The following is a 115343-nucleotide window of genomic DNA, read 5'->3' as shown; positions in this document are numbered from 1 at the left end:
ACAAGATTTCTTACCATCATCCGTAGGTACTTTAGCGTCTGCAATAGGACGTTATTATGCAATGGACCGCGACAACCGTTGGGAACGCGTGAAATTAGCATATGACTTAATGGTTCATGGCAGTGGTACGGGTACAAAAGACGTATTACATGCAATTCAAGACTCGTACGACCAAAATATTACGGATGAGTTTATCAAACCACTTGTTTTGACAAATGCAGATGATAAGCCTGTAGCTACCATTCAAAATGGTGATGTTGTGATTTGTTACAACTTCAGAACAGATCGCGGTCGTGAGATTACCATAGCATTGACACAAAAAGCATTTCCAGAATATGATTTAAAGCCACTAGATTTGTATTATGTGACTATGACATCTTATGACGAGACGTTTAAAAATGTGAAGGTCATCTTCCACAAAGATAACTTAACAAATACCCTTGGTGAAGTTTTAGCTGCAAATCACAAAACACAGGTTCGTATCGCCGAAACAGAAAAATACCCACATGTTACTTTCTTCTTTTCAGGAGGTCGCGAGCAGGAGTTTGAAGGTGAACATCGTTTATTAGTACCATCTCCAAAGGTGGCAACATACGATTTACAGCCTGAAATGTCTGCAGAAGGTATTACTGCTGCGATTGTAAAAGATATTGAAGAAACACAGCCAGATTTCATTTGTTTGAATTTTGCCAACCCAGACATGGTGGGTCATACTGGTGTATTTGATGCTGTAGTTAAAGCCGTAGAGACCGTAGATAATTGTACTAAACAAGTCGTAGAGAAAGGTCTGCAGTACGGTTATTCCTTTATCATCATTGCCGACCATGGTAACTCCGAATTCATGCTCAATGCCGATGGTTTCAGTTAACACAGCACACACGACCAATCTTGTACCGTGCATATTGATTGATAAAGATTACAAGCAAGTTAAAGATGGTAAATTGGGTGATATTGCACCTACGATATTGAAATTGTTGCAAGTAGAGATTCCAGTTGAGATGAATGGTCAGGTATTAGTACAAGACTAAATATGAAAAACAGATATATAGGCAAAGCACTACCCTTATTACTTGGGAGTGCTTTGCTATTTTGGTCCTGCCAGACTGATAAAAAGGTAAAATACAGTAAAGGCTCCACGCTATCTTTAGATTCATTTTTCAATGGAGAGATTGAAAAATTAACAAAATTAAATCCCCTCGTTGAAAAAACAGTCATCAAGGATGAAGATAAGGAAGTTAAATCATTACGGATTTCCAATTGGCAAAATGAGCTCAGTGGATTTATATCTGCCGATATCACACAAGATGCCGATTCTAATCTTTATGATTTTAAGGAAGTTGATTGTAAAATTACTTATCAGGCGAAAAAGCCCCAATTGGCAATTCAATATTTAGCTATTGAACAGGATAATGATGGCCAAATAAAACAGGTGGTCATCAGAAGGAAAGTTGATAATAGTTTATACTCTAGCAATGAACAGCTGACTTATGATGTAGACTCGAGTTATCAAATTGAAAAAAAACAGGATATATTGGTTTTAGGTAAAAGCCATTATAAAATAACAGGAAGATTAAAACACGATTAACAAATAATTGTTAAACCTATCTTACTGGATTATTACATAAAAAGCGCCGTATAATAATTATACAGCGCTTTTTTTAATGCATTATAATCACGACTATTTTAAGTTGTCACGATAAATTTTCGCTTTCTTAATCTCCGATTGAATATCTTTACGTGAAGCATCAAAAGTTAATACCTTTTCGTAATCTTTCACCGCATTATTGTAAGCTTCAGTTGCTGCTGTTTTGTTATAATTAGCAACACCAGCTGTACCCACTAAGATACCATAATCACGGTATGCCAATGCTCTGTTTTGAAATAATTTTACATCATTAGCGTTAATTGCGATTGCTTTCGAATAATCTTCGATTGCCGATTTCAATAATGATTCGCGTGCAGCACTACTCAATTTAGTAGAAGTCTGTGTAGCTAAATTATTATTTGCTTTTCCTTTGAAATAGTAACCATTTGAATTTTTACTATCTAAAGTCACGACTTTACCAAAAGATTCTGCAGCTTTCTTGAAATCGCCGTTCTGAAACTGAGAGTAACCTAACATGTACAATACATGAGGATCTTTACTTTCTTGAGGCAAAGATTTCTCTAAATAGATTGCTGCATTTTTAAAGTCACCATCTAATAGCGCTTTTTGACCTAAACGAACATTTGGATTGGAGTGTTCCTCTTCTTTTGCAGTCTGTGCTTGGGTTGAAAGCGACATCAAAGCAAATGCGCCAGTAAATAAGCCTAATTTAATCGATTTAAGATTCATATTTAAATAATTACGTTTCATTTTAAAGTATTTAATTTATATTCAAGCATTTAGTATGTGCTTTCATAATTATAATGATTCCGCACTAACCTACAACGCCATATTCGCATTCAATATTACAATTATTATGCCTATTTACACAATATTTAAACGAAATAATCTGACAAAAATAGTAGCATAGACTGCCTTTTTTTCTTATAGGAGTGTCTTATTGTGTGATTCAAATTCAAATACGAGCTTGGCATCTTACTTGCAATAGCCTAATTCATTATTTAAAAATAACTTTTTAGCAGTTTTGCGACATGTTGTCATAAACTGACATAAAAACATAAATATACCCGAACATAATATGAGCAAATTCGAAACATTTGATTTCAATCAGGCGATTCCCATTATATCTGAAGATACCGAGTTCTTTCCATTATTAAGTCTGCACGATGAAGATGAAATGCGCAATGCAGAAATTCCGGAGTCACTCCCTATTTTGTCCTTACGCAATACAGTCTTGTTCCCAGGTGTGGTAATTCCGATTACAGTTGGACGCGATAAATCTATCAAATTAGTTAAAGAAGCTTATCAAGGAGATAAAACCATAGGTGTCGTTGCTCAGAAAGACATGTCTATGGAAGACCCTACCATCGATGAATTATATCAAATAGGAACAGTAGCACATATCATCAAGGTATTACAAATGCCTGACGGTAATACGACCGTTATATTACAAGGTAAACAGCGATTTAAACTGCTAGAAGCAGTTCAGACTGAACCTTACCTCAAAGCAAACGTAGAAAAATATAAAGAAGAGAAGCCTAAATCAACGAAGGAGTTCAAAGCTTTGATTGCGACATTAAAAGAGATGGCGCTTCAGATTATTCAATTATCGCCAAACCTACCAAGCGAGGCAGGTATTGCAATCAAAAATATTGAAAGTCCTACTTTCTTAATTAATTTTATCTCTTCCAATATCAATGTTGATTTAATTCAAAAACAACAATTATTAGAGCTTTTAAATGCAGATGAGAAAGCACGTCTTCTATTAGAGTTCTTAACTTCAGAAATTCAAATTTTAGAATTAAAGAATCAGATTCAGAATAAAGTTAGAGTAGACTTAGATAAGCAGCAACGTGATTATTTCTTGAACCAACAATTGAAGACAATTCAAGAAGAATTGGGTGGCAATACTCCTGATTTGGAGATAATCGAGCTTCGAAAAAGAGCATCCAAGAAAAAATGGAATGAAGTTATAGCTAAGCATTTCGATAAAGAAATTGAAAAACTGGCACGTATCAATCCGGCAGCTGCAGATTATTCTGTACAGATTAACTACTTGGAATTGCTACTTGACTTGCCTTGGAATGAATTCACGAAAGATAATTTTGACCTTAACAGAGCACAGAAAGTTTTGGATAAAGATCATTACGGGCTAGATAAGGTCAAACAACGTATCATTGAATATTTGGCTGTTCTGAAATTGAAAAACAATATGAAAGCACCTATTCTGTGCTTGGTAGGCCCTCCGGGGGTTGGTAAAACATCGCTGGGTAAGTCTATTGCAAAAGCTTTAGGACGTAAATATACGAGAATGGCTCTTGGAGGAGTTCGCGATGAAGCAGAGATACGAGGACACCGTAAGACTTATATTGGTGCAATGCCAGGGCGTATCATCCAATCGTTAAAAAAAGCAGGCGCATCAAACCCAGTTTTTGTATTGGATGAAATCGATAAGATGAGTGCAGATTTCAAAGGTGACCCATCATCGGCACTATTAGAAGTTCTAGATCCAGAGCAAAATACCACTTTCTATGATCATTATGTTGAGATGGAATTCGATTTATCAAAAGTCATGTTCATCGCTACAGCCAACTCATTGAACAACATCCAGCCTGCGTTGTTAGATCGTATGGAAATCATCGAAGTCAATGGTTATACCATTGAAGAGAAAATTGAAATCGCGAAGAAACATTTACTTCCAAAACAGCGTGAAGCCCATGGATTGACGGCAAAGGATGTTTCTTTGAAAGCTAAAATAATTGAAAAAATAATTGAAGAATATACACGCGAGTCAGGTGTCCGCGGTCTAGAGAAAAAAATAGGCTCTACAGTTCGTGGAATCGCTACCCGTATCGTGATGGAGAAAGAATATAATGTCAATGTCAACGATAAAGATTTAGTAGAGATATTGGGTGCTCCTATTTTCGATAAAGATAGTTATGAAAACAACGAAGTAGCAGGAGTCGTTACAGGCTTAGCTTGGACTTCTGTAGGTGGTGATATTTTATTTATTGAATCAAGCTTAAGTCCTGGAAAAGGAAAAATGAGTTTGACAGGTAATCTCGGCGATGTTATGAAAGAATCGGCTTCAATCGCTATGGCCTATTTACGTTCACATTCAGAAGAATTCAATATTGATTACCGTGTATTCGATCATTGGGATGTACATATCCACGTCCCAGCAGGCGCTACACCAAAAGATGGTCCTTCTGCAGGGGTTACGATGTTGACAGCACTTACATCTTTGTTCACACAGCGTAAAGTGAAAGAAAACCTAGCGATGACAGGCGAGATTACCTTACGTGGCAAAGTTCTACCTGTTGGTGGTATCAAAGAAAAAATATTAGCTGCAAAACGTGCAAACATTAAAGAGATTATCTTATGTAAATCCAATCAAAAGGATATTGAAGAAATCAAAGAAAGCTATATAACAGACATGAAATTCCATTATGTAACCGAAATGTCAGAAGTAATCGCTTTGGGATTGTTGAATCAAAAAGTAAAAAATGCTAAAAATCTGTTACAGTATCTAGACGAAAAGAAATAATTAGGTTATCGAGCGAATAAAAAGCCGCTATAAATTAATTTTTATAGCGGCTTTTACATGAAGCCCATTTTTTTTGACAGTGACATATGTGAAATAATAAATAAACGTGGAGGAAAGGTCTATAAACACAAAATGCTTTCTGTTTAGAAAAGCAAGTGTCTGATTTTAAATTTTAAAAGCTTTGAGAATTATTTCTCAAGCTTCTCATTTTCTTTTTTCGATTCAACAGGACGATCTTCTGTAATCTCCGTTTCCATAAATCCCCAGTTTGTCATGTAGTACATGTATGGGTTCAATTCGATTTTTGATTTTTTTGTTCTTTCTCTTTTTATCATATATATTGTTTTGATTATTAAATTAGATGCAAATACCGAGCCAAACTCGCTCAACTCTCTTTTTATATAACTATAATCGTATTTGCTTCAGTTACTTATAATGTAATATACGTTTTTTATTTGATATAAACAAATAAAAAAGCCAATTACTAAACTTTGATACATTAATTACTCCTTAATGCAGTACTAAGGGCTTTATTGTATAAGGTGTAAATGTATAACACTCATAATTACCGTATAGCGAAGGCTTTCAAGCGGATTTATCTAGTGCACGAATGAAATTTTGAGTCAAACATAGAAACTCCGCTCTTGCATTGACTGAAACATTCAATAAGCAAGACATTATAAAATAGCATATCATCTTTCAATCAAGGAATGAGTTATATTGATGATGTAAAGATATAAACCAGGTCATGTTATCTGTCTAAGCGGGCAACATGACCTGGTGCATATTCAAAGAGTGTGTAAAAGCTTTATTGAATATATGCTGATTCTTTACTTCTTCATTTTATTCTTTATGATAAAGGATTTATACCTTAAAAACGGAATGCCGGGGCTGCAATTTCCTGCATCTTGCTTTTTCTGAATTCTTTCATCGATGCCGGTTCGCGATCCTCAAGCTCTGCGAAATCAACAACATCATTTTCTTTAGCCCATCTAAAATAAGCCTGTGACAATTGGGAAACAATATCATGATTTTGACTTGCAACATCTTTGATCTCTGTAGGGTCAACCTCCAGGTTATAAAGTTCCCATTTATAAGAGGGCCATGTCGAGATAAGTTTCCATTTACCAATACGAGCCGCACGATTACCCGCACGTTCCCAAAATAATCCCTCCGGCCTGTCGATTTGATTTACTTCAGTAAAAAGAACCGGTAAAAGACTTTTCCCTTTTAAAACATTAGGATTTAGCCCATGGTATATTTTTGGATATTTTACTCTTGCTAAAGCATAAAAAGTTGGCGCTAAATCGATAACATGTCCAACACCAAGCTTAATGGCATTCGCAGGTATCCGATTTGGGAACCAGGCGATAAAAGGAGTATTTATCCCGCCTTCATAAGTATAATCTTTGAAAGATTTATAAGGTGTATTAGACGCATATGACCAATTTTTACTTTGTGACTCATAAGAGCCCAATGTACCGACGGAGCCTGTATTGACTCTAGCCCTATGATGCCATTTTACCAAATCTTCTGCAGGTGCGCCATTGTCTGATAAGAATACGATTAACGTATTATCCAATTGTCCATTATCTTTGAGCTTTTGTATAAGTTGGCCAATGCTCTGATCTAATCGATCCACCATTGCAGCGTATACTTCCATTTTCTCAGCCCACAATTGACGTTGGTCAAACGACAAACGATCCCAATCGTAGATATCCTCATCCCGCACAGATAATTTGGTGTCTGGTGCAATTAACCCCAGCTGCTTTTGGCGTTCATATCTTTCTTGTCGGATTGTTTCCCAACCCTGGTTATATTTCCCTTTATATTTGGCAATATCCTGGGGCAAAGCCACAAGCGGCCAATGCGGGGCTGTATGTGCCAAATATAGGAAAAAAGGTTTCTTATCATCCTTAACCTGGTCCAAAAAGAGCAATGCATGGTGATTAATCACATTAGTCGCATAAGCCTCAGGCAACGGATATCCGAGCGAATCCGTTTTGCCTTTGAACCCGGGTGCACCCGAATCCGAGCTTTTTTCATCTTTTGGAAAAACAAGGTCAAATCCGCGTTGCCATGGAAGGCTGGTGCCTTTACCAGACACATGCCATTTACCAGAAGTGATGGTATTATAACCATTCTCTTTTAATACTTCTGCTATGGTTAACGACTCCTGATTGATGTATCCCTGATAAGCAGGTAAGCCCAGATCATTGGAAAAATAGCCCACTCCTGCTTTATGTTGGTATTGTCCAGTCAACAAAGAAGCGCGTGTAGGAGCACATATAGAATTATTATAAAACTCCTGTAACCGTAATCCTTCCGATGCTAACCGATCCAGATTCGGAGTTTCGATTTCACTTCCATATGCCCCTAAATCCGAATAACCTAGGTCATCTGCTAAGATTAAGATGATGTTGGGTTTCTTTTGCTGTGCTACACTTGATGCTGTGAAACCAAGTATCAAATAAAGTATTGAAAATATTCTTTTCATTTCGATGTATATTTTAAGGATTAGCGAAATAAAGATTGAGCTTTGATACGATCATAGTTGACAACATTGTTTTCCTTAGCCCACGCTCGATATAGTTCTTCTAGCTGCTGTACTACTTCAGGATATTGAGAAGCTAGATTATGATTTTCCGCTCTATCCACATCGATGTTGTACAGTTCAGGTCTTCCACTCCTATAAGTCGTTACCAACTTCCATTTTCCATAACGTACAGCACGATTACCGGCACGTTCCCAACATAATGCTTCCGTACGATCGACTTGGGCTTGATCCGTATTCAATAACTTTCGGAGACTTATTCCTGGGAGTTTATGCGTCTCAACATCATAGTTCTTGTTTGGATATTTCGCCTGCGCGTAATCATACAAAGTGGGAGCAATATCAATTATATGCCCTGTCCCCTTCTTAGTTACATTAGCTTTCACTTCCTTTGGATACCAGACAATAAACGGAGCACCAATACCACCCTCATAAGGATTATCCTTATAACTGCGTAATGGCGAATTTCCGGTCTGTGACCAATTGCTATTCTGCATATCGTATGAACCTGCAGACCCCACAGGTCCAGAATTTCGACTGGTATAGATTCGAGCTCGGTCACCACCCTGCGCTCCATTGTCTGATAAGAATATGATAATGGTATTATCGGCGACATGCAGATCTGTTAATGTTTGACGAATCTTGCCAATGCTTTGATCCACGCGATCAATCATCCCAGCAAATACCTGCTGTCGACGTTTCCAATATTGCTGTTCGCTATAGGTCAGATTTTTCCATTCCTCCGTCAATGAATCTTTTGTTGTAACCGCTTGGTCAGCAGGAAAAACACCACGATCGATTGCATTTTCATAACGTTTGATACGTAAACTATCCCACCCAATATGGTAAGTCTGCTGGTATTTTTGAGTTTCTTCTTCTGGCGCTTGTAGTGGCCAGTGTGGCGCATTAAAAGCCAAATATAAAAAGAATGGCTTTTTATCCTGTTGTTGTTCTTTCAAAAATCCAATTGCTTGTTCCGTAATTTCATCTGTCAAATAACGATCTTTGGGTAGATAAAAGGGTTTATTATTTCGATATAGGGGCACCGTCGCTTGCTCAGGAGCATTAATCTCATAAAAATTAGAGGCGCCACCCACAAAATTGAACGAACGTTCAAAACCACGTTGAGCAGGCCACTGGTCAAAATCGTCACCAACATGCCATTTACCCGATATGATAGTAGAATACCCAGCTTTTTGAAGTACCTCCGCCAAAGTTGGCGATTCTTTATTCAAAAAACCCTGATAAGCAGGAAGTCCCAAGTTTACATTGAAATAGCCAAGTCCAGCCTTATGCGAATACTGCCCCGTAAGCAATGATGCCCGTGTAGGCGCACAAATGGAGTTGTTATAAAATTCCTGAAAACGTGTTCCTTGGGCAGCCAATTCTGTTAGATTGGGAGTATGTATTTCTGAAGCACCATAGGGTTCAATATCTGAAAAACCCAGATCGTCCACCAGGATTAATATCACGTTCGGTCTTTTATCCTGTGCCCAAACAGCTTTATAACTGAAGGCGAATAAGAGCATCATTAAATAATAGTATCTTTTCATTGCTTAAAATCTTAATGGTAAAAAAGCTAATTATTGATCCAATCAGGATGTTGTTTGAGATTGGGATTTAAATTCAGTTCACGTTGTGGAGTTGGAAAATGGAGGTGTCTCGGAGCCGCATTGATTTTACCGGCAGCTTTTAATTTAGTAACATAATATGTTGCTCCCCGACGTACTAGGTCAAACCAACGTTGATATTCAAAGGTTAATTCCTTACGTCTCTCCTCAAAAACAGCTTCCCTAAATGTATCTTTGATTAAATCTGCTCCGACAGGGTCAATGTCGGCACGTACTCTTACCTTATTGATCGCTGCCTGGGCCAAAGACGAGGGGCCATTGAGCTCATTCTCTGCTTCCGCCAGGATTAGCAACACTTCTGCATAACGGATGATAGGCAAGTTTTTAGATGATTGACTTTGGTTCCCTACGACACTTTCGTCATAATATTTATGAAACTGAGGCTTTGCCAATGCATAATACTTTCCATCTATCGGAGAGGTCATACCAATCGTAAAGGTGGTACTCAATCGCTTATCTTGGGAAGAAAAACTATTATATAATCCACCCTCAGCATGCCATGCATCAGCATAATCACCATTGATACCAGGAATATCCGTCGGTGCCGATCGGCTTGCTAATGAATTCCCCTGATAACCACTATTACCTTTGAACTGAGCCGAAAAAATATGTTCGATACCGTTTTTCATATCGATGTTAAATACGTCAGTAAATTCGGGAAACAAATCATATCCTTCTTTATCGATGACTTCATGCGCTTTTAATTTCGCATTAGACCAATCTTGTTGCGTCAAATATACCTTTGCCAATATGCTTTTAGCTGCACCAGAAGAAGCTCTCCCTTTATCATTATCACCATATGATTTATATTGAGGCAAATTTTCAGCATCCTTTAGGTCCGCTATAATTTGAAGGTAAACTTCCTTTTCAGTTGCCTTTGCAACATATAGCTCATCCCCTGATAATGATGTTGCTGGTTGAAGAACCAGCGGAACGGGACCAAACCAGCGAACAAGATTGAAATAATGCAACGCCCTCAAAAATTTAGCTTCATTGATCAAGCGTTGACGAATAAATTCATTTATTTTTTCAGTATCTATCTGCGCGATGTATTCGATATTTTGATTTGAAGCATTGATTGCGTCGTAACTTTGTTTCCAAAGTTGCTCCATCCGGTCGTTGGAGGCATCATGAGTCAGATTACTGATAGCACGAACGTGCGCATTCCGGGCACGTGGTCCAGCTTCATAATCATCCGTAGCCATCTCTACCGCAATTTGAAAAAGGCTATTATAAATCGACTGCCCACTTTCATACAATTTTCTGTAGCTACCATTAACTGCAGATACAGCTTGATTTTCATTAAGATAAAATTGTTCGGACACCAGCAAGCTTTCAGGTTTTTCGTCAAGCTTTGAGCATGATACCGATCCAATTAGGATCGTACCAGCAAGTAGTATATGTGTAATTTTCACTAAAACCTCCGTGTTAAAATGTTAAGGATAAACCTAAAGTCAATGAGCGAGATGCTGGGTATATACCCGAATCTGTTCCAATCTGCACGTTACTACCTGAAGTCACTTCTGGATCAAAACCTTGGTATTTGCTCCAAGTCAATAGATTTTGGGCAGACAGATATACATTTAGATTAGAAATACCTGTCGTAGCCAATAGCTGCTTTGGAATGGTGTAACCAAACTGAAGTGATTTCAACCTGATGAAGGAACCATCTTCTACAAACTGATTGGAAAAAACAGGTGCCGGATCCAGTTTAGCTCTAGGATAAGTTTGACTAGGATTTGTTTCTGTCCATCTTTCTAAGGCATCTCTCGATGCATTTTGTTGACCCGTAAACATTTCCAGATTTTGTCGGTTGATATTAAGCAATTCGTTACCTATTGAACCTTGTAGTAATAAAGTAAGGTCAAATCCATTATATGATAGATTATTTGTCAATCCAAAGATAAAATCAGGTTGTGCATTTCCGATGATAGTACGATCATTGGCCGTTGTAAATTTGCCATCGCCATCAATATCTTTGTAAAGACGGTCCCCCGCTTTTGGTATTGCATTGCCTGTAAATGCCCCTTTGGTCGCTTCCTCTCCTTTTTGCAAGATTCCATCTGTCACCGTTCCGTAGAAAGTTCCCAATGGTTCACCTACTTTGATGATATAATTCCCAGTGATGTAGGATTCCGACTCCGCTCCAATGGTTAAGACCTTATTTCGATTAAACGAAAAATTCAAATCTGTGCTCCATAAAAATTGCCCTATCAGATTCTTGCTTTTAACACCTATCTCAAATCCTTTGTTGGAGACCGAACCAAAATTTTGTAAAGAAGACGCATAGCCAGATGTCCAAGGAATCTCGACATTCAACAGTAAATCAGTTGTCTTTTTATAATAATAGTCCATTGTAAACTGTAATCTACTGTTCAGTAGCGCAATGTCCATCCCACCGTCATATTGGTAAGTCGTTTCCCATCCCAGGTTTTTATTCGGAATCCGTTGTGATGCAAAACCAGTGACTACTTTATTCCCAAAAAGATAGTTCAAGTTGTATAATGTGGAGAGTGATTGATATTGACCGATTTCTTGATTTCCTGTAGTTCCAAAACTTGCTCGTATCTTCAGATCGCTGATTGCAGGAAAAGTGGTTTTGAAAAAACGTTCATTACTTGCTCTCCAAGAAATGGCCAAAGAAGGAAAGTTTCCCCATTTATTATCCGCACCAAATCGGGAACTTCCATCACGTCGTATACTCGCCGACACATAATATTTATTGCTATAATTATAATTTATTCGCGCTAGGTAGGAATGTAGTATCCAAGAATGGGTGTCAGAATTGGGCCGCACAATCGTTGATCCACTTTCTAAACTATTGTACAATAGATCATCCGTCACAAAATTTTCAGCCCCAGCATTAAAAACTTCATTTCTTGCTTCCTGCTGTGTAAAGCCTACTAATACATTCAAATTATGTTGTTCAAAAGAACTTGTATAGTTGAGGGTATTTTCATTCAGCCATGAGTATGTATCTAGATTTCCCAAACCTGCTATTCCATTATTCCCAGACCCTTCATAAATATTAGAAGGCAGATAAAATTTATCTGTTCTATTATTCAGATCAACACCGAACAGCATCTTTGCCTGCAATCCTTTGATAATATCATATTGGGCAAAAGAAGTTCCCAACACACGTAATGCATTCGAAGTATTCGTAGTTTCTTTTAAAGTTGCAATTGGATTTGCGAAAATATTTTCAAAAGGATTCCTCAAGGTATACGAACCATCAGCATCGTATATTGTTGCTGTGGGTGGCATTATGAGCAATGCGTTTACAATTCCTGATGGAGCTACTTGAGAAGTCGTTCTGTTGATTGAGATATTAGCACCAACGTTTAACCGTTTAAAAGGATTTGCATTGATATTTGATCGAAAACCTAAGCGGTTAAAGTCTGTGTTTTTAATTACTCCTTCTTGATTAAAATAGTTTGCTCCGATAAAATACTGAACCTGTTCTGCACCACCGGATAAGGAAAGTTGCTGGTTGTTTAGCTTTCCCTTTTGAAAAGCCTCTTCCTGCCAATTGGTTCCCGCTCCCAATTGATTGATTTGCTGCTGTGAAAGGTATTGGAATTTTCCTAAATTCGGATTGGCATCACTGAGCGCTTCATTACGAAGAGCAGCAAAATCAGGAGCATTCAAGACATTTATTTTTTTCAAGACTTGCTGCTGACCAATACTTCCATCATAATTCAATTGCACCCGACCAGCTTTACCTTTCTTAGTAGTAACTAGAATTACGCCATTAGCACCACGAGAAACCGTAGATTGCCGTGGCAGCAGCATCTTTCAATACTTCGATACTTTCTACATCACTAGGATTGATGCTAGACAGGGGGTTGACGGGCGTTCCACTTCCCACACCCGTACTTTCCGTTTGATTATATATTGGAAAACCGTCAATGACATATAGCGGTTCATTTCCTCCCTGAATAGATGCCCCGCCTCGGATACGGATACTTACACCTCCCCCAGGCTGACCTGATGTCTGTGTAACCTGAACGCCTGATATACCACCCTTCAAAGTTTGATCTAAAGAAGCTACATTTTGTTTAAGTAAAGATTCAGACAACGAAGCCACAGATCCAGTGAGGTCTCGACGTTTCTGTGTGCCATAGCCAACAACCACTACCTCGTCGAGATCTTCTGTTGTTGGACGCAGTTCAATGACAGCGGGAGAAGCATTGACAACAATTTTTTTCTTTTCATATCCGACAAAAGAAAGAATAAGGGTAAAAGGAAGCTTTTGACCTGTCACAAATTGAAACCGCCCCTCCCCATCTGTTTTTACGCTGTGCGTAACAGCTTCCAGCTGAATGGTAACACCCGAAATGGGTTCTTTATTAGAAGCATCAATCACCTTGCCCACCAAAGAGGCATTGATAATTGGCTTAGGTTCTTCTTGGGCAGAAAGAGCATTTATGCCCAATATAAAGAACAAAATATGTATAGAATACCGAAGTACTCCTAATTTTTTCATAGTTTTACGGTGTTTTATAGTGAATACTTACAAGTGCCAACGCCAATTGAAAACTTGTTGTTCATGAATTGAAAACTTGGGGAGGCCTATGGCTTCCCTATTTTTTTAAGAAGATTTTTTTAGGATTAGATACACATTCGCATCCGAGTTGATAGGCAATAAAGGATGACTTGATCAGCAAAGGAGACTGTTCTTTCTGATGGTTTAGAGAAGTTGTTTTTCATAAACTTTGTTAAATAATTAATACTGATTTAGAATTCGTTGCCAACGCCAATTGAATAACGACAAAGCAAATATAAAAATAAATTCCAAAAAGTCTACTGGATTAGTAGATTTAATATAATAATCTATATTATGCCCTTTATACCCCCTTTAAATCGTTATGTTTTGGATATATCTCTTGATTAATTAATCCGCTCATTTTTTCGTTCAGATGACAGTTTTTTTATCTATAAACGGAAAAACCGGACATCGCAAAAAAATGCAATAGTCCGGTTCTATTATAATGACCAAATCAGCGTTATTGGCCCTGTTATTCACCTATAAAACTACAGTTGATATATACTGAACATAGATTAATCAGCGTTATCTTTTAGCCATTTCAAACGTCGTTGATCTGCAAGATGCTTGACAGAAAAGTGTTCAAATGTTGCATCAAAGCCATTTCCGTCGGGACAAGCGGCCATTAAACCAACCATTACTGGTGTATTATCCTGAAGATAAGCATTACGCATCATCGTATATGTTTTATCATCAAAAGAATAAAAAATCTCCACAGCATCTAATCTTCTAACCGCTTTGATCCATACATAAGGAACTGCACTATCCAAGCTGATGATGCTCCAGTCGCTTGTACGATGTGTTACTACCGTACTTAGATTATATTTTCCATCCACAAACTCGATTCCGGCTTTAATATAATTCTCCTTATCAATTCTTAGCATGAGCCCCATTTGGTCAAAACGTGCTTTATAATCGGCAGATATCTTTACTTTAGTTTCAAACTCACCACCATATGTTCCATAATAAAAGGGCGCATCGTCAACGGTAAAACCATAATGTGATATGCGCCAATAATCACTCTGTGGTGTCACAAACATTTTGAGTGCATTATCCTTTACTTCCCACTTTGCAGGCTCGTTGAACCATTGCATTTTTGTTAGATTTTGTGCTACCGCCCATTGTTGGCACACTACGGCCAAAAAGACCAATACGAGTTTCTTCATCTTGTTTTATCAAAAATAACCTTATAATTCTTTACTTTAGCAAAGGTATACGAGTATTTAATGATAATCAATACTGATTAATAACCATTTTTTACAACATGAACAACATTGCAAGCATCCTTAATGATCAGCTTTTAAAACAGGCATTTGACCAAGAACCAGATGCTTATAGACAGCTTGAGCAATGTCAGTGTATGGCACAGCTCTATGCGCATGTTGAAAATTCAATTGCAGTACTAAGCGATCTAAAGATTGAAAAAAGCTATCTATATTATGGTGGTATTGCCTCGGCATTAGGGCTATCTGATCAGGATATCTGTTCGGAAATTGATTCCATATGGGAAGATGCTATTTTCAACCTCATCCATCCCGATGATCTATTACAAAAGCACATGTTAGAATTGCAGTATTTTCATTATATAAAGCATGTACCACATACCAAACGATACGATTATCATGTAATCAGTAAGATTAGGATGCGTCATCAATCCGGGCAATACATATGGATATCACACCGCATGTACTACGTCCGTAATTCGTCCAATGGCAGCATCTGGTTAGCTTTATGTTTATATAATTTCGCTCATTTCTCAGAGCAGACCGAATCCTACGAAGGATGTATTGTCAATAGTGTCACAGGCCAGATTATTCAGTCGGAAAAGCAAGAAAGTGGTAATCTATTATCTAAAAGAGAAATAGAGATCCTTCGTCAGATTAAAATTGGTAAGCGAAGTAAAGAAATCGCCGATGTGTTTTCCATTAGCATCAATACTGTCAACCGGCATCGACAGAATATTCTTGAAAAACTACGTGTCAACAATTCCATAGAAGCATGTCGTGTAGCATCCTCCTTAAACCTGCTCACTTAATTAATACGGAGAGGCTTTGAATATTTACTTTCCTTTTGGAAACTCTTCACGCACTATTAAATCGGGAATCAGCACAAGTTTTCTTTTCTCCCACCGCTGGCAAATTTCTTTCGGTATTTTCATTTTTAATAAACTACTTACCGGTCTTCCTGATTGCAATCCTAACTGCCATCTTTTCTGAATTTTCAAGAAGTCTCTCAAAATTGAATCTTGGGGAAGATCATTTGTTTGAACCAAAGAACCATTTATTGATATTATAACATTAAAAACATGATCTGAATATAACTTTTCATTCTTTAAAACACCAATTTGATGCAAGGAATCTAAATAATTAACCCAATGAATCTTGAACTTATCTATTCCGTTTGGAGGTTGATGAAAAGCATCTACTGCTACAAAAGTATGAACTAGAGAGTCAGATGTGTTTTTTTCTTGTGCCTTCACAATATAGGCGCAGGAAAAAATAATGAAAATAACAGAAGAGACTATCCGCATCATAAGTGTAGTAATATGAAATATAACTTTACTAAATTAAGTTAACAATATTATACTAATATAGTTACTAATTAAGTTTCCTCTTTTTAATATTTGACCCACCGTAATGAAAACTTGACCCTCAGAAGTTTTAGGTGAAGCTATTTTTTTACACCGGTTAAAAACAAAGCCGCAATGACTATAAAACCCGCGCCAGTCAATATTGGAGGTAGTATAGCTGCTTTCATACCCAAATAAATCATCACAATAGCGATTAACATGAGCAGTATAATCAATGTTGTTTTCATAGCTTTATATTTCTGTTACAAAATCGTTAAAGCATAAACTTAATTAAAAATACTGGTAAAATGCATCGATCTTCCTAATAGTACGCAGTGGATGACGTAATCTAATGATGGGTTTTTCATATATATACTATATCCCCACTCATTCATTTCATTTTTATTGACATAAACAGTTTTGTTTCACTATATTTGACATAAAATAGTTAAAGATACTATATCATGAAATATTTTATATTGATGAGCGATATCATTGGAAGTGGTCAAAAAAATCAAACGTCGTTGATGGTTGACTTTAAGAAGACCGTAGCCAAGATAAATAATGATTACAAAAATAGTCTACCTTCTCCCCTTACGATTACATTAGGAGACGAATTTCAAGGACTTGTCAGCAATCTAGAGACCGGGCTGGACATCATTCTTGAGTTAGAAGAAGAAATCATTAGACAAGGGTATGATTTTCAATTGCGCTATGTACTTCTTTATGGTGATATCGAAACGAAAATCAATAAAGAAATCGCTTATGAGATGCTTGGCGATGGCTTACGCGATGCACGTTATACACTCAATAGCATGAAATCCAAATCACAACGATTTTATATACAGATCGGGAACACTGACTTAGATTCGATTTTGAACAATACCTTTCTTATCCTTGAAAATATCATCGATAAGTGGAACCCAGAAAAAGATTATGAATTGATTGAAGCATTTATTACATTTAAAGATTATAAAATCGTTGCTGATCAAGTGAAAAAAACAAGGTCCCAAATCTGGAAACGGGAAAAAACATTAAATATTTCATCATATGAAGCGACCAAAGCAATATTAAGAACAATCAGTAAACTACCCTATGCACCTCGTTTATAACATCCTGATCATCCTTGTTGCAGAGCTGCTGCTTAGTCTTGCATTTTGGATCTTCACTCCTCAGTCTGTCAATAACAAGAAATTTGATCTTAAATCCACTGTTAAGGGTGTGCTCGAACGTCTTTTTATGACCTATAGCCTATGTCAAGGGTTCCCACATGTACTGACGCTCTTTGGCGCTCTAAAATTAGGGACTCGACTCAAACGAGCTGAAAAAGAAGATACACCAGAAAATATCAAAAAAGAAGCTGCTTATAATGATTACTACCTGATTGGAAACCTGATCTCTGTAGCCCTAAGTATTTTTTACTACAGTCTATTCAAGTAAGAAGAAAGTGGTATTGTCTAAAAATTGATTCCGTACCATAACAGTTCTTGATAAAGAACCAAATTCAAAATAAAATGACTTTCAAACACCTTTTTAAAGCCACACTAAAATGGCGAAACAAAGCACAACCATACGCATCAAAATTCTCTAGTAAAACCCATCGGATATCAATAGCAGGCAAACCCGATCTAGATATCTCAGCCGCAAAAGCGTTCAAAGGAGATCCAGCATTATATAATCCGGAAGACCTCCTTTTGAGTAGTTTAGCTTCCTGCCATATGATGTCCTACTTATATGTCTGTGCCCAAAATAATATCGACGTTATCAGCTATGATGACCATGCAGAAGCAATACTTGAAGTCCAACCTGATGGCAGTGGTCGTTTTATAGAAGTACGATTAAACCCGCGAGTCACAATTGCACATCCCGCGCAAATAACCTTGGCCATAAATCTCCATACAAAGGCCAACCAACTATGTTTTATAGCAAATTCCTGTAACTTTCCAGTGCTGCATAATCCCACTTGTCAAGTAATCTAAATTAAAAACAAGACCATTACCCCATAATTTACGGTATTAAATAACCTATGGCTCAATAGTATAACATCTGGCAGTCAACTATTTGAAAAACGTGTATAACAAACATTAATATTTAGAAGCATTAACATATAGTAAATCGAATCATAATTATAATTTCTTTATAGCGGTTATGCTAGCTATTTTACGTAAAATTGCAGCTTATAAAAATCAAATTGAGATATTTTTTCCATATTGCCTATCAAGGACAGTGTTATAGTGGCTGGCAAAGACAGCCAAACGTTACAACTGTGCAAGAAATTTTGGAAAATACGCTTCATAAAGTTCTAAAGGTACCAACGACTATATATGGTTGTGGCCGTACAGATGCAAGTGTACATGCAAGTCAATATTTTTTCCATGCAGATATAGAGAAAGAATGTGATTTTGATTTACTTTATCGATTGAACAAAGCTCTTCCTGCTTCAATTGCTATCTACGACATCATAAAAATGGAAGGTAAGCCACATGCCCGTTTTGACGCCGTACAAAGAGAATACGATTATTTCATCCATACTTATAAAGATCCCTTCTTAAGCAATCAAAGCTCTTTATACCAATATCCGAATCTGGATTTTCAAAAAATGAGTGATGCTGCGAAATTATTACTTCAATATAATGATTATCGCTCCTTTTGTACCCACCCCGATAAAAACGATCATACGATATGTCATGTTTCGTCAGCCGGAATATTTGTCAATGCCAGTGAAGACCGAATACGATTTAATATTTCCAGTAATCGTTTCTTAGGTAAAATGATTCGTATTTTAACCGGAAAGCTTTTGCAAATTGGAATTGGAGAGCTATCTATACAAGAATTCGAACATCATTTAATCACACTAGAAATACCAAAAATATTAAAACCCGCATATCCAATAGGATTATACCTTTCCAAAGTTAACTACCCCTATTTAAACCTTCCTCCACGAACCGATTTTTTAACACCATCTCAAAGTTCCGATTGGATCTTGATTTAGAAATACTACGCTTCACTTTACTATTTCTCAGGTTACGTTATTTTTGATGAATAGATTTTTTTATTTAAATTTTCAATTCTCACAAGCTTAACTAAAGCACCTATTTGTTGCCCCCAACTTAACACATCCCTCCATGCACTATTTTTTGAGTTTCGAATGACCCTCGATTCAAAATATTATGTCACCCATTACAATTGCTACAAGATTGCCAGACTTAAATTGAACAGATTGTTTTACGCAAATATTTATTCTTTCATTAACCTTTAGCCACTGCATTTACGCTACACCCCTCACATCATATTCAGACAATAAATGAGATAATTTTATGCACATTTAACATCGTATAATTCACCCCATATTGTATAATCTGACATCGTATCATAATAACTCATTAAAAAACAATATATTAAAACTTATATACTAATATTATTAGCTGAAAAGAAGCCTAATTTTGCAACACCTTTTAAGGGGATAATTTACTTCATCAAGAATATTAGAGTGCCATAGCATTGAAATGATTGGAGTCTGGTTTTTTTTACAGACATAATAAAACTAATAATATTAGCGATATGAGATTCGGTAAATAACTGTAAGTCGCTATAATAAGGCATAACTAATAATCAAAATTTGGTATTTAATAAAAAGCCATTTAGCCTCCCCTTCTATTTCCATTATATATCGAATTCCTGATGTTAGCGCAGAGATCAAAACTGTAAAGCGGTGAAGAATTCTCTTACACAATTAATGCTAACAAATAAACTGGTTTCAAATACAATGAAATTAAAATTGTATCTAAAACAAATTAATCTTAGTTTGTCCTTCAATAACAATCAGATCCACCTATGAAAGACCACTACTCCAGTGTACCAAACTATCGCACCGTGTTAACCATGCTAATCTTAATAAGCGCAAGTTATTTGGATGTTTTCAGCCAAGAAATAGCAGATCAAAGGATAATGCACGACTATCAATCGGCTTTAAAGGATTACGAATCCTTTGAGCAAAACCACCGGAAAGATATGCAGGTAAAAAATGTAAGGCTCTCTTATTTAGAATGGGGCAATCTTGATAATAAAGATAAAGTGCTAATATGGCTACATGGTAGCTTAAGCAATGCCTATGAATTTTATCCATATGCAGATAGCATCGTAAAGTCTGGATATCGAGTGATTTCCATTGATCAATACAACGCCGGAAAAACTCCTCTCCCAAACTTTGACGCTTCATTTGACGACCTCAGTATAGACATCAAGTGTTTGATGGATTCGTTAGGAATTGAAAAAGCAGTTATTGGCGGGTTCTCACGCGGTGCATTTTTGGCAACACATATTTACAAAACTATGCCTCAATACGTAAGCGCACTGATATTAGAGGACGGTGGTTTCTGTAGCCTTTGCCACAAGCTATCTCAAACTCGATGAAGAGTCATTAAAACGAAAACTGAAAGATGTTGATCTCCCAGCAGAGCTTGTAGACAAGTATTCCGGATATTTCTCCCATAAATTTGACGCCTATAAAAGTTTATACGATGCCGATATCAATACAAATCAATTTGAAATTCTGAGTTATTTGAAACCACAGAACAACCAGTGGATTACATATCGAGGGCAATTTGAATATTATCATATGCAAGATAGCTTGCATATGGCAGAAGTGATCTTCCATAAACCCAATGTCAGTAAATACGCAAAATCTATAGTCGAAGTCAAACCCACTGATATCTTTAAAGATTTAGCTACCCCAGTCTTAATAATGGATGCAAATGCAGAACAAGATCCTATACCGGTACGAATTGAAAATAGAGAACTGGCCATGAAGCATCCTCAATTTATCAAACTTGTCGTATTTGAAGATGTAGCCCATAATATCCACTATACCTACCCAAGCAGATTCCTACATGAGGTTATTTCCTTCTTAGATCATCAGGTTAAAGATTGACACTTATTACACTCAGTATCCTTAAACATAACGAAGACTTGCATTACTATTTTCCAATAAATGCTTCTATCATTAGCCCTATGGTGCATAACAATTAGATTCTTTATACTTTAAATAAAAAGGCGATAAACCTAATTTCAAATCAGATTATCGCCTCTTGTATGTTGAATGTTTTGCGCTATTGCTAAAAATCAGTAATTGCCATCGCAGCAGTTTTCAATAGGGTACCATTATCATGAACGCTCATCCATGCAAAATATAGCTGACCATCAAAAATTTCCATTTGAGGAAAACCAGTCTTTCTACTGGATGAAAGCGCTGCAATCTGTCGAATAGGACCTTTTTTTCCATTTACATTTACTTTCATCGCATAAAGAAATGTCTCCTGACCTTTAGATTGCATCCAGCTCACAACAGCTTGAGTCGAGTCAATCAAGGAAACATCTACCCGACCAAGAACCTCCTTATTACTGATCAAAATTGGTGCATTGAACTTTTCGCCACCATTATTCGAAAAAATAAGCTGTACCCTAGGATTGTCATCAGCTGCTGTAAACCAAGCCACAGCCAATGTATTGTCCACCGCAGCAGATTTGGGGCCATTTACCGGGCAACCTTGTATAAACCAATTATCTGCATAGATTGGGATAGGTTTTGTCCACACATCACCTACCTTCCGCACGATAACGATATCGCGTATATTATCCTCAGTGCAGTCCCTATACAAAACTACAGGACCATTGCTGGTCATACTAGCCGTAGTTTGGCAACAGGTACATGCACTGGCATCGAGTATCTGTTCATCGATTACATCGCCACTAGCCGTAACTTCGGCGGCCCTTACACTCATAGTACCGCCATGATGTCCACCGTGTCCATGGTCAGCACCCTCCATATTACGTCCGTCCAGCCATGCGACTAAGAAACTACTATCCCGATAAGGGATCATCGATACAAAGCCGTGTTCGGTATCCGTATGATCGTTATTCAAAGGCTGGTAGGTTCCATTTTGCTTTCCATTTGCAGTCGAAACATTATATTGAATACCATATGCCATTTTTCCTGTAGCGGTTTGTTGCAGATAATGACTCAATATATGGCCATCATGCGCTGCTATCATCGGATAATCCGCCCAATTTACAAACCAATTTTCGCCGGTAGTAAGTACCTTCGGCTCTAACCATCTTCCATCCTGAAGACTGCTATATAAGAGCCTTGTACTGGAGCCCGTCAGGGAATCCACCCACGAGAGATATAGTTTACCATCATTTGATGTCAGGTGAGGTAGGATAGCTCTATCTCCCTTAGGAAATGGAATATCCTGAAGACCATCCACCTGCTTCAAATTTCTTTCACAGGCGGACATGATGATCATCAGATATAATAGACCTATTATTCGAGTCGTATTTTTCATTGTAATTATTTGTCTATTCATTATTTATTTGATTTTAAGGAAACGAGGCTAGCATGAGCATATACTTCAGCACAGCATACTCTTGTTGGTTTCATAAAGTGCTGTCAGTAACCATTTGTCTGTTTCATTCCACTAGCCACAATCTCGTTAGCTGGTATTGGGTATATCGTCTTAGGAGATGTCGCCGCAATGGTCAATGCATTGCTGTTCAACCCTGTGTTGACATGATCTGACTGTCGTCTTTCAATAAGGGTACCAGTACGGATCAAATCATAGATTTCATGCCCTTCCAATGCCAATTCCCTTCTCCTTTCCTTCGCGATTCGTCTTAACAGTTCAAGTCCACCCACTGTAGCTTTATTTTTTTGAAAATCGGTCGTACGATTTTTAATGAGCACATTTAAGTAATATAAAGCCTTTTCATCACCTCCTTTTGCCCCATGCGCACATGATTCGGCCGCTATAAGTACGATTTCAGAGAGCCGAATCACGGGAATATTGTGCATACTTAGTCCAGCTCCACCACTTCGATTTATATATTTTACAAACGCAGCCTGTTTACCTTCTTTATCCTTCATCAATAAATTGGCACGCGGGTCGCCCTCATATTCTTGCAGTAAGTCGATAAAAGATTGTGTGGCTAAGACATCTCCCTGTCCACCCGAACGATAATCAAATTGAGCACCAAGACCATTGCTCCCTGAGGAGTTATCATTACCTACACTGAGTTCAAATATAGATTCAGAAGTATAATCCGAAAAGCTGTAGCTATCCAGGCCCATTAATTTTTCTTCAGACATCACGTTCAGTACTTTTTGAGCATAATCCATAGCCATTTGCCAATTTTCCTGATAGAGATATACTCTTGCCAATAATGAACGTACCGCTATTTTCGTCATGTACTTTGAACTTCCGGAAGATAAGTCATCCTCCTGCATTAAATTTTCAGCAGTCTGCAGATCCTTCACAATTTGATTGAAGGTCTGAATCAGCGATCCCCTTTCTATTACGACCTCATTTGGATCTAATTTCAATGGGATACCCTGCGATAGTCCTTTTTCCCTAATCCATGGGTAGGCAAAAGTTCGAGCGAGATCAAAAAAGATCATCCCTCGAAGAGCGAGCGATTCAGCTTTAATTTGCTTACGCAATACATCATCTCCAATAGCGTCATCTATATTTGCTAAAATAAGATTGAGATTACCAATAACTTTGTAACATTGTAACCAGAGCACCGCTGCACTTCCATTATTATTTCCGCTTTCTTCATATCGGTATTCTATTTGTTCATATTCTCGAGGATTGTATATGGTTTGTACAAATCTAAAATCAGGACTCTTAACAGCCGAGCGTTTATAGAGTATTCTACCAAGATAATTACTTCCCGAAACTTCATTATAAGAACCCACAAGCAGACGTTTCAATTTATCAACATCATGAATGACCAGTTCTTCAGAAATGACATGATCGGGTTTTTGATCCAAAAAATCATTCTTACAGCTTACAACTGTTAGTGATAGTAATAAAATGGTTAAAATAGTATATTTATAATTCATGTGTTATAGCTTAAATTGAATGCCTAGTAGGATACTGCGTGATGTTGGTGTTTGGAATAGATTAACTCCATTGGTAATCGCCTCAGGATCAAAATCATCTATTTTCGTCCACAACAATAGATTGTCACCTTGAACGAAACAGGTAGCACCCTTTAAAAATCTCAAATCATCCATATGATAACTCAACCGAGCATTTCTAAGTTTGAGATAATCTGCGTTATATAAATGACGGGTAGAAACATCATTAGAAAAGCTGTTATTACCATTAACCCTTATCGGTACCTCAGCATCGGGGTTGAGTGGTGTCCATGGGTTCAACTGCGCTTGTGTACTGGTATATTGCGGTAGGAAACCATCGTCGTCCCGTTTAAATGCAGTCCAGTCATACGCCTTTCCTCCTATTCCATAAGTCAACAAAACGTCCAAGCTAATTTTCTTGAACTTAAATTGATTGCTCCATCCTCCTTGCACCTTTTGAATAGCATGACCAAAAATTCCAAATCCTGCTTCTTCTGCATCAGCCGTTTTTTCTCCAGTTCTCTTTCCATTTTTCAATTTATAGTACATAGCAGATCCATTAGTTGGATCTACTCCGGCGTAATCCCTTAAATAGAAAGAATTGAGACTCTCACCTTCTTTTATTATGATGGGGTGCTGACCATTAGTCGAACTGTAAGTCGGAATAATATCAGAAGGTAGCTTCGTGATTTTATTTTTTAGCACCGTGGCATTTATTCGAGTATTCCACTTAAAATCCCTTTTATCCATTGCCTGGTAGCTTACACTAAACTCCCATCCTGTATTTTTCATTGCCCCATAATTCTGTAGTTGACTGGTGAATCCTGTTGTCGAGGAAACGGGTATGTTCAATAATAAATTGCTGGTTTTCTTATTAAAGTACTCGATGGTTAGATCTATCGTATTGAAGAGTCGTGCATCCAATGCTAAATTTGCATTTTTGCTGAGCTCCCAAGACAGATTTGGGTTTGCTAATTGTCCATAAGATAAGCCAGATTCTGAAGCATATGCTTTACCTGCCGTGGTAAAAAATGCTAAAGACGCATAGTAAGCAGGTGGAAGATTTCCATTGGTACCATAGCTTGTCCTTAGTTTTAGATAATCAAATACAGTATGTTTGAAAAAGTTTTCCTCACTTAGCAACCAAGCGCCTGACAAGGACCAAAAATTGCCCCAACGAGAATCTTTACCAAAACGAGACGATCCATCACTACGAATGCTTCCAGAAACAAAATATTTATCAGACATACTATAATTCATCCGACTGAAATAAGATAATAGCGAATAGTTCTCAGATTGACCATTCCAGGACCATAACGTACCAATACTACTTGAAGACAACAGCTCGTTGTCCAAAATATCATAACCTGAATTGTTCATGGATTTCATATTTGACTCTTGAGCCTCAAAACCTAGTAGAACATCAAAAGCATGGATGTTGCTCTTTTTCTGATAAGTCACAATATTGGACGATGTAAATTGAGATCGCTGACCTTGGGCAACATATAATGCACCATTCCATTGACCACCGCCTGCTCCGAAGACCTTATTGTCATATAGCGTCTCTTCTAAACTCTGATGATCTATTCCCAAAGTAGACTTGAATTTGATTGCATATGGCAGTATGAATTCCGCGTATGCAGACCCTCTCAATCTGACATCTTTGTTAGCGTATTTCCCAACTTCGATTACGCCAATGGGGTTGGCATTTTTTTCGATTTCATTAGGTAGGTTTGCCAAGCCCATATAACCCTTTTCGTCATATATAGGTGCAGCTTGAGGTAATACTCGTGCCATGAATAAAGGATTCAAACCGCCTACATATTCCGAATCATATTGACCACTGTTGCGATCCGTTTGAGCCACGGATAGATTTGCACCTAGATTTAGCCATGACTTAGCTTTATTTTCCAGATTCAATCGACCAGATTTACGTTCAAGGTCCGATTTAATAATCGTACCATTTTGTTTGAGGTATTCACCAGACAGATAAAAAACAGTCGATTCAGCTCCACCACTAGCTGATAGCGCATAGTGTTGCGTACTTCCAGTTCTATAAATCGCATCTAACCAATCCGAATGAGCATCATGAGTACCATAAATAGATTGATAGTCCTTATTCGCTAGTGATTGATATTTTTGCAAGAGTTGCGGATTATTATAGATCTTAACATAATCAGCATTCTCCTTATTTTGAATATATTGATTCACCTGTCCTAATTGCCAAAGTTGTTTAAAATCTTTATTTGATATTGTTTTTTCTTGTGTTAGATTGGTCAACAATCCACTTTGAGCAAGCACATTAAGCATCGTCCCTCCCCTTTGTCCCCTTTTAGTCGTAATGATGATGACACCATTGGCAGCTCGAGAACCATATAAGGATGCTGCAGCAGCATCCTTCAATACCGAGATGCTTTCGATATCATTCGTATTGATGGAAGCTAAAGGATTGATTTGATTAACAGTACCATTACCCCCAATTCTCGAATTATTATCACTGTTTATCACAACTCCGTCCAATACATATAGAGGTTCTCGAAGCCCATTTATAGACCCTATTCCCCTAATCTGCACACTCGAACTAGCACCTGGCTGTCCAGTTGTGTATATATTTACACCTGTCACAGTGCCTTGCAGTGATGTTTCAAAACTAGCAGCTGCGGTTTTGGTCAGATCCTGTTCCTTTACTTGCTGCAACGAACCTGTAAAACTCCTTTGATTGGTATTGCCATAAGCAGTCACGAGCACCTCCTCCATTACACTTGGTGCTTCATCCATAACAACGACAATCTCTTGCCTCGGATCGAGTTGAATGACCTGCTGCTTAAACCCCAACATGGAAAATTGTAACATGGGATTACGCTGTATATTCATGAAAAACCTACCTAGATTATCGGTTTGGGTGCGATTAGTGGTTCCTATTTCCTGTACCGTAACATGAGCTATTGGATTTCCTCTCGAATCCTGCACAACTCCCTTTATATTAACCTGATTATTAGCAATTTTTCTAAGATATTGCTTTGCAAATGATACCCGAACATTGGTCACTTGCAAAGCAATGACCAAACCGAGTATATAAAATAGTCCAAATGGACATTTTGATAACGGCATAATGACTTATAATATTGATATAGTCCATCCGGTTGTTCCGTAAATTATAATAATAACATACGGAGTATTCGAATACGATAAACCAACCAATTGTTAGAAAATTGATGTAAGAGTAAGATGGTAGCCGTAAGCTACCAACATGAAGCAGCGTAGCACTTCACTATGACTTAAGAAATTTATGCCGTTTTCGGTGGACGAAACGGATTTGCCAAATATATATTATGATACGGAGTCGAGATGTAATCTGTCTGCGTCATTTGCGCTACTATAGGACCATTAAATTGAAGTTGAAAGCTATAAATCCAATCTACTTGTAGCATGGTAGTGTCTACTACCTGGCGGTCGGATTGTTCTTTCTTTTTTGCTTCCGCTATTTTTTTCGCTAAGAAACAGGTACCATCACAATGAAGCATGGGTTTATCTTTGTTTATACAAAAATATTCCTTGATGTAATCCACATTGGCAACATAAAAGAAGATGGGAACGAATGGTTTCGTTAGAAAGACCATCACCATTGTTAAAATAAAAATTTTCCCAAAATTCATTCGTTATCCCGATTAAGAGTACCACAAAAATAGTTTTTTTATCTATTCAAACAAAGGTCATTTCTAAATATATCCAGGTTAGTAAAAAATAGCCTCTCAAAATATGAATTTGATATAGTCACTCCGTAAAATCAGATACGATATGAAAAAATGATCTAGCGCAATTGTTGATAACAATTGAAAAAACTGTACCTTCGCAAGAATTATGGGTTACGCAAAAGAAAGAAAAAAGCTCGAGAAGCTTTCTGAAAAAACAGTTTCACTTCAACACTTTGATAGTGCAAATTTAGCAATCATTACAGATATATTTGAACAATATTCACATACGATAAGGATACTAAAGAATAAAGATACGGCAACATTCAATGAACTGTACACGACAGAACTTCAAGAAGTGAAGAAGTGCAAGACAGCTCTTAAAGTCGCGGAAGAGGTAGATCGTCAAATCCATTTCATGGAATACAAAGACACGCTACTGGATGCTATCGCAAAGACAATCACAGCAACATTAAGTATTGCTTAAATGAATTCCCTGTTCAGAAAATCTTCCGAACAGGGATATGCATCATGCTGGTCAATCTATCCATTCCACAGTACATCTACCGATCATGCAATCTTTTTATATAAGTCAACGATACGCTTATCCTCTTTTTCAGAGTAAGAGAATGACAATTCCTTTTTTCTAACATTCAAACTTCCGAATAGTAGAAACGACCTGAAATACAACGGTGAAATATCCAAAGTATTCAATAATCCTCAGGTTCTTAATTTTTCGCATTTATCGTATTGCTACAATTAGAACATGTTTTCAGTTTGTAGCTCCACTATTCTTATAAAACTTAAGTCCATATGCCAGTGCTATTCTTCCTTTTGTTATAAAATAGGTATTAAAATAGTGCATATTTACACATACACATTCCATGACGAATAACAAAAAAGTAGATTTAAAAATCATTCTAATAATGGGTCTATTGACTGCCATAGGCCCGCTTTCAATAGACATGTACCTTCCCGCTTTTCCAGCAATTGCCAAAAGTTTAGGAACGACAGTATCTGAAGTTACGCTTTCACTTTCCAGCTTTTTTATTGGCATTTCTGCAGGTCAAATGCTTTACGGACCTTTATTAGATCGTTACGGTAGAAAAAAACCGTTATATGCAGGACTTTGTCTATTTTTCTTAGCTTCTGTTGGTTGTGCTTTTGCACCCACCGTATCAAGCTTAATTCTTTTTAGATTTTTACAAGCTGTTGGAGGCTGCGTCGGCATGGTGGCAGCAAGAGCAATGGTACGGGATCTTTTTACCGTAAAAGATAGCGCCAAAATATTCTCTACATTAATGCTTGTCGTTTCCGTATCACCTATTATGGCACCTACTATCGGTGGCTATATCACAGCTTATTTCGGATGGAGAGCCATATTTTTCGCACTCATTTTCATCGTATCGATTATCTTGGCAGGTACCTATTTCTATCTACCCGAGAGCAAACAACCAGACCCTAGTATTTCACTAAAACCAAAACCGATACTCCGAAGCTTTGCAAAAATATTAAAGCACCCCCTTTTTATAACCTATGCTTTAACAGGAGCTATATCTTATGCCGGACTGTATGCCTATATTGGTGGAGCACCTTTTGTATTCATGGAACTTTTCAAAGTCAGTGAAACACAATTTGGATGGATCTTTGCTTTTATATCTATTGGTTTGATCGGTGCGAGTCAATTGAATAACATAGCGCTAAAATACTTCTCAAATGAAAAAATAATCCTGGTAGCCTCGGGAGCACAAAGCATTATCGGCATTTTATTTGCCAGTTTCGCTTTTTTTGGATTTACGAATCTAATCAGTACCGTACTACTCGTATTTTTATTTTTAGTTTGCCAAGGTTTTATTTTTCCGAACACAACAGCACTTGCTCTGGCGCCATTAAGTGGCAATGCCGGCAATGCTTCTGGTTTATTAGGTGCTATGCAGATGACAGTTGGTGGCTGCGCTGCTGCATTGATTAGTTTTATACAAGACCAATCAACTTTACCAATGGCAGGTATTATGGCTTTCTGTGCAGTCGTTGCCTTCATAGCACTAAATTTAGGCAATCGTTTCATTTCACAAAGCACAACTACTTATGCTTAAACTGCTATTTGAAGCAATTTAAACATAAGTAGTTGTGTTATGATACTTCCGTCAACGAATATAAAATATCAGATCAACAGAAATAAACAATGAAGTGTCTTTATTTCTGTTGATCTGTGCGATAATAGGACCTTTTATTTAAGTTCCCACAGCATCAATATTTGATCATCTCACCAAACCACTATTTACAGCGCCTCTCTAAATCTCCCAGGCATAAGAATCGTAAAAAGTAGAAAATTGCTTCAAAACTGGTTGTAAACCCACTTGTTTTTTGCTTAAAAATTTATATATTTGGGTAAAACTAAACCTATAAACAAAATGGTTCCTATACCATGTTGTGTTTATTCGCGCTAGTAATCAAACCAAATTATAAAACCATAATGAAACATCTTAAAAGCGTTGTATGTTTATTTACGATAGGCATATTACTATTAACCGTATTCACATCTGCTGCACAAAGTCAAAAAAAGCAGTCAAAAAAACCGCTTATCGTATTCGTCACAGGAGATCACGAATATAGCGGTGAAGAAACCCTACCTCTTATAGCGGCAGAACTAGAAAAGAATTATGGCATGCGTACCCTTGTTTTAAAAGCAAGCCCTGACCATAATGCTGAAGAGAACATTCCAGGATTGGAAGCGCTAAAAGATGCAGATCTCGCCGTATTCTACCTACGTTGGAGACGTTTACCTGCTGATCAAGTAAAATTCATTGATGACTACTTGAAATCAGGAAAGCCTGTAATCGGATTCAGAACAAGTACTCATGCCTTCAATTATCCCAAAGGGCATCCACTAGAAAAATGGAATACGTTTGGAGAATTTGCATTAGGGGCTCCTGGTGGATGGGGCAAGGGTGGACATACTCATTATGGACATGAGTCCAGTACAGATGTCGCTATCATACCTGCCGAGCGTAACAATCCCATTCTTACTGGTGTAAAACCAGCCTTCCATGTCCGTTCTTGGTTATACCATATCGTGCCTGACTATCCTTCAAAAGGAGCGACTTGGCTTCTGATGGGAACAGCAGTAGATCCAGATAAAAAAGCCGTCGAAAACCCCGTTGCATGGACATGGAAAACCGCAGCAGGAGGCAAAGTTTTCACTACGACACTTGGTCATCCAGATGATTTTCAAGACGAAAGTTTTCAACGCTTACTCATCAATGCTATGCACTGGGCAGTAGGAAAACCGATCCCTAAAAAATGGGCTGGGAAAGTGGATATTCAAGTTCCATATAGACAATAATAACTTCAAATCAATTCGTACTATTTCAAACATATTTCATTAAACACATTATGGAACTTTCGATACACAATTGGATGCGAGCCGAAACAATAGAAACCACGATTCGCAGAGCTTCCAGTTTAGGCTATACCAAAATTGAAATTGCTGGTAGTCCAGAACATTATGACACTAAACACGTCAGAAATCTATTAAAAGAATACGGTCTATCCTGCTGGGGATCTGTAACCCTAATGCTAGAAGATCGTAATTTACTTGCTAAAGATGAGGCTCAACGTGCAAAATCTGTACGGTATGTAAAGGATGTTGCACGCATGGTGAAAGAACTGGATGGTCACATGATTTCTGTCGTACCCGGTACTGTAGGTAAAATCATACCCGACGGTAGACCTGAAGAAGAATGGCGATGGGCCGTAGAATCGCTCCAAGAAGTATATGCTTATACCGAATCGTCGGGCATATTGATTGGAATAGAACCGATCAACCGATTTGAAACCTATTTTATCAATAGAGGCGATCAAGCGTTGGCTTTGGCAGCAGCTGTAGGTCCTAACTGTGGCGTCTGCCTAGATACTTTTCATATGAATATTGAAGAAGACGACCTCTATCAAGCCATTATAAGAGCCAAGGGAAAGCTGGTGGGATTTCATGTCGCTGACAACAACAGAATGGCACCAGGGATGGGTACACTCAATTGGAATAAAATAATCGAAACATTGGACCATATCGGTTATAATGAAGTTCTTTCGGTTGAATTCTGTGCACCTCTAGATCGCACACCAGCCAATCCCCACCCCAATTCGATTGATGAAAATCCGAAAGACCTTTCTCCAGAGCAAAAGAAATTTTTAGAAGACCATGGTAGCGCATCCGTGTCCGAAGAATTCTACACCATGCTGACTAGAAAATCAATCGAAACCCTATCCCCATTTATTAAATAACCGATGTCAGTAACTGCGAAATAGGTGGTCATACAACTCAAACCTTCGTAGGTGACGTCATACCCTTATAAAACAATTAACAATAATGAAACCATCATGAGCGTAAATCACATGACAAAACATGCAATAACCGGCTTATAATAGTTTCATTTCCACTATTAAACAAATTATAATAATGAAAATAACGAACGTAGAAGCATTTTGGCTACGATGTCCAATCCCCAAAGAAAAACAACACTTTTCTGATTATGGTCTACTGACCAATTTTGACATGACATTGGTTGTCATCACCACCGAAGATGGTCTTCAGGGCTTTGGTGAGGCAAAAGCAGCAGTTGGATCTTCAGGCGTTTGTGCATCGATTGTCTCGTGTATTGAAAACGAACTAAAACCTATATTGATAGGTAAAGATGCTAAAAACATCAATCGCCTTTGGGAAGAAATGTACAATGGCACACGCGATCATTATGCCCTTACAAGAGGTCGAAGATTTCCTATCCTTGGCCGAAGAGGTTTGACCATCTCAGCAATGAGCGGCATCGACACGGCGCTATGGGATTTGAAAGGTAAGGTATTGGGCGTTCCCGTTATGGATATATTGGGTGGTGCCTGCCGCGAGCAGATGCCTGCCTATGCAAGTGGTGGCTGGGCAGATGTAGCACATATCGGTGAACAGTTGAATGGTTATGTGGCTAAGGGATTTCAAGCCGTTAAAATGCGTGTTGGAGTAATGGATCAGACCGTTCAAAACAGTATTGATCGCGTAAAAGCCGCAAGAGAAGCTTTAGGTCCACACATTAAACTCATGGCTGATGCCCATGGCACCTTTAGTGTTCCTGAAGCAAAGCAATTTTGTCGCGGTGTGGAAGACTGCAACCTCTACTGGTTTGAAGAACCAATCAGTCCTGACAACAGGCATGGAAACTGCTGAAGTAAGAGCTTCCTCCTCCATCCCTATTGCAGCAGGGGAAAGTGAATTCACCAGTTTTGATATGCGCGACCTGCTTGAAGTTAGAGCTTTGGATGTGATGCAGCCCGATGCCGCGATTATTGGCGGTATTTCCGAAACGATGCGTGTTGGTCATCTAGCTAGTATCCATCAGCTAGAATTAGCGCCGCACTGTTGGGGGTCTGCTTTTTCATTTATGGCCGGACTCCATGTTGCATTCGCTTCACCAGCAGCCACCATCATTGAGTTTTCTCTTGGTGGAAATCCAATGATGTACGACCTGGTCAAAGAGCATATTACAGTTACAAATGGTGTCATAGAAGCTCCAACAGCCCCTGGATTGGGCTTGACCCCAAATTGGGATTTTATCCAAGAATTTAAACAAAAAAATTAACGCATTCTATAAATTGTACTATCAATCTTAACCTTATGGCACGTGCACTCAAAATCAATCACGTTACACTTATTGTAGACAGTCTAGAAAAAGCAACGGCATTCTATCAACATGAACTCGGACTAGAGCCCCTTGCAGCATTCAGATTTGATTACCCAGTGATGTTTTTCAAATTTAACGATCAGCAACAACTTCACCTATCCGAATGGGAAGACAAGACATCATTCCGCGGGCACATCTGTGTCGAAGTAGATGACTTTAACAGCATCTTTTTCCGCATGAAAGAACTTGAGGCAATCGATATCCGGCCTTGGGGGAAAGTTAGACAATTGCCTGATGGAGCAATGCAGCTTTTTGTACGCGATCCCGCAGGTAACCTCGTAGAAATATCATCAGCGCCAGGCAGTGCAATAGATCCTAAAATCTTTCAGGACGAACTCTATGAAGAAGGAATCTATATTTCAAATCGAAATGATTTCAGAGGATTTAAATCTGATGATGCCACCCTATACCATAAATAGCATATTGAACGTAAAACATAACCTTATCAATGAAACTATCATGAGCATTTACAAATTATACACATACTACGCTAAAAAGAGCCCCGTATATATTTGCTCGTGATAGCTTCATGACCATTAACCGATTGAAATAAGCTCAATAATTCGATTAAAAGCTGACACTCATTATTAACCATAATTTACTTGGATGAAAAAAAACGTTTTATTACTGGAAACTATCGCCGAAGAGGCCTACCATCTGCTTGATGGCCAGGTAAACCTGTTTACAGGATACGATGATACTTCCTTAAATAAAGTATTGGAAAAACATACGATTCATGCCATCATTACTCGTGGAAAGGGACAAATAAATAAAGCACTTCTTGAGGCTTGCCCCGATTTACTCGTCGCAGCAAGATGTGGTGTCGGACTCGATAATGTGGATATACAAGAAGCTACGATTCGGAATATCAAAGTTATTCATGCACCGGCATCCAATGCTGCTACAATAGCAGAACATACCCTCGCACTGATGCTCATGCTCATGCGCGACCTCTATCAATCCATAGCTGAGGTGAAAAACAATAACTGGAACTGGCGCAACCAATATAAGGGCGATGAGCTCCACGGAAAAACTCTCGGTATTGTCGGCTTGGGCAATATTGGGCAACGGGTCGCCAAACTTGGCGATGCATTTGGTATGCAGGTATTGTATTCGAGTCGAACGTCCAAGGATGTCCCTTACCCCCAAGTCTCATTAGACTCCCTCTTACAGCAAGCAGATGTCGTGAGTCTACATGTGCCTTATACTGCCGAAACTGACGTATTAATAGGAGCACCGCAACTAGCCTTGATGAAATCAAATACCCTATTGATTAATACAGCTCGAGGTGCACTGATTGATCACAATGCGCTTATTCTCGCACTGGATACCGGTATTATTGCAGGATTCGCAGCGGATGTATTGCCCGAAGAGCCACCGCAACAGGACGCCCCGATAGTCAAACATTCCCGCGTACTCATTACGCCACACTCGGGAAGCTTGACCGCTACAACCTACCAACAGATGTGTGTATCCACAGTCAAAAATGTACTTGCCGTACTAGAGGGCAAAGGCCCTGACGAAAAGAGCATTTATAACTTCAATGCACTTCAGGCTCAATCATAACTTGTCTTACAGTAAACCAAAAAAGGGGTAAATAGCCTATGCTACCTACCCCTTTAATAGCGATTAACCCACTAGCTATTAGCGTTCTAACGGGTACTTTTTCAGTAACTCTTCAGGTGCGTAAAATCCTTTTTTGTCAATAGAAGCAGCACGAACAGTCTTAACTTTTTCTGGTGTAACCGCCGATGCTTTATTGCCGAAAGAATTACGTACATAAGTCAATACGGCAGCTACCTCCTCATCATTTAGCATCCCCTCAAATGGTGTCATTGGTACCTGCCCAGGAAACTTCTCGCCTTTAACCTCCATAGGACCATGTAAGCCTTTCAGTACAACATTAATCAAACGTTCTTGACTACCTGTAACCCATTTTGTTCCGTTAAGTGGAGGAAAACCAGCTAAAGGTAATCCCTTACCATCTGTTTGATGGCAGGTAACACAATAACCTTCTTTAGCAAATATTACTTTGCCTTTAACATATAAATCTCGTTCCGCCCCCCGCAGTGAGGTTGTTACTTTGTCTTTCTTTTCGGCGTTATCCTCCTCTCCTTTAAGATTAGCAAAAGCCATAGTATAAGCAGGCTCTATCCAATCATCGAGACCAGCTTTAGCTACTGCCATTAAAATAGGAAGGCCCTTTTCCTTTGGCAGCCAAGATGCTGCCGTCATGGCTTCAAGACGAACGCGACCACTTGTGTCTTGAGCAGCTTGCATCAATAACTTATCCTGGTCCTTTACCTGATGCCCTGTATACCTAAGCACTCTCACTGCAGCAGCCCTAGCGTGATAATCTGGCGCCTGCAACAACTGACGGAGCAATTGTTGATCAACTTGGTTTAGTCCCCAACTTACCCAAAGTGCTTCTGTCAAATGATGCGCATATTTCGGATCATTTTTATCCAATCGTGCAACCCATGTTTTCAACAGCGGCAGCACCTCATCAGCTTTACGTCCCCGTAATTCCGCACGAGTCCGATAGCGTGTTCTATATTCCGGAAGTTTCAGATTTTCCAAAAGCACAGGAATACCAGCATCTGCAATTTGAGCAGGCTTGATCAATGGTCTAGCAGGATAAGTAATCCTGTAGATACGGCCATGCACATGATCACGTAGCGGGTCGCGCGCATTATGCTGCATATGCCCGATCAGCATATTGTGCCAATCGGCGATATACAAAGAACCGTCAGGAGCGAATTCCATATCCACAGGTCTAAAGTTTTTATCCTCACCTTGCAATAGATCTTGCCTATGCATACTTTTATACCCCGTTCCCTCATCCACTATACTATGTTGCTTGGTTCCCAGAAAACCGATTGTATTATTGATTAAAAAATCACCTTGCCATTCATCTGGAAAATGACGGCTAGACACAAACTCAAGTCCCGAAGTCGGACGCACGCGATGTTCATCCTGAATCAGATTTCGCGATTTAGGCGTAACCACACCATACTTTGGCTTGATAGTTACCGGAAGCATCCAATGCACATCAGGTCCAGAAGTTTCTGCATAGAAATTTTGTCCCCAGTCATCAAAAGCAATACCCCATGGATTGGGCACGTAAGGTTGGGCCATTCGTTCCAGATGGCGACGTTGCGGACTATAACGATAAAATCCACCATTAGTAGCACGCACAGGTCCATAAGAAGTCTCTATATTGGAATGTAAAAACACACCCTCACCCATGATGAGTGCTCCAGATGGATCCACAGTGAAAGCATGAATGTTATGGTGCGTATCATGATCATCAAAACCACTTAAGATAATCTCTCTAACATCAGCACGGTCATCACCATCCGTATCCTTTAATAGCATAAAATTAGTTCCTTGAGATAAGTAGACCCCATCTGCTGTAATTTCAAAGCCCACAGGCAAATGCAACCCATCAGCAAAAACAGTTTGCTTATCTGCTTTACCGTCATGATCTGTATCCTCCAAAATAATCAACTTATCATTAGGTTTCGAATCACCAGGTTTATAGTGCGGATAGCTAGGCATGGTGGCTACCCACAGACGACCTTTATTATCGAAGGTAATCTGACATGGATTAGCCAAATCTGGAAATTCTTTTTCCGAAGCAAAAAGCTCGATTTTAAAGCCAGGAGCAACTTTCAATTTAGCCAATGCATCATCCCCGTATAAATAGGCAAGACTACCATTTTGATCCGGATTGTAATTCGTCTGAACCTCAGGTGCAGGAGTAGTTTTTTTATCTTCAATAGCTACGTTCATCTGTTCCCCATGAGTTGCCGCCCAGATGGCACGATCTCTAATCGCAGTCATTTCACGGATTTTAACAATTTCAGCAGGATAATTATCCGGGCCAAAAGGATCATATCTTCTCCCATTGACATGCACACCATTCGGAATTTTAATATCGTTATGCCACATCCAATTTTTTTCAATAACAGCAGCATGCACAAGATCACGATGCTCTTCATGCTTGATGCCTTCCTTACCAAAGATCAGATCAGCCAATAAAGGTGCAAAACGAGCATAGCCATCATTGCTCAGTTGAGAACCATCAATTGTAATCGGTTTTCTCGTCCACTTAAACCATCTTTTCGTTGGCGTGTACATATCGACAAAATGAACACCATTTTCTGCTGCAACTACTTTCATGGCATCTGCATATAGCGCTAGATTTATGTTTTCTTTCTTTCCATCAGGTAGATCAAACTGTTCGGACAAATCTTCAAAAGCAATGGGAGAAACTAAGGCCAATTTTGGAGTTGATGTACCGTTGTATTGCTGTTTAAGTGTATGCTTGATAAAAGCATCTAGCTCAGCTTTGTAATTTTCCAAACCTGCGGCACCCGCGAAAGATTCATTATAACCAAAGAAAGCGATAATGATATCCGCCTTCAAACGCGTGAGCCATTGATCTTCCGTTTCAAAAAAACCTTGGCTATCCGAAGGATGAGCAAGCGTTGTTTGAAATTTTTCTGCTCCCGGAAATGCCCAAGGTGTTTGGCGACTTGCATGTGGTCGGAAACCAGGAGTATTACCCCCATCGCACATGTTTCGAATAAAGAGATTGGAGTCAGGATAACGCATTTGCAATTCCGTCTCGAAATGCCCATAATTCATCATTCGTGAACCCAAATTGTTACCGATGAGCACGATATGCGCATCCTTTTTCAATGGTAATGCGGGTTGGTTTGATCGTATGAGAAATAAGATACCACACGCTGCAACAACAGCAGCCGCGATAATAAAAAGAACTTTCATCCTTTTATTTGGAAATTTTATCATTATGTTATTAGGTTTTACTTAATTTTCATTAAGCTTGGTTGTAACTACTTTGCAAGATAATAAATTCCCTGAAATTACATTTATTAATGGAGGCACTATTTCATTTATAATAAGATTCTTACAATCCGTAGGTGCAGCACAATATCTCAAATAGGGAATAGCTTATCCGATAATGGATAAGTCTACCAATAATTATTAGTTTTATCTCCTACAAAATCAATGCTAATAGATTATTGATTCTGCGATCAGATATTGAATCACTAAATACCCATATGATCAAGAGCCCATAAATAATAAAGGAGATGAAAAAACATCTTCATTATTACTATATTGACCTCATCATTGTACATTTCAAAAAAATCTCTAAAATGGAACAATTAAATTTTTCGAAGAACTGGAATAACAAATTGGACTGCCAGGCCTTTACCACATTACGATTGCCAAATCCAAAATATCAAGTTGGGCGATTGTTTGACATCACTTTGCTCGAAGAAACTAAAGGTGTAGGTAAGATCACCGCCATACAATACCTTGATATAGAAGATATCGATGAGTACATCGCTAGATTGGATACCGGTTGTTCAGTTGATGCATGTAAAATGATCATTCGCAATATATATCCACATGTTGATTTTAAACAACAGCAATTAGCATTGCTATTAATTGTAAAAGAAGAAGGCGACCCTCTTTAAAACCACTATTTCAAGACTTTTACAACGTATGTAGTCCGATTATGCGATTATGAATATACCCTCTACTGATACCCCCCTAATACTTACATTAGGGGGGTATTTTCAAACTGTACTACTCAATCCTTAAACTTCATACCATTGAATATCCGTACCGGATTACCACGCTCTAGTTCAGTATGATTTTGCCACTGTTGGGTGCTATGCTGCTGATCTAGATCCAGTTGTCTTTCCATCAATTTTTGTTGCAACCGTTCTTTAGCTATCTTTCTATTTTGCACCTGCGACCGACTATCCATCGCTACGGTCATGATACCAGTAGGCATGTGCAATGCTCGAACAGCAGAACTGACCTTATTGACATGCTGCCCTCCAGCACCTGAACTACGCATAGTCTGATAAAGAATATCATGATCCGAAAGCGTTACCTGCTTTGTTTCGCAAATTATGAATACTGCAATAAACCAATTCTTTCTTTTATGGTATTTACGGAAAGGGCTTTCACAGATCCAAAGCAAAGAACCCTTCCATGATTGGAGAAATGACTCCAACTCATCTCCACTTAACTTACAAATAGCCGATTTCAATAAACCGTCACCACTCCTATCTTGATTCATTATCGTCACCCCTATCTGCCTAGACATGGCTTCCTTCTGTAAAATACCTAAAACCTTTGTGAGAAAAAACTCACATTCCTTCGGACCTTTTCCCGAACTTAATTGAATATTAATTTCCATAGATTATTATCCTTCCATACGTACAAACTTGGGTCTGAACATCCCCAAAACCTGCACCAATTCTTGTTGTAAATACATTACTTTTTCAATGTCTTTATATGCCATAGGCAATTCATCGATACTGCCACCAATCACCTGTACACCCGCATCAACTAAACTGTTCTTCAATTCAGCTTTCGTAAAATTTGCTTTAGCATTGGCTCTAGAATATAGTCGACCTGCACCATGCGATGCCGAGTTCAAACTCCCCGGATGTCCAAGTCCTTCTACCAAATAGCCGGGTGCCGTCATGGAACCAGGGATGATACCCAACGTTCCTTTACTTGCCGGCGTTGCACCTTTACGATGCACGATACATTCTTGACCATTCACCAACTCTTTCCATGCAAAATTATGATGGTTCTCTACGGTCAATATGGTGCGCTTACCCAATGCTTTTGCTATGCGATGGTGGATATTTTCATGACATGCAGCTGCATAATCTCCGGCAAGATTCATTGCCAACCAGTACTCCTGCCCATCATGCGTATTCAAGTCCAGCCAGGCTAAATGCTGCACATGCCGTGGTAAAGGACATTGTTTTTTAGCCAGATAAGTATAATGTTTGGCAATATTAGCACCCAATCCACGCGAACCACTATGCGATAGTACAGCTAAATAAGAGCCTTTTCCCATTTTCCATCCCGGTCTCGTTTCTAGGATATCGATGATGCCAAATTCTACGAAATGGTTTCCACCACCCGAAGTACCCAATTGTCTGTACGCCTTGTCTTGCAGCCCTTTCAGAAGTGGAATCTCCAAAAATTCCGAACGGTTTAATATTTCATGGTCACTTTTGTTCCTATGCGTTTCATACATTCCAAATTTGGTGTGTTCGGCTAGGATATTCAGTAACATAGCATCCTTACCCTTCATATAAGAGGCCGGAAGATCGAATATAGATAGGCTCATACGACAGCCAATATCCACTCCAACACCGTAGGGTATCACGGCTTGATGCGTTGCCAATACACCACCTATCGGTAGACCATACCCAGCATGGGCATCGGGCATCAAGGCTCCAGCCACCGAAATCGGTAATTTCAAGGCATCATACAGTTGAAATTTAGCTTGTTCGTCAATAAGATCTTCACCAAAAATGGAGAATGGAACCCGTTGTTTGAGCAATTCATGCATCCTTACCTCCACTGGTTTCACCAAGCTTTCGGCAACTTTACCCCAAGTACCGTCGCCCGAAAACTTTGCAGGATCCGTTAATACTTCTTTGATTTCAAGTAAGATGGATTCTTTTTTCTCCCGCTTTCGGTAGCGCTGTATCTGCGCCAAACCTATATTAATTGTATTATTTTGTGGAAAACCTAATTTTATAAGGTCTTTCCCTGAGATTTTACTTCCCATTATTGTTTAATAAAATTGAAAAAATGTGTTTAGGAAAACACAATAAATACGTTGGAAACTGATCCAACAGATTTCAATTCGGGAAAATTTGCGTGTAAAAAACAGAATAAACAAAAAAGCCCGAATTATCTTCGGGCTTTAAATATATTGATTTGATGTAATCCGTTATATCTGGGCACGAAGAATCACGACTGCAATCGTTGCAGTAATGTTAGCTGATGTTATAGTAACTATAGACATTTTTGTTCTTCGTTTAAAAGGGTTTTTATTATTTATCGCTACAAATATATATTTTTTTTAATTAATGCCAAAAAATTCTACTTTTTTTTATCATCCCATTTTCTAGTGTTAACCGAAACACTCATCATTACACTATTCAAATTTTAACCCTATAAAATAAATGTGAACATAACGTTGTTGTGGATTGTTATCTAAATAAAAAAGATGAAAAACATCATTCCAACACAAAAAGAAGGAAATAAACTAGACTGTTTTGAAACAGTAGAATTTTCCACCACAGAAATCGCAAGTGAAGCCTTTGTAGTAGCATCGCACAATCTCTTAGCGATCAATGATTGGCATCACATCGCCGAATTACCAGCAGCTGTATTCATATTGGTGGATAACAAAGGCAATACGCTCCATCGCCCCTTACAGCTCCATGACTATATCAAGATCAATATCCCCGGACCAGGCTTACCTCGAACAAAAGGTTATGATTGGGTCAATGTCGTGCATATGGAATCTAAAGATATGAACGAGTTTAAGATATTATCCGTCAGTCTAAAACCTTGTCCAGACCCAACCAACCCAGATAACAAAGAAACGGCACATTTCTTTGAAGGTTTGGCCACCTCAACGTTGATAGTCGAACAACGCAATAATAGCCTCTTATTTGAATATGCCGGGCGAAATGAAGTACTCAATACGGCCAACGACCATATCGTTGACAATGTCCGGAACTTTATGGTTGGATTGGGAGCCGTAATCGGGGCCTCGTACCCTCAATGGAAAGCATTGATAAAAGGCTTTGCCAATGATGTTAGGGAAGAGTAATATTGAAAAGCAAATGTCGAACTTAATTTACTAAATTAGCGAGAGCAAATAAGACCTCATAGAAAATAGAACCCTTGAAAATGAATAAAACTTTTTACATTTTGTTTTGCTTAATTGCATTACCGCTATCCTCTTTTAGTCAAGGGACAGGATTAACAGCAGATGAACTTTTTGTAAAAGCACGGACACAAGCTTTTGATCATAAAAATTATGTCGAAGCAATAAAAATTACTAATCAAGCTCTGCAACAGGCACCGGACTATACCGATATTGCTATTTTTTTAGGCCGCCTATACACTTGGTCAAATCAAATAGACTCTGCACGAACAGTATTCGAAAAGCTAAATAATCAAAATGTGAAAGATGAGGATTTCTACATGGCATATGCCTCATTAGAGTATTGGAACGACCAATCGAACAAAGCTATTCAGCTGATAAACAAGGGGATTTTGCATCATCCTGAATCACAAGATCTGCTTCTATTGAAAACAAAAATTGACTATAGCAACAGCGCATACGATAGTGCCGAACAATCAGTGATCCAGTTATTGACATTAAATCCTAAAAATTCAGAAGCACGTATACTCGCAAAAAATATCCGGGAATATACAGCCAAAAATGCAATCGGATTAAATTATAATTTTGTCCACTTTGATAAACAATTTGATGATAACTGGCATATCGTGGCACTTAGTTATAAAAGAGCCACACCACTAGGTTCAATTATTTTTAGAACCAATTATGCAAATAAATTTGCAGACGATGGGCTGCAGTTCGAATTGGAAGCATACCCACGACTGTCCAAAATGTTTTACCTCTATGTAGCTGTAGGATATTCTAATAACGTCAGTATATTTCCCAAATACAGAAACTGGGGTATCCCTCTATGCTAACCTACCACATAGTTTCGAAGGTGAAGTCGGTTATAGACAACTTTACTTCACCGACAACATCTGGATGTATACAGCATCCTTAGGAAAATACTATCAAAACTTCTGGTTTAATCTTAAAACTTACCTAACTCCAAGTAATGAGAACATCTCTCAATCCTACGCAGGGACAGTTCGGTATTACACAAAAGGTACAAATGATTATTTAGGCTTTATAATCGGTACAGGTCTCAGTCCTGAAGAAAACCGCAGCAACTTATTAGATATGTCCATTTATAAATTAAAGACTTTCAAAGTAGGAGCCGAATATAACTTATCCATTAATCAGACAAATCTTTTCTCCCTATCATCTACCTATTATAATCAAGAATACAAACCTGGGTTTAAAGGCAATCAACTGGATGTTACACTAGGCTATATCAAAACCTTTTAAGGTTTTGATATAGTTACATCAAAATAATTGGTATAAATACTATCGGGCAGCAATTGCTTTTGTCTATAGAATTGTTTATTCTTAAGCTTAAAGTTATCAAACCGCTTCATTAGTTGCTCGAGTACATTCTCATTTGTCAATGATTCTTCGTCAAAGTTCATATCAACTTTATAAAGCTGCCCATCAGATAGATGGTAATCACCATATACAAAATCAATCAACTGGTTCTTACTTTGCATCATTGCGGCCCCATTACCCCTTGATGATAATCCCTCATCTAAGCCTTTTCCTACCCAAGTCACCTGAGTCGGTGTTTTAAGATGATAATTTTCTCTATAAAATGCTAACAATGATGGTGTCAAATCAAAATGACTTACCTTATTATGGAAGGTATGTGCGCTTTTTAAAAGAGGAGAATAAATCATTAAAGGGACATGATAACGGTCGATCTTGCTCTGCAAAGGAATCTCGGGCATAGCATGATCACCTGTAATCACAAAGATTGTATTGCCAAAATCAGTTCTTTTCTGATAAGCTTTAAAAAACTCGTGCAGGGCATCATCCAAATTTAATACCGATACCAATTGTATACGGTTTTCCAAAGCCCATCTCCGCTGCTCATTAGAGAACGTTTGCGTAGCCATACGTTTATCAAACAATTGCTCATAATATGCTGCATTATTGATTAAGAAAGGATTGTGTGTAGAAAGCGTCAACAATAGATTAAAATATGGCTGTTCTTGTAAATGTTGTACTTCCAATAACTTACTAAATACCGCTTGATCTTCATACCCCCAGCTTTCCCCACCTTTCTCTGGAAGCTTTTTATACGGTGCCGAAAAAGATCTTTGATCCACCAAGGTATCAATATCATTATAGGTCATAAATTTTTCCATATAATCGAATTGAGCATCCCCTCCATAGAAAAAACCTGTATTAAATCCGTTAGCTTTTAATATATTGAAAAGATTGAAATGATGTGGTAAACTATCCTGTTCCAAAAAACCATGTGTCGCAAAAGGTAACGAACCGGTCAAGGTCGGAAGGACTGAGAATGTTCTTCCCGAAGAACTTAAATTATTATCCCAATACAAGGATTTTTTAGACAAAGAATCTATAAAAGGGGTAAAATTTCCAATATACCCAGATGGTGAACTAAATGCATGTCCCAGCCCCTCCACCACAATGATAACTAGGTTTGGAACCGATATCCCTTTTTCAAAATAGAATCCAAGTGCATCTTTTGTATCTTCATTGCGTAGAAACGGAAAGCTAGCATCATGCGGTACCACCTCTTTACCTCCATTGTATCTCCACATATCTGGGTGTTCATCTTCATAATTAGAAATATTGGAACCTAGAAAATAGCGCCACTTACTCCTTGCAGCATTTTGGGTAAACTCGTCTCCTTTGATTGAAAAAAAATCTTGATTATCAACTGGTATAAAACTAACCATAAGACCTGTTACAATCATAGAAAACCCCACATAGATCGTCTTAATAGTTTTTTTTGAAGCCATCCAGAAAGGGATGTATACCCCCATCACCAAAAGTAACAAAATTGCAATATTGCTTAAACTAAGCATCCCGCTAGCCTCCAATATCTGCACCATTTCAGATGTGTTGTAATAAAACATATCCGCACCAAGTAAATTTCGCGTTTCGGAAAAGTAAAGAAACAATATATACTGCATAACCACCACAAAAGACAATAACAGTATCGTTTGCATTCTAGCCAAAGAAAGGCTCACAAACTGGAATAAAAGATAAGAAACACCACCTATAGCCAAGACCTGAAAAGCAAAGATCAAATTTCCCAACAACAGTGGTATAAAACCACTCGAAGAAACCGAGTTGTGTAAACTGTCGACCATACCACCACCACTCTACACCTACAGATACCATATAGAGTATAAAAAACACCAGCCCTATGCATCCATAATTTTTCAAACCGACCTCTAGCTTTACGCGTATACGTTTGAAGAATGGCTCATCAGCCTCCCCCTGCTGAAAACCCTGGCGTTTCATTTCGCCCCAGCTATGTTGTTTTCTGAAATAATCTATAAAACCACGTACACCCGATCCCAATACAATCAGATGAAAGTAAAAGGGTTCCAAGATAGCTGTCGTAATCAATTTTGATAAATCCCTTTTTTTACCATAAACTTGATGACTGACCAAGTCTACCAAAATGGCATAAATAGAGTATAAAATTCCAGAAGAGATAACTAGCGCAAAAAGAGCAAAGAAAAATGGCCAATTAATGATTCCTAAAAAAAGAAAGATGAGAAATACAATATAGCCTGCAAACTCTACCAAAGGGCCAAGGAGTTCAAAGAAAAACCAATAAGGGAGACTTACCATCCCTAACTTACCATATTTTGGATTAAACATCAACTTACGATGCTTCCACAAGGTCTCTATAGTTCCCCTCATCCAACGATTACGCTGATTTTTTAATACTTCCTTAGATTCGGGTACCTCTGTCCAACATAATGGGTCTGGTATATTCACTACCTCGTAAGGAAACTTTTGCTCTTCCATATAGCGACGCATACGCACTACGAGCTCCATATCCTCACCAACAGTACAATTATCATATCCGCCACAAGCCAATACAATCTGCTTATCAAAAGCGCCAAAAGCACCTGAAATCAGGATAAGTCCAGAAGCTCTCGACCAGGCCATTCTTCCCAACACAAAGGCACGGATATACTCCAATGCCTGTGTTCGTCCAAGCAAAGATTTTGGTAAATTGACATCGATAACCTTACCATTTTCAACTTTACAATTGTTAACTAGACGGATAACACCCCCACAAGCAATAACACGCTTGTCCGTTTGTTCGAGAAAAGGTTTAGCAAGTTTCAAAAGTGCGTCCTGCTCCAATATGCAGTCCACATCTATACAGACTATATAATCGCCTGAAGATATATTGACCCCAACATTGAGTGCATCTGCCTTACCGCCATTCTCTTTATCGACCACAATCAGTTTCTTAAAGGCCGCATTTTTACTCTTATAAATGCCCCTTACTTCTTTCGTCTGAATATTTCCTTGTATAAAAAAAGGTACAGACTCCAATGAATAAGCTTCAATAAGTTTATCCATAGAGTCGTCTCGACTTCCATCATTGACAATAATGATTTCCAGATTATGGTAGTATAACGAAAGCAGAGAACGTACGCTTTCAACCACAGCCATACCTTCATTATAGGCTGGAGCAATAAGACTAAAACTAGGTGCATTTACATTGGTCGCAACCAAGTTATAGTCAGTAAAGGTATTCTCATTTTTGTAACGGCATACAGCACCATAAGCATAGATACCCACCCATGAATAAATCAATAGAATAGCAATAGAATAAAGTAAAAAAAGCCAAATGACTATTTCATAGACAATATGTGCGAACTCTAACATACCTTTTCTTGTAAAGCGTGGTTTATAATCTGTTTATATTGAATTGGAGTACGCTCGTCAATAGCTATATCTCTCAGATACTGGCGTTGTCCTAGAGCGACCAATACTTCAGCTGACCAAATCTTGATCGCTGTATCTGGATGTTCCCACAATTGTGTTTTCAAAAATCCCTCACTCTGCATACTTCTCGATAGCTTGAACACCTTTAATATTGCAATTTGTACTTCCTGTGGTTGATTAGGAAACGAAGCTATCAATTGATTGATCGTGTCATTATTCTCAAAAGCCTGTAGGGTTCGAACTGCCTGCACCCTAACAGCAACAACATCGTGTATTAGTAACTTCATCACAGGGATATAAAATGATAAAAGCTGAAATTTACGAATCAAACGGAGTGCGAAAATTATAACAGAAGAGCTATCACTTGTCAACCATAAATTAATATTTAGTAGCTCTGGATTAGGTATTTCGGTAATTGAGTTCAACAGACGTAACTGCTGCCAATCGGAAAGCGGTTGAACCAGGTAATCCAGAAAATGTAGTCCTTCTACCCCTATAAAACTTACTACTCCGTATTGTGCTTCTTGGTACACTTGCTTTTCTGCATGTGTAAGCATAGCGGTAAAATCAGGCAATGCACGTATCACTCGCATAGCCGTCAACTCCTGGATACCACCCGCTATGAGATAAGATTTTCTTTTACGAAGATTGCGCCAGGCTTCTTCCTCTAGGTTGAACTTATGAAAGAGGTGGGTAATTTCTTCTCGTGCCGCACCAGAAAACTTACGTTCAGAAGTCACCAAAAGATCTAGAAACAAACTTCTAAAAGCAGGATCCCGTAAGTGCTTTTCAAAGGACTCATCTCTTTCTACAAAGTTTTGACCAAAAGCTATAGATTCTATAATTTTATTTTCAATGATATGTGTCCATATCTGCCTATTATGCAATAGCCGATACTTATATATACTATAGAAAAGCACCACAATAATCAATAGCAATACCGAGATAAACACAATGGTAATGGCTATTACGAGTTCATGGATAGTGATTTCTTGCAACATTGAACTTCCAATTATTTTGACAATCTCTTAATACGTAAAAGAAGCTCATTGAGACTAAAGGGCTTCACCATAAAATCAGCTGCCCCCAAATCAAAAGCATCTATGACTACTTCCTCCTGCCCCATACTAGAAAGGACGATAACCGGTGTTTTTTTTCCGATAGTGCGTATAGTAGCTAAAATCTCTATACCAGAAGCAAAAGGCATCATAATATCCGTCACTACCAAGTCAATCTCCAATTCTTTGATTTTTTCTATAGCTTCTTTACCATTTCGGGTCAGAATGACAGTATGTCCCTCTTTTACTAATTTATGCTCTATGGTACGTAAGATCAATTCGTCGTCTTCAGCTATTAAAATCAACATTATATTATTAGTATTTAAGTTTAGTAATCAATTGTAACCCAATTTCTATTTCACGCTCTATTTCATCCAATAGATTTTTCGAAAGTGCTATTGATACAAGTTGTTTTTCCAGGACGGTTGTCAATTTTGCTAATCTAACTAGGCCTGAAGTTGAAGTAGTCCCTCTTAATTTATGAAGAATAATTCGCATATCCTCTATATTATCAGTCGATCGGGCATTTTTCAAACGATTCAAAGTTTGTGTTACCTCTGTAATAACCAGATCTAAAAAATAGGACTTAAAGCCTGGATCATCTCCAATCTGTTCTGTTAAAGTCGTCAGATCCAGACGATCATTCCATACATCGATATCCTGATTTCCCATGGACGATATTTGGACGAATTTCTGCAATACTGTATTTAGATCAAGTTGTCGTATAGGTTTTGGCAAAAATTCAGACATTCCTGCTTCTAAGCATTTTTCCCTTTCTCCACTCACGTTCCCTGCCGTGATTCCTATAATAGGTATATCATGATAACCCGCTAATTGGCGAATTTGTTTTGTTGCTTCGATTCCATCTACTTCAGGCATCTGTACATCCATCAATATCAAATCAAAATTAGACTTCATACATTCGTGAATTGCATCTGCACCATTGGACACTGCTACTAGTTTCTGCATTTGGCATGATAGAAGCCATCATACGCTGATTTAGAACCATATTCACTAAATTATCATCTGCTAAAAGTACCTTTGCTTGTTGAGGATAAATATTCGTTGAAACATTAGCTACATCCTGTTTGATAAGCCCATCATCGGCCTTATTTTTTTGAATAGCTCTACGCAATGTAAGGTAAAGTTCATCAGACCTAATGGGTTTCAATAAACAAAATGATCTTTCTTGTTGGCGGAATGCAGAAATCACCTCATGCTCCTCAGAGGAAGTATGCAAAATAATAAGAGGAATACCCTCTTCCTGCTTATAGAACAATTCCTTTATCTTTTCAATCGTTTCCAGACCTGTCAAAATAGGCATATGATAATCCATAAGAATAACATCAAAACGTTCTCCACACATCAATAGTTGCAGTGCAGCCAAGCCGTTTTCGGCCAATACCGAATCTACCCCTTTATAGGTAAGCATGTGTTTAATAATTAGGCGGTTATTAGCATTATCATCTACGATAAGTACCCGCTTCAATGGTAGGTCACCATCATCCACTGTCGCCCCCTCTTCATAAGTAATTTCCAGGTCAAAATAAAAATCAGAGCCCTTATCGAGTTCGCTCACCAAACAGAGTTTGCTGCCCATATATTTCAACAGATTATTGGATATCGTAAGCCCCAATCCAGTACCACCATATCGTTTGCTCACCGAACTATCCTCTTGTGTAAAAGCATCAAAAATACGTAGTTGCTTTTCTATCGGAATACCAATACCAGTATCCCGAACAGAAAAACGTAATTTTATCTGATTATTTTCACTGCTTAATTTTTCAATTTTCAGTTCAATTTCTCCCCGCTCAGTAAATTTAACCGCATTACCCAATAGATTGATCAATACTTGTTTTATCCTTGCCTCATCTACCCAAATATAAGCTGGTAAACCCTGCTCAATATTCAACAAAAGTTCAACCTCTTTTCTTTGTGCTTGATATAATACGACGTTTATAACCTGATGTGCCAAATCATAAACATTGAATTTATCAATATACAATTCCATTTTTCCAGATTCAATCTTCGAAAAATCCAAGATATCATTGATGATATTCAACAAACTAACCCCAGACTCATTGATGTAGTTGAGATATTGTTTCTGCACATCATTCAATGGAGTTCTAAGCAATAGGTCAGAAAAACCGATGACTCCATTTAAAGGCGTTCTTATCTCATGGCTCATATTGGCCAGAAACTCAGATTTTGCTCTACTTGCCAAATCTGCTAAGTTTTTAGCTTTCTTCAGTTCCAGATTAACTTGAACAGAATCGGTGATATTTTGAGTAAAAACAATAATCCCCCCAATACTGTCATCAGCGAGGTGCCATGGCCTCACCTCCCAATTAAAATGTTGAGGTAAAACATGTCCGTCTACATCGAACAATTCATCTACATTCTTATAGTATTTACCTCCCAGAGCATCATAATAAATATTCTTACGGTCTTCAGGAATATTCGGAAAAAGGTCAAATAGATTTTGATTAATAATATTTACAGCATCTTTGTGGAAATCATCCATCCATTGATGACTCACTGAAACACAATGAAAATCATGATCAAACATAGCAACAGAAGCTGGGACATAATCGACAAATGCCTGCAACATGGCCTCTTTACGGGCTAATTCTAAATAAAGATTCTTACCTCCATCAATATTCTGGATTATACCAAAAACTCGTTTACAAATTCCATTTTCAAATTCAGGAATCCCCTTTACGCGTACCCAAATAATCTCTCCTCCCACTTTCCTTAAGCGTAACTCCACATCATAAGGACGTTCCTCCAAGGTAGCTTGCTCAAACAATTGTTTTAATCTCTGTTGGCTTTGCTCTTCATAAAAACCAACAGCGTGATCAAAATCGGGTATAAAATCCATTCCTACACCGTGAATCAATTTAGTAAAATCGGACCAATACACTTTATTCTCTTCCAGATTGACCTCCCATCCCCCCACTTGCGCCACCATATTCGTTTGTTCCAAAATCTGCTTGGTACGTAATAGGTCATCCTGTAGCTGTCTCCTTTCGGTCATGTTGAGAGCCGTACTGACCACATATGGATTACCATCCATATCCTTTTCTAACATATTATGATATAGCCAATAGATTTTTTCACCATCCTTAGACTTGAGTATCATCATTCCACTATCTTCACCCTTACTCAGAATCCGCTTTAAATATTCATCAAGCTGTTCTAAATGATTTTCTGGCACTAGCTGCTTTAAATTCAGATGTCCCACCTCTTCTTTCGAGTATTTTAATACATTACGTCCTTTCTCGTTAACAGACAGTATATTACCATCCATATCGTGCATACTCATGAGACCAATTGCATTCTCGAAAAAATTCCGGAACTGACGTTCCGAACTCTCTAACTTCAATTGCTCTTCACGTACTTTAGTCACATTACGTCCAAAAGCAAATATTTCTAAAGTAGACGCATCATACTTAAAACACCATTCTATAATAATATCACTACTATCGATTTGCGGTGTTACTGTCGTATATTCAAGCTCATCATGAGTGGTAGATATCAGACTTAATCGTTTCCTAAAATGTTCATCATTACAATTCACTAAAGCAAAAAATGACTCCAGATTTACCTTAGACCTATCAATTTTTAAAACATTAGCAAAAGCAGGGTTAAGCTCCTTGACACGGTACTGATCATCCAATACACATATCATATTATTTGTAATATGAAATAGCTGTTCAAAATACCCTGCCTGTACTTTGCGTTTCTTCCCCAATAAAATTTTAGTCACCGCTTTTCCAAGTTGTTCAAGAGATGTAATTTGTTTCGCAGTTATTGATTTTGGTTCAAAATCGATAACACAGATAGTTCCCAAAGCATTGCCCTCATTATCTATTAAAGGAACACCTACATAAAAACGAATATTACCATCATGAATCAGGGGATTTTCGAATGTTCTAAAGTCTTTCAGAGTATCTTCTATCACAAGCACTTCTTTGCTCATGATGGTATATTGGCATACTGTGTTACGTCTTTCCACAGTATCTAATTCCATACCCACGCAACTCTGTATCCTTTGCGTATTTTCCTCCATCATGGCGATAAGACAAGCTGAACTATCTGTTATAAGACAGGCTGCCTGTGCAAAGACATCAAGGTCCGGGTCTTTCCCCAGCCCAAAAAGTTCATATGATTTCAACTTACGGATACGCTCCAATTCGTTTTCCGGGACTGGGTACTTTTTCATACCTTATATAATAAATAGATGATGTTAATTTAGTATGTGAAAGTACTAAAAACATTTATCCTTTATACAAATAAGTAATAAAAAAGGTAACTCAGAAAAACTGCTCTTATAGTTAAGCTATTACTTCTAATCTAGTTTTATAGATATCCAGCTTTTGTACCTTCTTCAAAACTAAATAAAGGAGAAGTAAATGCTGTACAGTAATATAATGAGTACTTCAAGGAAAGATAAAATCAGCAATCTAATATGCTCCTATAGCAGGTAATATTGTTATAATTAAGCTAATCCAAAGATTTCTTACTTCGAATGTATACAATCAGTTTATTCCCGAAAAATAGTATTGTATAGGCCAATAAACTTTGTATCAAGACATTTAGAAAAGGAAAAATGAACAATTGTACCTTACTGAAACTGAAATGAACTATTTTATCCCAGAATAACGCGTGATACACAAGCGCTACGAAATAATTTACTATAAAAATCACATTAAAGCAGTCCAAGAAATGAACGATTTTCCTTCTGTTTCTCCTATAAAAGTAAGTTGCGACCAAAACCATGATCAATAATAAGATGGCATTATAGATTTGTTTCTCTCCCATAATAAGCATTGATTTATAAATACCACTTTTAAAATTAACGAGGTATTGAAAACTCTCAGATTAGCAGTATGACCATATACCCCTTACCTACCGAACCTTATTGTAAATTTAGGTATAATTTTCTCTTATGTGAGAATATTTTTATATTTGTACATAACCTAAAAAAATAAGCGTATTCCAGTAAGAAGTCTATGAAAAATCATTACAAATATCTCGCAGTCTTAATTGCTGTCCTCACTACGACAGCCTGTCAAAAGGAAACCGACGATAGCGGTACCATCTATTGCGCACCCATAGAATCCGTAGTAGCTTTTCAGCTATTGGATGAAAGCTCAAATAAGGACTTGTTCTCAATCGATACTGGCAAATACAAACCCCAAGACCTCAAGCTGTATCCCTTCAACTATACAAATAAAAGCGACACCATAGTATTAAAGCGCTTGACGCATGAAAATAACCATATTTTTGTATTCGCTAACCAGAATATTGGTCAAAGTAGATTTTTACTCCAAGTGGCCGACCTGCCCATGGATACTTTATCGTACCATGTCATCAAAGAACCTAGCGCCTGCGACCTGCGAAAATTTGTAACAGCTTCCTTTAATGGGTTGCCAGTTACTCCAGAGAACGACTTGCTCATTTTAAAGAAGTAAGCCTGACCAAACTACTATAACACTTGAAATGATTATCGATCGATACTATCTTATAACCACCATAAATCAAACATGAAAATCAACAGTTTCAAAATTTTATTTTCGCTATTATTGTCAACAGTGATGCTATTTTCTTGCAAAAAGGAAGATGATATCCACATCTCAGACCTTGAGGGTACTTGGAAGATTTCAGAATATGGTAAAGATGTAAAATACACCTTTAACAATCCTGGTAAAACCGTATTGGTATATGCCCTCCAAACGGAAACCGGATCCGACACGACCTTGATTCGTAACTATATCGTCAGCAATGACAAAAGTATTCTCACCATCTTCGAAGGAGACCGTTACCAAAAGAGCGATGCGCTATACACCGGACAATATTATCTGAAAGAGTTGTCCTCCAAGCAGATGATTTGGGAAAATACCGACAAAGAGCTTAAAGAAGCCGATAAAACATTATTTAAAAAATAACCGATTCAAAAAAACAGCCCAATCTTGCGATTGGGCTGTTTTATGAACGTTAAACACCGTTATGCTTTAATGGATTTTTTTTTCCAATTCTTTTCCTTTTTCCACCCAATCATTGATTCCACCAGAATAATTCAAGATGTTATTGAAGCCATTCTTTTTCAAGATGGAATAGGCAATATTTGCACGTGCACCACTCTGACAATGGATGATAACGGGCTTATCTCGACTTATTTTATCCATATTTTCGGTCAATGATGTGAAGGAGATATTTTCAGCTCCTTTTATATGCCCATTCTTAAATTCAGTAGCAGTACGAACATCTACCATCTGTACATCTTTTGAGTCGATTTTTGTTTCAAATTTATCGAGGTCGACACGATCAGACTTTAGCAGTGCTAGGCTCTGACCATTGACATTACTGATATAACCATATATATTATCTAAGCCAATCCGCATCAGTTTTCGTGTCAGGTCTTCTATTTTATCCTCTTCGGCTACCAAAATGAATTGTTGGTCATAATCAAGCAAACTTCCCAAAAAGGTAGAAAACGAATTTCCCCCTTCGATATGCAGACTTCCAGGTATAAAACCACTTGCAACGATTTCTTTAGAACGAGTATCGATGATCTGTAATTTGTTGTTGATTGCCCTATCTGCCTCTATTTTTGATAACTTTGCATGTTTTGGTACTTCGACCAATAAAGGGCGATGCACCTTATTGAGGTTTTTCATCATCGCAAAATACTTTGGCGGCACAGGTTGATCACTTAAAATGTAATCAATAAAACCAGCCTCGTTGTTCAAGAACTGCAAAGCATGATTGCTCGATTTTTCTTGCTTCAAAGTCGATTGAGGTTCACTGCTCAAACTTTTCCCACAAAATGAACCTGCCCCATGCCCTGGCCATATTTCCGTATTATCTGGTAATTTCATGAAGCGGCTTATAGAGGCAAAAAGCTGTTTTGCACTGGCCTCTTGGGTGCCCACCTGACCAGCAGCTTTTTCCAATAGATCCGGACGCCCTACATCACCTACAAAAATAAAATCACCCGTTATGGCTTTTATAGGTGTTAGCGGTGCACTTTGGTCCTTTAATAAAAAGGTTAAGCTTTCAGGCGTATGGCCCGGTGTATGCATCACTTCGAGTGCAAGACTTCCCAATTCGATTTTATCCCCTTCTTTTAAAGGAAGATGTGCAAATTCATATTGCCAGTCTTTACCCCCCATATCCGAAAGGTACAATTTGGCACCAGTAGCAGCAGCCAATTCACGTGAACCACTTAAATAATCGGCATGTATATGTGTTTCAGTAACATGTGTTATGTTAAGCCCTTTATCTTGGGCTATCTCTAAATACGTATCGATATCTCTTTTAGGATCTATAACAATCGCTTCTCTTGTCAATGAGTTGCCAATGATATAACTGGTCTGCGCCAGAGTCTTGTCAAATACACGCTCGAAAATTAGCGATTGTGCTTTTACAGCCTGAGACTGCCCAAATACAATCAAACCGATTACGGTATTTATTTTAAAAAATGATTTCATACAGTACTAAATTACTTTAAAACAATCGTCTATAGCAGGTTGTAAAAACAAACCTATCTATAAGCTCACTTCAAATTTAAATAAAGATGTTCTATATACAGTTTCAATAGTGTCATATATATAAATTAGCGGTCATTTAAAGCGGCTAAATGCCTGTATCGATTTGCCGCTCTTAAATAGTTACACAAAAGTACTTATCATGAGAGTCCGATATTTTTCACCTGCTCACCTACCTTGAATATTTCCTTATTTTGCAAAGCTGCAGTAAAAAAGAGCGAGTCAAACTTATAGCTGTTTTACCAGTTTATGTAGAAATTGTGGTAGTCAAACCGAAGAAAAATAAGATGTTATTATAGGGGCTCTACCCTATTTGAATGATGGACTAGGCAATGATTTTGGAAGAGGGTTATGTAAGAACTCTTTCTTTAAAAGAAGAAATTATCCTTTGTTATTTTATAAAATTTGCGTTCTTTTGCATTGTCTATAATTAATCTAAATAAATGAAGTACGTATTAACTTCGATTTTACTCAGTTCATCACTGCAGTTATTTGCACAAAATATTGACATATCTGGAAGGATTACTGATGACAGTAACCAGCCTTTGACCGGCGTTACGGTCACTTTAAATAATAACGCAATCCATTTACAGATAGATTTACTGGGAAGGTACACTTTAAGTGGCTTACAACCTGGTAAATATACCATCAAAGTATCTCACACAGGTTATAAAACCCAAGTAAAGACGATAGATCTATTACAGCCACGACGCATTGATTTTCGAATGGTAAGTGAAACGATCAATATTCAAGAAGTATTTGTCACGGCGAAAGAGAGCCGTAAATTGGGATCGGGTTCCGTAATCGATCGCAAAGCACTGCAAGTATTACAGCCTTCTAGTTTTACGGACATTCTCGAATTACTTCCCGGAGGACGGGCTGTCGACCCCACATTGACATCCAACAATTCGATCAATCTGCGCGAAGCCAATCCGATAGGCTCATCTGCCTATCAAACAAACTCATTGGGTACCCAGTTTAGTGTTGATGGCAATATCCTCAATAACTCTTCGATGCTCGGGAGCACATCCCAGTTATTCGCTACCGATCCAAATAAAAATCGTGACAATACCTTTTCAGGTATTGATATGCGAACGATATCGACAGACAATATTGAGAAAGTTGAAATTATCCGAGGTATCCCCTCTGTTGAATATGGTAATCTGACCAGTGGAGTGTTGTTGATCGACCGAATCAAAGGGCAGACACCAATCAATTTTAGAGCTAAGGTCGATGGCACAAGTAAATTATTCGCAATCGGAAAAGGGTTTGATTTCTACCAAAAAAAATACAAGCTGAATTTTGATGCCGATTATCTGCACTCCAACGAATCGCCTTATGACATTTACACCAATTTCAAACGCATCAATGCATCCATTCGTGGAGAAAAAGCATGGGATAATGCGCAATACAGCTTGAAGTGGAGTCATGCAGTGGATATCAATACCTCTTTAGATGGCGACCGTTTTGATCCAGATACTGATTATGCAACGACTGACAATTATAAAGCGACAAAGCGTAATTATTCGTTATACAATAAACTACGCTGGGATAACCTCCAACTCACCCAACCCCTGCGCAATATCGAATTCAGTAACGCGATCAATTTTAACAACAACGCGATTAGCATCGATAAATTGATTCAACCGACTTCAGCAACACTCTTGGTCGATGCATTAGAAACAGGTAGCCAGGAAGCAAGTTATTTGACAACCGCATACCTCAGTCATGTTGATGTTTCGGACAAGCCACTATCCATTAACTCCAAACTAATCAGTAATTGGGAAATGGATTTCGGCGTCAAACATGCAATTAAAATTGGGGGAGAATTCAATTATAGCAAAAACTTGGGTTTTGGTCAACGCTATGATACCAAGCTCCCTCCCAACCCAGGCATTTCGGTTCGTCCACGAAGCTTTAAGGATATTCCTGCCTATAGCAATATTTCAACATTTGCTGAAGACCATTTTACTATTGGAACCGGTGCAATCCGTTTTGAAAACAGTCTAGGCGTTCGCGCTTTTAGCCTCTTAAACCTAGATAATCGTTATGCACTGAGCGGAAAGATCAACCTTGACCCACGCTGGAACGGACGTTTACACCTACCAGAGCTGAGCATACAAGGGAAACCACTGACTTGGTCGATAGGTGGCGGATATGGGAAACAGACCCTATCTCCTACACTCGCCTATCTTTATCCAGCCATGGTCTATAAAGATTTACCCGAGTTAACTTATTACCATAACAATCCGGAATATAGACTTGCCTGGGCATATACAGAAACATTTGACCCGACCAACTATCAGCTGAAAAACGCATCCACACAAAAATGGGAAGTATCTGCCGACCTTGCATTCAACGACAATAGGTTTACCGTTACCTATTTCAGAGACCGCATGGACAATGGCTTTGGCGGTGCGACTACAGCTGCCCGATTGGCTTACACCAAATATGACAACAGCTCGATTGACCCGAATACGCTAGATCACAAGCCCGATATCAGCGAATTTACAGGAACCGCGCAAGCACAGTATGAGACATACCAGCGTTATGATAATGCGACAAGTACCAATAAAGAAGGAGTCGAATACCAATTTACATCCAGACGTATCAGCGGACTCAACACCCGCTTTACGATCAATGGTGCCTGGTTTAGAACCATCAATAGCAATTCGCTCCCCATTGCCGAAAATATCAGTAGCGCTGCTATAACAGAAGGCAAGATCAAACAGTATTATGCCATCTATACCAATACCGAAGGATTCTTACGCGAGGCATTCAATAGTAATTTAATTATTGACTCCTATCTACCCAAGCTTGGGCTCAACCTGATGCTCTCGGCACAGAACATTTGGTTCAAAAAGAGTAAGACCCTCGAAAAAAGTGACCTCCCTGTAGGTTATTATGACATCGATCAGCAGTATCATACCTATACCGAGGCAGACCGTACAGATGCGGCACTACGCTATTTTGATAAAAAAGAGGACCCGATTATCTATAGGATGAACACGGTTCCTATTGATCTGCAGATAAATTTCAAGGCGACCAAGCATATCAAAGATAAATTACGTATCGCTATGTTTGTCAATCGCCTCTGGACCTACACACCTACCTACAAGCAGTACGGGGTCATCATCCAACGTAAAAACTTTACCAGCCCCTATTTCGGTATGGAACTGAATTTAACTTTATAATATGAAGACATCATTATATATGAAAACCATCTTTGGAAAAATAGCGATAGTCAGTCTTTTTTTGATCAGCCTTAACGCTTGTAAAAAAGATACTTTGACCGAACAATTTGCCTCAGTTAAAGTTCTGATGACCTATCCAAATATCAATGGACAGTACAGCATCAAAAATATGACCGCTAAATTAACTGAAACAAATAGCGGCACAGAGAACACGGTAGCATTGACCGATCTTAACGGTACTATTCTATCGGCAGAGCTATCCTATGGCACCTATATTGTTTCCTTGGAAGGTGATGTAGCGATCACCGAAAATGGTCAGAGTAAGAATTATAAGCTCAAAGGCTACCAGGCCAACATCATCATCAACAGTGCCATGGTATCCACTCCAGTTTCCTTGTTTTTATCCGATCCAAGTGCCAAATTCGTATTTAAAGAAATTTTCTTCACAGGCACCGTAACTTCAGAAAACAAAGCCTATAACGGCGACAAATACTTCATTTTATACAACAATTCGACAGATACCCTGTATGCCGATGGCCTTATATTGGCACAATCCAAATTTCTGACCACAACAAAATATGATTACAAACCAGATGTTATGAACGAAGCCTTCACTACGGATGATATCATTATGCTTCCAGGATCAGGAAAAGATTATCCCGTTGCTCCAGGAAAACAATTGGTCATTGCCAACAATGCGATCAATCATAAAGAGATCAACAGTAATTCGGTAGACTTAAGTCAAGCCGATTTTGAAATCGAACTCATTGGTAGCATCAATATCGATAACCCTGCTGTACCCAACACGATATCGCTTTCTGGAAGTATGCTCATGCATAATAGAGGATTTACCAGCTATGTCCTCGTGCAGTTGCCCGAAGGCAAGCAACCACAACAATGGTTAGATGACAACCAATATACCTACAGCTATTTGGCAGCAAATGGGCGAGAAATGAAAGTCGACGCCTACAAAATCGATAACAGTTACATCATGGATGCTGTAAATCTATCGGTAGAACAAGGATTTGCCTGGATAGTGACGGCACCAAATTTAGATATGGGTTGGACCTACTGTGGTCGCAACTCTTCCGATGCTACACGTTACGGCAAGTCTGTGAGCCGCAAAACCTTATCTAGCACCAATGGCGGAATATTGTTTTTGCAAGACACCAACAATTCAGCAAAAGATTTTAATCCCGAGTCCGTATTATCGTTATAATAATGAAAAAGCATTTATGGATATGGAGCAGTAGTCTCGTTTTGGCCCTTCCTGCCAAAGCGCAAGACTCGGCATCCTATGTTAACGCCTATCACCAAGAGCGGTCCGATCTTTTTGTACAAGAGCGCATCCGGCAGATGGATGCCCCTTCTTTACGGCCATTCGATTACCAACAGGAAGGCACTACGGTACAAGCAGGTTACTTGTACCGTAAACAAGACAAATACAATTGGCAACGTGGAAACGGAGAAAGCACCTTGTCCATATCGTCCGAAACATACCGTAAAACCAATACCGGTTGGACGATCTGGGGCGACGCAAGCTATCAGACCGGAAAGTCAAAAGGGCTCAACTACAACGAGTCACTAGATTACGACCGTATCTTTCCATACTTTATGGCCGACAGCGTAGGTGGAGACCAAAGCCAGCAATCTTATCTCTTTGGCGGCGGCATAGCTAAGAAAACAGGAAACTGGTCTTATGGAGCTGCTGCACATTTTCGTGCCAACCAAGCCTCACGCCAGTTGGATCCAAGACCCTACAACCGTAGTGCTATCCTTGACCTTGATATCAGTAGCACCTACCACTATCGGGATCAGTACCTCGTATCGGCTCAAATGGGCTATACTATGTACAAACAGAGTGCTGCCCTTAACTTTGTTTCCAAACTAAGTAAACCCACTTTTTATCACTTGAATGGACCTGCAGCCTACAATAAACTATTGATGGACTCCGAATCAATAGCATTCTACACAATCAACACCTTTCGAGGCGGACTCTCTATTCACCCTATAAATACGGGGTGGATTGCTTCCAGTATTTGGGAAACAGAAGCTGGTTCCAAGCGGCTGAAATCTGTTGATGACAATATCAACACCTGGACGGACAAAAAAGGAACCACTCAATTGGGCTACCACCTGAGCCAAGACGAATGGCAGTGGCAAGTCATAGCACACTGGAATAGCCAACGTCGTATCGGCACCGAGGCACTTTTTACCAGTCAAAGCTCCAATAATGGTTTACAAAAAATTGCCGACCGGTCCAGTTATCGCTATTTTCAGGACAGCTATGGTATATTGATCGGCACCGGAAAACCCAGGGTATGGAACCTGCAATTGCAGGCTGATTTAAGCGATATTCAAGAGCAATATCTATCGCCCTACTACAACAGTACCTTACGACCATTGGACCTTAATTTCAAAGGGCAGTATTATTGGAAAGCTGGGAAAGATAATTTCGAAACCTCTTTTAGCATTGCTATGCGCAAAATATTAGAAAAAGATTTTACCTTTAGAGGTTTAAATGAAAACACAGGAATCGGACAGCTTATAACCAATAATTGGAATTATATGCAGCTCGAACCTGTCACTTTGGGCATCAATGCGCAATGGAACATCAACAGCTTTGAGCAACTATTCCCCTTCATTGGTATCCGTGCAGAGCATGCCACAGCATGGAATGCTAATGCATTGGAAATCAAAGTAGGTTTTAAATTTTAGAACATAATATTTAGGATAATATACATATGAAACGACTGACTGTGATTTTTGGGTTAATGGGGATGTTTTTAGGTACCACAGCATTTTATACCCAAAAAGAACAAGAAGATCTTAGATCTATCTATAGCCAACCTATATCCAATTGGCCCAAACCCACCCTTGATGAAGGGGTAGCGTACAACGAATTTCAATCTCTACCCCGAATTGATACCAGCTACTTCCGAAAAATGGAGCAACCCATTGTCAAACTGGGTAAAATGTTATTTTTTGATCCTATCCTTTCGGGGTCCAATCAGATCAGTTGCAGCTCTTGTCACAATCCTCAAAACTCATTTGGAGACCATGTCACCGTACCTGTAGGTAATGATCATATAGAAGGACCACGACATACCCCTTCCCTTTTAAATGTCCATGCACGCAAAACCCTATTTTGGGACGGTCGCGCTACGAGTTTAGAAGAGCAGGCTTTGAGCCCTATCGAAGCACATCACGAGTTGGATATGGCCTTGGATAAACTGATTCCTAAACTTAAAGCCATACCTGGCTACCGTCAACTGTTTAAAGAAGCCTACGGAGAAGATGAGGATTTCTCCATGCCAGAGGTATTGCACGCTTTAGCAGAATTCCAACGAACCATACAAAGTAAACGTAGCCGATTTGATGAGTTTTTAGATGGCAAGACCACTGCCCTTTCCGATCAGGAAATTAAAGGTATGCACCTATTCCGAACCAAAGCACGCTGTATGAATTGTCATAATGGCCAATATTTGACCGATGAATCATTCCATAATATTGGCATGACTTATTACAAACGCAAATATCAGGATTTAGGACGTTATGAGATTACCAAAAACGTTGAAGATGTCGGTCGGTTCAGGACACCATCACTACGTGATGTCGGTAGCACAGCACCTTATATGCACAACGGGCTTATGCCAAATCTTTTGGGAGTGGTCAATATATACAACTCGGGTATGCATATGATAGATCCATCAGCAGAGCAGAAAGCAAATGACCCTTTATATCCGGTCACCGATCCTTTACTCAAAAAACTCGATCTTACAACAGATGAAACAAAAAGTATAGTCGCCTTTCTGGAGGCCATGACTGCAGCTTCATACCGTATGCCGCGCCCAGAAAAACTTCCGCGATAAAATAATAGCAACACAATCTATTATCATAAAAATAACAAACGCAATATAAAAACAAAGACGCCCTTCAGTAAAAGCTGAGGGGTGTCTTTGTTTCGACCCCAAAAAAATATCCCTGATTCCAAGGATAGTATCACATAATAAAGCTGTTTAAATTTGAAAACAGATTATTATACGTCAATCATCACGTTATGTTCAAATTTATAGTTACTTCATTTGTAACCGCATGCTTTACGACTGTTTGTGCGCAACATACTCTGGTCGTACCAAAAACAACTGTCCAAATGTTCCCTTACCTCACAAAAGAAAATACATACGTTTACGTCGACAGTTGTTTTACACCTGTCTTAAAAGACACTTTCTCCTATGCAACTCCTTTTTATAAAAGCGGATATGCCTTTGTAGCAAATAGCGAACAGGAATCTGCCCTTATCGATAGCCAGGGCAAGCTCATCGAACCCTACACTGAATCTATGCTAAAGTTGGAAGAGGTAAACGGTCTCACCATCCTAATCAAAGAAACAGGATACGAGAAAAAACTCCCCTTTTGGAAATGGGATTGGAATATCATGAGCACCCATATCAAAAAAACAGCAGCATTCGTACATATACAGGCACGGATACTGGAGTCCAATCAATCCTTGTTCAATAAGAAAGTAAGAGATGGAGAAAACGATCATAATTTCAGTTTCTACCCATTGGATGATAGACATGTCGTATGGAATGGAGACTTGTATAAAACTGAAAATAAGAGTTTCAGAAAACTAAATAGCAAAATCGATGAAACACTGGATAGTGGACGCTATATCAAGACCTCCAACCAAAAATTCGACATCTGGAACACCAAAAATAAGCAGCCTCTTTTAAGCCATTTAACCGGCAGAACATCCCTTTCGGTAACCATCCGTGATGAAGAAGTGGTCTTAGACTCCATCAATCAAGATCGCTACGCACCTACTATCCCCAAAATACTGTATGACGAGCGCAGCGGGCAAGCTTATCTCTTTCCACAATACGACAAAGCATTCCCCACGAACATTATCTTCAAGAACCAAGAGCAAGAGGACTTTCTCAAAGAGACCAAGCTGATCTATTCGGTGAACAATTCACCCTATTTTATCCTAGGCAAATTTAACTACGACCATACGATTTGGGCATACGATTGGCGTTATCTGGATGATAAAGGAAATTTTCTTGAAGAGATTCCGGTGCAAGATTTCTTTATTACAGACCAGCTGGGGAATATCTTATGGCCAAGTACAACGATTATCTTAGACGACTGCTCGATAGAGGAAAATTGGCACTTTCATAAAATAAGGTATATTCAAGAAACCAAAGATTTATTTATCATCTCGCTCAAGCATAAAATAGAAAATTTAAATAAAAAAGGTCTTTGGAACCGAGACGCACAATATTGGGAGCTAGAACATAGCTATTCAGAAATCATCGTATTGGATGTCCAGCGAGAAACTGTATGCGCTACAGCAAGAAATCGATGGGGAATTTATCCTATACAACAATAAAAAACGAGAACAGGTCGGACAAAAGAGCTATGCTAGCATTTATCCAAATGGAATGGTCAGCAAAAAGATTGATGGACAAAAACCGATTTATTTTTACATCGACCTTGGAACAGGAAGAGAATACAGAGATAACTAAAAGCAATACATATTACGAGCAAATGGCATCAATTGAAAATATAGACCCAACGATCATACAAGTAGGAATCGCAACTGCACGACAAAAAATAGAGGATCATCATAGCGATAAATTCACTTATGCCCTTCCCGAATGGGCTATGCTCACCGCTGATCCGGAAATTATTGCTATCGTTCAGGTCCATGGTGCTGAAGGAATACAGGTGACTAAGCAAAAAGTGGACTTTAAAGTAGATTTCAAAAACGAATCCTCAATCATACATTATGCTACTCATCTTCAAAACCAAATGAACACAAGATTATCCCTACTGGGCTATGTCGTGTTTTATAAGAGCTATTCAGTTGTCCAACAAGATCCATATTACCATTCAACATTGACAGATTCTGAAAGCGCTGAGCTGACACAGTTCAACAAGGAGAGTACAAACCCCGACTTTTCATTCATTATTCTAACTAAAGATCTACAGCGCGTAGAAGCAACATCACAATTAATTTCATAAAAAACGGCCACAATTACAAGACACAACCGATAATTTTACAACAGGAAATGGATGGAGAACTTATCCTATACAGCCATAAAAGCAAGCACAGATCGGACAAAAAAGCTATACGAGCAACATCCTCTCTGTTGTACTAACAGGCCTCTACTTTTACATCCCAACAAATATTCTAATGCGCTATATGCATCAATATATTAACCAATTTCCCGAAAGGATCCCTCACATAAAAACGCCTTACCCCCCACACTTCATCGACAGGACCATACGTAATGGTAAATCCAAATTCTTTCATTCTAGAATAGGCAGTTTCTATATCATCGACTTCAATAGATAAGTCAGGTACATCTGTTCCAGAGCCACCCTGCGAGGCAAAACTAATTTGTAAAGGCATACTGTATTCATTACCATAAGTCTCGATCCAACCGTGATCCATCATTTTTTCAAGTCCTAATACTTCACCATAAAACCGCTGTGCTGCCGCTATGTTTTCGGTCTTTATATTTGCAACTATCCTTTTGACTCTCATAACTCCCAAATTAGCTTTATAAAAATTCTCATTTATAAACAAATATAATAAGAAATGAAAAAGTTTATTTTACAACAACCTAAGGAAATTAAATAAATTCAGTATATTCAATTAATATTAGCCCGTACCCTAATACCTTGATATAACCATTTTACCTACCCAGAAAAACCATCATGTACTTAGCAAAAAAATCGCGTATTATCCTTATCCCATTGGTCATAAGCATCATAAGCTCATGTGCTGTTAACAAAAAATCAGCTTATTTGCTTACGCTCAAAGACAGCTACTGTATACCACCTACGTATTTTCTAAAGGCAGAACAAACCCTCACGAATCAAACTATCGATTCGCTGGCTGCCCATGATGTCTTAAACAAAGTTTTCTCGATACAAAACGTCCATATGCTCTATGCTCTTGGACTAACAGAGGAGATGAAAGAATTAGGGAAACTTAAAGGCAATAGCAGTGTCGATGCCCGTATTCGCAAGCTGACGATTAACGATCAAATAAATAGAACGCTATTACTTGCTTTATCAGATATCAATGCTGCTGCTGCAGAACTCGATTGCGAGGCAGAACGCGTGGATCAGGTAGCTGGATATATTGATGAAATCAATGCAGCCAGAAATAACAAACTTGTCGTTGGCTCTATTGCATTAGGTGCATTAGCATCTATCGCTGGAGCAGTGATTACGAATAATGATGTCAATAGTGCTGTAGGGATTACTGGAGGTTTACTTGGTGGGGGTCTCGGTTTTTTCACCTTAAATCCCAAAGGGAAAAAGGTCGAATTTTACCATCCCCATAACCTATTGCGAAATGTATGGACACAAAATGATACCGATCAGAGTTTTTCACCATTTATCTGGTATATGCTGAGCGAAAAAATATTCAGTAATGATGGTACCAACTCTCTTTTACACAACCTAAAGAATCGATGGATTGACTATCAGTTTGATAATGATAAGAATCAAGGAAATCAATCCGTCATATTTTCAGATGGAGGTATTTATTATGCTGATGACCTACACTCCAGAGCTGCTATGATCAACCAATTGCAGGCCGTTATACGCTCCATTAACCAAGGTGTCAACAACTTGATACTGGATGCAAGTAAAACACTTGAGTAACACAAATAAAGCGCCCGCAAATGGGGCGCTTTATCTAATAGCGTGTTATGATCTGTAATCTTAAAGATTGATCACCTGTCCATCGGCTGGGATGATCACTTTATCGGCGATACCCTTTTCTGCCACATAATCAGAAAGCTCTTTACGTGTTAATACACAATGGTTTATAGCTTCCATATGAACGGCAATTATAGTCGCGTCAGGCAATAATTGGTGCACTCTGTACACATCTTCCTTCCCCATGATAATCGCACCGAAACCATCCACCTGAGCATCACCCGTATTAAGCACAACAACCTCGGGATTCATCTTTTTCAAGTGCATTTCAAAATCTTTAGTCCATATCGCATCGCCAGCAATATATAACGATTTCTGCCCTGGAGCATTAAAGAATATGCCAGATGCTTGTCCCAAGGACTTAGCCATTAGCGGATGAGCAAAGGCTTCATCCGAACCATGCTGGGCATGAGTTTTTTGCATTTGGATATTTCCAAAATGAGAATCTGCAGATAATACCCGAACATCTGTAAATCCTTGAGCTGTGATCGCTGTAGAATCCTCTTCATTTTGTGCAAAAAGAGCTTTATCCTTAGGAAGCATTTTTATAGCCACATCGTCCCAATGATCTGCATGCATATGGGTTACAATTATAGCATCCGGATTAAGTAGGCTTTCTGCAGCAACAGGCAATTCAACCATCGGATTACGAATTTCCGAATTTGCAGTACCTTCAAAACCAGCATATGCTCCTTTATTAGCCAAAAGTGGATCTATAAGAAACTCTTTTTCACCATATTTCAATACCACCGTTGCATTTCTGATCAACTGGATACTCGAGTTATCCTTAACTTGTGTCTGTCCATAAGACGATACTGCTAGGAAACCTAAAGCAATACCTAAAATGAATTTTTTCATATCTATTATTGTATTGTAAAAATTATTGTTAAAAACTATAAAAAATAGCGTTTACTGATTACACTACAAAAGTATCGCTCTTTTAGCTGCGATAGCCTACCAAGTAATTATGAAAAGATACCATTTTGATAATTGGAATAGAATTGACCAGTAGTCATACCCGTTTGTGCTTTGAAAAAACGCATCAAATGGTTCGGTTCAGAAAAATGGAGTTCAAAAGCTATTTCCCCAACAGTTTTCCCCGAATGGATCAGGTAATTTTTGATTTCGAAAAGAAGACGTTGCTTTAAGAGGTGCGTAGCAGTTACATTGAACTGTTTTTTCACAGCAGCATTTATACTTATTCGACTTACGCCAAGCAACTTCACATAATCATCGATTCTTTGGTGATCCCGAATGTGGAGCTCCAAGAGCAATTTGTATTGATAAGCATAATTGTTTTCAGCATTTTCTAAAGAAAGCTTATTTTGAAAAGCATATTCACGATTGAACTTCTGCAATAGATAATATGTCAGCGACCTTATTATATGCGAGCTATCCGGCTTGGGAGATACAAGCTCAACTTTTATTTCGGACAATAAGCTACATATTTTATCGATTTCCACCAGACTTATAGGCATATCGAGTGGATAGTTTAGCTGATAAAAATACAACATCCGATATGCAAACAATTTATCCGAGAAAAAATCATTCAAGAAACCTTCCTGAAAAACAAGCACAGTAAAATCGAGATCCTCAGCATCCAATTGCCACTTCCTTTTTTGAAACGGTGAAATAAAAATGACACTATTATCCGTTAGGCTTATTTTTTGTTGATTTAAGATTAAAGTTCCCTTTACCTTCTTAAAGATGACGATTTCAAAATAATCAGTATTATAAGTATCGGTGTCCAGGTAACTTGCTTTCACGTCATCACCAATCAGCACATTGAGCAAGACTTCAACACCGCAGTCAGATCTATGGAATTTGATTGTTTTCATGTTAAAAATTATGATAGAATTTCTCTCAGCATCTATTGACATAAATTAAAGAGCATATACCTCTTCAGATTGAATCAAAAATGACTTTATAAAGGTAAGATATTTATCACGTACGCTAATACCAAAAGACACTATAAAACTATCCTTTTGATAAGGAGATTCAATAGAATACTATTCACCACTTATAATCACGAACTAATAATGTTAGTAACACAAAGACTCCTGAAAATAGTTTCCAATTTTAAAAAATCAAGCAAAAAATAAACACTAATATATTTAGTTTTTTACTGCTTAGAGTCCATTTCTCACTACCAAAACGGATAGCAGTAATAAGCTAATTAACTTAGTGTCGCAATTAACTACAAATCACCAACAAACTGATAATAAGGGAGATGCTAATATTTTAAAATAACTTAAGCCTAATCACAGAACATAAATAATATGACTATAGCATCCAAATCTTACATAAGTTCCAATAGCTTAATTTAATTCCAAAAGATATAGACAAAACCTATATGGGTATCTTGTCACTTATGTCACAGCTCCTTCAACGCTAATCAATAGATTTCTCCCCCATCCTAAAATTTCAATTCAATTCAAAAAATGGCAATTTTCACACTTTTCAAAATCAATTTTACACAGCAAGAATATTTCTAAAAATGATAATAACTTGATTTATATAAGCAGTATTGATAGCAGTTAAAAATCTGATTCGTATGAAAATCGCAACACGCTAATTTAGCGCTATAAGATATAGATATAACCTATATGCGTAGGTCGTCGCCTAAACGACAAATCATCAATTCTAATCAATAATTACATAACGTGCCAAATCCGTTTTCAATAAAAAACACGATTTTTTTGACCTTCATATCTCTAATATGAGACATTAAATTAATATTTACATCTCAATGCTTCAAAAAACACTTAAATAAAACTACGGCCTTAAAAACAATCTTATTTTAAGATGCCACAAAACAACTATGAATTACTACCCTAAATATTCGCTTTCCAATAAAAATAATGAAATTAACCACTTACTATTCGAATACTGCTTTACTCTGTTATTTACCATTATCGCTAGTGCTCAACACTTTACTATTTTACTATTTCACTCCCTTACTTCTTTACTATATACTCGTAACTACTTTACTATTTCATTTCGTTACTTCTTCACTTTGTTATTTCTTCATTTTGTTACTTCTTCACTTTGTTACTTCTTCACCCCTATCTTGACTAAATTAAAAACAATTACTTTTAATCGTAATCTTATTTTGATGCTGCGTTAAAATTGCTATTTGTCTTTATACGAAATATTGTGTATGGTATTCTTTCAGAACTTTGTATATTTGAAAACCAGTTTACCATATTATCACAAAAGAATATTCATGAAAAGAACAATCATAACCAGTGTACTAATTTTATTTTATAATTTAATATCCGCTCAATCTATAAAAGGAACTGTGGAAATTGATATGAAAACAGGGTTAATAAATTGCAGTTTTGAGCTTTACAACCTGCCCGAAATAAAGAACTATAAAATCCTTCTCAACAAAGGGATGAATATCAAATACTTCAAAGATTCGGAAAAAAAAATAATGAACTATGATGGTCATTATGATGGTAAAATGAAGGGAGAGGCTAATGAATATTCTTTTAGAGCTGCTAATGGTAAGACTTTGGAAATGCCTTTAACGTTTCAAGTTGACTATAAAGGGGCATTCCCCATTTATTTGGATTCACCAGAGGATTTTGGCCCATTCGATTATAAGGGCATTATTGCTTTTAATGGCAAAACACTTCGCGCGGCAGATCAAACAAAATGGTATCCTATCCTATATGATGTTGATAATGATAAGTTAATAGATAAGTATATTTATGATATAACATTTAAAATCAAAAACTCTGAGAACAATACAATTTTTATTAATGGTAACGTACCACAAAAAACTAATGAGCACCAATTTGTCTCCAATAAGGCCTCAACCTTATTAATTTTTATTGGAAATTATGATTTTACCTCAAATAATGCAGGCTACCTGCTTAATTTTGATGCTGATGAAGAAACTGTTTCTAAAATTTTCGACAATATTGAGGCCATAAAAAAGATACTCGCAATAAATTTAAAATCTGAATTTAAAGATAAGATCTATGTAATAAACCATAAGGCCGTTAATAAGAGAAAACTAGGGAGTAGTTGGGCATTCAATGATTATCCTGCATTCGCATTTACGGATTTAGACCCAAGTAAGTTGTTGAATGAAAATGGTCAATTTGTTGATTGGTATCTGAAGTTTTTTGGCCATGAACTTGCCCATAATTACTTTGGCACAAATGTATTATCTGGAAAGCTATCATGGTTTTGGCTCGAATCATTTGCCGAATATTTATCCTATAATGTTACTGAAGATTTTGGTTTAAAGGGATATTTAAAAGAGACTCTAGTTGCTGACGCAAAAAAGATAGAGAGTCAAAGTTATATTCCGCTTTCTGAAATTACCGATCCTGGGCAGATTAATGAATCCTATCGTTATATTTTAGCTCCTTTAATGTTAAAATGCTTTGAAGACACTTTTGGAAGAGATAAGGCAAATCTAGTTTTAAGAACATTATTGAAGTATAGTTTAACTCATAGTTTAACACTAGAACATTTCGACAAAGCAGTTTCTGAAAGTGGTATAAAAGCAGCCGATTATGAGGTGTTTAAGATAAAGTATATAACAAGTAAAGATTTTAAGGAAAATATTATTTCTCATATTATGAAACAGTATAACTAATTAAGGTAGATATACTACACAAATCTATCGCATTCAAGATTAAAAAATATCAAATAACTAAAGTATATATATGCAAAATAAATTACTTTGCCGCATACTGCTGACAGTGCTCACAGTTTCGACCCAATTGGCAACATCTCTCTACGCCCAAGAACACAATAGCGGACGTTACGCTATTGACCTATCCATCACTCCCCTGTCTTCGGTTAATATTGGCCCCCTAAAAAGCCTTGATGGTTCAGCGGGTCATATCAGTAAAAACTATATATCAGGATTGGTACGTGGTACATATCAACATACTGAAAGATGGTCATTTAGTGTGGGGTTAGGTTATTCGTCACAAAAAGTGACAACAACATATCCAGTAATAAATCCTAATATTGAACAGAAAAAATATTTCACAAGTCTCCATATTTGGGAGGTTCCTTTGGAGGCTCGAATAGGTTTTTTAAAGTATTTCTATGCAAGTGCAGGACCTATGATACATTTACAGCAGAACTCAAACAGTCATGTCGACAAACAGAACGGTCTTGGCTTCAACATTAGCGTGGGCACTAAAATTCCTTTGTCCCAATCTATTGCTGTTTCAGTATCGCCACATTATAAAATGTATTCGCTTATCCCTTTTCAATCTGGTAATCACTACGATAGAATACAGACAGTGGGAGTTCAAATCGGAATAAGCTATAGCTTTGGAAAGCACTGAATATTATGAAAAAGAAATAAAAAATCCCCCGCAATTATCATAACTGCTGGGGGATTTAGATACATCCATGAGGACAATAACGATTACTCCCTCTTGCGCTTTCCTACTTTACCCAGAATCCTACTTGTCGTATAACTCACTGCAGTCCCAACAGCCGCCATCAAAGCTGTATGCAGTAAATCGCCAAAAGAAAAACTAACCCAAATGGAACACAGCGTACCACCTACAGTACCGATACGCATATCATTAAGTTTCATCGTGCACCTCCTCACTTTTTTTCTCATTATCGTCAAGCACTGTTTCCACCACACCCAGTCCCAGGGCAAAATATTTAATAATATTCAAAGCCTTCCCAGGCAACTTTATCGGCGCCATGAAAACCACTTGCAGCACCCGACTTATTTTCATTAGTATCTTTTTCATTTTACTTATTGTTAGCTTCATCACTCGTTATTCTGTTACTGGTCACTTCGTCTCTAATCTCCAGGTAAACCACTTCTCCAGCCTTCATAACCATTAATCTTTTATAGAAAGTCAGATAGGCTTTCATCGATTGCTGTAAATCATAGTCCCCTCCACCAGTTTCCCAACTATTGCCCACCAATAAGCAACCAGCGGTATCTCCAAAATTATTACCGATATGGATGTATACGTAGCTATAGTTCGGAATCTCTCAGATTTCGACCATCCCACGGTGCAGTTCCGGAAATCTCCGTCTGTACCGTGCATTCATGGCACCATAGGTATTTAAGGCCAATGGATAGACACCCTCTGGAATCGCTGTTTTGCTTTTGATCTTGACATCGCGTACCAGATCCTCCAAGCCGTAGCAGACCAAGATCTCGTCGATATAGATTTCAGACAGGGTACTGTTATTCCCCTGTCCGATTCGTTTGACTACTACCCGATTCATCGTGCTGTAAGGCTCACCGCATCGCACCAATCCCCTATTCCCCTTTTATTACGGGCACGCACACGCATGTAATAGGTAAAACCGGGCTGCACCGGCGAGAATATATTAGCATAACTCGTACTGGTCTGCAACATCTCTCCCCATACCGGCTGATCAAAAGCATCCAAGGTACCTGCTATCTGATATTCGTATAAAATAGCTTCTCTCAATGGTTTGAACTTGACCTGCAACTGATTACGCTGCTTTCCATCGACCAGTACCACCTCTTGCACCATTCCTGGTATTTGCGAGCTTTTTGGATCACTCTCCAAGATCAGCCCCGAGCTCAGCAAAATAGAGCGCGAACCATCAGCCACCGTATTGACATAAAAAGCGATGTTTTTCAACTGTCGTGATACCGCCTTCTTACTATCATTCTTTTCTGCTATTTCCAGTACGCTACCACCGCGGCTCGCTTTCTGCCATTTGGCCTTATAGTCATCCGCCTGTGCTTTCAGCTCCACCAGACTGACCGGCAGATCGACCAATATAGCGTGTCCCTCCAGACAGTCCAGTACTTTACCCACCATCGTATTGAACTCATCATCACTGACCAACGAGTAGTCCAAGATTACTTTTTTCTTTCTCATCTTTTGAATTATAATAGCGCCTACGCGCTGTTAAAAAATTAGTTTCAGATGCACTTCCGGACGAACATCATGAAACAAACATAAAAGAGGACAACAGTAAAATTAGAAAAGTGGGACAAAATGGGACAACATGGGACAGTGAATGGAAATGTGGGACAATAAAAAACTGGAAAAATGAGAAACAGCACCAAAAACCAACTACTTCTTGGCTTTCTCTAGTACTATGTTTAAAAGCAGGTTTCACTTCTTTTAAACCTGCGACCCACACTTGATAGCAAGTGAACACTTACGCACAAGAAAGGACCACTTATTCCCAAAATCTGAATAGGTTTTCGAAAGAAGGAGTACATTCAAGGGAACAAGTGGACCTTTATTCAAAAGAAGTACTTGGTCTGTTGAGGAACTGAACACTTATGCACAAGATGTGGACGGATTTCCAAAACTCGTGGACACTTTTTCACTATTCCTGTTCATTTGTTCACAACAAGTGGATAAATTTTCTAAAGTAGTATCCACTTATTGCTAACAAGGGACTGGTTGTTCATAAGAAGTGTTCACAAATAGTCAACAAGTACATACTATTTTCAAAGAGGTGTCTCCCTATCCGAAACAAGTAGCCACTTATATCCACAAGTGTCCACAAGTTGCGGACAAGTACTCCCCTTTTAACAACAAGGGGGTACCTATCCACAAGAAGTGATTACCAAAACAAAAGAAGTAACTAGAGAAAGTGGCACTTGATGTGTCAATTTCCCCAAAATATAGGGGACTTTTCCCTTTGTTTTATCAAATAATGCAACGACATCAGCTTTCAAAAAATAAGATCGCTTCCCCACTGGCACCAACACAACGAAGATCAAAAATGACCTTACGCTCACTTGGCTCATCACCATCTTCCTCAACATTACTATATTGCAAGTCGACAACAACATGTTCGCCTTCTAAAAGACTGTTCATAAAATTAATCAGGTTGCCCTTGTTCTCCTCTCGACCAAAATAAAACTTCCAACCGATACCGAGGTACCAAAGTGCCGAGCTCATGAAATCAATTAAAAATCAAATCATTATTGAATAGTCACTTAAGATATCGATGTACTTCGAAAGATCATTTCTCTTCATGTTCATAATGATATATAATTGGTTATCAGTATAAAAGTAAAAAAAAGATTAAGCCAATAAATTTAGTATTTAAACTAAATTATTTATCAATTTGCAAGTTCACCACTTCGAAAAGTTCATGATGATTAAGATTTGATTTTTATCGGTATCATGGATTATCCAGAGGACAACGCTATTTGGATGGCGAGCCCTGATAAAATTAAAAGTAAGGGTTCAGAAAAATCACTTTTAAAAGACCACTTAAGAAATATCATCTTGCTCCTCATAAAGATCATGTTTAATGTCTTTCAAGGCTTCATCACTGATTTTCTTATTAACGATAGCCAAAGATGTCGTCAATACCACAACAGAAAATATATTGTGATTGGCACGTAATATGGAATCATCTTGAGCGAGTATTTTGTAATATCCATTTTTGGTGTATCACAATAAAAGGTGACGACATTTGTTTGCTTTAATAAAGGAAAGATTGTACATTTAGAGTTACAAATTATAAAAATAACAAACTCATTCCGTTTTCATTGAGCACAAAATTGTCTACCAATAGAATATTATCGGTCACATAAGCCATCTTTTGATGGGAATAAGCTATTTATAAATTATCTAAACAAAAGCTTAAAAGCTATCGTCAAAGAAAAATTTGAAATATCATAAAAAACGAAGAAATATCAGGAACAATCAACAAGATGTTTAAGGATTATATCCTCAAAACTACAATAAGTGATACTGCCATAAAAGGTGCTGGAGCTAAACCATTTTATTACCAAGTTATTAAACACATACCAATAGAAATAACAAAAAAATCTGATGAGTTTAAACACAAAGAAAAATAATTTGATGTTACCTATGTTAATGGGTAATGTTTCCATGAAATATGTAGACATTGATGATACCAAGAATGTATACAGACTGCGCACCAATGCTGAAGTGGGTAAGTATTTGGCCAGAAGTCTAGATAAGTCGCTCGAAGAAATACAACAATTCGTTGCGGATAGGATGAGAATTGATCATTTTTTCACTATCACTACCATTGATACCAACGAGTTTGCTGGCACCATTGCACTGTGGCGTATCGACCTTGAAAATGAGTATGCAGAGCTAGGTTATGAAATGCTACCAGAATTTCAAGGAAAAGGATTGATGGATAGCGCATTGAAACTGGTATTAAACCATGCAGAGACTCTAAACATCAACCATATCGAAGCGAAAACGCATCTAGACAACTTGAAGTCGCGTAAATTGGTTGAAAGGAATGGGTTTATACTACTTGATGGTATTGTTGATGACAACAATCCAGACAATGTGGTGTATGAGTATAAAAATAAAACAATCAAATAAATCAATATATTATGAACTTATCCTTTATAAATATCGGAACAACGGAAATGGCATTTCTAATTATCCCCACTATCGTAATAGTCATTTATACTATTTATCATATCATAAACAATGATAATATACCAGGACATAGAAGAATTTTTTGGATTTTAAGCGTTTTACTGCTCAACTTTATCGCATGTTTGTTTTATTGGTGGTATGGTAAAGGTAAAACGCAGATACAATAGTGAAGGTTGACTGCATTTACACTTCTTTAAGGTGTTGTCGATGACAACAATGAAGGTAATGTAGTGTATGAATATAGGAATGAAAAAGTGAAAATAAGCCAATAAAATTATGAAGTACCAATTTACATTACCTGCATTCCCAAATTCAAAATTTGAAATGGATATTTCGTTTTGGACGGGTAAATCGAAATTATTTAAAGATGAAACACAAGTTGAACGATCTACTGAAAAAGGTAAACCTTTTCTGATATCTGATCCAAACGGAGATTTCGTGAAAGCATATCCTAAACCGTCATTTCTAGATATCGTACCTACTTTACAGATTGATGATATAAAATATAGTATCGTCGAAAGACTTCCTTGGTACCTAATGATATTCGCACTCCTACCCTTTTTATTAGTCTTTACTGGTGGTGGACTGGGCGGTGGTATCGGTGCAGTTGCATCGCTATTTAACCTACAAATCTTAAGAGATAATAATGCCGGCAATATCAAATACCTAAAGGTGATAGGTGTTACATGTGCTGCCTTCTCAGTTTATTTCTTAATAGCGCAGGTGGTAGCGGGATTGTTTTGGTAGATGTATGATAATATGTAATACGGGAAGTCGTAAATTATAACATATAATGTTGATTAGTTTTATTGTATAAATACTTCGAGATAATCTATAAGTCACTCAAATTGGTTGAAAGGAATGGGTATACACTACTTGAAGGCGTTGTTGATGATAATAATGCAGACAATGTGGTGTATGAATATAGCAATGAAACAACCAAATAAAAACCAATAAATTATGAACAAATTAAGTATAACTCATGTACCCTTTATATTGCAACATGGGCTTAAATTATTACTTATTAAACTAGTAACGATTCTATTTTTGTCGGCCAATGTAAACGCTCAATCTCTTATTAAAGAATCGTTTAAGTACACAGCCGACGATTCTATTCGAGTAAACATATGGTTACCATACGAATACAATAAAGTAGACAGTTACCCTGTGATTTACTTCAACAGCTATGGTTCATTGGACCAGTTCGGTTTGAATGTCTCGGCGACAATGAATACGAAAAACGCTAGTTTTCCAAAAGCAATTGTAGTTGAAATTCTTCCAGTCGGTAGTCTTACTACTACCGAGGTGGTTGGATATGATTATTTGAATAAAAACATAAATCAAAATGGACAATTATTTTTAACCACTTTAAAAAATACAATATTCCCCTACATCAATGCTACATACAGTAACTCTACCTTCTCAATTTACCTAGGTCATTCTTACACTGCAAGCTATGGCATTCAGCTATTTTATGATTATCCGAGCTTATTTGATGCGTATATCTTATTTGCACCTGAAATTTTAGATTCGAATTACGCTGTTCCACAGCCAAATACATCCGCTTTAAAGAATAAATTCATGTATATATTTACTGGAACAAATGATATAGAAAGAAGAATAAATCTAAATGGTGATTTAGTAAAAGTACTGTCTGGACACAAAGGACTTGACTTTAAGGGGGAGTTAATTGGTGGTGCTGGACATAATGATATCGTAGAGTTGTCATTAAAAAAAGGCTTTTCAGATCTTTTCAACAATTACTTTAATATTAACAATATTGATAGCACAGATTTGGAAAATTCCTTTAATGCTGAAATTGTTCGTGTCAAAGATGTTTTTAAATTTAAACATGTCAATTTGAATAGATATTATTTCCCTCTTTACAATTTAGCGGAAAAGTATAAAGACAGAGAGTTTCTAAAGTTTCTATTAGAAACAGAAGGAAATCTCTCAAATTCTCCAATACATCTTTTTAATATTGGTTATATCTATTTGAAAACATTTAAAGACATAAAAACTGCTGAAGAACTTTATTTGAAAAGTATCAATACCGCAATAAATATAGGAAAACCAAAAGAGGCGTTTAATGGATATATATGGCTAAGTAAACTTTATATGGATGATAACCCCGATAGGGCTTTCGAGTTATTGGTAGAGGGAGCTGAAAAATGTGGAAGTGATATTCTTTTGTATAATGCTGCAAATTTAGCATTGAAAAATGGTGGTTTGAAGTCTAAAGGAATTAAAATATTAGACGAATTATTAAATCAACCTATCAACATGTCTCTTTATCAATTTGGAATAACAGAAGAAAAAATAATTGAAATAAGAGACAAAATTAAAAACAAATAAAATTATGAATAAATTAAGCTCAATTCTTTTAGTGACATTCAACCTACTGATAGGTTTGATATTACTATTTACAGCGGCAGTCAAGCAATTTGAATTTCTTCAAATCAATGTTCTGACCTATATATTGGGTGGTATAATAATCAGCTCGATTAGCAGTATTGCAATCATTTATTCCACGCAGAAGAAAAACAAGCACATGCGCAAATTCGGTTTCTAATCCGCGAGATTTTAAATTTGTTTTACGTTATTTTCTTCACCATTTAATGATAAAAATAATAGATTAATGAAAATTTTACAATAGATAGATATGAATGACCTTATTAAATCACTAAAAAAAACACTTTTAGCACTTGATAAAGAAAGCATCAAAAGAGACTTAACAGAAAAAGAGAAGAAGCAAAAGGAAAATCTAAAGTATGAAATCTATTGGGCTAAATTCAAAAAATTTAAAGCTGAGTTCGAGAGATTAGTCATCATTGATGTCAAAGAACTATCGAATAATTTGAAAACCCCTCTTCTGAAGAAAAATATCTTGCTAATAAACGAGATGAATATAATAAATACCCGCAAGGATTTTCGTCCAGATCTTCCTATTTATATGATTATATCGATATGTGACAAATCGCTCGGCATGAATAATCGTTGGGAAAATTCACCTTTTCTTCTATTAAAAGGTAATCATGAGAAAGATACAATTGAGTTATATGACTGTAATCAAGATCTAAATAATGTATCTGATTTTATTAAAAAAAATGTATGGGGTAGTCCAATAGAAAAGTTTCTGATCGATAAGTATAAGTTTACTTTATTGAAACCACATATTGAAAAGTGGCTAAATAGGAATGTGGACAGAATTCTTCATAATTAAGATTTCGCCACGAATAATAAGATTGTATGATTCACTTAGTTTTTGTCAGAAATTACAAATAAACAGAATTTGATTGGGTCACAAAAGCCGTAACATTTACAGTTCCAGTGATGTTAACATTGTCAAAAAAACACCTAATAAAGGAGTTCTGGTGAAGCGTAATTTACTTTGGTATTTCATCATTTTTCCTCCAATTGAAAATTAGAAATTCAATCCCGAATACTCCAATATTAAATTCTCCAGTACTTTAGGAGGAGGTCACAAAGAGAAAATATAAAAGATGGTTCCGATCATCTTTTTTCATAAAATATATTTCTAGAACTTAGTTTAATTTTTTAGATTGAAGCATATCCTCTATCCGATTAGCATACTTAATAAAAAATATCCATACAAAGGGTAGTAAAAACATAAATAGAATACTTAATAAAGGTATTCTTTCTTTTGATTTAACGATTTTAATTGTTACAATCATATAGCTGACTAACCAAAAAAATGCTATAAATATTATTAGAAATTTCATATCTCACAGTTTATAATCTAAATATAACAAAATTGAATATTACTAACAACAGCATACCGAAATATTAATTCCCTTTTCTTTAATTTTAGTAATATTAAGTCAAAATAATCAGTAAAACCACTATAATTAACTGATATTATCGGCTTTGATTACACTTCTTTTAAATTTAATTTGTAAAACACTAAATGAATGATATTATTTGTACTAACAGTACACCACACTACCCATAAGAAAAGCGTTCCAGTGCCTGTCTTTTGTTTTATAGATTTTTTTTAGACCACATTCTTCTTATAGAAAATAACTTTCACGATAAACAATCAGGTTCAACAATTAAAAGATTGTGGATTATTTTTTTGGTATATCTTCTCGAGAGGATAAACTGATACTTTAAAAAATATTGCTGCACAACGACCTTTAATCCCTAGACTGGGTAATCAATCAAACTTTAAATTGGAGAACCTTCGCTAAAAAAGCACACACCTACCCTAACCCCAGACTCTTTGCTTGGAACTGTTAAGATAGGTGTGTGTTTAATGATATTATTCAATAGCCTTCTTAATATTCTTTCGCCAAGCGTATAAACTCTTTACGCCAATTGGTACTCGGCTTGTGACCCAGTCGAACGATAACCAGGTTTTTATGTGGATTGACATAGATAAATTGTCCGAGTATACCCTGGGCCATAAAATCGCCATCCAACGAAGGCAACCACCATTGGTACTGATATTTTGCATAATTTCCGCCTGTACTATCTACTCGTGTAGATTCTTTGACCCATTCTGCGGGAACCAACTGTTTACCTTCCCAATTACCCTGATTAAGGTACAACCGTCCCAACTTAGCAAAATCACGTGCCCGCGCATTCAGACAGCAAAAGGTTTTCTCAAGACCATTTTTCTCTTGATCGATACTCCAAGAGGCTGCATACTCCATTCCGACAGGTTGCCATATCTTTTCATTCAGATAGTCAGTAATAGATTTTCCTGCTAAAACACGGTCCAAGACCAAGCCTAAAATCTGTGAATTACCGCTCGCATAGGTAAAACGAGTACCAGGCTCTGCTTCCAGTTTTAAATTCTCGGTACTCTCGCGCAATCCAAGACCATAATAAAATGTAGCGACCTCCCCAAAAGGATTATAGTAACCCTCATTAAATTTAAGTCCTGAGGTCATCTGTAGTAAATGCTCTATCGTTACCTTATCGAAGCCATTCTTTGCCATTTCAGGTATATACTTAGTTACCGGATCATACACAGAAACCGATCAGTCCATCGTCAATGGCACAACCGATCAACATTGAAGTAACAGACTTAGCCATAGAAAAGGAAGGCACAATGGAAGCGGTATCATAGTCGTCAAAATAACGCTCATATAGAATACTGTCATTGCGGATGACCAAGAAAGCGACAGATTTTGTCTGATCTAGGAAATCATCATATGACATATCGATCTCATTAAATGTTCTATTACTCGGTACCAACTCCTTATTGGCTGTATAGAAAGTAAAAGGATTTGTAGAAGGTGGTAGTTCCCGTTTCGGGAAAATTTTGTAGTCATCAATGTCCGCAAAATTGTACCATACAAAACGACCAAATTTACAACTCGAAAGCATGGTCAGCATAAAAATAGCCACAAAAATGAATGAAACTTGACTTCTATACATAAAAAATGAATTAAAGGTTTAAAATATTTAGTTAACTAAGATACAATAAGTTTTCTAAAAAAACTATATCGTAAGGCAAATAGTCGCAAATCTAAATTAAAAAATAGGGTCAAAAAAAAGGTTTCCCGTATTCTTACTGCACATACTCTTCTGTTCGTTTGACTTATCGGCCAGAACCGTTTATTTACTAAGCAATCATTTAAATGATTACTTAGTGAAAGAACCGAAATTTAACGAAGATTCATTACCTTTAAACCACGATGCTACAAGTAACCTGTGCGATAATTGAACATAATAATGAAGTATTGATCTGTCAACGTTCTGTGACGATGAAACTACCCCTGAAATGGGAATTTCCGGGCGGCAAGGTCGAACAGAATGAATCGAAAGAAGATTGCCTACAAAGGGAAATAAAGGAAGAACTGGGTATGATAATCTCTACTGGCCGGGCACTGACTCCGGTAGTACATTACTATCCGAATTTCTCCTTATGCCTCTACCCTTATATATGCGATTGGGAATCTGGAGAACTAATACCGACTGAACATAAACAGGCAATATGGGTAGTACCATCAGAATTATTGAACTACGACTGGGCGGAAGCTGACCTGCCAATAGTTGGTGAGTATTTGAATATGTAGTTTTAGAGCAATTTTAGGATCACTAATCCATCTTGAATATAAAAAATTCTGTAGATCCTAACTGCCGTATTGTTCAATATCAATTGGTGCAGGTTTTATTAATGGTTTCGGAAGGATAGGTCAGAAAATTCATGAAATGAAAAGCAGATGAGCAACAATCATATTTATATACTGAGTGGATTGGGTGTTGACCAAAGGGTATTTTCGAAAATAGACTTTGAAGGTCTTCATGTAACATACATAGATTGGATTTCTCCATTGCGAAAAGAATCTATGTCAGAATATGCTAAACGAATGTCCTTACAGATATTGGATGCTAAACCGATATTAGTTGGTCTCTCCTTTGGGGGTATGATGGCTATGGAAATAGCCAAGATAATTGAGGTGCAAAAAATTGTATTACTTGCTTCTGCAAAAAACGATTGTGAGCTGCCTTTTCTATACAGAGTAATCGGAGCACTAAAGCTCAACCGTATAATCCCGAATGCTTTACTTAAACAGCACAACATTATCGTGGATTATTTCTTTGGTATATCTTCGCGAGAGGATAAACTGATGCTTAAAAAGATATTGCTGGACACCGATCCTATATTTCTCGGCTGGGCAATCAATCAGATTTTAAACTGGAGAAATAGAGAAATCCCTGCTCCTGTTATCCACATCCATGGGAACAAAGACCGTATCATTACCACTACCAAGATAAAGCCAACTTACTTGATTGAAAATGCAGGTCACTTTATGACCATGACCCATGCTAAAGAAATTGAGATGCTGCTAAAAAGAGTTATATAATGTGCTTTGATTTCAAATAATGTTGCTTGTATCGTCAGGAATAACTTATAGGATAGTGCGATATTGGAACTATTAAAGCAAAGAATAAGTCTACCGAAACTATGCCGAAGAAATAGCGAGCGTTATTTCTAAAGAATAGATCACCGCTCCTTCTGGAAACGATGATCTTTTATTGCTTCTACACTCCTACCTTATTATTACAAAAATCCTTTCGGTTTAATGTCAACTATTTTACGACTGTAGCTTCTAATTCAACTTTTAATGTTTCAAACAAACCATTTACTTCCAACATCGTCAAGGCTTGTTCAATATTGTGTTTGGCTTTCCATTCCTGAAGGATAGGGAAATGTGGCCAGAGCTCGGCCGTAGATGTGGTATAAATATTTAATCGGACGATACCCCCACATTCATAACCGGACGAAGTGATTACTTCTTCCAAATTTGATATCGCTTGTTGCAGTTGCAATTTCATTTCTTCATTGCTTGATACGCCATTTTCATCAATCGCAGCCTGACCGGAACAATATAAAGTACCTGTGCTGTTTTTAACTTCAACAGCTTGAACATAACTTCTTTCTTTTTGCCATTTCCAAGGACTAAATGCTCTTTTTTCCATTGTAATAATTTTTTAAGATGATCTAAATAATTTATTATTACAAAATTAAGGAGCATTCTTTGTTCTATCCCTTGACATAGGTCACCATTATAGCGTGATGTATATCACATTTGACTTTCACAGTCTATCCGGTATGGCCCATGATTAAATCATAGGTTCAAAGAAGACTATTTCATTACAAAAGAAGAAGGTCTCTGCAAACTGCTAAAAATGATGATAATGAATTAATATTAGATCGTAATTCGGCTTAATGTCTCTCTAGAAACACCTAAATAAGCCGCCAATTGGGATTTTGGCACGCGCTGCACTAAAGTTGGATGTCTTTCGATAAGTTGATGATAACGTTCTTTCGTATCAGAGGTTAGGCTTGAAATGATTCGCTTTTGAGCAGCTATAAACCCAAAGTAAGCTTTCTCAAGAAAGAAATGTTCTATTTTAGGTAAAGTACGAACTAAGTTGATATAGTTTTCAAAACCAATAAATAGTACATCCGTATTTTCCAGACATATCAAAGACATCGAAGTTTTTTTTTGTGTATAAAACGCCTCAAAATCACTTTCCCACCAATCTTCCATGGCAAAACCTACAATATGTTCGCGTGCGTCAGAATCGTTGTAAACTAGTTTCAGCAATCCTTTACATATAAAGTAATGCTTGGAAACATCCTCTCCTTCTTGAAAAAGGAATTGACCTTTTTTATAGGATTTTGCAGTGAATAAGGAAGCTATGAATTCAAATTCCAGATCTGTAAGTGGAACAATTTTATTAATATGGTTTCTTAGTATCTCAAACATGTCTACTTGGGTGAAAAAATTTGTAGAAAATATACAAAAAAATAGTGGAACTCGGTTATATCAAGCATTCTTTTCTAATTCAACATAAAAATTCACTCGAAATTCTTAGCAATGCTCTCTAAAGATATTTTTACAAAAATAGTTGGATTAAACTATACGATGGTGCTGATGGAATAATTTCGTTCTTGAAAGAGATGTTAACAATGACTTGAATAAGTCAAATTCAAGTAACGGTGAAAATTATTTGCTTTAATAAAGGAAAGATTGTATTTTTAAAGTAAGTATACTGACTTGATTATGAAATGCCACCTAAATTTCAGGAAAAAGGATTAATGTATATCAAATTAAACTAATCCAAAACCATGCAACACCTCTAAACATAAACCATATTGAGCATGAAAAAACTAACCTTATTATTATTTTTACTTTCCATTACGACTATCGTATTCGGGCAGAGTTTTACTGAAAATACGACTCAAATCGTTACTAAATCAGGTATCGGCTTAGGATCAGTTATCGCTGTCGTTACTTCATGGGACAGAAACAAATCTATACTATGGGCTATTTTTCACGGTATCTGTAGTTGGTTTTATGTAATCTACTTTGCTATTACGCGGTAATATCCATAAGACAGTATTAATCTTTTAAAACTAAAAATTATGAAATTATGCTTTCTTAACGTAGGAACATCAGAAATTTTTCTGGGTCTTTTTATCATCCCTTTTATTCTTGTTGTCTATACTATATATCACATTATCAAAAATAAAAATTTGTCTAACGACAGACGAATTCTTTGGTTAATAGTCGTATTTCTATTTAACTTCATTGGAAGCATTTTCTATTGGTGGTTTGGTAAAGATAAGACCAGTGGGATATGAAGCAGCTATTGAACTTCTACCCTTTCCTGATTCGAGCATAAAGGATGGAAAAAATAATAAATCTTAAAAAAACCTTTTATGAAATACGAAGAGGGTCGTACTTTTATGATTGAGGCGACTAGAGCGCATAAGGAAATTCATAATAGTGAGTACCGAAAAATCAAGGCAATTCTTGATTATTCACCAATTACTATCGAATATCCAGGTTATAAAGCTAATGGAGATTATAAAGCATGGTACAAAACTGAAATAATGGATGCTGCTGAAGCTTTAACACATGCTGATATCGTTCATACCATCTTTAATAAGGTCACTAAAGAGAATTTTAACGAATACATTGATTCTTTAGAATGTGTATTTTTATATGGTTTGCAATGCTCAAATACTGGTAATCTAAAAAATTTAATCTTCTGGCTTACCCTACAAGAGGATATAAATTACCCAATGGCTGCAGGAAAACAGGGCCGCAAATTACCATTTCAAAGATACTATGAAGCAATTTTAGCAAAACTAGGACATTACAAACTTGATAGAATAGTATATAGAACTAATAATCATGGTAGTGGAATACCTAGCCTACTGGCGATTCCGTCAGGAATAAAAAAGCCTGTTTTTTATGACTTAGACACTAAATTTTAAGAATTAACGCATGAAACTTGAAAGGTAGCTTCAACAAAATAAATGATTTCAGCAATCAATTATTATAAACAAAACCTCCAAATACCACCGGCAGAAATCAAGAAAGCCGGTAGTAGTGGAGGTCTCAAGAGAACAACTTAAGGAATTAGATCAAGAATTCCTTTAATTGCAAAACATCGGTTATAATATGGTCTGCTGCACTGCTAGATTCCAAATCTGCTTCTTCCCAACTATCAACATTCAACCATATCGTGGTGCATCCATTTAATTTTCCTGGCACCATATCTTTACCATAAGAATCACCTAAGACGACACAGCTAGAGGCAGGAAGATCAATAGCTTGAACACCTAATGTATATATTTCGGGATCAGGCTTACGTACACCTACACGTGCCGATTCAACGACACTATCAAAATACTGCCCTATATGGTAATCTGCTAATATGTTTTCGAGATTGCCATAAAAATTCGATACCATGACCAACTTATACTGTTTGGACAAGGACGCTAATAAAGGCTTCGCGCGTTTTAAAGATGTCAATACTAAAACATGGCATGCCAGCACGATATTAGTGCCAAGGCTTGACACCAACGATTCCAGCTTTAAATATTCAAATTGTGCCTGAATTTTAACAAACAGCACATCTTTGAATGTAAAATGCGATTTAATAATAGGTTCTAAGGCCATTTTGCGTTCTGCGTAAACGTATGCTTGATAAAACTCTTCTTTCCGAACCGGTATACCTTCCAATTGGTATTGGTCCCAAAATACCGAGGCCCAGTGTCTTCCATTGGTGTCTAATGTACCGCCATAATCGACTAAAATACCTGCTATACCTGTAAGTTTATTCATATCTTTTTATATTTATTTTCGGACTATACTCATCCAGACCAACCCGATTCCGATCCATACTATTTCTCGAATACGAGTGGCCAAACCCATGATCACTCCTACTGAGGCTGGGAAACCAATACTGACTAATGCCATCGCCAAACCACCCTCGCGCGTACCCAACTGCATGGGTAGAAAAAAAATTAAATTGGCAAATAAGGAGGAACCCGAGCTAACTATAAAAGCCTGAATGACATCCATATTGAGCCCTAATGCTATACTGATAAAATAAAGTTCGGCACAGCCTACTACTCTTGCTAAAAACTCCCAAGAAAGAGCAGTATAAAAGTTCCTTTTACGGTTATCAAATAGGTCTTTTATCTGGATATCGATATCTTCAAAGACTGCTTTATTATGCGCAATAAGTTTACTGAAGTATTTACCTAAAAAAGGTAGTTTGGTTAGAAACCCTAATACCGAAACGACTAAACCTGATCTATATATCCGAGAAAACCACCAGCAAACCACCAACCCCAAAATGACGATACAGCAACAGGTCAATACCATCAATTTTCCTAGTGGCACGAAAGCCAATATTAAAAAAACAGATATTAACCAAAAAATGATGTGCGATAAGATATGTACCATACCATACAACAATACAGATGAGCTTGCTTTTGCCTGTCCTAAAGCTGGTGTAAGTGCCATGATACGATATGGTTCTCCGCCTAAGGCTACAAAGGGTGTAACATAATTAATGCTATAACCTGAAACAGTCAGTTGCATAATAGTCGAGAATGACAATCGTGTTTCTGGTCGTTGTGCTTCTACGATAATATGACGAAATGCCACTGCATTCATTAAATAAATAACAAACCAACTCAATAATATCGGTACAAACCACCACCCCACCTGTAGCATATTGTCCCAAATGGTATGAGGTCCTATGCGATAGATCATCCAAAGCAATGTTAGGATGCCGAGGATTAAAAATAGAATCTTGTAAAATTTACGCTTCATCTACTGATTGACCTAATTTTTGTATGCAAATAGCACTCACTTGTTCTTGTCTCCTGCACATATAGATCAAGATAGGGTTCAATACAAACATATCAAAGAAAAAATACAACCATACTTGATCTATAAATAGCCAGAGAAACAGGAAAAGTACCCTTGTATTAAATTGAACAATATTGGTATACTTCATTAATGGTCGATTTAAAATTCGAAATCTGGACACGAATTCTGCTGGCATAGTATCGGCGTACTTTTGCTTAACAATTAGTAAAAGATCCTGCAATTTGGGTGATAGATTTTCTTGTAATCTGGTGTAATTTTTATACCCGTTTAAAACAAATTTTTGAAAAAAATCATGTTTCCAACTCATCTTATCTAATTCTTGCTGCAAGTCGTTCGAATTATCCAATTCACTACCGGCCTTGCCTTTAATGAAGTACAAATGCACATTGCGATAATAATCGGCCATAGCGGATTGGAACACATGGGAAACCCCTGCTAGCACACCTGGCACCCATATCCAAGCGGACCAACCTTGGTCCATACACCGAAAACATAGGGCTATGTGGATAGAGGCAAACCAAAAATCTCCAGCGAAACCATCTAAAATACGACCAAAACGACTTTTATTATCTGTTAAACGTGCCAATTGGCCATCTGCACTATCCAAAGAATTGGCAAACACCAACAAGAGCATACCGATGATATTGATCCATAAATCTCCATAGTAGAACAGAATACCTGCTCCTACTCCAAAGAATATACTGGTTATAGTCACTGCATTTGGGGTAATGCCCCATGAAGCGCACAACTGAGCGATACGATAACCTATAGGTCTGTAAAACCAAATATCAATACGTTCTTCTGTATCGTTGGATTTGAGTGATTGTTCAAATAAATTGTCTTCTGAGTTAGACATAATTGATATCTGTTGAATCTTCATCCTTATAAATCATATGATCTATATAGCTTGAAAATTGGTTAAAAATATGGGTGGCTATAGCTTCGGCTCCCTGTTCACGACAGGGCGCAAAACTTGGCCAATCGTTCAGATCTATAATATGGAAACTACCATCGGCATGTACAATGGCATCTCCGCCATAAATACTGACCCCCAATACCTGAGCTGCGCGTATTGCGGTCTGCTGTAGTGCTTCTTTATCAAAAGTATAGTGTGCCGTTAGTCCATTGATCTGCTCATAAGCTGCATATTTATGATGATTCAGATCGTAGGGATGGAAACAATAAAAGAAGTCAGTCCCGTCTACGCCATAGAATTTGACCAGATCTCCAAAGAGATGTTTTGATATCACGGCCTCATCAATACCACGTATGGCATATTCGGCCAATATATTGTTAGCTTCTTCTTTTGTACTGGCAAAACTTACATCTTCTTTGTGCACAGCATGAAAATCTCCTCGTTTGATCCAGATGCCAGGGGCTCCAAATCGATCGAATAGATAACCTATATCTGAATGGGTAGCGACAATCTCACTTTCAGGATATGGAATGCCCTGTTGCATCAGCGCTTGCGTCATGAGGGTTCGAAAACAGTTTTGTATGCCTTGAGCAGAATTAATAACCAGTACTCCTCTTCGTTCCAACATTTTTAAATGATGGACCAATTCTTTGGATCTCCCCATTGTAATGATAGGCTCATCGTTGTAATCTTCCAATTTCAAGAATGCCCCCTCAGTAACTGATGTTATGGTAACACCTTCTTTTTCTACTAATTCAATAACGGCCTTAAAGATGGCCGCATCATTATTGATATGATTGGGGGAGAAATCATTCATTCTCCATATGCCGTACACTCTCATACTTTTAACTTTTGTTCTAATAAAAAATATTCGGCCGTTTCCCGGTCATGCAAATGATCAACATCTATTATTTTAGCAAAAGGATATGCCTTTATATCCAAACCTTGATCGATTAAAAATCTTTGATAATTACGCATACGATGGTTACCTGCCGCTAAAGATGTGGCAGCAGCATCGATTGCTTTTCTGCGTAGACAATAGATCCCGCCCGACACAAAGGATGCTTGTGGATACTTCCTATCTGAAAAACAAACAATGCGTTGGTCATTATCTACTGTAACATATAATGGACTCTCATCGTCAACGAAAGGTGTTACTGCAAATAACCCATCCATATCACCTTGTTGAAATTCTTCGATATAACGCCCGAAGGTCTCAGGTTCGAAGACCGTATCTGTCGTGGTCAAACAACAGGAATCCCAATATTGAAAGGCTTTATGCAATTCAACAAAGCTATGCAACGAGCTTTCAGTATTTTTAATCAAAAGATGAATAGGTATACTAAAGGCGTAGTTTTTTAAAAATTTATGGAGTTCCTTATTCTTTTCATTGATAATAATAAAAACTGACCTAGCGCCTTGGTCTGCAAAGACATTAATCAATCGTTCGATCATTGGAATGCCCAAAAGCGTCAATAATGGCTTCGCTTTCTTAAATCCTTCATCTTTTAAACGCTGTCCTTCTCCGGCAGCAATAATCGCATATTCCATGTATAATTGGTATAACCCTCGAAGGAGATGTTTTGTCCCTCGAGGGAGATGTAAATGTGGCTATTATGAGTTACATATTATCTACCAGCTCTTGATAATAATCAAGACCTAGATGTGTGATCAAATCTTCGCCCATCATATGGCGCAAGGTGTTCTGTAATTTGATCAACTGCTTAAAAATATCATGCTCGGCTGGTAGACCTGGTGCTGTCTGTGGTGATTTCAAATAAAATGAAAGCCATTCTTGAATACCATGCATACCGGCACGCTGTGCTAAATCTATAAATAAGGCTAGATCCAATGCTACTGGAGCTGCTAATATCGAGTCACGACATAAGAAATTGATCTTGATCTGCATCTTATAACCCATCCATCCAAAAATATCAATGTTATCCCAACTTTCTTTGTTATCGCCATGAGGTGGATAGTAGTTGATGCGTACTTTATGGTATAAATTGCCATATAATTCAGGATTTTTCTTAGCATCTAGAATTTCCTCCAATACGCTCAATTTGGAAACTTCTTTTGTTTTGAAGTTTTCTGGGTCATCCAATACTAGTCCATCTCGATTACCTAAAATATTGGTAGAGAACCAACCCTCTACTCCTAATGCGCGAGCTTGTAAACCTGGAGCAACAATTGTTTTCATTAAGGTCTGACCTGTCTTAAAATCTTTTCCGGCAATGGCAACTCTGTTGAGCTTGGCCAATTCCTCGATGGCAGGTACATCACAACTTAAATTTGGAGCTCCGTTGACATATGGTGCCCCTTGTTTCAATGCTGCATAAGCATAGATCATACTTGGAGGTATACGCTGGTCATTTTGATCCAAAGCGTCTTCAAAATTCATTAAACTATCAAATATATCCGAACCTGCTATGTATTTTTCTGTTGATCCACACCAAAGAACTACTATACGATCACAATGATGTGTTGCTTTGAAATTTTCAATATCTGCTTGTACTGCATCTGCTAAATCTCTTTTAGTTAAGCCCTCCTTAATGTGTGTTCCATCTAAATTTTTAACAAATTCGCGATCAAAGACAGCTTTCATAGGTACGATACTCTCAAGTTCAGCACGTACCTGCTCCAATTGATGTGGTTCTAAAACTGCCGCTTTTGATGCCGCTTCATACACATTATCGGCATAAACATCCCAACCTCCGAAAACGATATCTTCTAATTTTGCTAAAGGAACAAAATCTTTTATCAATGGATTCCGATCTTCTGTACGCTTACCTAATCGAATACGGCTTAATTGAGAAACTGAGCCAATGGGTTTAGAATAGCCCTTATTAACACCTGCTACACCTGCAATCAATGTTGTTGCTACGGCTCCTAATCCGGGTATCAATATACCTAGTTTACCTTTTGCTTCGCTTACTTGTTGTTTCATGTTGTTCTTTTTAAGTGATAATTAATGTGGTTACAATGAAATCTGATTTTTAATAATGTCCTGAACGCAAGCATTCAGGACACATCGTTGAACATATATAGACTACTACGTACTATGCTAATAGCGACCACCACCCAATGCGCGGTAAAGGTTGACTTCCGCTAAGAGCCTTTGGTTTTTGAGAGCTGCATTATCAAGCTCTGATTGTAATTTGCTTTGTTGAGCTGTTATTACTTCGATGTATGTCGCCATATCATTTTTGAATAATTGGTCGGCATTAACAATCATCTCAAGGTTTCTTTGTACCAAGCCTGTTGATATCGTCTGTTGCTCATCTAACGAGGCGATATTTGCCAAAATATTGGAAACTTCGGTCACAGCCTGCAAGACACTTTCTTTAAACTGAATCTCTGCTTGTTCTCCAGCTAGGATGGATTGGTTATATGCTGTCTTTAATTGTCTACCCTGTAATATTGGCTGTGTAATGGAACCAGCAACTGCTCCAAACAACGATCCTGGGATATTGAACCAATCACTCGCCTTGAAAGCATTCAACCCACCTTGTGCAGTAATATTCAAGCTAGGATACATACTAACTTTAGATACATGCACCTGTGCTACTGCTTTTTGAAGGGCTAGTTCTGCTGTTCGTACGTCTGGTCTTAAAGCAAGCATTTCTGCTGGGATACCGGTAGACAGCTGGTCTTTTACTGTTAACGATAACAGACTTGTCCTTCTTTCAATTTGACCTGGCATACGACCTACCAATGCTTGCAGGCTATTTTCCTGCACAGTAATCTGCTCCTCTAATACTGGAATTGTCTTGGCAACAACATCTCGATTACTTTCTTGTTGCTGAACGGCTAATAACGTAGTCAGTCCCAAAGTGTACTGGACACGTGACATTTGTAGTACATTGTCAATCAAACTTAAATTCTTCAGACTGATTTCCTTTTGTAAATCCAACATCAAAAGATTATAATAGCCTTGCGCTATAGTACTGACCAATCGTGTCTGTACAGCCTTTCTAGCCTCCTGAGTCTGGAGGTAGCTGGTCAAAGCAATCTCTTTGCGTCCTTTGATCTTACCCCAGATATCTGCTTCCCAAGAAATGTTGAGCGTAGAAGAGTAATCTTCCATGTACCTTTTCCCTGTCGCTTGAACAGCTGTCGTCCCATTTATACTATTATCTGATGGACGAGTCACAGAACCTGTTCCTGCCGTTAGTCCGATTTGCGGTATATGACCCCATTTTGCTTGTTTCATCGATTCATTAGCGATCTCAATCTGTGTGATTGCAACCAGTAGGTCATTATTATTTAACAATGCACTATCAATTAACGCAAGTAGCGTTTGATCATTAAAAAATTCTCGATATGAAATAGCTCCAATGGAATTAGTAGTATCCACAATTGTCACTGTCTGTCCTTGCGGAAATTCACTTGGGACATTGGCTTCTTGTGGTATGTATTTCGAAGACTTACATGAGTAAGCCAGTAGTAGGCTTACACATAGACAAGTCATGTTTATTTTATTTTTATTCATGTCAATCCGTACCATTTGATTTACTATTAATTTGAAACTTCGGCTTCTTCGTATTCCCAATCACTTTCATCAACTGGTTTACCACTTAGACGCTCTTGTAGATATTGAAATACCACGAATAATATTGGAGTTAATAGCAAACCGAAAATAGTCCCTGCTATCATGCCAAATACAGCTGCATAACCAATGGAATGATTACCAATTGCGGATGGACCGACAGCAAATAATAAAGGTGTCAAACCTGCTATAAAAGCTAACGAAGTCATGAGAATAGGTCTAAGTCGCGCCTTAGCACCTTCAACTGCTGCTGCAACTAAACTCTTTCCTGCTCGCCTGCGTTGGATCGCAAATTCGATAATCAGGATAGAGTTCTTGGCCAATAAACCAATCAACATTATCAGTGCGACCTGCACGTATATATTATTGGATAGATCTGCAAGACTTATCCCAATGAATACACCTAATAACCCGGCAGGGATACTGATCAATACTGACCATGGCAAAATATAGCTTTCGTATTGGGCAGAAAGAAGGAAGTAAATGAATATGATACTTAATCCAAAAATTACCGCTGTCTGTCCACTTGAAGACTTCTCTTCCCGGCTCATCCCTTTCCAATCATGTGCAAAGCCATTTGGTAAGAAGCTAGCACTAACCTGTTCTACTGCTTCCATAGCTTGCCCAGTACTATATCCAGGATTGGGCATTGCCGTGATATTGATGGCATTGAATAAGTTAAAATGCTCAACAGTCTCTGGACCAGAAACCGGTTTCAATGTGACTAAACTATTGATGGGTACCATCTGACCCAATTGGTTCTTTAATTGAATTCCATCCAAGGATGACGGATCTGCTCTGAATTCGGGAGACGACTGAATCACGACACGGTAATATTTACCGAATCGATTTAGATCAGATGCCTGCATACTTCCGTAATAACCTTGCATAACTGCCATAAGATCCGAAACATTGACATGAAGTTGTTTTGCCTTCATTTCATCAACAATTATTTCAAATTGTGGATAAGAGGCATTAAATGTGGTAAAAGCGAAGGCAATCTCTGGGCGTTGCATCAATGCACCCATATAACCATTTGACACCTCACTGAATTTAGCTAAACTACCCGCTGTCTTATCTTGTAATACAATTTCCAATCCTGATGTATTACCAAACCCTGAAACCGTAGGCATTCCTAACACAAAGAAATTTGCTCCTTGATGACTTTGAAGTTGGCCTTGGAGAGCTCCCAAAATCTGATCGATATCTTTAACATCCCCCCTTTCTTTTAAAGGCTTTAAACGGATCATCATAACACCTGACGAAGAGGATGTGCTGAATGTCATCATATTAAGACCTGAAACATTAATAACAGATTCAACTGCTGGGTGCTTTTGGATATCCAACTCAGCTGCTGTCATCAATTGCGTGGTACGGTCTAAAGAAGCTCCTGGAGGTGTGTTGACCATCGCCATTAAGAAACTTTGATCTTCATCTGGAATAAAACCAGTCGGAGTCGTACGAAACATCCAGATGAATAAACCGATGAGCAATGCTAAAGCTGAAAATGCTACTGACTTACGCTTGATTAAAAAGAGTACCGATTTACCATAGCGAAATGTCATCTTATTAAACGCGGCATTGAAACCTGCAAAGAAGCGTTCTTTAAAATTGGTTTTCTTTCCTTCGGTATGACCATCATGTGATTTTAACAAAATGGCACATAGAGCTGGACTTAGAGTTAAAGCATTAAGTGCAGAAATCAGAATAGCCATCGCCAATGTCAATGCAAATTGTTGATAGAATACCCCTGTTGGGCCTTCCATAAAGGCTACTGGGACAAAGACAGCAGACATCACTAAGGTAATGGATATGATCGCGCCCGTGATCTCACTCATGGCCGACATCGTCGCTGCTTTAGCATTTAACTTTTTCTTCTCCATCTTGGCATGTACTGCTTCGACCACGACAATAGCATCATCCACCACGATACCAATAGCCAAAACCAGAGCAAACAGTGTCAACAAATTAATAGAGAATCCAAACAACTGCATAAAAAAGAATGTACCTATAATCGAAACAGGGACTGCAATGGCAGGAATTAGGGTCGATCTAAAATCTTGCAGGAAGATAAATACAACAATAAACACTAATATAAACGCCTCTATAAGCGTAGTAATTACCTGCTCAACAGATTGATCCAATGATTCTTTGGAAGAATAAGGTGTAGTGTATTTGAGACCTGCGGGAAAAGATTTAGCAAGCTCGGCCAAGCGCTCTTGCATGGCTACTTCAACAGCATTTGCATTTGATCCCGCTGTTTGAAATAAGGCAATCATGATTGCCGGTTTCTTATTGTAACTTGTACTAACCGTATTGGTATACGAACCAAACTCTACTTTTGCGATATCTTGAAGTCGCAGAACTGATCCATCTGAATTAGCTCGTACAATTATATTTTCGTAATCTTCAACTTCTATGAGCTTACCTTTGTAACGGATAACATATTCAACAGCTTCTTTTGTACTTTCACCAAATCTTCCTGGGGCAGCTTCCAGATTCTGACTTTGAATCGCAGCTGAGACTTCTTGAGGAGTAATACTATAAGATGCCATCTGTGTTGGATTGAGCCACACACGCATGGAATAATCTTTATTACCAAACACCTGAGCATCACCAACACCTGTAATACGCTTTAATTCTGGTACAATATTAATCTTAGCATAGTTCTCGATAAAAAGCTCGTCCGATTTGCTGTCATCAGAATAAAGAGTAATCATAGCAACCATACTATTCTGCCTCTTAAGGGTTGTTACTCCAAATTGAGTAACTTCAGCAGGTAACATACTCGTTGCCTGAGAGACTCGGTTTCTGAACATTGACGGCTGCTTGATCAGGATCAGTGCCTAACTTGAATACAACAGTAAGCATTAAACTACCATCATTACTTGATGTAGAGGTCATGTAGTCCATATTTTCTACCCCATTGATTGCATTCTCAAGGGGTGGTGCTACTGATCTAGCAATTACCTCTGCCGAGGCACCTGGATACATAGCAGTAACCATCACACTTGGGGGTGCGATTTCCGGGAATTTGGTTATCGGTAATCCCATCATAGCAACTACACCGAGAATAACCAATAAAATGGATATAACGGTCGCCAATACTGGCCGTTTTATTATCTTTTTTAACATAATGTCTTCTGAAAATGATACCTAGGACTTTTTTAAACTGTCTTGACTTGTTGCGCTTACGGACTTGACCTTTACAGGCATGCCATTTTGAAGAAAACTCAGTCCATTAGTAATAATCTGATCTCCTGACTGAAGACCTGATTGAACGAAATAGTCCCCTCCCTGTTTACCGCTGACTACAATAGCAGTTTGTACTGCTTTGCCATCCTTATCAATGGTATAAGCGAAAATTTTATCTTGAACAGCTGTAGTGGCTGTAACCGGGACTAATACGACATTATCAACAGGGTGCTCAATAAGTACTTTTCCGGTATTGCCTGTGCGTAACTGTCCTTCTGGATTTTGAAATTTAGCGCGTAAAGTAATCGAACCCGTATTCTTGTCAAATTGTCCCTCGATGGCATCAATCTTTCCAAGCTGAGAGAATGCTTGGCCATTGGCAGTCAATAAAGTGACTAGCTCCGCATCCTTTAACTTCTCAGCAGTTGAGCTCCCTTCCAATCTATCTTGAAAATTCACAAAATCGATTTCACTCATTGAAAAGTAAGCGTATACAGCATGTGTATCTGACAGCATAGTCAATGGATTGACAGCACTTGGATTAATTAAACTACCTAAACGATATGGGATACGACCAATAGTTCCGTTAACAGGAGCTTTAATCGTGCAGAATTCCAAATTAATTTTCGCCGTTTCGTAAGCAGACATCGCTTGGGCTAATGCTGCTTGAGCTCCATCGAATGAAGCTTGCGCCTGTTCAACCTGAAGTGTAGACACTAATTTATTGCTTACTAATTCTTTTTTACGATCTAAATCTATTTTAATATTGGACAGATTCGCTTTCGCAGCTAAAATAGCAGCTTGCGCAGTTTTATATTGCTCCCTATACATACGATCGTCGACTTGGAACAAAACTTGACCCGCACGGACTGTGGCACCTTCTTCTACATAGATCTTATGTAAATACCCCGAAACTTGAGGACGGATTTCAACATTAACAACTCCTTCTATACTACTAGCATATGTTTTTGTTAATGTTCCACTCCCCTTTTGAAGTGTCATAACAGGAACTTCAACCGGAGCTGCTGCCCCAGGACCATGCTTTGGGTTTTGACTACAACTTGTTAAGAAGGCTAAACTAAGTCCAAGCAAAGTTGTACTAAAAACTGATTTTCGATTCATCTGAAATATATTATGTTTTTCATTATTTAAGAAACAGTAGTTTATTTATTAGACATCTAGGATGTGGGTAATTAAACTTATTAACCGTTCATTTTAATAATGGAACAAATATAAGACTGACTAAATATGATAAAAAGTCAAAAAGGGATTTTAACTTGTCAAAAAGACACCAAATCAATAATGATGTTTTTTACTTCAACAATTCTTTTCGGTACATATTGGGAGAAATACCGATATTTTTTTTAAAAAATTTACTAAAAGTCGGAAGATCATTAAAATTTAATTGTTGCATGATATCTGAAATAGAAAACAAATTAGAACGCAATTTGCTAATAATTTCTGCCATCAATGTTTGCTCAATAATTAGTAAAGGATTGAGACCTGTTACTTCTTTGACTACTCTACTCAAATATTTACGACTAATAAAAAGAGCATCTGCATAATGCTGTACCGACCTATGGATTTTAAATCCATCCATAACAAGGGTAATAAACTCCATACATAATTTTTCCTTTCGTCCACTTAACGCCACATTATGTACAATCTCTTGCATAAGAATTGATTCTATTTCATAATGTAAAAGAGAGAAGGTACTATGGATAATTTCCATCTGATTTTTAATGGGGCTTTTACGTAAGTTTAATTCCTGTAAATGCTCCATGTGGATAGCATATCTCTTAACCGCCTGCTCTTGTAAATCAAATACTTTTAAATAGTTATCAAATAAAAAGTCAAGAGAAGACTTTCCTTGAAAAAATATGCCAATACTTTTTAAGAAATCGAGCGAGAACATGCAACTGATCATTTCAAGCTGTTCATCCATTTCGATAAACTCTAATATTGTTGTTGGTGAATGTAAAAAAGCCATCCTTGCACCCATCTCATGTTCTGAAAAACCAATCCGCATACGTAATGAGCCTGCTAAAATTAGCGTCATACCAAAACTATCTGTACGCATGGGTTCTTGCATGCGTAAATCGCTCATAGTGTCTTTGTGCAAACGACATATTGTATATCCGTCATACAACTGCGTATTCATTTGTTCCTCAACAATTTCTTTCAATGAGAAAAATGTGATTTTACGTTCCATAATTATTCGAGTCCAAAAAATTGACCTAAGTTAAAATATCTTTTAGAGCTACAATCTCTCTTTTGATTTATTTGACAATTACCTGTTAAAAGTCAGCTTTTAATCTTTTTTGATGAACAAAGGAAAGATACATCGTTCTGAATATGTTCTTATGCTTTATAATTTTTCTAGTATATACCTAATTCTGTAATGAACTTTATCTGTCTTCAAACGTTATCAATATAGGTTTGGTTTTAAAAAAAATAATTTTATGAGTACAGAGAATTTACATAATCTTGAAGCTATTCACAAACTGCGAGATTTCGTCAACAAGATTGATATTGGAATGATGTGCACCTACCCTGTAGCGAACAGCTTTGTTCATGCTGTACCTATGAGTAGGCAGGAAGTAGATGAAGAAGGTAATATCTGGTATCTTATTTCCGCAGAAAGTGAAACATTTAAAAACCTTGAAAGCAACAATTTAATAAGTCTATTATTTTCTCAAGTTGATGACTACAACTTCTTGAGTATAAATGGCGAAGTAGAAATATCTAATAGCCAAGAACGTATTGAGAAATATTGGAACAGATTTGTAGAAGCTTGGTTTGAAAAAGGAAAAGATGATCCTCATATACGCATATTGAAAGTGAAAGTTCAGGATGCCCATTATTGGGATAATAAAACGAATAAACTGGTGACCATATTCCAAGTTGCGAAAAGTGCTATTTCTGGTCAGAAAATAGATATTGGACGAGAGGGAGAATTAAATATTTAGCTTGATGTATATATTAGAGCCTGAAATTTATATCAGCTTCTAATAGTCGTAATAAACAAAAGCCGTATTGCTACGGCTTTTGTTGTTTCGGTCAATTACTGTTCTTATTTACCTTGTTTCGTCAGAATAGCCTCCATCTCGGCCATAACTTTATTGATCTTTGCAATCGTCAGGTCAAAGGGTTCGGTAGTATTCATGTCCACTCCTGCATCAACAAGAAGGTCTACCGGATATTTGGTACTTCCGGAAGCTAGAAAATTAAGATATTTCTTACGATCGGCATCTGTTCCGCGCAATACCTTTTCGGATAGTGCGGTTGAAGCCGTGAATGATGTCGCATATTGGTACACGTAAAAATTATAATAGAAATGTGGGATGTAAGACCATTCGGATTTCACGTTGTCATCAATAATACAAACATTTTTATCATGTCCGTAATACCGTTTGGTCAGTTCAAGATATATGTTATCAAAATTTTCACCAGTGAGCGCTTCTCCTTTAGCCACTTTTTCATGGATCATATATTCGAATTCGGCAAATTGCGTTTGACGGAATAGTGTTCCTTTGGCGCCTTCGAGGTAGTTACCAAGGATAGCTAACCTAGTCTCATCGTCTTTAATCTGCTTCAACATATAATCGTTTAGTAACTCCTCATTTAATGTGGAAGCTACTTCTGCTACAAAAATCGAATAATCTGCATTCGCGAAATGTTGTTTCTTATTGGTTAGGTAGCTGTGCATGGTATGCCCTAATTCGTGGGTCAATGTAGACATGTCGTTGTACTTTCCATTATAATTCATGAGAATATACGGATGTACGTCGTAAGCAGAAACCATTGGAATATGCTCCTGATCTCTTTCCTTCGTTTGGATACATATCGATCCATCTTTCTTCAAATGCTTTCTTGGACACTGCTATATAGTCGTCGCCCAAGGGTTTCAATGATTGCAGAATATTTTCTTCTGCTTCTTCTACGGTATAGGATAGATCGACTTTATCAACCAAAGGTGCATACAAATCGTAATAGTGCAGGGTGTCTACCCCCATCATGCGCTTACGAAGATTTAAATAGCGATGGAAGGTGTTTAAATTGCCATTGACATTTTTGATGAGGTTGTGAAAGACATCAGTCGGAATATTACCACCATCAAGCGCCATATTTAAGGTACTCTCATAATTACGGGCTTTTGTAGCAAACAATCCTGCATTGATATTACCATAGAGCTGTGCGCCGAAGGTCCGTTGAAATTCATTCAATTTACCAAAATAGGTGGCAAATACCTTGCTCCTAACTTCTCTGTCTTCACTGGCTCTATATAATGCAAAATTGGCGGAGTTAAGCTTGACATGCTCTCCATTCAATTCAACCTCTGGATATGGAAACTCAGCATTGATGAATGTACTGTAGATATTAGCAGCATTGCCAGACATTAAGGAGGAGTATGCCAATACTTTCTCTACTTCTTCGGATCCTCTATGTGCGCGTTTGCGCAGTAAATCTGTTAAGTAAAACTTATAGATGGACAACCCTTTTTCTTTTGCAATAAAAACATTGAGCTGCTCTTCTTTCAGGGTCAATAACTCAGGCTCCATGAATGAGGTCAGTGCTCCATATTCCGAAAAAAGTTGTTGCAGTTCTTGATTCATTCCTGCATATTTGGTCACACGGGTATCTTGATCAGACTTCATCGCTGCATACGATGAAAGTCTTGACATTTCCTTGATTAGTGTACTGTTCAGCTCTAATGCTTCTAAAAGTAGGGCAGCTGACTGTGTAAGCTTTCCTTTGTACGAGGCAGCTTTCTGCATTTTTTGTTGCACTCGTTCTTTTTCTTCTTTCCAGCTTTCATCCGTAGCATATAATTGGGAAAGGTCCCACTTATACTTTTCAGGCAGTTCTTCACGAACTTTCATCTGGCTTACCGCAACCGTAGTTGAAAATAGCATCATCGCGGTGATCAATTGTGTTTTTCTACGCATACTGTATATAAATAGTGCTACCAATTTACAAAACATCTTTCAAATTTTCTAAGTTATAAACCCTGCCAGATGATAAATCCATAAAATCTTGATTAATATAAAAGCCACATCTATGGATGTGGCTTAGCCTAAATAGTTGATTTTGATCTTGCTTGAATGAAGTACAGATCTAGGTTTGATGAAAGGTACCTTCAAAAAGATTTAACTACTTAAAATTAGTTAACCTTTTTATAAAGTTAACTTAAAACTGTATTAACAATATTCAGCTTACTTTGCGGAAATGCTTAATATTGCAATCAAATGAAAATTAAGACTGCAACAAGCTTCATCTATTAACACATATTAAATCCTTAAACCATGTATATAGTGCGTTTTTCTACAATTTTTGCAGGAATTATTTTATTTTTCATGATGCAGACTGTATCTGCTCAACAATTGAAATTTAACAAACATGGCAATTTCAAGATTGTTCAATTCACCGACCTGCATTATGCTGCAGGAGCAGTTCCTTCTGCAAAATCTATCAAAATGATGGAAAGTACGCTGGAAAGTGAAAAACCGGATGTCGTAATCTTTACTGGGGATGTGGTGGTCAAAGCTCCGACTTCCAAAGGTTGGGATGAGGTGTTGGACGTGGTGATCTCGCGCAATATCCCTTACATCGTAACTTTAGGAAACCATGATGATGAAAGTGAATGGAGCAGATCGCAGGTTGCTGATTATTTGTCCAAAAAACCATTGTTGATCAACAATCGGGCTAGTTTGCAGGAAGTAGATGGTGTACTCAATGCCAGCATAGCTGTAATGGGGAACGATCATAAAGCAGCATTTACTTTGTATGCTATGGATTCAAAAGCGTATTCACAGGTTGATGGCATAAAGGGTTATGACTGGTTTGGTTTTAATCAAGTGAACTGGTATTTAAAAGAAAGCGCGAAGATAGAGGCGTCGAATGGTCGTGTAATTCCAGCATTAGCCTTTTTTCATATCCCATTTCCGGAATACGGAATTGCATTTGACAAACTAGCCAATAAACGTATTGGTGTTCGTTATGAAAATGAGGGTAGTCCGATCATCAATTCGGGTATGTATGCTGCTATGTTAGGGCGGAAAGACGTGATTGGAACATTTGTAGGGCATGACCATGTGAATGATTACTTGGTGGACTATTATGGGATTGGTTTAGCCTACGGCTGTTTTTCAGGAAGTGAAAACACCTACGTCAGAGATAAAAATGGGGCGCGGATCATTGAACTTAAAGAAGGAAAGAAGGGATTCCATACTTATATCCGAGAGTATGATGGAAACATTTTGAATCGTACAGATTTTCCTTTTAAAAAGCAATAATAGAAAGGTCTTTCTGCCTGAACAATTTTGAAGCGATAAGAAGGTCATATGTTGTGGATAACTTCACTGACCAGAAAATCGTAATGCTAACCGCAGCGATAGCAACCTACAAAGCAAGCAATGCAGCGCTTTCATTTATTACATTGGGATCTAACCAAAACTAATTATGATGATGAACTAAAAAAGGATTGACTATATGTAGCCAATCCCTTTTTAGTTTTCACCTATACTCCTACTAGAGTAAATACATTAACTGTTTTTAAGATAATCTCTTAGCACATATTGCAGGATACCGTTATTTTTGTAATATTCTATTTCGATAGCTGAATCCATACGCGCCTGAACTTTAAATTCGGTTATCTTGCCACTTGGGTGTGTGGCTTTAACATGCAACAACTTATGTGGTGTTAGATTATCGGCAAGTCCTAAAATGTCATAAACTTCAGTGCCATCCAGCCCTAAGCTTTCTGCATTTTGCCCGTCGGTAAATACCAATGGTGCCACCCCCATACCTACCAGATTGCTGCGATGGATGCGTTCGAAGCTCTCTGCGATTACGGCTTTTACTCCTAATAAAAAAGCTCCTTTGGCGGCCCAGTCACGGGAGGAACCCGACCCGTACTCTTTCCCCGCCAGTACGATAAGCGCCGTATGGGTCTTTTGATATTCCATAGCTGTTTCGTAAACTGTTTTTACTTCACCGCTTGGAAAGTAAATACTGAAGCCTCCTTCTTTATCAACTATTTTGTTTTTGATCCGGACATTCGCAAATGTACCTCGCATCATGACTTCATGATTTCCACGACGCGAACCGTAAGAGTTAAAATCAGCGCTATCTATTCCGTGTGAAGCCAGGTATTGTCCAGCGGCACTGTTTTCTCGGAACGAACCGGCTGGTGAAATATGATCCGTCGTCACCGAATCGCCTAAATACAATAAGACACGAGCACTGGTAATATCTGAAACAGGTTCAGGATTTGCCTGTAGGTTTTCAAAAAATGGAGCTTCTTTAATGTAAGTCGAATCTTTATTCCACTCAAAACGTTCATCGAGGTTGACCTCGAGATTTTGCCAATCTTCGGAACCGTCAAAAATAACATCGTAGACTTCCTGAAAATCACTTTGTTTGACGCAATCATTGACGGTCTGGACGATTTCTTCACGGCTTGGCCAGATGTCTTTTAGATATACAGGTTGACCATTGGGATCGTACGACAGTGGGTCATTCATAAGGTCGACATCTACCCTTCCTACCAAGGCATAAGCCACCACTAACATGGGTGACATTAAAAAGTTCATCTTAACCTGTGGATGGACCCTTGCTTCAAAATTTCGATTACCCGAGAGCACCGATGCTACGACCAACTCTCCCTTGTCTACAGCTTCTGCGATATGTGGTGGTAAAGGACCCGAGTTTCCGATACAGGATGTACAGCCATAACCCACGGTGTGAAAGCGAAGGGCCTCCAGGTCGCTGCTCAGTCCTGAGCGATTCAAATATTGCGTAACAACTTTAGAGCCTGGCGCTAAGGAAGTCTTGACCCATGATTTAGTGCGTAGTCCTTTTTCTATCGCATTGCGTGCCAACAGCCCTGCGCCTATCATCACGGCCGGATTGGATGTATTGGTACAACTTGTGATGGCGGCGATAACAATACTCCCATCACTCAAAACAAATTCTTGATTCTTATATTTTATACGAACAGACTGCATCGTATCTTTCACAACTTCCATCGTGGATTCTGTACTCTTAGGAACTTTACCAAAAGTAAATTCGGTTCCAGAACCTCCATCAGCAAGCCATGCCGATTCTTTTCTTAGATTCGGGAGGCTATAGTTGCGTTGGTATTCTTGGTTCAACAGAGTGGCAAATTGGTTGCCAAGATCTTTTGCCAGAATTTTATCCTGCGGGCGTTTTGGTCCAGAAACAGTTGGTTCTAAAGTGGACAGATCAAACTCTACTATAGAAGAAAAACGGATTTCTTCATGACCTGTTCGCCACAAAAGATTTTCTTTACAATATTCTTCAACTATCTTGATCTGTTCGGCTGAGCGATTAGTGGTGCGCATATATTCCAACGTACGGTCGTCGATAGGGAAATAGGTAATGGTACAACCAAATTCTGGCGACATATTGGCAATGGTAGCCCTATCGGTAACAGTTAGGTAATCCAAGCCATCTCCAAAAAGTTCGACAAACTTGCCGACTACACCTTTATCACGAAGGACTTTGGTTATCGATAATACCATATCGGTAGCAGTACAAATCTCTGGAATTTTACCGGTCAACTTGAGGCCGATCACTTCTGGGCAGGTGAAGAAGATGGGCTGCCCCAACATAGCTGCTTCGGCTTCGATACCTCCTGCCCCCCAACCTACCACGCCCATACCGTTTACCATAGGTGTGTGCGAATCGGTACCTACCAAAGTATCTGGAAACAACCAACCTTCACGTTCTATAATACCTTTGGCTAAATATTCAAGATTCACCTGATGGCAAATGCCCATTCCTGGAGGGACTACTGTAAAGTTTTTCAAACCGTGTTGCGCCCATTTGAGTAATTCGTAGCGTTCTTTATTCCGTTGGTACTCCAATTCTACGTTTTTCCCATAAGAGTAATCTGTTCCATAATAATCCACTTGTACGGAATGGTCGATCACTAAATCTACAGGAATAGCAGGATTGATTTTTTGACCGTCTTTTCCGTGACGGACATATTCAGCTCGGAGCGATGCCATATCAACTACAGCTGGAACACCTGTAAAATCTTGCATCAAGATACGGGCTGGTTTAAAAGGAATGTCTTTATCGACAGGTTCGGGTGTCCAGTTGATGAGTGTCTTGATATGTTCATCGGTAATACTGAAACCGTCGTAATTACGCAATACATTTTCAAGTAAGATGCGGATACTGAACGGTAGATGGGCTACCGATCCTTCGGGAAGATCTTTAAGTGAACAATAGTTATAGTTTTTTCCGTTTATACTGATTGTTTTTAGAGATTTGGCTTTCGTTGTGCTCATGATAACAAGTTTTGTTGGTATATAAATATACGCTATTAAGTACTTAGAAGCAAAACAAACAGCATGCGTAAAATGTTTCTTTTTTGTTGCTTTATCATATTTTGAAGTAGAATATTTTGGGATTACGAATAGCTCTTCAAGTTTAAATAATTCAGATAATCAAACATAACAGAGGAGCTATTTTCCAATATTAGAACCATTAACACTTTTCTTAAAATAAAATGAACTTATTTGAATGACAAGTGTTCTTATAATAGAATACAATAACGAATCTGCTTCGAATGTAAAAGATATGACGTAGTACGGTAAAATCCAAAGGTCCTCAAAAGCTTTGGATAACGAAACAAAAAAGAGGAAACGATAAGAAACATAAAAATTACTGTACGGTTAAACGCCAAGATAAAGGGTCTAATGAGAATTAGGCCCTTTTGATTTATAAATAATCAGCCTCAGTTTCTTAGAATATCTTGAAATATATGTTATTAGATTGTTCATAATAGTAGGTTCAGAAATTACATCAATTTCATTTTTGTATATTTGTTTGTTAATATGGAAAAATCAAACATTATTAACATCACCGAACGAACTACAAGTTCAATCTATCAATGGACATTCAACCTTGCTGAAGCTATAGGGATTTACGATAAGACTGCTCATATCTTGACTTCTACCTTTCTCCTCATCTCAGCTTTTATCCTCTTACTATTTGTAGACTATCTTTTACGTATATTTTTCAATTCAATAGTTACGGGATTGATTAAAAAAAGTAAAACCAATTGGGATAATAAGCTACTTGAAAATAAGGTACAGGTTCATTTTAGCCGTTTTATTCTCATAGCGATATCACAATACTTACTACCTTATGTATTTATGGGATTTCCGTCTTTCACCTCGACATTATCAAAGTTGCTCGGCATCCTGTTAGTCATTTCTATTTACGGTGTTGTAAATGGTCTATTAAAGACCGGAAGAGATATTTTGAGATCTTCCAAAGCTTTTGTGGATAAACCTGTTGATAGCTACCTTCAAGTACTGCAAATATTTTTGATATTTGTGATTGGGACTCTTATTGTTTCTCTGATCACGGGACAGTCACCCTGGTCTTTTCTAATTTCACTCGGTGCTGCTTCAGCTATTTTGATGTTGGTATTTAAAGATACCATACTTGGATTTGTAGCAAGTATACAAGTCTCTGCCAATGATTCTGTACGTGTGGGTGATTGGATTGAAATGCCAAAATATGGTGTCGATGGAGATATTTTACAAATAAACCTGAACAATGTGAGAGTTCAAAATTGGGATAAGACGATTGTCACGATCCCGACTTACACGCTGCTCAGTGACTCCTTAAAAAATTATAGAGGAATGCAGGAAAGTGGAGGTAGAAGGATCAAAAGAGCTATCAATATCAAAATTTCAACCATTAGATATCTCAGTATTGAAGAGATTGAAGAGCTTAAAAAAATTGCACTTTTAGCCCCTTATATTGAAAAAAGAGAAAATGAAATAAAGGAATATAATATCCTGAATAAAGTAGACCCAAAAGTTCTTGTTAATGGTAGAAGAATGACCAATATCGGGCTGTTCAGAGCATATATCAAGGCTTATACAGCGCAAAACCCTAATATACATAAGGAATTAACCTTATTAGTTCGTCAATTAGCTCCTAATGAACATGGGCTTCCATTAGAACTCTATATGTTTACCAAAGGTACACAATGGTCTTTTTTTGAAGATACAATGTCAGATATTTTCGATCATCTATTCGCTGCTATTAAATCTTTTGACCTTGAAGTATTTGAACTCCCAGCATCTGATGATATTCGATCTCTTCTTAAAAACTACTCAGAATCATCTAATATAAATCAATAATATACCTTGTATGAAGATTCAATTCTTCTAATGCAAGCCAGATATAATAAAAGGCTTGAACACTAGAGACATTTTATGATCGTAGACAATAAAAGCCATTCTATGAAGAATGGCTTTTATTGTTTTCATGATTTAGGTAAATTTTTTACGGGTAATTTATCACCACATAGCTTTATCCTCATTCTATTTGTTTTTCGCAATTCTGAATCCAAGGTCTTCAATCTTGAATTTTAAAGGATGGCTCCTTCTTCTAGTCGTGGCCATAACGCTTCTCTCTTGATCACAAAAACCACCGCCGCGGAATATACGGTATGAACCGTACACTTCAGTGTCATATAGATCGGTACACCACTCCCAAACATTACCCAACATATCAAAAAGTCCCCAAGCATTAGGTTTCTTCTGGCCTACCACTTGTGTCGTATTTCGAGCATTATTTTTATACCAAGCTATTAAATCAAGCTCGCCATATCTTATTTCGCTTGTTCCTGCTTTACAGGCATACTCCCATTCTGCTTCTGTTGGCAAACGAAATCCGTCGGCTGTATTATCAAATGTTATATCTCCATTGTTTTCCGGAATGACATAACAGGGATTCAATCCTGTTTGGATTGAAAGTTTATTGCAAAAATTTACGGCCTCTTTCCAAGTGACTGTTTCTACTGGCCGTTTGCTTTCTTGAAAGGTGCTTGGATTTTCCATTGTTACTTCAATATATAAATCCTGGGTAACAGGATATTTGGAAAGTAAAAATGGATCTATCTCTACACACCAATGTACTTTTGTCCGATCATCTCGCAAATGAACCTTTCCTTTTGGTATTTTAACCATTAGTTCGCTGATCGTATTTAATAACGAAACCTCTGTCCTATTCAAATTCATCTATATCAATGAGATTCTATAAAATTCCTAACATATCACTATAAAGGTTCAATTTATAAAAAAATGTTTATTGTTTTGTGAATTTTCCAGAAATGTGAAATTTTGGTATTCTTAGATAATCTCCTCTAATGGTCAAAATATAGCTAAGAAGTTTATTTAAAACAATAAACTTCTTAGATGACTTCTTTTTATAAACTTGTTTGTGTAATTTGATATACTTAAAAGTATATTAGTAATATGCTCATTATCATAAGTAAAACTAAGTTAACCAAGAAAATCATACTACACCAATGTATTGGTGTAGTTGTTATTCTTTATCATATCAATATTTAAGCTAGTCAAAACCAGTATTTTCATATGTTAAAATCAAAAATAATAGGTACCGGGGCCCACATACCCTCACGAAAAATATCAAACAAGTATTTTCTAAACCATACATTCTTTGGCCCGGACCAAATAGCAATCGAGCAATCTGCTGAAACAATTATTCGAAAATTCAAGGCAATTACCGGAATTGAAAATAGATGGTACGCGCCAGAAGGAATGACAGCTTCGGAGATGGGAAACCCTGGCGGCGGAAGAAGCTATAGCAAATGCCCAGGTAGAAAGTGAATCGATTGATCTCATTATTGTTGCACATAACTACGGAGACATGAAATATCCAGGAGCTCCAAGGGATATGGTTCCTTCGCTTGCCGCTAGGATAAAGCATAATTTGAAAATCAAGAACGTAAATTGTATTCCTTATGACATTATATTTGGCTGTCCAGGATGGTTACAGGGGCTTATCCAAGCCGATATGGCAATCAAATCGGGAGCTGCAAAAACATGTCTTGTTATTGGAACGGAGACGCTATCGCGGGTACTCGATTCGACAGATAGAGACAGTATGATATTTTCGGATGGCGCCGGTGCATGTATCATACAAAGCAACGTGTCTGATGATAGTGGAATTATTAATAAAATAATCAGATCGGATACGGATATTGAACTGGAATATATATACTCTTTCGGAACCAATCAGGGTGATGAGACTGAACCTCGTTATATCAAAATGAAGGGGCGTAAAGTATATGAATATGCACTTAAATACGTACCACAATCCATGAAAGAATGTTTAGATCATAGCGGAGAAAGTATCGATGACCTTAAAATGATCTTTCTTCATCAAGCTAATGAAAAGATGGATGAAGCTATCGTTAAAAGATTTTACGAACTCTATGGACGCAAAGAACTTCCAGAAAATATTATGCCGATGAATATCTCTGAAATGGGAAATAATTCGGTGGCTACAATCCCAACCTTATTGCATCAGGTTCTAAATGGAGAAATAAGTTCTTATAAGCTAGCTCCTGGAGATTTAGTTATGTTTGCATCTGTCGGTGCGGGAATGAATATAAATGCAATCACATACAGATGGTAATAAAATATATCATCAAATATTTAAAAAAAAATGAACTTTTATGAATGACAGGTGTTCTTAATATAGAAAACGATAACAAATTTTGCTTTTAGTATGAAAAGATAAATGACGTAGTACGGTAAAAAATCCAAATGTCTTCAAAAACTTTGGATACGAAACAAAAAAGAGGAAACGATAAGAAACATAAATTACTGTACGGTTAAACGCCAAGATAAAGGGTCTAATGAAAATTAGGCCCTTTTGATTTTTAAAAAAATCGATACATTTGAAATAACGGAGAACAGTGTAAATTACTAATGAAAAAAAATAAATGCCGAGTATTGAAATTATAACTGAAATAGATGCGCCAATAAACATCTGTTTTGACCTCGCTAGAAGTATTGACCTGCACACAATTTCAACTTCGAGAACAAATGAACATGCTATTGATGGTAGAACTACAGGACTGATAGGTCTTAATGAATTAGTGACTTGGCAGGCCACTCACTTTGGTATAAGGCAAAAACTAACTTCAAAAATAACGGCGTTTGACAGCCCACATTACTTTGTTGATGAACAAGTAAAAGGTGCATTTACATCTCTTTACCACGAGCATATATTTGAACAGGTTGGTGAAAAGGTAATCATGAAAGATATCTTTGAATTTCAATCACCTTTTGGAATATTTGGACGCTTATTCAATCACTTCATCTTAACGGATTACCTGACGCAATTTCTTACTGTGCGAAATAATATAATTAAAGAATATGCCGAAAGTGACAAATGGAAAATGGTGATTTAAATACGTGAACTTAAACATAAAAAACAGCTCTCCTAAAATAACTTTTTAGGAGAGCTGCAACTCCGTTTAGCAAAGCGCTTTAAATACTGCCTTGCTTATTTTTATTTAGCTCGCGATCTTTATCGACAGTTCTTGTAGTAATGCCTTCGCTTCGTTTAGATTTGTATTCCAAACTTTCGTTCTTTCGGCACTATTCAACTTCTGGATAGCTGCTTCAAAACGTTTCAAATCCTCGACCATACCCTTCTTTTTTAGCGCTTTCTTTACAATCTGAACTTTTTCGTAATCCTGTACCCCTTCCAAGGTTCTTTCATAACGAATCGAACTCCTACCATTCGGATACACGATATAGGTATCGCCTGCTGGCCAAGTACGGAAACGTGAATCTAAAATTGGGTTTTCGACCCATGAGTTGAATGCCCAATGTAATAAGCCATCAAAGTCAGCGGCCTCAGCATACCATCCCATATAAGCAGACTCTGCAGGATCGGAGAATGTAAACTGATTTGGGAAATCATTACCACAATACACGTAAAATGTGGTAATCAACCCCCTCTTTTTACGATCTAGCAAATCTTCATGCGAGAAGGGATGATTTGCCGCAATACTGATATCTTTACTGTCTGGATAGCGCTGATAAGTCTTTTGATTATCCGCGTAAGAAACACCCAAAACTGGTGCGACTTTCTTCAAAAGTGACAGCGCTCCATCTACTTCTTCTTTTGTGCGTTCATCCATAGCGATGTTTGTAATTTCTAGCCAGCCCTTTGAATCCAAATGCTTCACAAGATCTTTCAAGAACGGTGTCCATAGCTCTTCAAACTCGGGAGTCCCTGGCTTGGCAACGACATTGACGACTTCATTCTTGGCTACATCGCGATAGTGCACCTCATTGTTCCAAGGCACAATTGAATACATATTAATCATCTTAGTTACGCCTAGGTCCATCATAAACTGCACCCAACGGTCGAACACTTTATAATCATAAGCCCAAGTACCATCTGCATTTTTGTTCCATAGGATCATATCTGCATAGGGATCATAAGTCTGCACATTCCATGGGTCTTTATTCATGGTCGTCGTGATTACTTTCTGTCCAGCATCGGCCAACATCTTCATAACAGGCTTCATCGCTTCAAAGTGTGCATCACTCCACATCTCTAAACCATTCACGCGTGCTACAGCGGAAGGATGTTGCCATTGATCCAAGTGGAAGATCCACTCGCTTGGCTTAGGCAACACGTTTTCTAAAACCCTAACTTTCAAAGTTAATTGATCGACAACCTTTCCTTTGCTCTCGATGCGTACGTTAGCTTGGTATTCCCCGGCTGTGGCATCACTTGGTATTTTTACAGTTAACCAAACTGGACGCGCCTTGCTCGCTTCCAAATCTAAAGATGTTAGGTCGTCTAACATATCTGGAGACAGTGACGCTGCAAAATCTTCTTTCTTACGGTATCCACATCCAGCTGCAAATTCATCGGTCATCACGTAACGAACGAAACGTGCTGAAGCTATGCTAGCGGGCATTTTGGTGCTATTTGCTCCTTTAAAATCAGTTACCGTTACGGTCACATCTGGCGCAGCTTCTTTCGTCCATAGTAATATTTGTGCCGAAACACGTTCTCCACGCCAACCGGTTAACGCATCAATTGATTTTTTATTTATATCAGGAACTAGCGACTTAGCATAGCGTTTATCAATAGTTACAAATGAGCTATGTAGGCCTTTCTTTACATTAGACCAATCAGCCAACGCGTCTTTCGTTGGGTCGGCCATTTCTTGGAAGTTTACCATCTCGAAGGCTGGTGTTTGCGCCTTAACAGGTTGTACACTCCATAGCGCCCCAACAAGAAGAGCTGACGCTAAAATAGTATTCTTAAAATTCATATTTATTTGACTTGGTTTTCAATTGAGATCTGGAATATCCTTGTGTTTTAGAAACATGAATGATAAAAGTCTGCACTTAACATATTTCCGCAATATGAAACCAAACTACTTAAATTTCTAGATGTATACAAATGCTAAACTAAAACAAACGTTTGCTTTAATTTCAAGAAAGGAAAATTCTATTAAGCAATTGATATCAAACTCATTACCCGAAAGCTAACTTTTATGAGAATGGGTGCTTTCTATTTTTTTGATATCACTAATAAAAAATGCTCCTTAATTGCTTTGATTCAACCGTTTCCTTAGACTCAGTCAGGAGGCAAACGGAATGGATGATGTGAAAAAAGAGATTAAATGGTATGAAACTTTTTTAGTGTCAATTTTTCGGTTGGTAAGTCATTTTCTATTCCTAGAAAAGTACGTTCAAAACCAAATTTCTCTAGTATTTTTTTTGACGCTAGATTTTCTGGGTCTATGATTCCTATAATATCCACTGCAGGAAATAATTTATCTGCTCGGTCTAGGACTACTTGACATATTGCCGATCCAATTCCCATATTCCAAAACTCTTTCTTTAAAACATAGCCGATTTCAAGTATTGAATCGTCCTGCTTGTAGCGTTCTAATTTACAATAGCCTACAAAATCACCTTCTTGATTAAATACCTTAAAATATCCTAACCCGTCTTCGCTATTATTAGTAGCAAGAATAACATCGAATTTTTCTCTCGCCTGATGTTCTGTCCATGCATTTCCGGAGATATATTTCATAATTTCATCGTTCATGACCAACCCTTTAAAAATATCATAATCAATTGCTACATACTTCTCTAATATTAAGTTCATTCGATTTTAATTTATATAATATTGGTTAAACATGGGTGTAGAAATTTTATAACAATAGGCTAAAGATACTATTTTATAAGAAAATCTTCTCGAACAGGATTGAATGTGTCAATAAGTTTCTCCTGCAACTATGCATTCACAGCCGTGCAAAGCATTACTAGGAATAATGCAACTGTCACCTCCGTGAAGTACATGCATAATATCATCAATTACATAATGAAAAACTCCAGATTTAACGTAAGAAATTTGGGTTTGCGGATGTCGATGTAGTTCACCTGTTGCACCTTTTTCAAACTTTACTTTAGTCAGCATCATGACTGGACTATGTACTGCAATCTGTCTTTTTACTCCTTTTCCTACAACTTCCCAATCATTTTGATTTTCAAAGTGAAATAATTCATTTTCCATATTTGTAATTGCTATCTGTATGAGCGGATCAATTGACCTTATTTTTATCTAATATAGAAAGGAATCGGTCAAAAAAAGGAATTTAAAACCATTTTATTTAATGTGTTTGAAAAATATCTCTAGAACTAGCATTTTTGTTTTTAATGTTGGATTTCATTAAATTGCAGTTTAGTACAGAACAAATGCAAGATAGGCCACGAGTAAAAATTCAACTTACATCTATTGATTTAACATGCGAAATACTAGGTTGGATCCTTGTGCTAGGTATGTGGTTATTAACGTTAAATAAATATGGCACATTGCCTGATCGTATTCCAATCCATTACAACATATTGGGAGAAGCTGACGGATTTGGAAAAAAGAGCGCTATTATTACGTTACCTCTTATTTCGTCTATTTTATTTATTGTATTAACGATTTTGAACAAGTTTCCACATATCTTCAACTATCCCACCACTATAACGGAAAAAGATGCCTTAAAACAATATACCAATGCAACCAGAATGCTCAGGTGTTTGAAATTGGTAATCGTGTTCACCTTTGGTCTGATTTTGTTTAAAACAATTCAAATCTCGGAGGATAACAGTACCAAACTTGGGATATGGATGTTACCATTAACCTTGTGTCTCATTATTATTCCAATGATCTATTTCACCATTAAATCTAATAGGATAAAGAAATTTACAGAAGATATACCTGATAATTAACCTAATCTCAGTGTTTATAATGATTAAAAAATGCCCCCAATAAGTGTCTAACTTTTTGGGAGCACTTCATATTATAGAGGGCTTTTTATAAAAAATTCAACGACACCTTACGCTAAGTGTAAATAACAGTTTTTTATAATATATAATATTTAGAATTTCTCAATAAGAAACGAGAAGAAAGCATCTTGATAGTATCATTTCTAGTATTGATGAAACTCCTTGGTAATAAAAGATAGTACTTCTGGTAAAGAATCTCTCCAATACGTCCATGTATGTGCACCATCTCGAATTCGGAATTCATGGGGGATTTCTTTCTTTTTCATAGCAATATGAACCAAACTATTTCCTTCATATAAGAAATCATCATCTCCACAATCGATATACCACCGTACCGCATTCTTCTTGTCCTCAGGAATTTCTTCAAGCAGTGATAGCACATTATGTTTTTTATAGTATGCTAGGATATCTCCATCAGATGCTGTTGATTTAGCGTCAACAAACCGACTTTTTGCCTCCTCTAATGATAATGGACCTACGTAAGCACTTAAGGGACAGGCTGAAGAAAAAAGTTCGGGATGGTGCAATGCATATATAAATGAGCCCCCACCGCCCATGGACAATCCGGCTATCGCTCTATATTTTTTTTCAGCCTTTGTACG

The 115343-nt window shown here is 37.6% G+C and carries 102 protein-coding genes and 3 pseudogenes (2 of these 105 cut by a window edge); 51 read left to right on the top strand and 54 right to left on the bottom strand.

Going from position 1 to position 115343, the window contains the following annotated elements; genetic code table 11:
• Both gpmI and ACFX5U_RS10770 read left to right on the top strand, forming a co-directional pair.
• A pseudogene (gene gpmI, locus ACFX5U_RS10775) lies at positions 1 to 1028 on the top strand (2,3-bisphosphoglycerate-independent phosphoglycerate mutase) (it extends 506 nt beyond the left edge of the window).
• Positions 1029 to 1030: 2 nt separating this feature from the next.
• Complete coding sequence (locus ACFX5U_RS10770) at positions 1031 to 1585, top strand: hypothetical protein (RefSeq protein WP_400263460.1); 555 nt, start codon at positions 1031 to 1033, stop codon at positions 1583 to 1585.
• 93 nt (positions 1586 to 1678) lie between these two features.
• Here the strand turns inward: ACFX5U_RS10770 and ACFX5U_RS10765 are convergent, their stop codons facing one another.
• Positions 1679 to 2356, bottom strand: coding sequence for a tetratricopeptide repeat protein (locus ACFX5U_RS10765; RefSeq protein WP_038698378.1), 678 nt, complete (start codon positions 2354 to 2356; stop codon positions 1679 to 1681).
• A gap of 328 nt (positions 2357 to 2684) precedes the next feature.
• On the opposite strand from ACFX5U_RS10765, the gene lon reads away from it, so the two are divergent.
• On the top strand, positions 2685 to 5153 hold the full coding sequence (lon, locus tag ACFX5U_RS10760) for an endopeptidase La (RefSeq protein WP_280567830.1): 2469 nt from the start codon (positions 2685 to 2687) through the stop codon (positions 5151 to 5153).
• Positions 5154 to 5341: 188 nt separating this feature from the next.
• On the opposite strand, the gene ACFX5U_RS10755 is transcribed toward lon, so the two are convergent.
• The 7 genes from ACFX5U_RS10755 to ACFX5U_RS10725 all read right to left on the bottom strand — a co-directional run bounded on the left by ACFX5U_RS10755 (position 5342) and on the right by ACFX5U_RS10725 (position 15050).
• The gene (locus ACFX5U_RS10755) at positions 5342 to 5488 is read right to left on the bottom strand and encodes a hypothetical protein (protein ID WP_158500285.1); all 147 of its coding nucleotides are present in this window, start codon (positions 5486 to 5488) and stop codon (positions 5342 to 5344) included.
• Between the two features lie 536 nt (positions 5489 to 6024).
• Positions 6025 to 7650 (bottom strand): arylsulfatase, encoded by a 1626-nt coding sequence (locus ACFX5U_RS10750; RefSeq protein WP_400263459.1) that lies wholly within the window; start codon positions 7648 to 7650, stop codon positions 6025 to 6027.
• A gap of 20 nt (positions 7651 to 7670) precedes the next feature.
• Complete coding sequence (locus ACFX5U_RS10745; protein ID WP_400263458.1) at positions 7671 to 9260, bottom strand: arylsulfatase; 1590 nt, start codon at positions 9258 to 9260, stop codon at positions 7671 to 7673.
• A gap of 26 nt (positions 9261 to 9286) precedes the next feature.
• A complete protein-coding gene (locus tag ACFX5U_RS10740; protein ID WP_400263457.1) occupies positions 9287 to 10753 on the bottom strand; it encodes a RagB/SusD family nutrient uptake outer membrane protein in 1467 nt (488 codons plus the stop codon).
• Positions 10754 to 10766: 13 nt separating this feature from the next.
• Positions 10767 to 13130 (bottom strand): SusC/RagA family TonB-linked outer membrane protein, encoded by a 2364-nt coding sequence (locus tag ACFX5U_RS10735; RefSeq protein ID WP_400263456.1) that lies wholly within the window; start codon positions 13128 to 13130, stop codon positions 10767 to 10769.
• Complete coding sequence (locus ACFX5U_RS10730) at positions 13090 to 13824, bottom strand: TonB-dependent receptor plug domain-containing protein (RefSeq protein WP_400263455.1); 735 nt, start codon at positions 13822 to 13824, stop codon at positions 13090 to 13092. Before ACFX5U_RS10730 ends, ACFX5U_RS10735 begins: the two co-directional genes overlap by 41 nt.
• A gap of 575 nt (positions 13825 to 14399) precedes the next feature.
• Positions 14400 to 15050, bottom strand: coding sequence for a DUF1349 domain-containing protein (locus ACFX5U_RS10725; RefSeq protein ID WP_400263454.1), 651 nt, complete (start codon positions 15048 to 15050; stop codon positions 14400 to 14402).
• A 98-nt stretch (positions 15051 to 15148) separates the two neighbouring features.
• On the opposite strand from ACFX5U_RS10725, the gene ACFX5U_RS10720 reads away from it, so the two are divergent.
• Positions 15149 to 15919 carry a LuxR C-terminal-related transcriptional regulator gene (locus ACFX5U_RS10720; protein WP_400263453.1) on the top strand — a complete coding sequence of 257 codons (771 nt, stop codon included), beginning with the start codon at positions 15149 to 15151 and terminating at the stop codon, positions 15917 to 15919.
• 24 nt (positions 15920 to 15943) lie between these two features.
• On the opposite strand, the gene ACFX5U_RS10715 is transcribed toward ACFX5U_RS10720, so the two are convergent.
• Both ACFX5U_RS10715 and ACFX5U_RS10710 read right to left on the bottom strand, forming a co-directional pair.
• Complete coding sequence (locus tag ACFX5U_RS10715; protein WP_400263452.1) at positions 15944 to 16363, bottom strand: hypothetical protein; 420 nt, start codon at positions 16361 to 16363, stop codon at positions 15944 to 15946.
• Between the two features lie 191 nt (positions 16364 to 16554).
• On the bottom strand, positions 16555 to 16701 hold the full coding sequence (locus ACFX5U_RS10710) for a hypothetical protein (protein ID WP_200878637.1): 147 nt from the start codon (positions 16699 to 16701) through the stop codon (positions 16555 to 16557).
• A gap of 216 nt (positions 16702 to 16917) precedes the next feature.
• Between ACFX5U_RS10710 and ACFX5U_RS10705 the strand changes: the two genes are divergently transcribed.
• The 6 genes from ACFX5U_RS10705 to ACFX5U_RS10680 all read left to right on the top strand — a co-directional run bounded on the left by ACFX5U_RS10705 (position 16918) and on the right by ACFX5U_RS10680 (position 21383).
• A complete protein-coding gene (locus tag ACFX5U_RS10705; protein WP_400263451.1) occupies positions 16918 to 17565 on the top strand; it encodes a SatD family protein in 648 nt (215 codons plus the stop codon).
• The gene (locus tag ACFX5U_RS10700) at positions 17549 to 17893 is read left to right on the top strand and encodes a hypothetical protein (RefSeq protein WP_400263450.1); all 345 of its coding nucleotides are present in this window, start codon (positions 17549 to 17551) and stop codon (positions 17891 to 17893) included. Before ACFX5U_RS10705 ends, ACFX5U_RS10700 begins: the two co-directional genes overlap by 17 nt.
• A 74-nt stretch (positions 17894 to 17967) precedes the next feature.
• Positions 17968 to 18432, top strand: coding sequence for an OsmC family protein (locus tag ACFX5U_RS10695; protein ID WP_400263449.1), 465 nt, complete (start codon positions 17968 to 17970; stop codon positions 18430 to 18432).
• Positions 18433 to 18644: 212 nt separating this feature from the next.
• Positions 18645 to 19445, top strand: coding sequence for a tRNA pseudouridine(38-40) synthase TruA (truA, locus tag ACFX5U_RS10690; protein ID WP_280567859.1), 801 nt, complete (start codon positions 18645 to 18647; stop codon positions 19443 to 19445).
• Positions 19446 to 20335: 890 nt separating this feature from the next.
• Entirely contained in the window at positions 20336 to 20866 is a 531-nt protein-coding gene (locus ACFX5U_RS10685; RefSeq protein ID WP_400263448.1) for an alpha/beta fold hydrolase, read from the top strand.
• Complete coding sequence (locus tag ACFX5U_RS10680; RefSeq protein WP_400263447.1) at positions 20823 to 21383, top strand: alpha/beta fold hydrolase; 561 nt, start codon at positions 20823 to 20825, stop codon at positions 21381 to 21383. Before ACFX5U_RS10685 ends, ACFX5U_RS10680 begins: the two co-directional genes overlap by 44 nt.
• Before the next feature lie 184 nt (positions 21384 to 21567).
• Here ACFX5U_RS10680 and ACFX5U_RS10675 read toward each other — a convergent pair whose 3' ends face one another.
• The 4 genes from ACFX5U_RS10675 to ACFX5U_RS10660 all read right to left on the bottom strand — a co-directional run bounded on the left by ACFX5U_RS10675 (position 21568) and on the right by ACFX5U_RS10660 (position 28027).
• Positions 21568 to 22818, bottom strand: a complete 1251-nt coding sequence (locus ACFX5U_RS10675; RefSeq protein ID WP_400263446.1) for a hypothetical protein — start codon at positions 22816 to 22818, stop codon at positions 21568 to 21570.
• An 83-nt stretch (positions 22819 to 22901) separates the two neighbouring features.
• Positions 22902 to 24353 (bottom strand): RagB/SusD family nutrient uptake outer membrane protein, encoded by a 1452-nt coding sequence (locus ACFX5U_RS10670; protein ID WP_400263445.1) that lies wholly within the window; start codon positions 24351 to 24353, stop codon positions 22902 to 22904.
• Between the two features lie 3 nt (positions 24354 to 24356).
• The gene (locus ACFX5U_RS10665) at positions 24357 to 27482 is read right to left on the bottom strand and encodes a SusC/RagA family TonB-linked outer membrane protein (protein WP_400263444.1); all 3126 of its coding nucleotides are present in this window, start codon (positions 27480 to 27482) and stop codon (positions 24357 to 24359) included.
• Between the two features lie 176 nt (positions 27483 to 27658).
• Entirely contained in the window at positions 27659 to 28027 is a 369-nt protein-coding gene (locus ACFX5U_RS10660; protein WP_400263443.1) for a hypothetical protein, read from the bottom strand.
• A 205-nt stretch (positions 28028 to 28232) separates the two neighbouring features.
• Here ACFX5U_RS10660 and ACFX5U_RS10655 point away from each other — a divergent pair, with 205 nt between their 5' ends.
• The 8 genes from ACFX5U_RS10655 to ACFX5U_RS10620 all read left to right on the top strand — a co-directional run bounded on the left by ACFX5U_RS10655 (position 28233) and on the right by ACFX5U_RS10620 (position 35358).
• Positions 28233 to 28550 carry a hypothetical protein gene (locus ACFX5U_RS10655; protein WP_038698355.1) on the top strand — a complete coding sequence of 106 codons (318 nt, stop codon included), beginning with the start codon at positions 28233 to 28235 and terminating at the stop codon, positions 28548 to 28550.
• A gap of 397 nt (positions 28551 to 28947) precedes the next feature.
• Positions 28948 to 30159 carry a multidrug effflux MFS transporter gene (locus ACFX5U_RS10650; protein ID WP_400263442.1) on the top strand — a complete coding sequence of 404 codons (1212 nt, stop codon included), beginning with the start codon at positions 28948 to 28950 and terminating at the stop codon, positions 30157 to 30159.
• 380 nt (positions 30160 to 30539) lie between these two features.
• Positions 30540 to 31409, top strand: coding sequence for a ThuA domain-containing protein (locus ACFX5U_RS10645; RefSeq protein WP_400263441.1), 870 nt, complete (start codon positions 30540 to 30542; stop codon positions 31407 to 31409).
• Positions 31410 to 31459: 50 nt separating this feature from the next.
• A complete protein-coding gene (locus tag ACFX5U_RS10640; RefSeq protein ID WP_400263440.1) occupies positions 31460 to 32347 on the top strand; it encodes a sugar phosphate isomerase/epimerase family protein in 888 nt (295 codons plus the stop codon).
• 175 nt (positions 32348 to 32522) lie between these two features.
• A complete protein-coding gene (locus ACFX5U_RS10635; RefSeq protein WP_400263439.1) occupies positions 32523 to 33278 on the top strand; it encodes a mandelate racemase/muconate lactonizing enzyme family protein in 756 nt (251 codons plus the stop codon).
• Complete coding sequence (locus tag ACFX5U_RS10630; protein WP_400263438.1) at positions 33235 to 33690, top strand: enolase C-terminal domain-like protein; 456 nt, start codon at positions 33235 to 33237, stop codon at positions 33688 to 33690. The genes ACFX5U_RS10635 and ACFX5U_RS10630 overlap by 44 nt, the downstream gene beginning before the upstream one ends.
• 35 nt (positions 33691 to 33725) lie before the next feature.
• The gene (locus ACFX5U_RS10625; RefSeq protein ID WP_038698345.1) at positions 33726 to 34211 is read left to right on the top strand and encodes a VOC family protein; all 486 of its coding nucleotides are present in this window, start codon (positions 33726 to 33728) and stop codon (positions 34209 to 34211) included.
• A gap of 187 nt (positions 34212 to 34398) precedes the next feature.
• On the top strand, positions 34399 to 35358 hold the full coding sequence (locus tag ACFX5U_RS10620) for a 2-hydroxyacid dehydrogenase (RefSeq protein ID WP_400263437.1): 960 nt from the start codon (positions 34399 to 34401) through the stop codon (positions 35356 to 35358).
• Between the two features lie 78 nt (positions 35359 to 35436).
• Here ACFX5U_RS10620 and ACFX5U_RS10615 read toward each other — a convergent pair whose 3' ends face one another.
• The gene (locus ACFX5U_RS10615; protein ID WP_400263436.1) at positions 35437 to 38586 is read right to left on the bottom strand and encodes a PVC-type heme-binding CxxCH protein; all 3150 of its coding nucleotides are present in this window, start codon (positions 38584 to 38586) and stop codon (positions 35437 to 35439) included.
• A 326-nt stretch (positions 38587 to 38912) separates the two neighbouring features.
• Here ACFX5U_RS10615 and ACFX5U_RS10610 point away from each other — a divergent pair, with 326 nt between their 5' ends.
• The gene (locus ACFX5U_RS10610; RefSeq protein ID WP_400263435.1) at positions 38913 to 39302 is read left to right on the top strand and encodes a hypothetical protein; all 390 of its coding nucleotides are present in this window, start codon (positions 38913 to 38915) and stop codon (positions 39300 to 39302) included.
• 116 nt (positions 39303 to 39418) lie between these two features.
• On the opposite strand, the gene prfH is transcribed toward ACFX5U_RS10610, so the two are convergent.
• Positions 39419 to 40036 carry a peptide chain release factor H gene (gene prfH, locus ACFX5U_RS10605; protein WP_400263434.1) on the bottom strand — a complete coding sequence of 206 codons (618 nt, stop codon included), beginning with the start codon at positions 40034 to 40036 and terminating at the stop codon, positions 39419 to 39421.
• Positions 40037 to 40042: 6 nt separating this feature from the next.
• Positions 40043 to 41434 carry an RtcB family protein gene (locus tag ACFX5U_RS10600; protein WP_400263433.1) on the bottom strand — a complete coding sequence of 464 codons (1392 nt, stop codon included), beginning with the start codon at positions 41432 to 41434 and terminating at the stop codon, positions 40043 to 40045.
• A 444-nt stretch (positions 41435 to 41878) separates the two neighbouring features.
• Here ACFX5U_RS10600 and ACFX5U_RS10595 point away from each other — a divergent pair, with 444 nt between their 5' ends.
• The 3 genes from ACFX5U_RS10595 to ACFX5U_RS10585 all read left to right on the top strand — a co-directional run bounded on the left by ACFX5U_RS10595 (position 41879) and on the right by ACFX5U_RS10585 (position 43813).
• On the top strand, positions 41879 to 42490 hold the full coding sequence (locus ACFX5U_RS10595; RefSeq protein ID WP_400263432.1) for a hypothetical protein: 612 nt from the start codon (positions 41879 to 41881) through the stop codon (positions 42488 to 42490).
• A gap of 80 nt (positions 42491 to 42570) precedes the next feature.
• A complete protein-coding gene (locus tag ACFX5U_RS10590; RefSeq protein ID WP_400263431.1) occupies positions 42571 to 43383 on the top strand; it encodes a YaiO family outer membrane beta-barrel protein in 813 nt (270 codons plus the stop codon).
• Complete coding sequence (locus ACFX5U_RS10585; RefSeq protein WP_400263581.1) at positions 43325 to 43813, top strand: YaiO family outer membrane beta-barrel protein; 489 nt, start codon at positions 43325 to 43327, stop codon at positions 43811 to 43813. Before ACFX5U_RS10590 ends, ACFX5U_RS10585 begins: the two co-directional genes overlap by 59 nt.
• On the opposite strand, the gene ACFX5U_RS10580 is transcribed toward ACFX5U_RS10585, so the two are convergent.
• From ACFX5U_RS10580 to ACFX5U_RS10555, 6 genes are read right to left on the bottom strand one after another with little or no spacing between them, the layout of a single operon-like run.
• Positions 43810 to 45633 carry an LTA synthase family protein gene (locus ACFX5U_RS10580; RefSeq protein WP_400263430.1) on the bottom strand — a complete coding sequence of 608 codons (1824 nt, stop codon included), beginning with the start codon at positions 45631 to 45633 and terminating at the stop codon, positions 43810 to 43812. The two genes, ACFX5U_RS10585 and ACFX5U_RS10580, sit on opposite strands and share 4 nt — an antisense overlap.
• Positions 45545 to 47233 (bottom strand): glycosyltransferase, encoded by a 1689-nt coding sequence (locus ACFX5U_RS10575; RefSeq protein ID WP_400263429.1) that lies wholly within the window; start codon positions 47231 to 47233, stop codon positions 45545 to 45547. Before ACFX5U_RS10575 ends, ACFX5U_RS10580 begins: the two co-directional genes overlap by 89 nt.
• Positions 47227 to 48294 (bottom strand): hypothetical protein, encoded by a 1068-nt coding sequence (locus ACFX5U_RS10570; protein ID WP_400263428.1) that lies wholly within the window; start codon positions 48292 to 48294, stop codon positions 47227 to 47229. Before ACFX5U_RS10570 ends, ACFX5U_RS10575 begins: the two co-directional genes overlap by 7 nt.
• Before the next feature lie 11 nt (positions 48295 to 48305).
• Positions 48306 to 48659 (bottom strand): response regulator transcription factor, encoded by a 354-nt coding sequence (locus tag ACFX5U_RS10565; protein ID WP_400263427.1) that lies wholly within the window; start codon positions 48657 to 48659, stop codon positions 48306 to 48308.
• 7 nt (positions 48660 to 48666) lie between these two features.
• Positions 48667 to 49320 carry a response regulator gene (locus tag ACFX5U_RS10560; RefSeq protein ID WP_400263426.1) on the bottom strand — a complete coding sequence of 218 codons (654 nt, stop codon included), beginning with the start codon at positions 49318 to 49320 and terminating at the stop codon, positions 48667 to 48669.
• Positions 49259 to 52576: a PAS domain S-box protein gene (locus tag ACFX5U_RS10555; protein ID WP_400263425.1), complete on the bottom strand. Its 3318-nt coding sequence runs from the start codon at positions 52574 to 52576 to the stop codon at positions 49259 to 49261. The genes ACFX5U_RS10560 and ACFX5U_RS10555 overlap by 62 nt, the downstream gene beginning before the upstream one ends.
• Positions 52577 to 53366: 790 nt before the next feature.
• Between ACFX5U_RS10555 and ACFX5U_RS10550 the strand changes: the two genes are divergently transcribed.
• On the top strand, positions 53367 to 53828 hold the full coding sequence (locus ACFX5U_RS10550; RefSeq protein ID WP_400263424.1) for a hypothetical protein: 462 nt from the start codon (positions 53367 to 53369) through the stop codon (positions 53826 to 53828).
• 72 nt (positions 53829 to 53900) lie between these two features.
• Positions 53901 to 54302 (top strand): hypothetical protein, encoded by a 402-nt coding sequence (locus tag ACFX5U_RS10545; RefSeq protein WP_400263423.1) that lies wholly within the window; start codon positions 53901 to 53903, stop codon positions 54300 to 54302.
• A 66-nt stretch (positions 54303 to 54368) separates the two neighbouring features.
• On the opposite strand, the gene ACFX5U_RS10540 is transcribed toward ACFX5U_RS10545, so the two are convergent.
• Positions 54369 to 55847 carry a rhodanese-like domain-containing protein gene (locus ACFX5U_RS10540; protein WP_400263422.1) on the bottom strand — a complete coding sequence of 493 codons (1479 nt, stop codon included), beginning with the start codon at positions 55845 to 55847 and terminating at the stop codon, positions 54369 to 54371.
• Positions 55848 to 56347: 500 nt separating this feature from the next.
• Between ACFX5U_RS10540 and ACFX5U_RS10535 the strand changes: the two genes are divergently transcribed.
• The 6 genes from ACFX5U_RS10535 (at position 56348) to ACFX5U_RS10510 (ending at position 65125) form a co-directional block, all read left to right on the top strand.
• Positions 56348 to 59098 (top strand): carboxypeptidase-like regulatory domain-containing protein, encoded by a 2751-nt coding sequence (locus ACFX5U_RS10535; RefSeq protein WP_400263421.1) that lies wholly within the window; start codon positions 56348 to 56350, stop codon positions 59096 to 59098.
• A 1-nt stretch (position 59099) separates the two neighbouring features.
• Positions 59100 to 60317, top strand: coding sequence for a DUF4876 domain-containing protein (locus ACFX5U_RS10530; protein ID WP_400263420.1), 1218 nt, complete (start codon positions 59100 to 59102; stop codon positions 60315 to 60317).
• A gap of 2 nt (positions 60318 to 60319) precedes the next feature.
• A complete protein-coding gene (locus tag ACFX5U_RS10525; protein ID WP_400263419.1) occupies positions 60320 to 61816 on the top strand; it encodes a DUF6850 family outer membrane beta-barrel protein in 1497 nt (498 codons plus the stop codon).
• A gap of 26 nt (positions 61817 to 61842) precedes the next feature.
• A complete protein-coding gene (locus tag ACFX5U_RS10520) occupies positions 61843 to 62970 on the top strand; it encodes a cytochrome-c peroxidase (RefSeq protein WP_280567919.1) in 1128 nt (375 codons plus the stop codon).
• 188 nt (positions 62971 to 63158) lie between these two features.
• Entirely contained in the window at positions 63159 to 64490 is a 1332-nt protein-coding gene (locus tag ACFX5U_RS10515) for a hypothetical protein (RefSeq protein ID WP_400263418.1), read from the top strand.
• 29 nt (positions 64491 to 64519) lie between these two features.
• Positions 64520 to 65125 carry a hypothetical protein gene (locus ACFX5U_RS10510; protein WP_400263417.1) on the top strand — a complete coding sequence of 202 codons (606 nt, stop codon included), beginning with the start codon at positions 64520 to 64522 and terminating at the stop codon, positions 65123 to 65125.
• A gap of 169 nt (positions 65126 to 65294) precedes the next feature.
• On the opposite strand, the gene ACFX5U_RS10505 is transcribed toward ACFX5U_RS10510, so the two are convergent.
• Positions 65295 to 65651: a VOC family protein gene (locus ACFX5U_RS10505; protein WP_400263416.1), complete on the bottom strand. Its 357-nt coding sequence runs from the start codon at positions 65649 to 65651 to the stop codon at positions 65295 to 65297.
• Between the two features lie 173 nt (positions 65652 to 65824).
• Here ACFX5U_RS10505 and ACFX5U_RS10500 point away from each other — a divergent pair, with 173 nt between their 5' ends.
• Positions 65825 to 66781 carry a hypothetical protein gene (locus tag ACFX5U_RS10500; RefSeq protein WP_400263415.1) on the top strand — a complete coding sequence of 319 codons (957 nt, stop codon included), beginning with the start codon at positions 65825 to 65827 and terminating at the stop codon, positions 66779 to 66781.
• A gap of 60 nt (positions 66782 to 66841) precedes the next feature.
• On the opposite strand, the gene ACFX5U_RS10495 is transcribed toward ACFX5U_RS10500, so the two are convergent.
• Both ACFX5U_RS10495 and ACFX5U_RS10490 read right to left on the bottom strand, forming a co-directional pair.
• Positions 66842 to 67696: an MBL fold metallo-hydrolase gene (locus ACFX5U_RS10495; protein ID WP_400263414.1), complete on the bottom strand. Its 855-nt coding sequence runs from the start codon at positions 67694 to 67696 to the stop codon at positions 66842 to 66844.
• A gap of 107 nt (positions 67697 to 67803) precedes the next feature.
• Entirely contained in the window at positions 67804 to 68676 is an 873-nt protein-coding gene (locus ACFX5U_RS10490; RefSeq protein ID WP_400263413.1) for a helix-turn-helix domain-containing protein, read from the bottom strand.
• A 1388-nt stretch (positions 68677 to 70064) separates the two neighbouring features.
• On the opposite strand from ACFX5U_RS10490, the gene ACFX5U_RS10485 reads away from it, so the two are divergent.
• Both ACFX5U_RS10485 and ACFX5U_RS10480 read left to right on the top strand, forming a co-directional pair.
• A complete protein-coding gene (locus ACFX5U_RS10485; RefSeq protein WP_400263412.1) occupies positions 70065 to 71453 on the top strand; it encodes a hypothetical protein in 1389 nt (462 codons plus the stop codon).
• Positions 71454 to 71523: 70 nt separating this feature from the next.
• Positions 71524 to 72159, top strand: a complete 636-nt coding sequence (locus tag ACFX5U_RS10480; RefSeq protein ID WP_400263411.1) for an outer membrane beta-barrel protein — start codon at positions 71524 to 71526, stop codon at positions 72157 to 72159.
• A gap of 83 nt (positions 72160 to 72242) precedes the next feature.
• Here ACFX5U_RS10480 and ACFX5U_RS10475 read toward each other — a convergent pair whose 3' ends face one another.
• The 5 genes and pseudogenes from ACFX5U_RS10475 to ACFX5U_RS10455 form a co-directional block, all read right to left on the bottom strand.
• Positions 72243 to 72416 (bottom strand): hypothetical protein, encoded by a 174-nt coding sequence (locus ACFX5U_RS10475; protein ID WP_400263410.1) that lies wholly within the window; start codon positions 72414 to 72416, stop codon positions 72243 to 72245.
• Positions 72406 to 72582: a hypothetical protein gene (locus ACFX5U_RS10470; protein WP_280567938.1), complete on the bottom strand. Its 177-nt coding sequence runs from the start codon at positions 72580 to 72582 to the stop codon at positions 72406 to 72408. Before ACFX5U_RS10470 ends, ACFX5U_RS10475 begins: the two co-directional genes overlap by 11 nt.
• 1 nt (position 72583) lies before the next feature.
• A pseudogene (locus tag ACFX5U_RS10465) lies at positions 72584 to 73072 on the bottom strand (DUF5675 family protein).
• Positions 73069 to 73575: a fibronectin type III domain-containing protein gene (locus tag ACFX5U_RS10460; protein WP_400263409.1), complete on the bottom strand. Its 507-nt coding sequence runs from the start codon at positions 73573 to 73575 to the stop codon at positions 73069 to 73071. The pseudogene ACFX5U_RS10465 and the gene ACFX5U_RS10460 overlap by 4 nt, the downstream one beginning before the upstream one ends.
• A 930-nt stretch (positions 73576 to 74505) precedes the next feature.
• Positions 74506 to 74742: a PD-(D/E)XK nuclease family transposase gene (locus ACFX5U_RS10455; RefSeq protein ID WP_400263408.1), complete on the bottom strand. Its 237-nt coding sequence runs from the start codon at positions 74740 to 74742 to the stop codon at positions 74506 to 74508.
• Positions 74743 to 75627: 885 nt separating this feature from the next.
• Between ACFX5U_RS10455 and ACFX5U_RS10450 the strand changes: the two genes are divergently transcribed.
• The 6 genes from ACFX5U_RS10450 to ACFX5U_RS10425 all read left to right on the top strand — a co-directional run bounded on the left by ACFX5U_RS10450 (position 75628) and on the right by ACFX5U_RS10425 (position 79441).
• Positions 75628 to 76158 (top strand): GNAT family N-acetyltransferase, encoded by a 531-nt coding sequence (locus ACFX5U_RS10450; RefSeq protein ID WP_280567951.1) that lies wholly within the window; start codon positions 75628 to 75630, stop codon positions 76156 to 76158.
• An 11-nt stretch (positions 76159 to 76169) separates the two neighbouring features.
• Positions 76170 to 76385 carry a PLDc N-terminal domain-containing protein gene (locus ACFX5U_RS10445; RefSeq protein WP_400263407.1) on the top strand — a complete coding sequence of 72 codons (216 nt, stop codon included), beginning with the start codon at positions 76170 to 76172 and terminating at the stop codon, positions 76383 to 76385.
• Positions 76386 to 76494: 109 nt separating this feature from the next.
• Positions 76495 to 76965, top strand: coding sequence for a hypothetical protein (locus tag ACFX5U_RS10440; RefSeq protein ID WP_280567954.1), 471 nt, complete (start codon positions 76495 to 76497; stop codon positions 76963 to 76965).
• Positions 76966 to 77178: 213 nt separating this feature from the next.
• Complete coding sequence (locus ACFX5U_RS10435) at positions 77179 to 78573, top strand: alpha/beta hydrolase-fold protein (RefSeq protein WP_400263406.1); 1395 nt, start codon at positions 77179 to 77181, stop codon at positions 78571 to 78573.
• Positions 78574 to 78577: 4 nt separating this feature from the next.
• On the top strand, positions 78578 to 78790 hold the full coding sequence (locus tag ACFX5U_RS10430; protein WP_400263405.1) for a hypothetical protein: 213 nt from the start codon (positions 78578 to 78580) through the stop codon (positions 78788 to 78790).
• A 90-nt stretch (positions 78791 to 78880) separates the two neighbouring features.
• On the top strand, positions 78881 to 79441 hold the full coding sequence (locus ACFX5U_RS10425) for a hypothetical protein (protein WP_400263404.1): 561 nt from the start codon (positions 78881 to 78883) through the stop codon (positions 79439 to 79441).
• 1075 nt (positions 79442 to 80516) lie between these two features.
• Here ACFX5U_RS10425 and ACFX5U_RS10420 read toward each other — a convergent pair.
• Both ACFX5U_RS10420 and ACFX5U_RS10415 read right to left on the bottom strand, forming a co-directional pair.
• Positions 80517 to 81182: a serine hydrolase domain-containing protein gene (locus ACFX5U_RS10420; protein ID WP_400263403.1), complete on the bottom strand. Its 666-nt coding sequence runs from the start codon at positions 81180 to 81182 to the stop codon at positions 80517 to 80519.
• A gap of 25 nt (positions 81183 to 81207) precedes the next feature.
• The gene (locus ACFX5U_RS10415; protein WP_400263402.1) at positions 81208 to 81624 is read right to left on the bottom strand and encodes a hypothetical protein; all 417 of its coding nucleotides are present in this window, start codon (positions 81622 to 81624) and stop codon (positions 81208 to 81210) included.
• A 260-nt stretch (positions 81625 to 81884) separates the two neighbouring features.
• Here ACFX5U_RS10415 and ACFX5U_RS10410 point away from each other — a divergent pair, with 260 nt between their 5' ends.
• Together ACFX5U_RS10410 and ACFX5U_RS10405 are read left to right on the top strand one after the other, a co-directional pair.
• A complete protein-coding gene (locus ACFX5U_RS10410; RefSeq protein ID WP_400263401.1) occupies positions 81885 to 82265 on the top strand; it encodes a (deoxy)nucleoside triphosphate pyrophosphohydrolase in 381 nt (126 codons plus the stop codon).
• A 147-nt stretch (positions 82266 to 82412) separates the two neighbouring features.
• Positions 82413 to 83057 (top strand): alpha/beta fold hydrolase, encoded by a 645-nt coding sequence (locus ACFX5U_RS10405; RefSeq protein ID WP_400263400.1) that lies wholly within the window; start codon positions 82413 to 82415, stop codon positions 83055 to 83057.
• Positions 83058 to 83283: 226 nt separating this feature from the next.
• On the opposite strand, the gene ACFX5U_RS10400 is transcribed toward ACFX5U_RS10405, so the two are convergent.
• Entirely contained in the window at positions 83284 to 83673 is a 390-nt protein-coding gene (locus tag ACFX5U_RS10400; protein WP_400263399.1) for a RidA family protein, read from the bottom strand.
• A gap of 230 nt (positions 83674 to 83903) precedes the next feature.
• A complete protein-coding gene (locus ACFX5U_RS10395) occupies positions 83904 to 84467 on the bottom strand; it encodes a Crp/Fnr family transcriptional regulator (protein WP_400263398.1) in 564 nt (187 codons plus the stop codon).
• Positions 84468 to 84862: 395 nt separating this feature from the next.
• Between ACFX5U_RS10395 and ACFX5U_RS10390 the strand changes: the two genes are divergently transcribed.
• The 3 genes from ACFX5U_RS10390 to ACFX5U_RS10380 all read left to right on the top strand — a co-directional run bounded on the left by ACFX5U_RS10390 (position 84863) and on the right by ACFX5U_RS10380 (position 85984).
• The gene (locus ACFX5U_RS10390) at positions 84863 to 85087 is read left to right on the top strand and encodes a hypothetical protein (protein ID WP_400263397.1); all 225 of its coding nucleotides are present in this window, start codon (positions 84863 to 84865) and stop codon (positions 85085 to 85087) included.
• A 39-nt stretch (positions 85088 to 85126) separates the two neighbouring features.
• Positions 85127 to 85345, top strand: a complete 219-nt coding sequence (locus ACFX5U_RS10385; protein ID WP_400263396.1) for a PLDc N-terminal domain-containing protein — start codon at positions 85127 to 85129, stop codon at positions 85343 to 85345.
• A 78-nt stretch (positions 85346 to 85423) separates the two neighbouring features.
• Positions 85424 to 85984: a hypothetical protein gene (locus ACFX5U_RS10380; protein ID WP_400263395.1), complete on the top strand. Its 561-nt coding sequence runs from the start codon at positions 85424 to 85426 to the stop codon at positions 85982 to 85984.
• A 145-nt stretch (positions 85985 to 86129) separates the two neighbouring features.
• On the opposite strand, the gene ACFX5U_RS10375 is transcribed toward ACFX5U_RS10380, so the two are convergent.
• The 11 genes from ACFX5U_RS10375 to ACFX5U_RS10325 form a co-directional block, all read right to left on the bottom strand.
• Positions 86130 to 86837, bottom strand: coding sequence for an HAD family hydrolase (locus ACFX5U_RS10375; protein ID WP_400263394.1), 708 nt, complete (start codon positions 86835 to 86837; stop codon positions 86130 to 86132).
• Between the two features lie 12 nt (positions 86838 to 86849).
• A complete protein-coding gene (locus ACFX5U_RS10370) occupies positions 86850 to 87836 on the bottom strand; it encodes a lysylphosphatidylglycerol synthase transmembrane domain-containing protein (protein WP_400263393.1) in 987 nt (328 codons plus the stop codon).
• On the bottom strand, positions 87826 to 88752 hold the full coding sequence (locus ACFX5U_RS10365; RefSeq protein ID WP_400263392.1) for a CDP-alcohol phosphatidyltransferase family protein: 927 nt from the start codon (positions 88750 to 88752) through the stop codon (positions 87826 to 87828). Before ACFX5U_RS10365 ends, ACFX5U_RS10370 begins: the two co-directional genes overlap by 11 nt.
• Positions 88745 to 89653 carry a hypothetical protein gene (locus ACFX5U_RS10360; RefSeq protein WP_400263391.1) on the bottom strand — a complete coding sequence of 303 codons (909 nt, stop codon included), beginning with the start codon at positions 89651 to 89653 and terminating at the stop codon, positions 88745 to 88747. The genes ACFX5U_RS10365 and ACFX5U_RS10360 overlap by 8 nt, the downstream gene beginning before the upstream one ends.
• Positions 89650 to 90363, bottom strand: a complete 714-nt coding sequence (locus ACFX5U_RS10355) for an NDP-sugar synthase (RefSeq protein ID WP_280567991.1) — start codon at positions 90361 to 90363, stop codon at positions 89650 to 89652. The genes ACFX5U_RS10360 and ACFX5U_RS10355 overlap by 4 nt, the downstream gene beginning before the upstream one ends.
• Positions 90364 to 90433: 70 nt before the next feature.
• Complete coding sequence (locus ACFX5U_RS10350; RefSeq protein WP_280567994.1) at positions 90434 to 91759, bottom strand: inositol-3-phosphate synthase; 1326 nt, start codon at positions 91757 to 91759, stop codon at positions 90434 to 90436.
• Positions 91760 to 91876: 117 nt separating this feature from the next.
• On the bottom strand, positions 91877 to 93283 hold the full coding sequence (locus ACFX5U_RS10345; RefSeq protein WP_400263390.1) for an efflux transporter outer membrane subunit: 1407 nt from the start codon (positions 93281 to 93283) through the stop codon (positions 91877 to 91879).
• Positions 93284 to 93330: 47 nt separating this feature from the next.
• On the bottom strand, positions 93331 to 96180 hold the full coding sequence (locus tag ACFX5U_RS10340) for an efflux RND transporter permease subunit (protein WP_400263389.1): 2850 nt from the start codon (positions 96178 to 96180) through the stop codon (positions 93331 to 93333).
• Positions 96134 to 96496, bottom strand: a complete 363-nt coding sequence (locus tag ACFX5U_RS10335; protein WP_400263388.1) for an efflux RND transporter permease subunit — start codon at positions 96494 to 96496, stop codon at positions 96134 to 96136. The genes ACFX5U_RS10340 and ACFX5U_RS10335 overlap by 47 nt, the downstream gene beginning before the upstream one ends.
• A 21-nt stretch (positions 96497 to 96517) precedes the next feature.
• Positions 96518 to 97678 carry an efflux RND transporter periplasmic adaptor subunit gene (locus ACFX5U_RS10330; RefSeq protein WP_400263387.1) on the bottom strand — a complete coding sequence of 387 codons (1161 nt, stop codon included), beginning with the start codon at positions 97676 to 97678 and terminating at the stop codon, positions 96518 to 96520.
• A gap of 190 nt (positions 97679 to 97868) precedes the next feature.
• Positions 97869 to 98768, bottom strand: coding sequence for a helix-turn-helix domain-containing protein (locus ACFX5U_RS10325; RefSeq protein WP_280568002.1), 900 nt, complete (start codon positions 98766 to 98768; stop codon positions 97869 to 97871).
• Positions 98769 to 99018: 250 nt separating this feature from the next.
• On the opposite strand from ACFX5U_RS10325, the gene ACFX5U_RS10320 reads away from it, so the two are divergent.
• Positions 99019 to 99525: a pyridoxamine 5'-phosphate oxidase family protein gene (locus ACFX5U_RS10320; RefSeq protein WP_038702536.1), complete on the top strand. Its 507-nt coding sequence runs from the start codon at positions 99019 to 99021 to the stop codon at positions 99523 to 99525.
• Between the two features lie 104 nt (positions 99526 to 99629).
• Here ACFX5U_RS10320 and pepF read toward each other — a convergent pair.
• A pseudogene (pepF, locus tag ACFX5U_RS10315) lies at positions 99630 to 101118 on the bottom strand (oligoendopeptidase F).
• A gap of 795 nt (positions 101119 to 101913) precedes the next feature.
• On the opposite strand from pepF, the gene ACFX5U_RS10310 reads away from it, so the two are divergent.
• Entirely contained in the window at positions 101914 to 102852 is a 939-nt protein-coding gene (locus tag ACFX5U_RS10310; protein WP_400263386.1) for a metallophosphoesterase family protein, read from the top strand.
• Between the two features lie 249 nt (positions 102853 to 103101).
• On the opposite strand, the gene acnA is transcribed toward ACFX5U_RS10310, so the two are convergent.
• Entirely contained in the window at positions 103102 to 105876 is a 2775-nt protein-coding gene (gene acnA, locus ACFX5U_RS10305; protein ID WP_400263385.1) for an aconitate hydratase AcnA, read from the bottom strand.
• Between the two features lie 549 nt (positions 105877 to 106425).
• Between acnA and ACFX5U_RS10300 the strand changes: the two genes are divergently transcribed.
• Entirely contained in the window at positions 106426 to 107748 is a 1323-nt protein-coding gene (locus tag ACFX5U_RS10300) for a mechanosensitive ion channel family protein (RefSeq protein ID WP_400263384.1), read from the top strand.
• Positions 107749 to 107931: 183 nt separating this feature from the next.
• Here the strand turns inward: ACFX5U_RS10300 and ACFX5U_RS10295 are convergent, their stop codons facing one another.
• Positions 107932 to 108630 carry a formylglycine-generating enzyme family protein gene (locus ACFX5U_RS10295; RefSeq protein WP_400263383.1) on the bottom strand — a complete coding sequence of 233 codons (699 nt, stop codon included), beginning with the start codon at positions 108628 to 108630 and terminating at the stop codon, positions 107932 to 107934.
• A gap of 357 nt (positions 108631 to 108987) precedes the next feature.
• Here ACFX5U_RS10295 and ACFX5U_RS10290 point away from each other — a divergent pair, with 357 nt between their 5' ends.
• The 3 genes from ACFX5U_RS10290 to ACFX5U_RS10280 all read left to right on the top strand — a co-directional run bounded on the left by ACFX5U_RS10290 (position 108988) and on the right by ACFX5U_RS10280 (position 110834).
• A complete protein-coding gene (locus ACFX5U_RS10290) occupies positions 108988 to 109242 on the top strand; it encodes a hypothetical protein (protein ID WP_400263382.1) in 255 nt (84 codons plus the stop codon).
• Between the two features lie 40 nt (positions 109243 to 109282).
• Positions 109283 to 110053, top strand: a complete 771-nt coding sequence (locus tag ACFX5U_RS10285) for a 3-oxoacyl-ACP synthase III family protein (protein ID WP_400263381.1) — start codon at positions 109283 to 109285, stop codon at positions 110051 to 110053.
• Between the two features lie 310 nt (positions 110054 to 110363).
• Positions 110364 to 110834 (top strand): SRPBCC family protein, encoded by a 471-nt coding sequence (locus tag ACFX5U_RS10280; protein ID WP_280568019.1) that lies wholly within the window; start codon positions 110364 to 110366, stop codon positions 110832 to 110834.
• A 105-nt stretch (positions 110835 to 110939) separates the two neighbouring features.
• On the opposite strand, the gene ACFX5U_RS10275 is transcribed toward ACFX5U_RS10280, so the two are convergent.
• From ACFX5U_RS10275 to ACFX5U_RS10265, 3 genes are all read right to left on the bottom strand, one after another.
• On the bottom strand, positions 110940 to 112724 hold the full coding sequence (locus tag ACFX5U_RS10275) for a glycoside hydrolase domain-containing protein (protein ID WP_400263380.1): 1785 nt from the start codon (positions 112722 to 112724) through the stop codon (positions 110940 to 110942).
• Positions 112725 to 113074: 350 nt separating this feature from the next.
• A complete protein-coding gene (locus ACFX5U_RS10270) occupies positions 113075 to 113569 on the bottom strand; it encodes a GNAT family N-acetyltransferase (RefSeq protein ID WP_400263379.1) in 495 nt (164 codons plus the stop codon).
• Between the two features lie 108 nt (positions 113570 to 113677).
• A complete protein-coding gene (locus ACFX5U_RS10265; RefSeq protein ID WP_400263378.1) occupies positions 113678 to 113977 on the bottom strand; it encodes a cupin domain-containing protein in 300 nt (99 codons plus the stop codon).
• 143 nt (positions 113978 to 114120) lie between these two features.
• Between ACFX5U_RS10265 and ACFX5U_RS10260 the strand changes: the two genes are divergently transcribed.
• Positions 114121 to 114684, top strand: coding sequence for a DUF1648 domain-containing protein (locus ACFX5U_RS10260; RefSeq protein WP_400263377.1), 564 nt, complete (start codon positions 114121 to 114123; stop codon positions 114682 to 114684).
• A 200-nt stretch (positions 114685 to 114884) separates the two neighbouring features.
• Here ACFX5U_RS10260 and ACFX5U_RS10255 read toward each other — a convergent pair whose 3' ends face one another.
• Positions 114885 to 115343: the 3' portion of an alpha/beta hydrolase gene (locus tag ACFX5U_RS10255; RefSeq protein ID WP_400263376.1), read on the bottom strand. Its footprint extends 414 nt past the window's final position; only the last 459 of its 873 coding nucleotides appear in the window; its start codon lies off the right edge, out of view — the gene reads right to left on this strand; the stop codon is at positions 114885 to 114887.

The sequence above is a fragment of the Sphingobacterium sp. SG20118 genome, assembly GCF_044740685.1.
GTDB lineage: Bacteria > Bacteroidota > Bacteroidia > Sphingobacteriales > Sphingobacteriaceae > Sphingobacterium.
Note: the sequence above shows the minus strand (reverse complement) of the source record. Positions and strands in the feature narration are given on the sequence as shown.

Coding starts and splice junctions, on each gene's coding strand:
- ACFX5U_RS10770 (WP_400263460.1), top strand. CDS start 1,031: ATGAAAAACAGATATATAGGCAAAGCACTACCCTTATTACTTGGGAGT.
- ACFX5U_RS10765 (WP_038698378.1), bottom strand. CDS start 2,356: ATGAAACGTAATTATTTAAATATGAATCTTAAATCGATTAAATTAGGC.
- lon (WP_280567830.1), top strand. CDS start 2,685: ATGAGCAAATTCGAAACATTTGATTTCAATCAGGCGATTCCCATTATA.
- ACFX5U_RS10755 (WP_158500285.1), bottom strand. CDS start 5,488: ATGATAAAAAGAGAAAGAACAAAAAAATCAAAAATCGAATTGAACCCA.
- ACFX5U_RS10750 (WP_400263459.1), bottom strand. CDS start 7,650: ATGAAAAGAATATTTTCAATACTTTATTTGATACTTGGTTTCACAGCA.
- ACFX5U_RS10745 (WP_400263458.1), bottom strand. CDS start 9,260: ATGAAAAGATACTATTATTTAATGATGCTCTTATTCGCCTTCAGTTAT.
- ACFX5U_RS10735 (WP_400263456.1), bottom strand. CDS start 13,130: ATGCTGCTGCCACGGCAATCTACGGTTTCTCGTGGTGCTAATGGCGTA.
- ACFX5U_RS10730 (WP_400263455.1), bottom strand. CDS start 13,824: ATGAAAAAATTAGGAGTACTTCGGTATTCTATACATATTTTGTTCTTT.
- ACFX5U_RS10725 (WP_400263454.1), bottom strand. CDS start 15,050: ATGAAGAAACTCGTATTGGTCTTTTTGGCCGTAGTGTGCCAACAATGG.
- ACFX5U_RS10720 (WP_400263453.1), top strand. CDS start 15,149: ATGAACAACATTGCAAGCATCCTTAATGATCAGCTTTTAAAACAGGCA.
- ACFX5U_RS10710 (WP_200878637.1), bottom strand. CDS start 16,701: ATGAAAACAACATTGATTATACTGCTCATGTTAATCGCTATTGTGATG.
- ACFX5U_RS10705 (WP_400263451.1), top strand. CDS start 16,918: ATGAAATATTTTATATTGATGAGCGATATCATTGGAAGTGGTCAAAAA.
- ACFX5U_RS10700 (WP_400263450.1), top strand. CDS start 17,549: ATGCACCTCGTTTATAACATCCTGATCATCCTTGTTGCAGAGCTGCTG.
- ACFX5U_RS10695 (WP_400263449.1), top strand. CDS start 17,968: ATGACTTTCAAACACCTTTTTAAAGCCACACTAAAATGGCGAAACAAA.
- ACFX5U_RS10685 (WP_400263448.1), top strand. CDS start 20,336: ATGCTAATCTTAATAAGCGCAAGTTATTTGGATGTTTTCAGCCAAGAA.
- ACFX5U_RS10675 (WP_400263446.1), bottom strand. CDS start 22,818: ATGAATAGACAAATAATTACAATGAAAAATACGACTCGAATAATAGGT.
- ACFX5U_RS10670 (WP_400263445.1), bottom strand. CDS start 24,353: ATGAATTATAAATATACTATTTTAACCATTTTATTACTATCACTAACA.
- ACFX5U_RS10665 (WP_400263444.1), bottom strand. CDS start 27,482: ATGCCGTTATCAAAATGTCCATTTGGACTATTTTATATACTCGGTTTG.
- ACFX5U_RS10660 (WP_400263443.1), bottom strand. CDS start 28,027: ATGAATTTTGGGAAAATTTTTATTTTAACAATGGTGATGGTCTTTCTA.
- ACFX5U_RS10655 (WP_038698355.1), top strand. CDS start 28,233: ATGGGTTACGCAAAAGAAAGAAAAAAGCTCGAGAAGCTTTCTGAAAAA.
- ACFX5U_RS10650 (WP_400263442.1), top strand. CDS start 28,948: ATGACGAATAACAAAAAAGTAGATTTAAAAATCATTCTAATAATGGGT.
- ACFX5U_RS10645 (WP_400263441.1), top strand. CDS start 30,540: ATGAAACATCTTAAAAGCGTTGTATGTTTATTTACGATAGGCATATTA.
- ACFX5U_RS10640 (WP_400263440.1), top strand. CDS start 31,460: ATGGAACTTTCGATACACAATTGGATGCGAGCCGAAACAATAGAAACC.
- ACFX5U_RS10635 (WP_400263439.1), top strand. CDS start 32,523: ATGAAAATAACGAACGTAGAAGCATTTTGGCTACGATGTCCAATCCCC.
- ACFX5U_RS10625 (WP_038698345.1), top strand. CDS start 33,726: ATGGCACGTGCACTCAAAATCAATCACGTTACACTTATTGTAGACAGT.
- ACFX5U_RS10620 (WP_400263437.1), top strand. CDS start 34,399: ATGAAAAAAAACGTTTTATTACTGGAAACTATCGCCGAAGAGGCCTAC.
- ACFX5U_RS10615 (WP_400263436.1), bottom strand. CDS start 38,586: ATGAAAGTTCTTTTTATTATCGCGGCTGCTGTTGTTGCAGCGTGTGGT.
- ACFX5U_RS10610 (WP_400263435.1), top strand. CDS start 38,913: ATGAAAAAACATCTTCATTATTACTATATTGACCTCATCATTGTACAT.
- prfH (WP_400263434.1), bottom strand. CDS start 40,036: ATGGAAATTAATATTCAATTAAGTTCGGGAAAAGGTCCGAAGGAATGT.
- ACFX5U_RS10600 (WP_400263433.1), bottom strand. CDS start 41,434: ATGGGAAGTAAAATCTCAGGGAAAGACCTTATAAAATTAGGTTTTCCA.
- ACFX5U_RS10595 (WP_400263432.1), top strand. CDS start 41,879: ATGAAAAACATCATTCCAACACAAAAAGAAGGAAATAAACTAGACTGT.
- ACFX5U_RS10590 (WP_400263431.1), top strand. CDS start 42,571: ATGAATAAAACTTTTTACATTTTGTTTTGCTTAATTGCATTACCGCTA.
- ACFX5U_RS10575 (WP_400263429.1), bottom strand. CDS start 47,233: ATGTTAGAGTTCGCACATATTGTCTATGAAATAGTCATTTGGCTTTTT.
- ACFX5U_RS10570 (WP_400263428.1), bottom strand. CDS start 48,294: ATGTTGCAAGAAATCACTATCCATGAACTCGTAATAGCCATTACCATT.
- ACFX5U_RS10565 (WP_400263427.1), bottom strand. CDS start 48,659: ATGTTGATTTTAATAGCTGAAGACGACGAATTGATCTTACGTACCATA.
- ACFX5U_RS10560 (WP_400263426.1), bottom strand. CDS start 49,320: ATGCAGAAACTAGTAGCAGTGTCCAATGGTGCAGATGCAATTCACGAA.
- ACFX5U_RS10555 (WP_400263425.1), bottom strand. CDS start 52,576: ATGAAAAAGTACCCAGTCCCGGAAAACGAATTGGAGCGTATCCGTAAG.
- ACFX5U_RS10550 (WP_400263424.1), top strand. CDS start 53,367: ATGAAAAATCATTACAAATATCTCGCAGTCTTAATTGCTGTCCTCACT.
- ACFX5U_RS10545 (WP_400263423.1), top strand. CDS start 53,901: ATGAAAATCAACAGTTTCAAAATTTTATTTTCGCTATTATTGTCAACA.
- ACFX5U_RS10540 (WP_400263422.1), bottom strand. CDS start 55,847: ATGAAATCATTTTTTAAAATAAATACCGTAATCGGTTTGATTGTATTT.
- ACFX5U_RS10535 (WP_400263421.1), top strand. CDS start 56,348: ATGAAGTACGTATTAACTTCGATTTTACTCAGTTCATCACTGCAGTTA.
- ACFX5U_RS10530 (WP_400263420.1), top strand. CDS start 59,100: ATGAAGACATCATTATATATGAAAACCATCTTTGGAAAAATAGCGATA.
- ACFX5U_RS10525 (WP_400263419.1), top strand. CDS start 60,320: ATGAAAAAGCATTTATGGATATGGAGCAGTAGTCTCGTTTTGGCCCTT.
- ACFX5U_RS10520 (WP_280567919.1), top strand. CDS start 61,843: ATGAAACGACTGACTGTGATTTTTGGGTTAATGGGGATGTTTTTAGGT.
- ACFX5U_RS10515 (WP_400263418.1), top strand. CDS start 63,159: ATGTTCAAATTTATAGTTACTTCATTTGTAACCGCATGCTTTACGACT.
- ACFX5U_RS10510 (WP_400263417.1), top strand. CDS start 64,520: ATGCTAGCATTTATCCAAATGGAATGGTCAGCAAAAAGATTGATGGAC.
- ACFX5U_RS10505 (WP_400263416.1), bottom strand. CDS start 65,651: ATGAGAGTCAAAAGGATAGTTGCAAATATAAAGACCGAAAACATAGCG.
- ACFX5U_RS10500 (WP_400263415.1), top strand. CDS start 65,825: ATGTACTTAGCAAAAAAATCGCGTATTATCCTTATCCCATTGGTCATA.
- ACFX5U_RS10495 (WP_400263414.1), bottom strand. CDS start 67,696: ATGAAAAAATTCATTTTAGGTATTGCTTTAGGTTTCCTAGCAGTATCG.
- ACFX5U_RS10490 (WP_400263413.1), bottom strand. CDS start 68,676: ATGAAAACAATCAAATTCCATAGATCTGACTGCGGTGTTGAAGTCTTG.
- ACFX5U_RS10485 (WP_400263412.1), top strand. CDS start 70,065: ATGAAAAGAACAATCATAACCAGTGTACTAATTTTATTTTATAATTTA.
- ACFX5U_RS10480 (WP_400263411.1), top strand. CDS start 71,524: ATGCAAAATAAATTACTTTGCCGCATACTGCTGACAGTGCTCACAGTT.
- ACFX5U_RS10475 (WP_400263410.1), bottom strand. CDS start 72,416: ATGAAACTTAATGATATGCGTATCGGTACTGTAGGTGGTACGCTGTGT.
- ACFX5U_RS10470 (WP_280567938.1), bottom strand. CDS start 72,582: ATGAAAAAGATACTAATGAAAATAAGTCGGGTGCTGCAAGTGGTTTTC.
- ACFX5U_RS10455 (WP_400263408.1), bottom strand. CDS start 74,742: ATGAGCTCGGCACTTTGGTACCTCGGTATCGGTTGGAAGTTTTATTTT.
- ACFX5U_RS10450 (WP_280567951.1), top strand. CDS start 75,628: ATGAGTTTAAACACAAAGAAAAATAATTTGATGTTACCTATGTTAATG.
- ACFX5U_RS10445 (WP_400263407.1), top strand. CDS start 76,170: ATGAACTTATCCTTTATAAATATCGGAACAACGGAAATGGCATTTCTA.
- ACFX5U_RS10440 (WP_280567954.1), top strand. CDS start 76,495: ATGAAGTACCAATTTACATTACCTGCATTCCCAAATTCAAAATTTGAA.
- ACFX5U_RS10435 (WP_400263406.1), top strand. CDS start 77,179: ATGAACAAATTAAGTATAACTCATGTACCCTTTATATTGCAACATGGG.
- ACFX5U_RS10430 (WP_400263405.1), top strand. CDS start 78,578: ATGAATAAATTAAGCTCAATTCTTTTAGTGACATTCAACCTACTGATA.
- ACFX5U_RS10425 (WP_400263404.1), top strand. CDS start 78,881: ATGAATGACCTTATTAAATCACTAAAAAAAACACTTTTAGCACTTGAT.
- ACFX5U_RS10420 (WP_400263403.1), bottom strand. CDS start 81,182: ATGGCAAAGAATGGCTTCGATAAGGTAACGATAGAGCATTTACTACAG.
- ACFX5U_RS10415 (WP_400263402.1), bottom strand. CDS start 81,624: ATGTATAGAAGTCAAGTTTCATTCATTTTTGTGGCTATTTTTATGCTG.
- ACFX5U_RS10410 (WP_400263401.1), top strand. CDS start 81,885: ATGCTACAAGTAACCTGTGCGATAATTGAACATAATAATGAAGTATTG.
- ACFX5U_RS10405 (WP_400263400.1), top strand. CDS start 82,413: ATGAGCAACAATCATATTTATATACTGAGTGGATTGGGTGTTGACCAA.
- ACFX5U_RS10400 (WP_400263399.1), bottom strand. CDS start 83,673: ATGGAAAAAAGAGCATTTAGTCCTTGGAAATGGCAAAAAGAAAGAAGT.
- ACFX5U_RS10395 (WP_400263398.1), bottom strand. CDS start 84,467: ATGTTTGAGATACTAAGAAACCATATTAATAAAATTGTTCCACTTACA.
- ACFX5U_RS10390 (WP_400263397.1), top strand. CDS start 84,863: ATGAAAAAACTAACCTTATTATTATTTTTACTTTCCATTACGACTATC.
- ACFX5U_RS10385 (WP_400263396.1), top strand. CDS start 85,127: ATGAAATTATGCTTTCTTAACGTAGGAACATCAGAAATTTTTCTGGGT.
- ACFX5U_RS10380 (WP_400263395.1), top strand. CDS start 85,424: ATGAAATACGAAGAGGGTCGTACTTTTATGATTGAGGCGACTAGAGCG.
- ACFX5U_RS10375 (WP_400263394.1), bottom strand. CDS start 86,837: ATGAATAAACTTACAGGTATAGCAGGTATTTTAGTCGATTATGGCGGT.
- ACFX5U_RS10370 (WP_400263393.1), bottom strand. CDS start 87,836: ATGAAGCGTAAATTTTACAAGATTCTATTTTTAATCCTCGGCATCCTA.
- ACFX5U_RS10365 (WP_400263392.1), bottom strand. CDS start 88,752: ATGTCTAACTCAGAAGACAATTTATTTGAACAATCACTCAAATCCAAC.
- ACFX5U_RS10360 (WP_400263391.1), bottom strand. CDS start 89,653: ATGAGAGTGTACGGCATATGGAGAATGAATGATTTCTCCCCCAATCAT.
- ACFX5U_RS10355 (WP_280567991.1), bottom strand. CDS start 90,363: ATGGAATATGCGATTATTGCTGCCGGAGAAGGACAGCGTTTAAAAGAT.
- ACFX5U_RS10350 (WP_280567994.1), bottom strand. CDS start 91,759: ATGAAACAACAAGTAAGCGAAGCAAAAGGTAAACTAGGTATATTGATA.
- ACFX5U_RS10345 (WP_400263390.1), bottom strand. CDS start 93,283: ATGACTTGTCTATGTGTAAGCCTACTACTGGCTTACTCATGTAAGTCT.
- ACFX5U_RS10340 (WP_400263389.1), bottom strand. CDS start 96,180: ATGTTCAGAAACCGAGTCTCTCAGGCAACGAGTATGTTACCTGCTGAA.
- ACFX5U_RS10335 (WP_400263388.1), bottom strand. CDS start 96,496: ATGTTAAAAAAGATAATAAAACGGCCAGTATTGGCGACCGTTATATCC.
- ACFX5U_RS10330 (WP_400263387.1), bottom strand. CDS start 97,678: ATGAATCGAAAATCAGTTTTTAGTACAACTTTGCTTGGACTTAGTTTA.
- ACFX5U_RS10325 (WP_280568002.1), bottom strand. CDS start 98,768: ATGGAACGTAAAATCACATTTTTCTCATTGAAAGAAATTGTTGAGGAA.
- ACFX5U_RS10320 (WP_038702536.1), top strand. CDS start 99,019: ATGAGTACAGAGAATTTACATAATCTTGAAGCTATTCACAAACTGCGA.
- ACFX5U_RS10310 (WP_400263386.1), top strand. CDS start 101,914: ATGATGCAGACTGTATCTGCTCAACAATTGAAATTTAACAAACATGGC.
- acnA (WP_400263385.1), bottom strand. CDS start 105,876: ATGAGCACAACGAAAGCCAAATCTCTAAAAACAATCAGTATAAACGGA.
- ACFX5U_RS10300 (WP_400263384.1), top strand. CDS start 106,426: ATGGAAAAATCAAACATTATTAACATCACCGAACGAACTACAAGTTCA.
- ACFX5U_RS10295 (WP_400263383.1), bottom strand. CDS start 108,630: ATGAATTTGAATAGGACAGAGGTTTCGTTATTAAATACGATCAGCGAA.
- ACFX5U_RS10290 (WP_400263382.1), top strand. CDS start 108,988: ATGTTAAAATCAAAAATAATAGGTACCGGGGCCCACATACCCTCACGA.
- ACFX5U_RS10285 (WP_400263381.1), top strand. CDS start 109,283: ATGAAATATCCAGGAGCTCCAAGGGATATGGTTCCTTCGCTTGCCGCT.
- ACFX5U_RS10280 (WP_280568019.1), top strand. CDS start 110,364: ATGCCGAGTATTGAAATTATAACTGAAATAGATGCGCCAATAAACATC.
- ACFX5U_RS10275 (WP_400263380.1), bottom strand. CDS start 112,724: ATGAATTTTAAGAATACTATTTTAGCGTCAGCTCTTCTTGTTGGGGCG.
- ACFX5U_RS10270 (WP_400263379.1), bottom strand. CDS start 113,569: ATGAACTTAATATTAGAGAAGTATGTAGCAATTGATTATGATATTTTT.
- ACFX5U_RS10265 (WP_400263378.1), bottom strand. CDS start 113,977: ATGGAAAATGAATTATTTCACTTTGAAAATCAAAATGATTGGGAAGTT.
- ACFX5U_RS10260 (WP_400263377.1), top strand. CDS start 114,121: ATGTTGGATTTCATTAAATTGCAGTTTAGTACAGAACAAATGCAAGAT.